Source organism: Mesorhizobium sp. KACC 23794, from assembly GCF_052180275.1.
Lineage (GTDB): Bacteria > Pseudomonadota > Alphaproteobacteria > Rhizobiales > Rhizobiaceae > Kumtagia.
The window spans coordinates 57672-169390 of the sequence record NZ_CP197465.1 but is presented as its reverse complement, the minus strand read 5'-3'; the positions used below and the strand labels follow the sequence as shown (position 1 = coordinate 169390).

At 63.7% G+C, this 111719-nt stretch carries 115 protein-coding genes and 1 pseudogene (1 of these 116 only partly in view); 57 read left to right on the top strand and 59 right to left on the bottom strand.

Annotated elements, in window-relative coordinates:
• A protein-coding gene (locus ACSBOB_RS00895) for an extracellular catalytic domain type 1 short-chain-length polyhydroxyalkanoate depolymerase (protein ID WP_442583935.1) crosses the window boundary here: on the top strand, positions 1-1068 show its 3' portion. 111 nt of this gene lie to the left of the window's left edge; the window shows 1068 of its 1179 coding nt (coding positions 112-1179); its start codon lies beyond the left edge, outside the window; its stop codon occupies positions 1066-1068.
• A 96-nt stretch (positions 1069-1164) separates the two neighbouring features.
• Here ACSBOB_RS00895 and ACSBOB_RS00890 read toward each other — a convergent pair whose 3' ends face one another.
• The 5 genes from ACSBOB_RS00890 to ACSBOB_RS00870 form a co-directional block, all read right to left on the bottom strand.
• Positions 1165-3276, bottom strand: coding sequence for a catalase (locus ACSBOB_RS00890; protein WP_442580593.1), 2112 nt, complete (start codon positions 3274-3276; stop codon positions 1165-1167).
• 57 nt (positions 3277-3333) lie between these two features.
• Positions 3334-3510: a DUF6894 family protein gene (locus ACSBOB_RS00885; RefSeq protein ID WP_442580592.1), complete on the bottom strand. Its 177-nt coding sequence runs from the start codon at positions 3508-3510 to the stop codon at positions 3334-3336.
• A gap of 718 nt (positions 3511-4228) precedes the next feature.
• Positions 4229-4435 carry a DUF3606 domain-containing protein gene (locus ACSBOB_RS00880; protein WP_442580591.1) on the bottom strand — a complete coding sequence of 69 codons (207 nt, stop codon included), beginning with the start codon at positions 4433-4435 and terminating at the stop codon, positions 4229-4231.
• A 4-nt stretch (positions 4436-4439) separates the two neighbouring features.
• The gene (locus ACSBOB_RS00875) at positions 4440-4748 is read right to left on the bottom strand and encodes a hypothetical protein (RefSeq protein ID WP_442580590.1); all 309 of its coding nucleotides are present in this window, start codon (positions 4746-4748) and stop codon (positions 4440-4442) included.
• A gap of 4 nt (positions 4749-4752) precedes the next feature.
• Entirely contained in the window at positions 4753-5058 is a 306-nt protein-coding gene (locus ACSBOB_RS00870; RefSeq protein WP_442580589.1) for a hypothetical protein, read from the bottom strand.
• 491 nt (positions 5059-5549) lie between these two features.
• On the opposite strand from ACSBOB_RS00870, the gene ACSBOB_RS00865 reads away from it, so the two are divergent.
• Together ACSBOB_RS00865 and ACSBOB_RS00860 are read left to right on the top strand one after the other, a co-directional pair.
• Positions 5550-5744, top strand: a complete 195-nt coding sequence (locus ACSBOB_RS00865) for a hypothetical protein (protein WP_442580588.1) — start codon at positions 5550-5552, stop codon at positions 5742-5744.
• Between the two features lie 525 nt (positions 5745-6269).
• A complete protein-coding gene (locus tag ACSBOB_RS00860) occupies positions 6270-6494 on the top strand; it encodes a DUF768 domain-containing protein (protein ID WP_442580587.1) in 225 nt (74 codons plus the stop codon).
• Positions 6495-7218: 724 nt separating this feature from the next.
• On the opposite strand, the gene ACSBOB_RS00855 is transcribed toward ACSBOB_RS00860, so the two are convergent.
• The 3 genes from ACSBOB_RS00855 to ACSBOB_RS00845 form a co-directional block, all read right to left on the bottom strand.
• Positions 7219-8475 (bottom strand): calcium-binding protein, encoded by a 1257-nt coding sequence (locus ACSBOB_RS00855; protein WP_442580586.1) that lies wholly within the window; start codon positions 8473-8475, stop codon positions 7219-7221.
• A gap of 315 nt (positions 8476-8790) precedes the next feature.
• Positions 8791-9000 carry a hypothetical protein gene (locus ACSBOB_RS00850; RefSeq protein WP_442580585.1) on the bottom strand — a complete coding sequence of 70 codons (210 nt, stop codon included), beginning with the start codon at positions 8998-9000 and terminating at the stop codon, positions 8791-8793.
• A gap of 914 nt (positions 9001-9914) precedes the next feature.
• Entirely contained in the window at positions 9915-10130 is a 216-nt protein-coding gene (locus ACSBOB_RS00845) for a helix-turn-helix domain-containing protein (RefSeq protein ID WP_442583934.1), read from the bottom strand.
• A gap of 90 nt (positions 10131-10220) precedes the next feature.
• Between ACSBOB_RS00845 and ACSBOB_RS00840 the strand changes: the two genes are divergently transcribed.
• The 5 genes from ACSBOB_RS00840 (at position 10221) to ACSBOB_RS00820 (ending at position 12880) form a co-directional block, all read left to right on the top strand.
• The gene (locus ACSBOB_RS00840) at positions 10221-10703 is read left to right on the top strand and encodes a hypothetical protein (RefSeq protein WP_442580584.1); all 483 of its coding nucleotides are present in this window, start codon (positions 10221-10223) and stop codon (positions 10701-10703) included.
• Positions 10697-11230: a hypothetical protein gene (locus ACSBOB_RS00835; protein WP_442580583.1), complete on the top strand. Its 534-nt coding sequence runs from the start codon at positions 10697-10699 to the stop codon at positions 11228-11230. The genes ACSBOB_RS00840 and ACSBOB_RS00835 overlap by 7 nt, the downstream gene beginning before the upstream one ends.
• Positions 11224-11628, top strand: a complete 405-nt coding sequence (locus tag ACSBOB_RS00830; protein WP_442580582.1) for a hypothetical protein — start codon at positions 11224-11226, stop codon at positions 11626-11628. Before ACSBOB_RS00835 ends, ACSBOB_RS00830 begins: the two co-directional genes overlap by 7 nt.
• On the top strand, positions 11625-11825 hold the full coding sequence (locus ACSBOB_RS00825; RefSeq protein ID WP_442580581.1) for a hypothetical protein: 201 nt from the start codon (positions 11625-11627) through the stop codon (positions 11823-11825). Before ACSBOB_RS00830 ends, ACSBOB_RS00825 begins: the two co-directional genes overlap by 4 nt.
• Positions 11826-11902: 77 nt before the next feature.
• Positions 11903-12880, top strand: a complete 978-nt coding sequence (locus ACSBOB_RS00820) for a site-specific integrase (protein WP_442580580.1) — start codon at positions 11903-11905, stop codon at positions 12878-12880.
• A gap of 39 nt (positions 12881-12919) precedes the next feature.
• Here ACSBOB_RS00820 and ACSBOB_RS00815 read toward each other — a convergent pair whose 3' ends face one another.
• Entirely contained in the window at positions 12920-14188 is a 1269-nt protein-coding gene (locus ACSBOB_RS00815) for a calcium-binding protein (RefSeq protein WP_442580579.1), read from the bottom strand.
• A 352-nt stretch (positions 14189-14540) separates the two neighbouring features.
• On the opposite strand from ACSBOB_RS00815, the gene ACSBOB_RS00810 reads away from it, so the two are divergent.
• From ACSBOB_RS00810 to ACSBOB_RS00795, 4 genes are all read left to right on the top strand, one after another.
• Positions 14541-15830 carry a sensor domain-containing diguanylate cyclase gene (locus tag ACSBOB_RS00810; protein WP_442583933.1) on the top strand — a complete coding sequence of 430 codons (1290 nt, stop codon included), beginning with the start codon at positions 14541-14543 and terminating at the stop codon, positions 15828-15830.
• 256 nt (positions 15831-16086) lie between these two features.
• Positions 16087-16572, top strand: coding sequence for an Hsp20 family protein (locus ACSBOB_RS00805; protein ID WP_442580578.1), 486 nt, complete (start codon positions 16087-16089; stop codon positions 16570-16572).
• Positions 16573-16650: 78 nt separating this feature from the next.
• Complete coding sequence (locus tag ACSBOB_RS00800) at positions 16651-17115, top strand: hypothetical protein (protein WP_442580577.1); 465 nt, start codon at positions 16651-16653, stop codon at positions 17113-17115.
• A 77-nt stretch (positions 17116-17192) separates the two neighbouring features.
• Positions 17193-17531, top strand: a complete 339-nt coding sequence (locus ACSBOB_RS00795; protein ID WP_442580576.1) for a DUF982 domain-containing protein — start codon at positions 17193-17195, stop codon at positions 17529-17531.
• 321 nt (positions 17532-17852) lie between these two features.
• Here ACSBOB_RS00795 and ACSBOB_RS00790 read toward each other — a convergent pair whose 3' ends face one another.
• Positions 17853-18440 carry a hypothetical protein gene (locus tag ACSBOB_RS00790; RefSeq protein ID WP_442580575.1) on the bottom strand — a complete coding sequence of 196 codons (588 nt, stop codon included), beginning with the start codon at positions 18438-18440 and terminating at the stop codon, positions 17853-17855.
• Between the two features lie 1029 nt (positions 18441-19469).
• Between ACSBOB_RS00790 and ACSBOB_RS00785 the strand changes: the two genes are divergently transcribed.
• On the top strand, positions 19470-19748 hold the full coding sequence (locus tag ACSBOB_RS00785; protein ID WP_442580574.1) for a hypothetical protein: 279 nt from the start codon (positions 19470-19472) through the stop codon (positions 19746-19748).
• A 308-nt stretch (positions 19749-20056) separates the two neighbouring features.
• Here ACSBOB_RS00785 and ACSBOB_RS00780 read toward each other — a convergent pair whose 3' ends face one another.
• The 7 genes from ACSBOB_RS00780 to ACSBOB_RS00750 all read right to left on the bottom strand — a co-directional run bounded on the left by ACSBOB_RS00780 (position 20057) and on the right by ACSBOB_RS00750 (position 23975).
• Positions 20057-20290 carry a DUF6074 family protein gene (locus ACSBOB_RS00780; protein WP_442580573.1) on the bottom strand — a complete coding sequence of 78 codons (234 nt, stop codon included), beginning with the start codon at positions 20288-20290 and terminating at the stop codon, positions 20057-20059.
• 16 nt (positions 20291-20306) lie between these two features.
• Positions 20307-21083 carry a hypothetical protein gene (locus ACSBOB_RS00775; RefSeq protein ID WP_442580572.1) on the bottom strand — a complete coding sequence of 259 codons (777 nt, stop codon included), beginning with the start codon at positions 21081-21083 and terminating at the stop codon, positions 20307-20309.
• The gene (locus ACSBOB_RS00770) at positions 21083-21394 is read right to left on the bottom strand and encodes a hypothetical protein (protein WP_442580571.1); all 312 of its coding nucleotides are present in this window, start codon (positions 21392-21394) and stop codon (positions 21083-21085) included. The genes ACSBOB_RS00775 and ACSBOB_RS00770 overlap by 1 nt, the downstream gene beginning before the upstream one ends.
• Complete coding sequence (locus tag ACSBOB_RS00765) at positions 21394-21678, bottom strand: hypothetical protein (protein WP_442580570.1); 285 nt, start codon at positions 21676-21678, stop codon at positions 21394-21396. Before ACSBOB_RS00765 ends, ACSBOB_RS00770 begins: the two co-directional genes overlap by 1 nt.
• The gene (locus tag ACSBOB_RS00760) at positions 21671-21883 is read right to left on the bottom strand and encodes a hypothetical protein (RefSeq protein WP_442580569.1); all 213 of its coding nucleotides are present in this window, start codon (positions 21881-21883) and stop codon (positions 21671-21673) included. Before ACSBOB_RS00760 ends, ACSBOB_RS00765 begins: the two co-directional genes overlap by 8 nt.
• 1 nt (position 21884) lies before the next feature.
• Complete coding sequence (locus ACSBOB_RS00755; RefSeq protein WP_442580568.1) at positions 21885-22058, bottom strand: helix-turn-helix domain-containing protein; 174 nt, start codon at positions 22056-22058, stop codon at positions 21885-21887.
• Positions 22059-22778: 720 nt separating this feature from the next.
• Complete coding sequence (locus tag ACSBOB_RS00750; protein WP_442580567.1) at positions 22779-23975, bottom strand: tyrosine-type recombinase/integrase; 1197 nt, start codon at positions 23973-23975, stop codon at positions 22779-22781.
• Positions 23976-24408: 433 nt separating this feature from the next.
• Here ACSBOB_RS00750 and ACSBOB_RS00745 point away from each other — a divergent pair, with 433 nt between their 5' ends.
• From ACSBOB_RS00745 to ACSBOB_RS00690, 12 genes and pseudogenes are all read left to right on the top strand, one after another.
• Positions 24409-25497: a glycosyltransferase family 4 protein gene (locus ACSBOB_RS00745; protein ID WP_442580566.1), complete on the top strand. Its 1089-nt coding sequence runs from the start codon at positions 24409-24411 to the stop codon at positions 25495-25497.
• Positions 25494-27692: an amylo-alpha-1,6-glucosidase gene (locus ACSBOB_RS00740; protein ID WP_442580565.1), complete on the top strand. Its 2199-nt coding sequence runs from the start codon at positions 25494-25496 to the stop codon at positions 27690-27692. The genes ACSBOB_RS00745 and ACSBOB_RS00740 overlap by 4 nt, the downstream gene beginning before the upstream one ends.
• A gap of 89 nt (positions 27693-27781) precedes the next feature.
• Positions 27782-28528, top strand: coding sequence for a hypothetical protein (locus ACSBOB_RS00735; RefSeq protein WP_442580564.1), 747 nt, complete (start codon positions 27782-27784; stop codon positions 28526-28528).
• A complete protein-coding gene (locus ACSBOB_RS00730) occupies positions 28525-29082 on the top strand; it encodes a PIN domain-containing protein (RefSeq protein WP_442580563.1) in 558 nt (185 codons plus the stop codon). Before ACSBOB_RS00735 ends, ACSBOB_RS00730 begins: the two co-directional genes overlap by 4 nt.
• A gap of 27 nt (positions 29083-29109) precedes the next feature.
• Positions 29110-29358, top strand: a complete 249-nt coding sequence (locus ACSBOB_RS00725; RefSeq protein ID WP_442580562.1) for a hypothetical protein — start codon at positions 29110-29112, stop codon at positions 29356-29358.
• A 12-nt stretch (positions 29359-29370) separates the two neighbouring features.
• On the top strand, positions 29371-31128 hold the full coding sequence (locus tag ACSBOB_RS00720; protein WP_442580561.1) for an alpha,alpha-trehalose-phosphate synthase (UDP-forming): 1758 nt from the start codon (positions 29371-29373) through the stop codon (positions 31126-31128).
• On the top strand, positions 31125-31913 hold the full coding sequence (otsB, locus tag ACSBOB_RS00715; protein ID WP_442580560.1) for a trehalose-phosphatase: 789 nt from the start codon (positions 31125-31127) through the stop codon (positions 31911-31913). Before ACSBOB_RS00720 ends, otsB begins: the two co-directional genes overlap by 4 nt.
• 325 nt (positions 31914-32238) lie before the next feature.
• Positions 32239-33069 carry a cellulose biosynthesis protein BcsN gene (bcsN, locus tag ACSBOB_RS00710; RefSeq protein WP_442580559.1) on the top strand — a complete coding sequence of 277 codons (831 nt, stop codon included), beginning with the start codon at positions 32239-32241 and terminating at the stop codon, positions 33067-33069.
• 217 nt (positions 33070-33286) lie between these two features.
• Positions 33287-35452, top strand: a pseudogene (gene bcsA / locus ACSBOB_RS00705) (UDP-forming cellulose synthase catalytic subunit); the annotation flags it as partial.
• Between the two features lie 122 nt (positions 35453-35574).
• The gene (locus ACSBOB_RS00700; protein ID WP_442580558.1) at positions 35575-38037 is read left to right on the top strand and encodes a cellulose biosynthesis cyclic di-GMP-binding regulatory protein BcsB; all 2463 of its coding nucleotides are present in this window, start codon (positions 35575-35577) and stop codon (positions 38035-38037) included.
• Entirely contained in the window at positions 38034-39086 is a 1053-nt protein-coding gene (locus ACSBOB_RS00695; protein WP_442580557.1) for a glycosyl hydrolase family 8, read from the top strand. The genes ACSBOB_RS00700 and ACSBOB_RS00695 overlap by 4 nt, the downstream gene beginning before the upstream one ends.
• Positions 39083-41326, top strand: coding sequence for a cellulose synthase (locus ACSBOB_RS00690; protein ID WP_442580556.1), 2244 nt, complete (start codon positions 39083-39085; stop codon positions 41324-41326). The genes ACSBOB_RS00695 and ACSBOB_RS00690 overlap by 4 nt, the downstream gene beginning before the upstream one ends.
• A gap of 353 nt (positions 41327-41679) precedes the next feature.
• On the opposite strand, the gene ACSBOB_RS00685 is transcribed toward ACSBOB_RS00690, so the two are convergent.
• A complete protein-coding gene (locus ACSBOB_RS00685) occupies positions 41680-41964 on the bottom strand; it encodes a hypothetical protein (protein WP_442580555.1) in 285 nt (94 codons plus the stop codon).
• A gap of 78 nt (positions 41965-42042) precedes the next feature.
• A complete protein-coding gene (locus ACSBOB_RS00680; protein WP_442580554.1) occupies positions 42043-42828 on the bottom strand; it encodes a hypothetical protein in 786 nt (261 codons plus the stop codon).
• A gap of 209 nt (positions 42829-43037) precedes the next feature.
• On the opposite strand from ACSBOB_RS00680, the gene ACSBOB_RS00675 reads away from it, so the two are divergent.
• From ACSBOB_RS00675 to ACSBOB_RS00655, 5 genes are all read left to right on the top strand, one after another.
• On the top strand, positions 43038-44729 hold the full coding sequence (locus ACSBOB_RS00675) for a hypothetical protein (protein ID WP_442583932.1): 1692 nt from the start codon (positions 43038-43040) through the stop codon (positions 44727-44729).
• Positions 44730-44858: 129 nt separating this feature from the next.
• Entirely contained in the window at positions 44859-45383 is a 525-nt protein-coding gene (locus ACSBOB_RS00670) for a hypothetical protein (protein ID WP_442580553.1), read from the top strand.
• Between the two features lie 162 nt (positions 45384-45545).
• Complete coding sequence (locus ACSBOB_RS00665; RefSeq protein WP_442580552.1) at positions 45546-45971, top strand: cysteine rich repeat-containing protein; 426 nt, start codon at positions 45546-45548, stop codon at positions 45969-45971.
• Between the two features lie 25 nt (positions 45972-45996).
• Complete coding sequence (locus ACSBOB_RS00660; RefSeq protein WP_442580551.1) at positions 45997-46566, top strand: OmpA family protein; 570 nt, start codon at positions 45997-45999, stop codon at positions 46564-46566.
• Between the two features lie 203 nt (positions 46567-46769).
• On the top strand, positions 46770-48080 hold the full coding sequence (locus ACSBOB_RS00655; RefSeq protein ID WP_442580550.1) for an alpha/beta hydrolase: 1311 nt from the start codon (positions 46770-46772) through the stop codon (positions 48078-48080).
• Between the two features lie 184 nt (positions 48081-48264).
• Here the strand turns inward: ACSBOB_RS00655 and ACSBOB_RS00650 are convergent, their stop codons facing one another.
• From ACSBOB_RS00650 to ACSBOB_RS00635, 4 genes are all read right to left on the bottom strand, one after another.
• Positions 48265-49251, bottom strand: coding sequence for a Gfo/Idh/MocA family protein (locus ACSBOB_RS00650; protein ID WP_442580549.1), 987 nt, complete (start codon positions 49249-49251; stop codon positions 48265-48267).
• A 78-nt stretch (positions 49252-49329) separates the two neighbouring features.
• Positions 49330-50172: an aldo/keto reductase gene (locus tag ACSBOB_RS00645; RefSeq protein WP_442580548.1), complete on the bottom strand. Its 843-nt coding sequence runs from the start codon at positions 50170-50172 to the stop codon at positions 49330-49332.
• A gap of 145 nt (positions 50173-50317) precedes the next feature.
• A complete protein-coding gene (locus tag ACSBOB_RS00640) occupies positions 50318-50908 on the bottom strand; it encodes a prolyl hydroxylase family protein (protein ID WP_442580547.1) in 591 nt (196 codons plus the stop codon).
• Between the two features lie 77 nt (positions 50909-50985).
• Positions 50986-51669: a CerR family C-terminal domain-containing protein gene (locus ACSBOB_RS00635; RefSeq protein WP_442580546.1), complete on the bottom strand. Its 684-nt coding sequence runs from the start codon at positions 51667-51669 to the stop codon at positions 50986-50988.
• A 105-nt stretch (positions 51670-51774) separates the two neighbouring features.
• Between ACSBOB_RS00635 and ACSBOB_RS00630 the strand changes: the two genes are divergently transcribed.
• From ACSBOB_RS00630 to ACSBOB_RS00620, 3 genes are read left to right on the top strand one after another with little or no spacing between them, the layout of a single operon-like run.
• The gene (locus ACSBOB_RS00630) at positions 51775-52242 is read left to right on the top strand and encodes a CYTH domain-containing protein (protein WP_442580545.1); all 468 of its coding nucleotides are present in this window, start codon (positions 51775-51777) and stop codon (positions 52240-52242) included.
• Entirely contained in the window at positions 52239-53171 is a 933-nt protein-coding gene (locus ACSBOB_RS00625) for a CHAD domain-containing protein (RefSeq protein ID WP_442580544.1), read from the top strand. Before ACSBOB_RS00630 ends, ACSBOB_RS00625 begins: the two co-directional genes overlap by 4 nt.
• Complete coding sequence (locus ACSBOB_RS00620) at positions 53158-53970, top strand: lipo-like protein (RefSeq protein WP_442580543.1); 813 nt, start codon at positions 53158-53160, stop codon at positions 53968-53970. Before ACSBOB_RS00625 ends, ACSBOB_RS00620 begins: the two co-directional genes overlap by 14 nt.
• An 18-nt stretch (positions 53971-53988) precedes the next feature.
• On the opposite strand, the gene ACSBOB_RS00615 is transcribed toward ACSBOB_RS00620, so the two are convergent.
• Together ACSBOB_RS00615 and ACSBOB_RS00610 are read right to left on the bottom strand one after the other, a co-directional pair.
• Complete coding sequence (locus tag ACSBOB_RS00615; RefSeq protein WP_442580542.1) at positions 53989-56163, bottom strand: bifunctional diguanylate cyclase/phosphodiesterase; 2175 nt, start codon at positions 56161-56163, stop codon at positions 53989-53991.
• 133 nt (positions 56164-56296) lie between these two features.
• Entirely contained in the window at positions 56297-57208 is a 912-nt protein-coding gene (locus ACSBOB_RS00610; protein ID WP_442583931.1) for a LysR family transcriptional regulator, read from the bottom strand.
• 94 nt (positions 57209-57302) lie between these two features.
• Here ACSBOB_RS00610 and ACSBOB_RS00605 point away from each other — a divergent pair, with 94 nt between their 5' ends.
• Positions 57303-58022: an SDR family oxidoreductase gene (locus ACSBOB_RS00605; protein WP_442580541.1), complete on the top strand. Its 720-nt coding sequence runs from the start codon at positions 57303-57305 to the stop codon at positions 58020-58022.
• A gap of 33 nt (positions 58023-58055) precedes the next feature.
• On the opposite strand, the gene ACSBOB_RS00600 is transcribed toward ACSBOB_RS00605, so the two are convergent.
• Positions 58056-58751: a phosphatase PAP2 family protein gene (locus tag ACSBOB_RS00600; RefSeq protein ID WP_442580540.1), complete on the bottom strand. Its 696-nt coding sequence runs from the start codon at positions 58749-58751 to the stop codon at positions 58056-58058.
• A 115-nt stretch (positions 58752-58866) separates the two neighbouring features.
• Positions 58867-59202: a hypothetical protein gene (locus tag ACSBOB_RS00595; RefSeq protein WP_442580539.1), complete on the bottom strand. Its 336-nt coding sequence runs from the start codon at positions 59200-59202 to the stop codon at positions 58867-58869.
• A 202-nt stretch (positions 59203-59404) separates the two neighbouring features.
• Here ACSBOB_RS00595 and ACSBOB_RS00590 point away from each other — a divergent pair, with 202 nt between their 5' ends.
• Positions 59405-60109, top strand: coding sequence for an SDR family oxidoreductase (locus tag ACSBOB_RS00590; RefSeq protein WP_442580538.1), 705 nt, complete (start codon positions 59405-59407; stop codon positions 60107-60109).
• A gap of 12 nt (positions 60110-60121) precedes the next feature.
• Here the strand turns inward: ACSBOB_RS00590 and ACSBOB_RS00585 are convergent, their stop codons facing one another.
• From ACSBOB_RS00585 to ACSBOB_RS00530, 12 genes are all read right to left on the bottom strand, one after another.
• Positions 60122-60583: a MucR family transcriptional regulator gene (locus tag ACSBOB_RS00585; RefSeq protein WP_442580537.1), complete on the bottom strand. Its 462-nt coding sequence runs from the start codon at positions 60581-60583 to the stop codon at positions 60122-60124.
• A 461-nt stretch (positions 60584-61044) separates the two neighbouring features.
• A complete protein-coding gene (locus tag ACSBOB_RS00580; RefSeq protein ID WP_442580536.1) occupies positions 61045-62181 on the bottom strand; it encodes an acyl-CoA dehydrogenase family protein in 1137 nt (378 codons plus the stop codon).
• A 26-nt stretch (positions 62182-62207) separates the two neighbouring features.
• Positions 62208-62621, bottom strand: coding sequence for a thioesterase family protein (locus ACSBOB_RS00575; RefSeq protein ID WP_442580535.1), 414 nt, complete (start codon positions 62619-62621; stop codon positions 62208-62210).
• Positions 62622-62632: 11 nt separating this feature from the next.
• Positions 62633-63802 (bottom strand): acetyl-CoA acetyltransferase, encoded by a 1170-nt coding sequence (locus ACSBOB_RS00570; protein ID WP_442580534.1) that lies wholly within the window; start codon positions 63800-63802, stop codon positions 62633-62635.
• 34 nt (positions 63803-63836) lie between these two features.
• Positions 63837-64628 (bottom strand): SDR family NAD(P)-dependent oxidoreductase, encoded by a 792-nt coding sequence (locus tag ACSBOB_RS00565; RefSeq protein ID WP_442580533.1) that lies wholly within the window; start codon positions 64626-64628, stop codon positions 63837-63839.
• A gap of 31 nt (positions 64629-64659) precedes the next feature.
• Entirely contained in the window at positions 64660-66216 is a 1557-nt protein-coding gene (locus ACSBOB_RS00560; protein WP_442580532.1) for a class I adenylate-forming enzyme family protein, read from the bottom strand.
• Positions 66217-66231: 15 nt separating this feature from the next.
• Positions 66232-66927, bottom strand: coding sequence for an ABC transporter ATP-binding protein (locus ACSBOB_RS00555; protein ID WP_442580531.1), 696 nt, complete (start codon positions 66925-66927; stop codon positions 66232-66234).
• Positions 66914-67675 (bottom strand): ABC transporter ATP-binding protein, encoded by a 762-nt coding sequence (locus ACSBOB_RS00550; RefSeq protein WP_442580530.1) that lies wholly within the window; start codon positions 67673-67675, stop codon positions 66914-66916. The genes ACSBOB_RS00555 and ACSBOB_RS00550 overlap by 14 nt, the downstream gene beginning before the upstream one ends.
• Positions 67672-68613 carry a branched-chain amino acid ABC transporter permease gene (locus tag ACSBOB_RS00545; RefSeq protein WP_442580529.1) on the bottom strand — a complete coding sequence of 314 codons (942 nt, stop codon included), beginning with the start codon at positions 68611-68613 and terminating at the stop codon, positions 67672-67674. Before ACSBOB_RS00545 ends, ACSBOB_RS00550 begins: the two co-directional genes overlap by 4 nt.
• Complete coding sequence (locus ACSBOB_RS00540; protein WP_442580528.1) at positions 68610-69467, bottom strand: branched-chain amino acid ABC transporter permease; 858 nt, start codon at positions 69465-69467, stop codon at positions 68610-68612. The genes ACSBOB_RS00545 and ACSBOB_RS00540 overlap by 4 nt, the downstream gene beginning before the upstream one ends.
• A 70-nt stretch (positions 69468-69537) precedes the next feature.
• Entirely contained in the window at positions 69538-70713 is a 1176-nt protein-coding gene (locus ACSBOB_RS00535; RefSeq protein ID WP_442580527.1) for an ABC transporter substrate-binding protein, read from the bottom strand.
• A 214-nt stretch (positions 70714-70927) separates the two neighbouring features.
• Positions 70928-72253: an FAD-dependent oxidoreductase gene (locus ACSBOB_RS00530; protein WP_442580526.1), complete on the bottom strand. Its 1326-nt coding sequence runs from the start codon at positions 72251-72253 to the stop codon at positions 70928-70930.
• Between the two features lie 80 nt (positions 72254-72333).
• Here ACSBOB_RS00530 and ACSBOB_RS00525 point away from each other — a divergent pair, with 80 nt between their 5' ends.
• Both ACSBOB_RS00525 and ACSBOB_RS00520 read left to right on the top strand, forming a co-directional pair.
• Entirely contained in the window at positions 72334-72993 is a 660-nt protein-coding gene (locus ACSBOB_RS00525) for a GntR family transcriptional regulator (protein ID WP_442580525.1), read from the top strand.
• 179 nt (positions 72994-73172) lie between these two features.
• Complete coding sequence (locus ACSBOB_RS00520) at positions 73173-73799, top strand: helix-turn-helix domain-containing protein (RefSeq protein ID WP_442580524.1); 627 nt, start codon at positions 73173-73175, stop codon at positions 73797-73799.
• Between the two features lie 66 nt (positions 73800-73865).
• On the opposite strand, the gene ACSBOB_RS00515 is transcribed toward ACSBOB_RS00520, so the two are convergent.
• Positions 73866-74588: a DJ-1/PfpI family protein gene (locus tag ACSBOB_RS00515; protein ID WP_442580523.1), complete on the bottom strand. Its 723-nt coding sequence runs from the start codon at positions 74586-74588 to the stop codon at positions 73866-73868.
• A 252-nt stretch (positions 74589-74840) separates the two neighbouring features.
• On the opposite strand from ACSBOB_RS00515, the gene hemE reads away from it, so the two are divergent.
• On the top strand, positions 74841-75857 hold the full coding sequence (gene hemE / locus ACSBOB_RS00510) for a uroporphyrinogen decarboxylase (RefSeq protein ID WP_442583930.1): 1017 nt from the start codon (positions 74841-74843) through the stop codon (positions 75855-75857).
• 544 nt (positions 75858-76401) lie between these two features.
• Here the strand turns inward: hemE and ACSBOB_RS00505 are convergent.
• The 10 genes from ACSBOB_RS00505 to ACSBOB_RS00460 form a co-directional block, all read right to left on the bottom strand.
• Positions 76402-77199, bottom strand: coding sequence for an SDR family oxidoreductase (locus ACSBOB_RS00505; RefSeq protein WP_442580522.1), 798 nt, complete (start codon positions 77197-77199; stop codon positions 76402-76404).
• Entirely contained in the window at positions 77196-78083 is an 888-nt protein-coding gene (lsrF, locus tag ACSBOB_RS00500; RefSeq protein ID WP_442580521.1) for a 3-hydroxy-5-phosphonooxypentane-2,4-dione thiolase, read from the bottom strand. Before lsrF ends, ACSBOB_RS00505 begins: the two co-directional genes overlap by 4 nt.
• 210 nt (positions 78084-78293) lie before the next feature.
• Positions 78294-78929 (bottom strand): dihydroxyacetone kinase subunit DhaL, encoded by a 636-nt coding sequence (gene dhaL / locus ACSBOB_RS00495; RefSeq protein WP_442580520.1) that lies wholly within the window; start codon positions 78927-78929, stop codon positions 78294-78296.
• An 8-nt stretch (positions 78930-78937) separates the two neighbouring features.
• Entirely contained in the window at positions 78938-79942 is a 1005-nt protein-coding gene (locus ACSBOB_RS00490; RefSeq protein ID WP_442580519.1) for a dihydroxyacetone kinase subunit DhaK, read from the bottom strand.
• A complete protein-coding gene (locus tag ACSBOB_RS00485) occupies positions 79935-80138 on the bottom strand; it encodes a hypothetical protein (protein WP_442580518.1) in 204 nt (67 codons plus the stop codon). Before ACSBOB_RS00485 ends, ACSBOB_RS00490 begins: the two co-directional genes overlap by 8 nt.
• The gene (locus ACSBOB_RS00480) at positions 80135-81238 is read right to left on the bottom strand and encodes an ABC transporter ATP-binding protein (protein ID WP_442580517.1); all 1104 of its coding nucleotides are present in this window, start codon (positions 81236-81238) and stop codon (positions 80135-80137) included. Before ACSBOB_RS00480 ends, ACSBOB_RS00485 begins: the two co-directional genes overlap by 4 nt.
• Positions 81235-82323 carry an ABC transporter ATP-binding protein gene (locus ACSBOB_RS00475; protein WP_442580516.1) on the bottom strand — a complete coding sequence of 363 codons (1089 nt, stop codon included), beginning with the start codon at positions 82321-82323 and terminating at the stop codon, positions 81235-81237. The genes ACSBOB_RS00480 and ACSBOB_RS00475 overlap by 4 nt, the downstream gene beginning before the upstream one ends.
• On the bottom strand, positions 82323-83243 hold the full coding sequence (locus ACSBOB_RS00470; RefSeq protein WP_442580515.1) for a carbohydrate ABC transporter permease: 921 nt from the start codon (positions 83241-83243) through the stop codon (positions 82323-82325). Before ACSBOB_RS00470 ends, ACSBOB_RS00475 begins: the two co-directional genes overlap by 1 nt.
• A 4-nt stretch (positions 83244-83247) precedes the next feature.
• The gene (locus ACSBOB_RS00465) at positions 83248-84120 is read right to left on the bottom strand and encodes a carbohydrate ABC transporter permease (protein WP_442580514.1); all 873 of its coding nucleotides are present in this window, start codon (positions 84118-84120) and stop codon (positions 83248-83250) included.
• A 244-nt stretch (positions 84121-84364) separates the two neighbouring features.
• Positions 84365-85777: an ABC transporter substrate-binding protein gene (locus ACSBOB_RS00460; RefSeq protein ID WP_442580513.1), complete on the bottom strand. Its 1413-nt coding sequence runs from the start codon at positions 85775-85777 to the stop codon at positions 84365-84367.
• Between the two features lie 354 nt (positions 85778-86131).
• Here ACSBOB_RS00460 and ACSBOB_RS00455 point away from each other — a divergent pair, with 354 nt between their 5' ends.
• Both ACSBOB_RS00455 and ACSBOB_RS00450 read left to right on the top strand, forming a co-directional pair.
• Positions 86132-86947 (top strand): DeoR/GlpR family DNA-binding transcription regulator, encoded by an 816-nt coding sequence (locus ACSBOB_RS00455; RefSeq protein ID WP_442580512.1) that lies wholly within the window; start codon positions 86132-86134, stop codon positions 86945-86947.
• 17 nt (positions 86948-86964) lie between these two features.
• Positions 86965-87753, top strand: a complete 789-nt coding sequence (locus ACSBOB_RS00450; RefSeq protein ID WP_442580511.1) for a class I fructose-bisphosphate aldolase — start codon at positions 86965-86967, stop codon at positions 87751-87753.
• A 92-nt stretch (positions 87754-87845) separates the two neighbouring features.
• Here the strand turns inward: ACSBOB_RS00450 and ACSBOB_RS00445 are convergent, their stop codons facing one another.
• The gene (locus ACSBOB_RS00445; protein ID WP_442580510.1) at positions 87846-88838 is read right to left on the bottom strand and encodes an adenosine kinase; all 993 of its coding nucleotides are present in this window, start codon (positions 88836-88838) and stop codon (positions 87846-87848) included.
• A gap of 158 nt (positions 88839-88996) precedes the next feature.
• Here ACSBOB_RS00445 and ACSBOB_RS00440 point away from each other — a divergent pair, with 158 nt between their 5' ends.
• The gene (locus tag ACSBOB_RS00440; RefSeq protein WP_442580509.1) at positions 88997-89740 is read left to right on the top strand and encodes a sulfate transporter family protein; all 744 of its coding nucleotides are present in this window, start codon (positions 88997-88999) and stop codon (positions 89738-89740) included.
• 59 nt (positions 89741-89799) lie between these two features.
• On the opposite strand, the gene ACSBOB_RS00435 is transcribed toward ACSBOB_RS00440, so the two are convergent.
• The 3 genes from ACSBOB_RS00435 to ACSBOB_RS00425 all read right to left on the bottom strand — a co-directional run bounded on the left by ACSBOB_RS00435 (position 89800) and on the right by ACSBOB_RS00425 (position 91745).
• A complete protein-coding gene (locus tag ACSBOB_RS00435; RefSeq protein WP_442580508.1) occupies positions 89800-90606 on the bottom strand; it encodes an isocitrate lyase/PEP mutase family protein in 807 nt (268 codons plus the stop codon).
• 139 nt (positions 90607-90745) lie between these two features.
• Positions 90746-91222: a dUTP diphosphatase gene (gene dut / locus ACSBOB_RS00430; RefSeq protein ID WP_442580507.1), complete on the bottom strand. Its 477-nt coding sequence runs from the start codon at positions 91220-91222 to the stop codon at positions 90746-90748.
• Between the two features lie 52 nt (positions 91223-91274).
• Positions 91275-91745 carry an Lrp/AsnC family transcriptional regulator gene (locus tag ACSBOB_RS00425; RefSeq protein WP_442580506.1) on the bottom strand — a complete coding sequence of 157 codons (471 nt, stop codon included), beginning with the start codon at positions 91743-91745 and terminating at the stop codon, positions 91275-91277.
• Positions 91746-91864: 119 nt separating this feature from the next.
• Here ACSBOB_RS00425 and ACSBOB_RS00420 point away from each other — a divergent pair, with 119 nt between their 5' ends.
• Together ACSBOB_RS00420 and ACSBOB_RS00415 are read left to right on the top strand one after the other, a co-directional pair.
• A complete protein-coding gene (locus ACSBOB_RS00420) occupies positions 91865-92086 on the top strand; it encodes a DUF6356 family protein (RefSeq protein ID WP_442580505.1) in 222 nt (73 codons plus the stop codon).
• A 49-nt stretch (positions 92087-92135) separates the two neighbouring features.
• A complete protein-coding gene (locus tag ACSBOB_RS00415) occupies positions 92136-92939 on the top strand; it encodes a class II glutamine amidotransferase (protein WP_442580504.1) in 804 nt (267 codons plus the stop codon).
• A 4-nt stretch (positions 92940-92943) separates the two neighbouring features.
• Here ACSBOB_RS00415 and ACSBOB_RS00410 read toward each other — a convergent pair whose 3' ends face one another.
• On the bottom strand, positions 92944-94098 hold the full coding sequence (locus ACSBOB_RS00410; RefSeq protein WP_442580503.1) for an alpha-hydroxy acid oxidase: 1155 nt from the start codon (positions 94096-94098) through the stop codon (positions 92944-92946).
• A 185-nt stretch (positions 94099-94283) separates the two neighbouring features.
• Here ACSBOB_RS00410 and ACSBOB_RS00405 point away from each other — a divergent pair, with 185 nt between their 5' ends.
• From ACSBOB_RS00405 to ACSBOB_RS00395, 3 genes are read left to right on the top strand one after another with little or no spacing between them, the layout of a single operon-like run.
• Positions 94284-94643, top strand: a complete 360-nt coding sequence (locus ACSBOB_RS00405) for an ArsR/SmtB family transcription factor (RefSeq protein ID WP_442580502.1) — start codon at positions 94284-94286, stop codon at positions 94641-94643.
• A complete protein-coding gene (locus ACSBOB_RS00400) occupies positions 94640-95092 on the top strand; it encodes an SRPBCC family protein (RefSeq protein WP_442580501.1) in 453 nt (150 codons plus the stop codon). The genes ACSBOB_RS00405 and ACSBOB_RS00400 overlap by 4 nt, the downstream gene beginning before the upstream one ends.
• Positions 95089-95676 carry a glutathione S-transferase N-terminal domain-containing protein gene (locus tag ACSBOB_RS00395; RefSeq protein WP_442580500.1) on the top strand — a complete coding sequence of 196 codons (588 nt, stop codon included), beginning with the start codon at positions 95089-95091 and terminating at the stop codon, positions 95674-95676. The genes ACSBOB_RS00400 and ACSBOB_RS00395 overlap by 4 nt, the downstream gene beginning before the upstream one ends.
• A gap of 6 nt (positions 95677-95682) precedes the next feature.
• On the opposite strand, the gene ACSBOB_RS00390 is transcribed toward ACSBOB_RS00395, so the two are convergent.
• Positions 95683-96384 carry a methyltransferase family protein gene (locus tag ACSBOB_RS00390; RefSeq protein WP_442580499.1) on the bottom strand — a complete coding sequence of 234 codons (702 nt, stop codon included), beginning with the start codon at positions 96382-96384 and terminating at the stop codon, positions 95683-95685.
• 163 nt (positions 96385-96547) lie between these two features.
• Between ACSBOB_RS00390 and ACSBOB_RS00385 the strand changes: the two genes are divergently transcribed.
• Together ACSBOB_RS00385 and ACSBOB_RS00380 are read left to right on the top strand one after the other, a co-directional pair.
• Positions 96548-97294 carry a pentapeptide repeat-containing protein gene (locus ACSBOB_RS00385; RefSeq protein WP_442580498.1) on the top strand — a complete coding sequence of 249 codons (747 nt, stop codon included), beginning with the start codon at positions 96548-96550 and terminating at the stop codon, positions 97292-97294.
• A 73-nt stretch (positions 97295-97367) separates the two neighbouring features.
• A complete protein-coding gene (locus tag ACSBOB_RS00380) occupies positions 97368-98957 on the top strand; it encodes a peptide chain release factor 3 (RefSeq protein WP_442580497.1) in 1590 nt (529 codons plus the stop codon).
• A gap of 36 nt (positions 98958-98993) precedes the next feature.
• Here ACSBOB_RS00380 and ACSBOB_RS00375 read toward each other — a convergent pair whose 3' ends face one another.
• Complete coding sequence (locus ACSBOB_RS00375; protein WP_442580496.1) at positions 98994-100001, bottom strand: M23 family metallopeptidase; 1008 nt, start codon at positions 99999-100001, stop codon at positions 98994-98996.
• Positions 100002-100286: 285 nt separating this feature from the next.
• Here ACSBOB_RS00375 and ACSBOB_RS00370 point away from each other — a divergent pair, with 285 nt between their 5' ends.
• A complete protein-coding gene (locus ACSBOB_RS00370; RefSeq protein WP_442580495.1) occupies positions 100287-101444 on the top strand; it encodes an iron-containing alcohol dehydrogenase in 1158 nt (385 codons plus the stop codon).
• A gap of 126 nt (positions 101445-101570) precedes the next feature.
• Positions 101571-102275 (top strand): pyrimidine 5'-nucleotidase, encoded by a 705-nt coding sequence (locus tag ACSBOB_RS00365; protein WP_442580494.1) that lies wholly within the window; start codon positions 101571-101573, stop codon positions 102273-102275.
• Between the two features lie 266 nt (positions 102276-102541).
• Here the strand turns inward: ACSBOB_RS00365 and ACSBOB_RS00360 are convergent, their stop codons facing one another.
• The gene (locus ACSBOB_RS00360) at positions 102542-103384 is read right to left on the bottom strand and encodes an LOG family protein (protein WP_442580493.1); all 843 of its coding nucleotides are present in this window, start codon (positions 103382-103384) and stop codon (positions 102542-102544) included.
• A 202-nt stretch (positions 103385-103586) separates the two neighbouring features.
• Here ACSBOB_RS00360 and dapD point away from each other — a divergent pair, with 202 nt between their 5' ends.
• The 7 genes from dapD to ACSBOB_RS00325 all read left to right on the top strand — a co-directional run bounded on the left by dapD (position 103587) and on the right by ACSBOB_RS00325 (position 110817).
• Positions 103587-104441, top strand: a complete 855-nt coding sequence (gene dapD / locus ACSBOB_RS00355) for a 2,3,4,5-tetrahydropyridine-2,6-dicarboxylate N-succinyltransferase (protein WP_442580492.1) — start codon at positions 103587-103589, stop codon at positions 104439-104441.
• Positions 104442-104770: 329 nt separating this feature from the next.
• Positions 104771-107644, top strand: coding sequence for an autotransporter domain-containing protein (locus tag ACSBOB_RS00350; RefSeq protein WP_442580491.1), 2874 nt, complete (start codon positions 104771-104773; stop codon positions 107642-107644).
• Positions 107645-107718: 74 nt separating this feature from the next.
• Positions 107719-108645 carry a lipase family protein gene (locus ACSBOB_RS00345; RefSeq protein ID WP_442580490.1) on the top strand — a complete coding sequence of 309 codons (927 nt, stop codon included), beginning with the start codon at positions 107719-107721 and terminating at the stop codon, positions 108643-108645.
• A 219-nt stretch (positions 108646-108864) separates the two neighbouring features.
• Positions 108865-109227 (top strand): DUF805 domain-containing protein, encoded by a 363-nt coding sequence (locus ACSBOB_RS00340; RefSeq protein ID WP_442580489.1) that lies wholly within the window; start codon positions 108865-108867, stop codon positions 109225-109227.
• 24 nt (positions 109228-109251) lie between these two features.
• Positions 109252-109965 carry a hypothetical protein gene (locus ACSBOB_RS00335; protein ID WP_442580488.1) on the top strand — a complete coding sequence of 238 codons (714 nt, stop codon included), beginning with the start codon at positions 109252-109254 and terminating at the stop codon, positions 109963-109965.
• A 49-nt stretch (positions 109966-110014) separates the two neighbouring features.
• Positions 110015-110302 carry a type II toxin-antitoxin system TacA family antitoxin gene (locus ACSBOB_RS00330; RefSeq protein ID WP_442580487.1) on the top strand — a complete coding sequence of 96 codons (288 nt, stop codon included), beginning with the start codon at positions 110015-110017 and terminating at the stop codon, positions 110300-110302.
• A 62-nt stretch (positions 110303-110364) separates the two neighbouring features.
• A complete protein-coding gene (locus tag ACSBOB_RS00325; RefSeq protein WP_442580486.1) occupies positions 110365-110817 on the top strand; it encodes a GNAT family N-acetyltransferase in 453 nt (150 codons plus the stop codon).
• Between the two features lie 93 nt (positions 110818-110910).
• Here ACSBOB_RS00325 and ACSBOB_RS00320 read toward each other — a convergent pair whose 3' ends face one another.
• On the bottom strand, positions 110911-111657 hold the full coding sequence (locus ACSBOB_RS00320; protein ID WP_442580485.1) for an IclR family transcriptional regulator: 747 nt from the start codon (positions 111655-111657) through the stop codon (positions 110911-110913).
• Between the last annotated feature and the right edge of the window lie 62 nt (positions 111658-111719).

Sequence of the window (111719 nt, the reverse complement as noted above, 5' to 3'; positions counted from 1 at the left end):
GGTTCGAATCCGGGCGCGTTGCAGGCAAGGTTTTACCTCCCGGAAGCATTGCCCGAGAACGCTCCGCTTGTCGTGGTGCTGCATGGCTGCACCCAGAATGCGGCGGCCTATGATCATGGCTCCGGCTGGACGAAGCTTGCCGATCAGGCTGGTTTCGCCGTGCTGTTTCCCGAACAGCAACGGGCTAACAATCCCAATCTGTGCTTCAACTGGTTCGTGCCGGCAGACACGAATCGCGATGGCGGAGAGGCACTTTCCATACGGCAGATGATCGAAACGCTCATCGCCGCGCACGGGCTTGATAGGGAGCGCCTTTTCGTCACCGGCCTGTCGGCTGGAGGGGCGATGGCTTCGGTGATGCTTGCTACCTATCCGGAAGTCTTCGCCGGAGGGGCGATCATCGCCGGCCTTGCCTATGGAACGGCGAACACCATTCCGGAAGCGTTCGACCGCATGCGTGGTCACGGCGGCCCGTCCGAGCCGGAGCTTCAGCGGCTTGTGAGCATCGCGTCTCCGCATAAAGGACCGTGGCCGAGAATCTCCATCTGGCAAGGGTCAGCAGACCAGACGGTGGCAGCGTCGAACGCGGAAGCAATCGCCGGGCAATGGCGAGGCGTTCACAGGCTGGGCAAGACGCCGACTCGATCCGAGACAGTCGATGGTCACACGAGAAGGACCTGGATCGACGCCAGCGGTAATGCGCTCGTCGAGACCTATACGATCCCCGGCATGGGACACGGCACACCGCTGCGGACAGCGGGTGAGCATGGCCTGGGCGTCGCTGGTCCTTTCATGCTGGACGTGGGCATCTCATCAACGCGGCGGATCGCGGAGTTTTGGGGTATTGCTGAGCCTCGCGCTAGTGCGCCAGCGAAGCCAAGGCAGCCCCGGCGCAGAGACGCACAACTTCCCGCCAGTCCCCACAGGTTCGCGTTGGCGGATGACGCAAGGGTGACGGCGCGAACCGCTCCACTTCGAGATCCAGCGCCGTCCACACCAGCAGCAGACGAGAAGGGTGTCAGGAAGATCATCGAGGATGCGCTTCGAGCCGCGGGACTGATGCAGTAGCGAGCGCCTCGCCTGCCGTCGCAAAGAGCATCCTCACAAAAGCCGAACGGGTTGGCCCTTTCAAAGGCCAACCCTGGCACTCAGCCCATCCACACCCTAAAGCTTGACGATGGCTTCGCGCGCCCAAAGCCGCAGCTTGCGGCAGGACTCGATGAAGCTCGCAATCGACTTTGGGCTGTCGAGAGCGATCAGACCTTCGTCGGCCTCGGGGTCGATGCCGACCTTTGCAAGAAGCGCCATTGCGCCGGGCGTGAAGCCGATGAACTTGCAGTGGGCGAAGGCATCTGCGACAAAGTCGCGTGCTGCGGCTTCACCCGTCAGGCGTTCCGCACCCTCCTCGGAGAGCAGCAGCACGGCGGAATCAAACAGAACCGACGGTCCGCCATCGATCATGTGCTTGGCGGGGATCAGGCTGCCATCGGCCGCCTCGACGCCGCCGACCTTTGGCGCGATCACCTCCATCGTGGCGCCTTCCGCTTCGATCGCCGATCGAAGCTTCTTCAACAGCGCGGCATCCGCCCCCGGGCTGACCAGCACGCCGACCTTTCGGCCCGCAAAGCTGTCGGGTCCGTTTTCGATGATGCTGAGCGCAGGCGACGGCTCGAGGTCATTTCGGGCGGCGATGGCGGCATCCGCCGGCCTGGGCAGATCCTTCATGCCCAGCTTCTCGGCGACAGTCTCCGCCAAACCCTCATCGATGTTGAGAAGATGCGAGACCATCCTCTCACGAATGACAGGCGTCTCGACCTTGGAAAGCTCGAAAGTCAGCGCCATGGCGATGTGCTTCTGCTCTGGCGCGGTCTGGCTGTTGAAGAACTGCCGCGCCTGGCTGTAGTGATCGGCGAAGCTTTCCGCCCGCAGCCGCTGCTTGGGGCCTTCCTCCACTTCGGCGAAGGAGCGGAAACCGAGCTGCGGCGATTCGCGTGGGCCTTCCCCGAACGAGTTGGGCTGATAATTCACCCGCCCGACCGGATTGCGCATCGCCATGTGCCCGTCCTGCTGGAAATGATGGAACGGGCATTTCGGCGCGTTGATTGGAAGGTGGGTGAAGTTGGTGCTGCCCAGCCGCTTGATCTGCGTGTCCAGATAGGAAAAGTTTCGCCCCTGCAGCAGCGGGTCGTTGGAGAAGTCGATACCCGGCGGCACGTTCTGCGTCATGAACGCCACCTGCTCAGTCTCGGCGAAGAAATTGTCCGGCATGCGGTCAAGTACGAGGCGGCCGACCGGGATCGGAGGCAGCTGCTCCTCGGGGATGAGCTTGGTGGGATCGAGCACGTCGAAATCGAAACTGTCGGCGAACGCCTGGTCGAAGAGCTGAAGCTGCAATTCCCATTCCGGAAAATTGCCGGACTTGATCGCATCCCATAAATCCCGGCGGTGGAAGTCCGGATCTGCGCCGTTGATCTTGACCGCCTCGTTCCACACCACCGACTGCAGCCCGAGCTTCGGCTTCCAGTGAAACTTGACGAAGGTCGACTCATCCTTGGCGTTGAGCATCCTGAAGGTGTGGACGCCGAACCCTTCCATGAAGCGGAAGGAACGCGGGATCGCCCGGTCCGACATCACCCACATGATCATGTGCATGCTCTCGGGCGTTAGCGAGATGAAATCCCAGAACGTGTCGTGAGCGGACGCCGCTTGCGGAAACGCGCGGTCGGGCTCCGGCTTCACCGAATGGATGATATCGGGAAACTTGATGGCATCCTGGATGAAGAAGACCGGGATGTTGTTGCCGACGATGTCCCAATTGCCTTCCTGCGTGTAGAGCTTGACGGCGAAGCCGCGAACGTCGCGGGCGAGATCGGCCGACCCTTTGCTTCCCGCCACCGTTGAGAAGCGGACGAAGGCAGGCGTCTTCTCGCCGGCGCGCTGGAAAATGTCTGCACGCGTGTATTTGGCCAGCGATTCATAGGTCTCGAAATAGCCGTGAGCCCCGTAGCCCCGGGCATGGACGACGCGCTCGGGAATACGCTCGTGGTCGAAATGGAAAATCTTCTCGCGGAGATGAAAATCCTCCAGCACGGTCGGCCCGCGCGCGCCGATCTTCAAAGAGTTTTGATCATCGGAAACAGGCCCGCCTTGGGCGGTAGTCAGAACAGCAACGTCGGCCTCGGCGACCTGATGCAGTTCGCCGCCATTTCCGCGTTCAAGCTTCTGGTCGTGAATCGTCGCTGTCTTGCCGGACGACCGGCTCGATGGCTTGGCCATTGCTTTTTCCTTTGAAAGGTTGAGCGCGTAATCGCGTCTTTCACAATGCTATCGCAGTCATCCGGTTCCGGGGCAGCAAGGAGACCGCGGGATATCAGCTCGCTTCAAGCATCCAACCTCATGGCGGGCTGCGACCGCGTGATCTGCCGCCATGCCCTGGTGGTCCAGATCGATGCCGACCTCGTCGCGGGAGATGTCCTCTCCGTCGAACAAGTCGAAATAGTAGCGTGGCATGGGCAGCCTTAGAAACGATCGGGTGTTTCACAGGACGACCCTGGAACGGCGCAATTGTCCGGCACGTTACCCGGTGTGCCGGCAAGGTTTTGACAACCCGCCAGGGCGATCAGAGCGCTCCCAGCGACTAACATCATGATCGTACGACGCATACGATTCTCCTTGCGGAGACGAACTGCGCAGCAGCCGCGATGTTCCGACCCCTAGCAAACAGCAGGGTACATTCGTGCTTACGAATGTGTATAGCGCCGTGGACGGGCAAGGTTTGGAGGGATGGTTGTAATAGCGAAAGGCTTCGACCTACGAGCGCGGACCGGACCACAAATTGGCTGAAGGCGAAGTGCTACGATGAAGCAGAGTTCAACATCGTCGGCGTGCAGCGCGAGCACGGCAAACCGGCAACGGCATTGATGGCGTACAGCGCCGGTAAGCATGTCCGCGGCGCCTTCGTGACGCTGCCGCAGGGGACCCGGCAACGCCTGTGGGATCGCGTCCAGGCAAAGGCCGGGGCGAAACCACCGAAGGGCCTGGTCGTAGAGAAAGCTGAATGGGCGCCTGGGCTTTGTGGCCCGCGTGAAGTTCTTGCGCGGCGGCTTTCCCCGCAAAATGGAAGAGAACGCCCCGCTAGCTCAAATGCAGCGGCTACCCCTATCACCACGACCACAATTGTGCCGGCGGTGACCAGCGCGGCAATGATTCGAGGCTCTTCCACCGTTCTTTATGCGGCAGGCCGATCGTCGCCTTGCTTGAGCTTCGCGGCCTCGCGTTCGATCACATCGCGGTCATTGCCAAACTCGGCAATCAACTCCCGAACCTGAACGGTGGATATGCCGAACTTGCTCGCGACGTACCCGACCTCATACTCCTCGTCCCCCGCTACCTGGGACCGATCGCGATTGTCGGTTTGGTTTTTGTCGTCGGACATTGCCTTACCTCTGGTCGTTGTAGGGTTGTTTCGTGCTGCCGACCATCCGGGCAAGTTCGGAAAAAGGCGGGATGTCAGCTTCGCCTTGAGCATTGTTCGCCATTCGGAGTAGACGAACCGGGAAGCACATCGCATCTCGGTTAGCTGGTGACATGCCTTCGTACGCCCGCTCCTCTCCGGTCAGTCCCGCTTCAACCTTGTGCAAGGCATGGTCGATTTCATCGACGGACAACAGACCCTTGTGAACCAGCAGATTGTTCACCGCCGCGACAGCCATGATCAGGCCTTCAAGCTGAAGGTTGGCGACGTTCATGGCGCTACTTCTTCACGTATGCGCCGGGCTGGCGGCCAGCTTTAGGGGCCTTCGCGTCCTTTGAGTGCTCAGCAATGGCTGGACCGGCGCCGGACAGCTTCTCGGTTGCCGGGGACGGTGTCGGCTGCCGCGAAGGTTGCTGACCGTCGGCATGACGGGTCTTTTCATCCACGTCGTCGACAGACTCCGTCAGCCCATATGGTTCCTTCGGTTCATTCCCACGATCACCCGAATGTATAGGATCAGGCCGGTGGCTAACGCCGGGCTGTGGCTTGCGGACTCCGGTTTCGCGATTGTTTTCGTCTGACATGGGTTCCTCCTGAGATCGGTAGGAACTGTGGAAAGACTAGCCGGTTCCGCCTCTGCAAAATGAATCACGTTCCGTTCACCTAGCCCTTTCTGTGCCTAGACTCCAGATGTGCGTAAGCGTCCTACGTCCGGGCTCTCGTTCATCGAGCCGATGTTACCAACCCTGGTGGACGATCCACCCGAGGGCGGCGAATGGACTCACGAGGTGAAATTCGACGGCTACCGCATTATAGCCAACAGCGTCCTCCAGCTTGGCGTTCTGCTCCATCGCCCGCCGGTGAGCAAACCGATTGCACGATCTTTTCTTCCAGACGGAACGATCGCTGATGGTGGAGCTTCACCTGATAGATCGCAGCCCGTGCAAACTGCTGCGGTTTCGTGAGGAAACTCACTTGGCCCGTCGCGTCCACCCTCAGCGCGGCGGGCTTTCCATTTGGGATACTCAACGCGGGAGGGCAGCACGCCTATTCGCGAGGCCATGGTAGGAAACAGATGTCTTATTTTTCAGCCATCATATCGAAGGTCGAGAGTGACGTGACACTCTCTAGAAGCGAGAAAATTCAAAATCTCGAATATATCGCATCCCAGGCTCGCGATCTTCGTCGAGCGTCCGGCTCGCCAGACAATACCGACGACACAATGGATGATCTGGCCGCCGTGCAAACCGCATTGGCAAAGCTAACCTGATGGTGGGCTAGGTTCTCGGTTCGATCTCAGCATCGTGAAGGAGCGCTTCCAGTTGGCCAATAGTTGCCAAGATGGCATCTCGCGCCCTCGAGGCCTCGCCATGCTCTAGCGCCTGGTCGCCCTCACGCAGTGCCGCGAGTGCGACTTGGATTTCATGTCTGAGTCGGTCAGTTTCCAACGTCATTGCGTAGTGCCTGACGCTGGTGCCGGGGCAGTTAAACCTCCAGGCTCATCCGCCGCCGGCGCGTCGATTGACTCGCCCCAAATTGCGACACTGCCCCAAACGACGCCCGCGAGCAAGAGCGATATAATCAGGACAAAAAGCACCTGAAGCCCTGTTCGACCTTGGCGCGCCTTGTCCGTGGGGATTGTCTTTTCCATTAATGTGATCCGATGCCGAGCGAGGGGAGTAGCTCGTCAATGTCCCGATCGGCGCATGGTTCCGGTTTGCCTCACGCTCCAGCACCGTCAGGGGCTTTGAACCGTTTCGACAACTGATCGCTACGGCGATCTGCGGAGGAATTCATGAGCAAACGAGGACGAAAATTCCTGAATGACTGGCTCTCCGAGCATATCCCAATCGATGCCGAACCCGATAGCGTTCTCGCCAGCGAACTCGCCGATCGTTTACTTGTCGATGCGGAGGCCGCAGGCATGACGGAAGACGATATCGACGAGGAAGTTGACAGCGTTTTCGAGGCAGCCCTACGCTCGATCAAGAAGCACAAGCGCAAAAAGAAGGGAGGTTGACGAGCGACGTGGCTGGAAGAATGCTCCGCTGCATGGCGTGCAACACCGCTTTCGCTGGCCATCCCTGGGCAGTGCATTGCTCCGAGGCTTGCCAGGCAATCACCCGCAAAAAGGCTGCGAAGCGCCGGAACCAGCGTCGGGCGGCGCGACAGAGGGCCGAGCGGTCGGAGATAAGCTGCGCCGTGTGCGGCGATCTCGTAGCCGCGCAAAGGCTTACCCGGCGCTATTGCTCCTCGCTATGTCGACAGAAGGCTTTTCAGGCCCGGCGGAGGGCGCCAGACCCTAGAAAGCAAGCCCCGGCTGCGCTCTAACTCCTCCTCCGTGTTTCGATGGTTTTGAACTCGTCGAAGAACGTGTCCGCGATCAGTCGCAGTTCTGCCGCCTCCCTCTGAAGGGCGGTTCGCTCACCATCAGATAACTGGTCCGGTCGGTGCGTAATGGCAGCACGGAGCTTTTCCATGCGTCGTGCCCAGTCTCTATCTCAGCCTTCGTCGTTATTCGTCTCTCGCTCATGCCAAGTCGTACAACAAACCAGTTTCCGAAGCGACGCAAACCGCAAAGGAATGCCTGATGTCATGCGAACAGAAGCGGGATGCCTCCTTCCGCAGCCTCACGGCGGGGGGGCGGCGCGACCGGCAAATGTCACGAAATGGCTCGGAAATAAGGTTCGACAAGCGCAGTTAGTGGAACCTATCCAGTTTAAAGCCCGTCAGTTGAGAACGCGCTAGGCAACTGAAAAGTCGGCGTTGGTAAGAGACAGCCCCACCGCTACCTTGGCAAACAGCACCGAACCACCAGCGGCGTTGCCGTTGGAATCGTAGTATAGCTCCCCGGTGTCGGTCTCATAGATGATGTGGTCGTTGGCGTCCTGCGCTAGGCCCGTGGTGTTCGAACGGAAGTAGCCTGAGGCCAAAATGCCGGTATTCACCGTTGTGAATATGGCATCCGACAGCAGAAACCGGTCGTCGGCGACGTTGAAGTCGGCGATGGTGTCCACATTCGATGCGCCGAGTTTCGTGTTGAACACGAACGTGTCCTTGCCGCCGAGCCCGCGAAGCGTGTCATTGCCTTCGCGGCCTTCCAGGCGGTTATCGCCGGCATTGCCGATCAGCGTCTGCGCAAACTCGTTGCCGGTCAGATTGATGGCGGATGTGCCGCCCTGACTTGTTGTGTTCATGCGCTCGACGGAGGCACCGGCCGCGAGTCTAAAGCTCGCGCTGGCGGCGACCACATCGGTGCCCTCGCCGGCGGACTCGATCACCGAGTCGCCGACGTTGTCGACGTAGAACGTGTCATTGCCCGAGCCCCCCTCCATGCGGTCAGCGCCGAGACCTCCGTTCAGGATGTCGTTACCGGTCATGCCGCTGATCGTGTCGTCGTCGACACCAGCATAGACTGTGTCGTTGCCGCCGAAACAGGTAATTGGCCCGCTCACCCGACCGTTCACACCGTTGTAAACGTCGTTTCCGGAATCGAGATAGATTTCGCCAACAATCTCGCCTGTGTTGGTGATGATCGCCGTGGCGCCGCCGAATGTGGCAATGGAACGGAGTTGCCCGTAGATCAGGCCGCTGTTTTCGACGATGAGCGTCTGCGCGCCGCTGGCGCGGATGGCCTCGTCTTCGCTCATAATCGTGCCGGTATTGACGATTCGGCTTGTTCCGGCGTTGGCGTTGATTTCGATGCCGTCGTCACGTCCGAAGATCAGGCCGTCGTTGCGCACGGAGGAGTCCCGCGCATTGATCCGAATGCCGTCGACCCCGCCTATCGCAGCATAAACGCTGCCGGTTGAGGCAACCATCACTGTTTGGCCGCGATCGAGGTTCGCGTCATCGCCGAGCACGATGCCGGACAGTCCCCCGACGACCTCGCCGAAAATAGTCACGGTGTGGTTAGAACTGAATCCGCGAATTGTATCTTCGGTCGCAGATACTTCACGGACGCCGCCGACGAGTAGATAGCCGTCATATTGCGGATCCAATCGTATTCCGCTTCCGCCCGCAGTCCCATTTCTCACAAAAATCGGCATAGCGCCCTACTGATGCTTCAACAACCGCGCACTGACTTGGACTATGCATCGGCTCGTTGGCCTTTGCCACCCATGATCGTAGAAAACACCTAAAGCGCGGCGCGCCCACTTGTAGCACCGCCGCTTTCTATGCAGTCTACAAGAATGCAAGCGCAGGTGAGCTTTACGGCGCTGCGCCAGTCTCCGGTCTCGCCGAGTATCATTTCGCCAACCTCACGCCAGCGCCGCCGCCGTTCTCGGGTCTGAACTCTACAGAGCCAGACAACCTTAGTCTTTTGCAAGCCCGCGAGCTTTACGTCCGTTCAGCCATTCCTCAAATGCCTCATCCGGCGTCGGCGATGACCGATGCTCGGTTTTGGGATTGTGCATAAAGACAATTTCGCCTGTCGGGCACAATTTTACGTCGAGTCCATGTTCGGAGGCGGCACGAGCTGCATCCATAATCTCGACGCGAGTGAACTTGCGGGCTCGGCTCATATACGGCTCCCAAGAGTTATGACGCAGCATCACGCGAAGCCGTCGCACACGCAAGAGTCCCCCCTCAGAGGGGAAGCGCTTGACGTTTCGTGCGAACAGGCACCCCCCGTTGGCACGACAAATGCAAGGCTTGATCTGACCGGCCAACTGCCGGCGCCCGATGTTCCAAATCGGGAATGAAGGGTCGTCGGACATGGACGGGGTGGGTTATGACCCGGCGAACTTTCAACAGGTGGTGACCGGGCTCACCTCAACACTGGCGATATGTTGCCTGAGTTCGCCGAGTGATGGTGTGCAGTGAGCCCGGCCAACTCCTGCGCTATCTGAGTTTTCATCGCTTCGCTGTTTGCAAAGACATGTGTCCCCCGTCGTCGGGGGAGATGCTTGATTGTTCCTAAACGAAACAGGTCAAATTTTACCTGTTGCCGTGGCCGTCCGCAGCGCCGGAACCACCACCATTCTCCGGGGTGAACTCGATGCCGAGTGGCGCCCGTAGGTTGCTAGTTCAACCGTGCTCGTTTGACGCCTGGCCGGCCGCGCCGCTCTGGCCTCTCTGGGACGGGCGCCATCATTCCCTTGGCCGATAGGTCGGAATGGATCAGCTTTCCCAGATAACCCGCCACCGTTCGGTTATCGGCCTTCGCTGCATTTTCAAGGGCAATCTTCGTAGCGGTGGCCAAGCGAACACTAACAATCTCGGTCCTCTTCATCTCGTCACCTCCACAAGTGCTTTATAGTTTGGGCAGGCGATTTTTTGGTTAACGCCAATCGGGCGGCAGAGATGCAGTGCCGCACCCCGGGAAAGGAAGTACTTGACGAGTTTGTTAAAACTTGGGACGTTCTCGATGTTAGGCTTAGGTACGGAACGTCTAATATTCGCGCGGGTGATGAGACCTCCTCTATCACCTGCGCGTCTACTTCCTCAGCCTCACGCCAGCGCCTCCGCCGTTCTCCGGAATGAACTCGACGCCGGCGGCTTCCAGGGCAGCGCGGATGGCGGCAACTGTTTCGGCTCTTCCTCCGAGCTCGCCGTCTGTTGATTCAAGGCGCTTGATCGTCGGTTCCGAGATGCCGGATTTCTGAGCCAAGTCGCTTTGGGACCAAGCCAGCAGCGCTCGCGCGGCTTTCACCTGCCTGATTGATACTTTTAGTATTGACACTCCGCGCCACCAATGGTGTGATACTTTTCGTATCAATACCGAACCCGAAGGGGATTTTCAATGCCGAACACTGCTGTTCCGGCTGCGGGCGGAGCTTTGCCCACAGCCCAGCCTACCACCTTCCTCGCGGTCACGCCGACCATGCGGCTACGGATCGCCACGACGATCGAAAACCTGATGGCGCTGCTCGACGAGATCGACGGCGACGAGAACCTTGAGCCGTACCTTGCCACCTATGTGGGCAACGGCGACGACCGGGAAGGTGATCTTGACGTCCAGGAGGGCGACAACGATACCGACGCCGAAGACACCGGAGACGAGGAGCCGGACCTTGGCTTCAGCGGCATCGCCACCGGTTGGCGCAGGAGAGACGAAGGCGAGGAAGGTGACGGCTTCGTTGAGGGCGAAAATGACGAGGACATGGAGCCGAACGGGGATGCCGAGGACGAGCGGATAACGTCCAACTGCCCGGTAGCGGACTATTGCGAGATCGCCTTTCGCAAGCCGGACGGTATCATCGTGCGCGAGGTGGTGTCATGCTGACCCGTCGCAAACTGCTCGCCAGCACGCCCGCGCTCGCCGTGGCGGTGGCAACGCCTGCCGTCGCCGCCTGTTCTACGCCCGATGCGGACGCCGAGTTGATCCGGCTCGGCGTCGAGTTCGATCGCACTGCCAGAGAATATCTGGCAATCCAGCCCAAGCGGCATGCCGCCTACGAAATTTGGTCGAGTGAGTTGGTACGGCTGGGTATCGGGTTCGGCGGAAAGGACCGTCGCTACAACCGCCTGATGCGTTCAACAGGCTATGGGCCGTTGGCAGACCGGAGCAACAAGCTGACGAACGCGCTGATCGTCCTATTTGGTCAGATTGTTGCGCTACCGGCGACGACCATTCCCGGCGTTGCCGTGAAGGCGACCGCTGTTGCTTGGGATGCCGGAGACTATGGCTTCCCCGACGAAGACAACTCTAACGGCGACCCGGACTATCTGGGCTTTTGGGCCATCGTCCACGAGCTTCGCGCGCTCGCGGGCCTTCCCTCAATTGCCGAACTGGCGGTGCAATCATGCTGAGCCGCCGCGCCATGATTACGGGTATCGCCTTGACGGGGATGGCGGTGATCGGCGACGCGCGCGCCGCCATGACCGCAACCCTTCTCCCTTTCGAAAAGGAGGACCTTGCAGCCTATGTCATGCGTCGGCGGGCTGCGTTGCCGCCGATGGAGCGGGCATTCTTTGACCAGAACCTCTATGCCTATTTCGAGGGCCGGCCGCACGCCTTCGATCCTAACGCAGCGGACCCACGCAAGCACTATCGCCAGCAATACGAAGAGTGGGTTTCCGGCTTCACGCCCGAATGTGTCGAGTGGGTCAATGCCGGGAGCCCGCGCGAATGGGGTGGGCGCGACCTTTCCAAAATCCGCGTGTCGAGAAAACCACGCCGGAAGCTTGGGAAGGCGGTGCTGTCATGACGGCGGCACCGGAAAGCAAGCCCGATTTGGGCGATAGTCTCGACAAGCTGTACCAACTCCGCGACGAACTGCGTGTTGCCTGGATGGCGTTGCTGTCCGAGAGCGTCTTAGGCCGCGACCAGAACCTGAAATGCGTTGCCGAGTCCGTGAACGGCATTTGCAATCGGCTGCACGACACCCTCGCCGAAATGCAATGACCTGACAATCCGCCCGGCGGGGAAACTCGCCGGGCCTCAGATTACCTCCATTAATCGGATTTATCGGACCCAATTCCATGGACGATTTCAGCGCCGAAAACAGCTTCGATTTGACCGTCGCAACCACCACCGCACGGGCGGTTGCGCTCATCGACGATGATGTGCGCGAGGTGGCGCGGGCATCGAAAGCCAAGAACACGCTGCTCGCCTACTGTTCGAACTGGACCGCGTTTCAGGCGTGGTGCGTCGACCGAGGCGTGACCAGCCTACCGGCCGAACCCGAAACGGTGTCCGCCTATCTCGTGGCCCGCATGAAGGAAGGGCTTAAGGCTTCCAGCCTTGCCGTGGCCGTGGCGGCGATCCGGCACACTCACAAAGCCGCAGGACGGGCAACGCCGACCGAACACGAGGCGGTGACCATGGTCATGAAGGGCATCCGCCGCACGATCGGCACGGCGCCGGTGCAGAAGCAGCCTGCCACTGCCGAGCGGGTTTCAGCGATGCTGGCGCATTCGGCGCACACCATGCAAGGCAAGCGCGACCGCGCGCTGATCCTCCTGGGAATGGCTGGGGCGTTCCGCCGCTCCGAACTGGTTGCACTCGATGTCGAAGATCTAGCTTTCACCGACAAGGGGCTGGACGTGACCATCCGCTGGTCGAAGACAGACCAGGAAGGCCAAGGCTACACGGTCGCAATTCCGACCGGCGAAAGCCTGCGGCCCGTGGCAGCCGTGAGGGCATGGTTGGATGCGGCCGGCATCACCGAAGGACCGCTGTTCCGCCCGGTCAACAAGGGCAGCGCGGTTTCCGCCGAGCGCCTGACGGGCTGGGCCGTCGCCAAAGTCGTCAAGGGCTACGCGGGGCGCGCCGGGCTCGATGCCGGGGACTTTTCAGGTCACAGCCTGCGGGCGGGTTTCGTCACCAGTGCCGCCGAGCGTGGCGCCGATTTGAATAGGATCATGGACCAGACGCGACACGTCGACCCCCGCACGGTCCGGAAATACATCCGCCGGGCGGAGCGTTACCGGGATCATGCGGGCGCCGGGTTCCTGTGACAGCAGTAGAATGCGGGTATTCCCGAGCGGCACAGCCACTCAGATTATCGAGAAGTCCGCAGCAGTGATGCTTGCTGGGTTTCGAAATTGGTTGAACACGGCGGCGAACAATATCATGTCCGTTCCGCCGGAGCCGTCGGGATCGTAGTACAGTTTCCCGTTGTCGGAGTTGTATATTATACGGTCGCTGGCATCCAAAGGTGCCACGGCGATGTCCTTGAAGGCCGAGGCCGCGAGCCCACCAGTCCCAAGCGCCGTAAACACGGCACTGTCGAGTTGGATCTGATCGTCCCCCAAGCCGAAATCGTAAATGGCGTCGCGATTCGAACTGTCAAACGCTGAATCGAATAGGAACGTATCGGCTCCGTCGAGCCCATAGAGCTTATCGTTGCCGCCTCGGCCTACCAGGACATTATCACCGGCATTGCCTCTAATGATCTGTGCGAAATCGTTGCCGGTAAGGTCGATGCCGGCTGTGCTTGAAGCGGAACTGGTCCGTAAGTGTTCCACTTGCGCCGCCGCACCGAGAACATAGTCGACGCCTCTCGCCACGACGAGGTCGGTGCCTTCGCCGGCGTTGTCGACGATGACATCAGCGGCGCTGTCAACGAAATAGATGTCGTTACCCTGACCGCCGATCAGCGTATCGGTGCCGCCGTTGCCGTCCAGCAAATTGTCTCCGGCGTTTCCGTAAATCTTCTGTGCCAATTCATTGCCGGTGAGATTAATTTTGCTGGTACCAGCCATGTTAGTGGTTGTCAGCAATTCAACCTCTGCACCTGCTGTCAGAACATAGGAGACGGCAGCGCCGACGCGATCCGTTCCGCCACCAGCCGCCTCGACCACCTGCGTATCCGCGCTATAGATAGCGTAGATGTCATTGCCCGCTCCGCCCTCGAAAACATCGCCCGCACCGACGGAACGGAATGAGTCTGCCGCAGATGAGCCAAAGACCAGATCGGCAACCGAAGTGCCGACGAAGTTCGCAGCCGTGTTGAACAGCACAACGTTAAATTCGCGATCGAAAGACGCGCCGCCGATGTTGTCGTTGACGAAATAGCTCGCCATCGTGTTAGCGCCAGGCGTCAACGTCGCTACAAATTGCAAATCCATCGGCCGGTCAAAGGTTTGCTGGAAATAATCGCTATAGGCGCCGATCGACGCGCCGATCTCGCCATCCCACAAGAAGATACCTTCGTCGTCCTCGAAGCCGGTCAGGTCATAGTGGAACGTGGCTGTAAGTTGGTTGCCGCTGCGCACGAGCGAGAACTCGGCGGAAACGCCATCGACAAACTGGCTGACGATCATGAAACCCTCCCAAGGCCTACCTTTGTCTAACATCGGCAACTGTGCCAGACAACTGTCGCGGGAAAGAGACAACCCCGAGGCGTCGAAGAGGGTTCAGTAAGTGCGCTTAGCGGAGCCTATTTCACGCGCCTAAACGCCATCTTATCGCGCGGTCCTCACTTCAGACTGGCCACCAGCCTGTCAGCCGGCCGCTTACCGTTTTCGCTGGTGCAGGTGTGCCGGGCTGAAACCGGCGTTTGCAATGCATCGCGATCAAGATGCGCATCGTTCTGTTAACCACTCCCGCAAACTCTCGCTGGGCTTTAAACCGATGCATGCGGTAAATCGCGTGGAGGCCAGAGGGCATCCTAAGATGGAGACGTGCGTGGTTGGAAATCAAAGCCATCCATCAGGCGCGGCGCGGAACGCCGACGGACAACCGCATTCTCATTCGGATGTTCGGGAAAATGAGCGACTAGAAGCAATCGACCGCCTGGACCTGCTTGATGCACCCCGCAACCCTGCCTTTGAGTGCATTGTGCGGGTCATCAAGAATGTATTCGATGTGCCGATTGCCTTGGTTTCCGTTCTGGATGCCCACCGCCAGCTTTACATGGCCTGCCAAGGCCTCGGTGTTGACCAGACGGACCGACGCAACACCTTTTGCACCCATGCGATCCTGGCCTCGACGCCGACAATTGTGCCGGACGCAACGCAGGATCCACGTTTCGCCAACAATCCTCATGTTGTCGGAGAGCCTAATGTGCGCTTCTACGCCGGCGTCCCCCTGAGGACGAGCGACGGACATAACATCGGAACGGTATGCGCTATCGACACCAAGCCGCGGCCGTTCAGCGACCGCGACGTTGGCATTCTGCAAGACCTCGCGGACCTTGCGATAAGCCAGATTGAACTCCAGCAACTTGCGACCGTCGATGCGCTCACCGGCGCTCTGTCGAGACGGGCCTTCCGCACTAGTGGGGAACGCGCTCTCGCCTTGGCTCAACGGCACAAATACAATCTCAGCCTGATCACCTTCGACATCGATCACTTCAAGTCAGTCAACGACACGCATGGCCATGCCGCCGGCGATCAGGTGCTTGCTGGTGTTGTCGCGGCATGTTTGGCGAATCTCCGGCAATCCGATCTGTTTGGGCGAATTGGAGGGGAGGAATTCGCCCTGCTGCTGCCACATACCGATCGCCATGCGGCCGTCGATGTTGCCGAGAAATTGCGCAGCGTCATTGCCGGCCAGAGATTCGAGCTTGGAGGTGTGTCGAGACAAGTCACGGCGAGTTTTGGAGTATCGACGCTCGACATAGTGTCCCGGACGATCGACAGCCTTCTGGCCCACGCGGATTCAGCGCTGTACGAGGCGAAGGCCGATGGACGTAATCGAGTCGTTGCCTGGCGTAGCCGCCAGTCCCCAGAACGGCATGTGCGGCGACGTGTGCTGAAGGCCGGCCTTATTTACTTCAACGCACGGATGCCCACCATCGAATGCACTGTGCGCACCCTCGCTGAGGATGGAGCCGGTCTCGACCTCTCGAGTTCTTATGGGCTGCCCATCAAATTCCACCTTGCCATTCGATCTGACGGAATCGACGTGCCGTGCCGAATCGTGTCCCGGAACGAACGTCATGTCGAAGTGGAGTTTTGCTAAGTGGGCAAGCGCCATCCACAGGCTCGCCACTGAAGTCGAACTGCTGGTTGCATCCGATAAGGGGAATTAGCGGAGCCTATTTCTCTGCGCTGACAACGCATTAGCGCTACTCCAAATTTTTTTCAAAAAGCCTCTTGAAGGGTTTTGGGGCGATTTCTAACTCATTTTCGTCGAGGCTACGGCTCGACAAACCGGGCGTCGCAGGAGACGCTGCGACGCTGCTTGTAACCCATGTTGCTTTACGGAGGATATGGCTATGAGAAGCTCTGAATATGCACCCTTTTTCCGCTCGACCGTGGGGTTCGACCGTCTTTTTGACATGCTCGAAAACAGCGTGCGAACCGACTGGCCGCCCTACAACATCGAGAAGAAGAGCGAAAACGAGTACCGCATCACTATGGCGGTCGCCGGCTTCAGCCCAGATGAAGTTGAACTGACTCAGCACGGCCCCGAACTGACGGTGACCGGGCAGAAAAAGCCGGACGAGAGTGACCGGGAGGTTCTGCACCGTGGCTTGGCTATCGGTAACTTCAAACAGGCGTTCAAGCTCGCTGATCATGTGAAGGTTGCGACAGCCTCCCTGGACAACGGCCTTCTCACGATCGACCTCGCACGCGAAATCCCCGAGGAACTGAAGCCACGCCGCATCGCGATCACGTCGGCTGCGGGCGCCGCCTCGGTTGTCACTGGCAAGACCGAGCAGATCAGCCAGGACACCAAGCAGCCGCGCAAAGCGGCCTGACCCGGGCACGACCCACCCTTAACACTGCGGTCCGCCTCCCGGTGAAATCCGGGAGGCTACAGATTGCGGAGAATGGAGATGACCGACTTACAGAGTTTTCCTGACACCTATCGCCAGTCCGAACACCCGGAGCTCGCTCCGGACGTGTTCGGCCAGCCGGACGACGTTCCGAATAGCCGCCACTTAACTCGCGAGGAGAAGCGTGCAGTGCTGGCATCTTGGGCTTCCGATATGCGCGCCGTTCCCCACATCCCTTCGCTGCGTCAGCTTCCCGACGGTTCGATCGTTAAAGTCGATAACATCCTTCGCGCCCTCAAGGCGCTGGATGAGCGTGTCGACACGGAATCTGCGGGCGAGAGTCTCGTCCCGCTATGGCAGCGGTCGTTCAAGCGTCGCCGGACCTGGGACTTGAGGAAGTTCTCCCGGTATGGGCGCCGGTCCGATGACGATGACGATCCACCGCCTTGCCCGGCTGTTGCTGCCACGCGACCGAAAAGCGGCGGAGGCGCTGCGTTCGCCATTCCGGAGCCAGTTTCTGCTTAGAACCCGAGAGATACACGGGAGTTCGGCTCTATCGCCGGCGCACTCCCGCTTGTGATGCGTTAAACGCGGAGGAAGCAATGGGCGAAATCAATCGATTCTTCGATCGGCCCGTCTATTTGGCCGACGGACCGAACAGCGTATGCGAGATATCGGACGCAGCCGATGCGATCGAGTTCCTGGAGGAATGGCCGCCCGAACTGAGGGATACGGCGTCCGAGGTCGCGCTACGAGTGTGTCGTCGTGCACATGACGGGCTTATCCCCACCGCGGCGGCCCGCAACGCGATAGAGGGCTTCGCCAGGATGGCGGGCATCCTTGAGGACGAAGCGGTCACCGTAAGCGTGCCGGCCAGTTACGATAACAATGACGAGAACGACGGCAACTGCGTGCGTATTCCGTCATTCTCTGCGGTCTGAGAGGTGATTGCGATGCTCTTAAGGCCGGCAGGAAATCAGCCCGATCCCGACTTCGGGCGAAATGCCAGGATAGCGCTGGCCGCCATTATGTGGGGAGCGGTAATTGCAGGTGTAATCGCCGTACTGGCCGGCTTGGCGCACTGACGATAGCCGAACGAGCCTTCCTGTGCGCCGAGCGGCGGTAGCGCGGGACCGAAGAAGTAGGCACCCAGGCAAGCCGGTGGCCTGGGTGGACGCCGGCGAAAGCATAGCAAAACATAGCACGCCGCCTAATGCAGTTGCTCCAGCCCCTTGCGCCGCAGCGCTATGTCATGGGGCGTTCTAGCGCGACGGCGGTGGGCAAGCGGCTTTCAAGAGCTCCGGGTCAATCCTGATATCGCCATAGGTTGGCTGCAGCACCGGGTCCAACGTAAACTCTTCGTCCTCCGTCGTGTGAGGGATTGGCTGCTGCGGTGACGATGGCCGCGCATAGACTAGCACCGGATCAATGCGGTTCTTGATCCAGAAGGACGGCGGTATATGGACTCTGTGATCCTTAAAAATCTCCGGTAGATCGGAAGTCGCCTCAAAGCCCCAGATAGGGATCTGGTTCTCGTGTCCAATCTCTCGCAACTTAGCGGCGGCTAGAACGCGCTTTTCATCGCGGGTGGCATTTTTCGGCCACGTGTCCGACAAGTTCGAGATCACGATGTCCAACGCTTCCCGGATGGAAATCAACGAGCGTCCGGATCGATCCATAGCGGCGTGCAAGCGCGCCAGTTGCCGGCTGTCTGCTTCGCCCTTCGCCACCGCATCTCGCCAGAGAATGTAAGGCGATACAAAAAGCGCCCTGACAAGCCAAGCTGATGCCAGCGTAACCAAGAGCGCAGCCCATCCCGGCACATTTGAAGTGACCTCGTACCCAATCATTCCGGCTATGCCTGCCGCTGCCGGTGGACCGAGAACGGATATCGAGTCGGCCACGTCAAATGACGGTCGAAAAGACCGCTTGATGCAGCGCCACCAAAATGCCAGCCAGCCCATACGCGAGTCATATCAAAACCCGCTGGTTTCCGCCAAGGGTCTGTCAAAGGCAGCCGCGGTAGCGCGGGATCGACAAAGCAGACGCATTGTCCGGGCGCCAACCTAGAAACCCTGTAATTTCCTGTACTTTTCCGGGATTGCAGGGTCTTCGCTTTCGCCCTGGCAAAATCCCCGTAGGCACGTTCCCAACAGTTGCTCTCATTTCGCGACATCATGGAAACTGTCCCTTAACGCCAATCGCCTCTTCGTGAATTTTGTCTGAACGCTCGTTGCCGCTGGGAGTTGTGGTCGGCTGCAACGAAGAGATCGAGCTTTGACGAAATTGTCCGTGACCGCCGCGCTCTTCATCGCCCTTGCCACTGCCGGCATCCTAAGCGCTTGGGCTTTGGAACTCGCGGAGGATAGAGCCGCATTTGCTGCGGAATGGCAGATCAGACCATAGGCTGACGCCGGAACATCCTTCGCCGCCTGCCGTTTGACGAAAAACGGAGATCCGTCATGCCCGGCAATGTGAAAAACCTGCACAACGAAATAGTTCGCACGCCTGAGGCCGCCGGTACGCCGATCGAGAGGCCCGACAGCACCGGCAAGAATGAGGGCAAGGCGCCGGTACACCCCGACACGAGCGGCAAGGCTAAGCCTGGACCAGACACATCTCGAAGCACCGCAGGCAACCGCAATCCTGGCCCCCGGAAGGCAGGGAAGACGCCACGACCGACTGACGAGCCTGGAGCCTGAACAATGGGCAAGCTCAGAAGTGCTATCGCGGAACTGCTGCCGTCCTGGCTTCAACCGAAGCGTCCGACGACTGAGCCGAGCACCAGCACGCCGCAAGGTGGAAGTCGCCCGGCTGGTGGCACTGGCAACACCTCTGTGACGAACGGACCGTAGAGCCGGCAGTTGGAGAGCCCAACGATGAACTTTATTTCCGTGATGGCGATCACTGAAGCTATCGCCCGAGAACAGGCTGCTGCCCAGACAGGCTATGATCCCCACACAATTGGCCCGCTGGCCACCGTTATCGACCAAGGGACGAATAGTCGACAGAGGGCTTTCGTTTTTGAGACGGCGAACGATGTTGATAAACACCCACTGTTCGCCAAAGCCCTTTTGTCGGACGCGATCGGCGCGACGGTGATTGAAGCTGATGGCCCGGTTTTGGTCTTCGGGCCCGAGGTGACTGTGGGCGGATAACTCCGCAATGACGAATGCGGTGGTGGCTGCACCTACGCTGCCGCTTCGTCAGCCATCGTTTCGAACTATTCCTTTCCGTTCATTAGCGAGGGCTAATGCAGCCGCTCCAGCCCAACACCGTAAGTCCAGGTCGGTGGCGACCGTCAAAGTGATTTCGGCTCCGAAACGTTTGCCTACGTTTGCGCCAGTCGCGCTATTGCCTCAGTCGCCGCAACGCGGAACGGATGTCCGTCATCGCCACGCTAGGCCAGCGAATAGGTCCGTCTCATGGAACACATAGTCCAATGCGACGATTTCATTCTCTTCCATCATGCCGCATCTCCTGTGTGGCCCGAGTGGGATTGACGCACGATTTCGTTTCGAACAGCCCCCCAAAATTTTTCGAGATGTTCGTCCTGCTCAATTTCGCCGACGCCGAGCCGATAGAGCGCGGCGAGCAGCGCTTCAGTCACCTGTCGGCGATAGTATTCCGCCGCCCGGTCGGTGGGCTTCTCCAGCATCTTGGTCGCCACGTCGCGGATGCGGCCGACGCGCGCCGTCATGGGGAAGATGATCAGGTCAACTATTTGCGCCTCCGATTTTCCGGGACAGCCGCCGTTTCTCCTCGTGCGCCTTCAGGAGGATCGAGGATCGTTTCAGGGCATCAGAGATTTCGCCGATCGGCTGAAAGCCACGGTGAGCTTCACCATTGTGCGGCAGGCCGGACGCGCGTGCCGTTTGGGTTGGCTGCGCGCCGGCCTGCCCTTCACCGGTATCACCCCGAGATATAGAGGTAGGATCACTTTTAGCCCTATGGCCTGTAGGATCACTTTCAGCCCCAAGAAAGTGCTTTGAGCGGTTCACTTTCAGCCCCAATCCTTGGTTCACTTTGTGGGCCTGGAGTTTTGTTTTTTCCAGTGCTTCTCTGCGAGCCGCTGTAGCGGCGCGATCGGCATCTTCGATCGATGCGAACTTGCGCCAATCGTCAGTCGCTTCGGTCAACTTTGTCGGGCGGTACGTGAGCCTGTAGACGTTCGGGCGCCTCCAATCGGCGTTGCCGGCCCGGCCCCGTTCGGTCACCTCTACGAAACCGAGCGCCACCACTTCGCGAAGGGCCGGTGCAACAAGGCGCCGACTAATGCCGTACTCAGCAAACTGGTCGAACGTCGTCGGCAGCTTGCCGTTGTCGTTGCCGCCGTGGTGCGCGATTTCGACCTCCAGCCGGTCGAGAACCAGACGGGCCGACAGCGACAGCACGCGCCAGGCAGGGCTTTCCTTCATCTCGATCAACTGCCACGAGAACTGACCAGCAATCGTCGTGCGCTTGCCTTTGCGCGCGCGGCCGTTGTCTGCCATCAGGCACCGCCTTCCGCTTCGCGGCGCAGCGCCTTGATGACGAGGCGAACTGCTTCCGCATCGCGGAGCACGATGAAGTTGTCGTCCTCGTCGAAGCTGCGCGCTTCCTGGCGGATCACGATGCCGCCGGCACGGTTCCTGTAGACGGCGGTGGCCAGTTGCTCGCCGATGAGTACCGAGTCGTCGCTGTTCCAGTCGAATCTATCGGCGGTGTCTGGCGCCGTCTCATCGACTGTCCCAAGCGGTGCGGGGTCTCCCTCCGGCCGTGTAGCCGGAGGGATGATGTCTTGGAATAGGTGGGGGCTATCCATCACGTGGAACCCTCCGCCTTCAGTCGGCGATGCTCGGCCTTGTGGTGACCGCGACAAAGCCAGGTAACCTGGGCGGGTCGCGAATAGTCGCTGTGGTGAGCATCCACGATGGCGCCGCCAACATCATGGACAGCGCCACATCGTTCGCACGGACCGCGAATGATCAGACCCTTCTTGAGGGCGGACCGAAGCGCAGCCTGCGCCCAGACTTCCTGCGGATTTTTCTGGCGCCAACGAGCTTGGCGCGCATACTTGCCCGGCGAGGTTTCGGAGGTTTCATCCATTTGCGAAACCTCCCAAACCCGAGAGCTGGCAGACGAGGCGCGCTGTCTCGATACGCAGGCGGAAGCGGTTCGCCAACTTGACGGCGGCGTACTCCTTGCTTGCGATTTCGGTGGGGTTTTGGTAGTTTTGAGCCACCACAGCTTTCGAAACTACCGCGCCGTTCCCGATGCCAGTCGGGACGGCGCTTTCGTTATGGAGGCTCATATTACACCTCCGTAGGCAGGGATTCGACGTAGCGCTTCAATTCCTCGACGAGGATCAGAGTTCGCTTGCCCTGCTTACGAGGGATGACCTTGCCCTCACTGAAGAGTTTGTACAGGGAACTGCGGCCGATTCCGGTCATCTGAACGGCCTCAGGAATTGTCACTGAGATTTTCATGTCGTCCTTCCGTATTCACTGTTGAACACGTGGACGAAGCTAAACAGGCTTCAGCGTCAGAAAATCATATTCAATGTGTCACGATTTTTTATGAGATTTCCGCCGGCCTCGTTTTGCCGGCACGCCGTCGGCTTTGCGAGATTTGGAGATTCGGTTGAGAAGGTTACGCTTCGCCGCGATAAATCCCGCGCTTTCAATGTCGGAGCGGGTTTCGCGGAGGGACTCAGTCACCGCCTCCGCGTCCGATATCTGCTCAAGGGCCCTGCCGGTCCTATGCGCAATCAAGATCCTCGTTTGATCCACTGCTTCTCGGGCAGGGTCTGTCGAACACAATAGCCAATTTGTGGGTTTCTTTGGTCTGCCTGCTTGTCGTTTGCTGCTCCTGAGACACAGACCGGCCCGTGCAGCATATTCCAACACCTGTGACCGGCCGCCTGGTGAAGTGGCATCAATACCGAGCGTGCTCGCAAACTCGACCAACCTCTCTTCAAACTTGTCGGGGACAGAGAGGCTACCAAAAACTAGCGGGATCGAATTGATTGGGGTGGGAACTGGTGATGGCTTTACGCTCACCAGAGCGGAGGCCCATCGCGGGGGCCCAAAGGATACCGTTTTTTGACTGGTCATCGCGCACCTCGCGAACTGCACCATGAGGGACCGCAGGGAAACCGGGAGGTGCTCCCCGGCTTGTTGGCTGGCCGGCCTATCCCTGCGGAACTTTTATCTCGAACGCATCGGCAACACGTTGTCTGCCTTCCGAATCGGTTTCGGAGCGAGGTAGTCCGCCCAAGCCTGCATCAGCTTTCGCCGCTTCTCCAGTGCGTCCGAACGACGATAAGCGCGCTCGACCTCATCACCGACTTTGTGTGCAAGTGCGGCTTCGGCAACCTCGCGCGGAAAGCTGGTTTCGTCGCCGGCCCAATCCCGGAATGCTGAGCGAAAGCCATGAACAGAGATGTTTGTCAGTTTCATGCGGCGCAGCAACATCATCATCGCCATATTGGAGAGCGAGCGGCCGTGCTTGGCGTCCTCCGGGTTACCGGGACGAGGCTCTCCAGCGAAGATGTAATCCCCGCGCCGGACCTCATTGAGTTGCTTCAACAGGTCGGTGGCCGGGACGGAGAGCGCAACGACATGCGTCTCGCCGCCCTTCATCCTCTCGGCGGGTACGGTCCAGACCTTGCGATCGAAGTCGATCTCCGACCATCTGGCGCCGAGTGCTTCGCCCGAGCGTGCAACCGTCAGGATGGTGAATTCCAGCGCTCGTGCTGCCATCGCCGCCAGGGCTCGCAGGCGCACCATGAAGGCGGGGACATCTGCGTAGGCCATAGCCGGTTGCCGGCCGCGTTGGAGCTTTTGGCGCTTGGGTAGCAGGTTGCGGAGATTACCGCGCCACGCGGCCGGGTTCTCACCCTCTCGCCAGCCTTTGACCTTGGCGTATTCCAGCACACGTTCAAGCCGGCTGCGGAGGCGGGAAGCCGTTTCGCTCTTCACGGTCCAAACCGGCGACAGGACTTTCAGCACGTCATCTGTTGTAATCTGGGAAACGCGCATCGACCGCAAGGTGCCACAGTAGCTGTCCCCGAGCGTCTGTCGCCACTGATACTCATGCTTGTCGTTACGCCATTCGGCTTTGATCGACTCTATGAACTGGTCGGCGCATTCGCCGAAGGTCGGCTCAGCCTCCTTGGCCTTCTCGGCTATGGGGTCGCGGCCTTCTTCGACACCGACGCGGCAACTGGCAGCTTTGCTCCGCGCTTTCGCCAATGACACGGTGGGGTAAGAGCCTAGGCCCATCTCGCGGCGCTTGCCTGCCTTCACCCACATAAAGACCCAGGACTTGGAGAGCGTCGGGCTAACATTCAGGTATAGACCACCGCCATCGGCGTGCCTGCCCGGCTGCCTCTCAGCTTTCACCGCAACATCTGAGAGCTTGTGAAGAGACCGAGGAGCCATCCCCACTTCTTTCCCCATTTCGAAGTGGGGATGATAGCGGACACGGGTGGATAACTAAAGACAAATCGCAAGAGAAAATCCCGGTTTCCCGCCTTTTCCCGGACAATCCCGGCTAATCCCGGACAATGGTTCGGTGGAGCTTGGCTCCACCAAATTTCTCAAAGATAGCGAAATATCAGGTCCTTGAGAGGCATGGCGCTCGCAAGGGCTTTCGAGAGCTTCTTCGATTACCTTGCCGCACTCCGCGATGGGCGGATTGGCCGGACCACACCATGCAGGACGGCATCGCGGTCGTGCGAATTCGTCGGGAACCTCCCGCCGCCTTTTGGGTTCAGACTGCTGCGAGCTTGATTCCGCCAGCGTATCGCCTTGACCGAAAGCGACCTGCCGACCAATGCGAATTGCCCAGATTGCGCCTCTCCACGAACCCGTGCCGCCGCCCTTGTACGGCGGGACCGAACGAATCGTCTCCAGCCTAACCGAGGAATTGGTGGCGCGCGGCCATGAGGTGACGCTGTTCGCCAGCGGTGAATCCAGGACAAGTGCGAAGCTGGCCGCGGGTCGTGAACGGTCGCTGCGGCTTGATCCCGCACCGCTGAAGTCGGAGATCGCGGCGCATCTTTCGATGCTGGACGAAGTGCGGAGGCGCGCCGGCGAGTTCGACGTCCTGCATTTCCATCTGAGCCATTTCCAGCATTTCCCCTTCTTCGAGCACATTCGGGAAAAGACGGTGACGACGCCGCATGGCCGGCTCGACTATGTCGACCTGCCGGGAGCCTATCGGCGCTGGCCCGGCTTTCCGATGATCTCGATCTCGATGCGCCAGCGAAAGCCGCTGCCGGAAGCCAACTGGGTCGGCAACGTCTATCATGGCCTGCCTCTCGACCATTACCGCATGCCGGAGGCCAGGGAGCGCGGCGAAAAACCCTACCTCGCCTTCCTCGGCCGGCTGTCGCGCGACAAGCGGCCGGACCGCGCCATCGAGATCGCACGGCGGAGCGGGATGCAATTGCGGATCGCAGCGAAGATCGGCGCCGGCGACAGGGCCTACTTCCATGACGAGATCGAGCCGCTGATCGACGGCGAGAGGGTGGTCTATCTGGGTGAGGTTGGCGAGGAAGCCAAGGCTGAATTCCTGCACAGAGCAGCGGCGCTGCTTTTCCCCATCGACTGGCCTGAGCCGTTCGGGCTTGTCGTCATCGAGGCAATGGCGTTCGGCACACCGGTGATCGCCTGGCGCGAGGGTGCGATGCCGGAGATCGTCGATGAGGGCGTGACCGGCTTTGTCGTCGATTCCATCGACGCCGCCGTCGAGCGCGTGGGGCTGCTCGGCGATCTCGACCGAGCAAAGATCCGGCGGACCCTGGAGACCCGGTTCTCGGTGCCGCGCATGGTCGACGATTACGAGGCGATCTATGAAGCGAGGACGGCGGTGCCGGATACCCATCCGACGCTCCGCGCCGTTGCGGGAGACGCGGCATGAACGAGCATGCGCCGGGCATGCCGCCGGCTGCACCGTCCTTGGACGAGCGGCGTCTCGATCCGGCGGTGGCGCTGTCGTCGATCGACGAATCCGCGCCGCGCGAGCCGCATCGCCAGTTCGCGCTGAAACACGAGGACTGCTTCATCGTCTCCGACGCCTATGGCGACATACGCGGGACGGGTGACGGCCTGTTCCGCGATGACACCCGCGTGCTCTCGCATTTCCGGCTGCTTGTCGGCGATCGCACGCCGTCGCTGCTCGGCGCGTCGCTGTCGCAGGACAACATATTGTTCACCGCCAACCTCACCAATCTGCCGCTGAAGCTGACGGATGGTCCGGAACTGCGGCAAGGCGTCTTGCATATCGAGCGTACGCGCTTCCTGTGGCGGGAGCGCATGTATGAGCGGCTGGCATTGTCCAATTATTCGGGTCGGCCGGTGCGCATCCCGCTCAGCCTGGATGTCGATGTCGATTTCCGCGACATGTTCGAGGTGCGCGGCTCGACGCGCAGCCGGCGGGGACGCTCCTATGATGCCGAGGCGGTGCCGGACGCCATCACCTTCCGTTACGACGGGCTGGATGATTTGGTCCGGCATTCGGTCGTCACCTTCTCGCGCCAGCCGAATTCGCTGCTGCGCGGACGCGCGGAGTTCCTTGTTCCGGTGGCTCACCGGGCGCAGGAGGTGATCTACATCGAAGTCGGCGCGGAACATGAAGTCCCCGACCGAGAGCGCTTCAGGGCGGCGGCCGCCCGTGCCCGCTGGGCGATGCGGACCAAGCGGCGTCTGGGCGCCACGGTCCACAGTTCGGGGCGCGTCTTCAACGACTGGCTGACGCGCACGCGCGCCGACATAGCCTTGCTCACCACCGATCTCGCCACCGGCCCCTATCCCTATGCCGGCATACCCTGGTTCTCGACCGCCTTCGGACGCGACGGCGTCATTTCGGCCCTGCAGATGCTCTGGCTCAACCCCGGCCTGGCGCGGGGCGTGCTCGCCTTCCTCGCCAGCCATCAGGCGACCGAGACCTCGCCCTTCAGCGATTCAGAGCCTGGCAAGATCATGCACGAGACCCGCAAGGGCGAAATGGCGGTGCTGCGCGAATTGCCTTTCGCCCGCTATTACGGCGGCGTCGACACCACCCCGCTCTACATCTACCTCGCCGCGTCCTATGCGGAACGCACCGGCGACCTGGCCTTCGTCGACAGCATGTGGCCATCGCTTCGGGCCGCCGCCTGCTGGATCGAGGCGGCGTGCGCCCGCAATGCCGACGGTTTTCTCACCTACAAGCGGGCCGCCGAGTCCGGCCTGTCCAACCAGGGCTGGAAGGACAGCGCCGACGCGATTTTTCATGCCGATGGCCGTATCCCGCCCGGCCCGATCGCGCTGGTGGAGGTGCAGGGTTATGTGTTCGCCGCCTTCCAGGGGCTGGCGGGGCTTGCGACCCTGCGTGGCGAGGAGGAGCGCGCCGCTCATTGGCAGGGGCTGGCTGAAAAAATGCGCGCCGCGGTCGAGGACCGGTTCTGGATGGAGGAGCACGGGCATTATGCGCTGGCCATCGACGGCGACGGACTGCCTTGCCAGGTGAAGGCCTCGAATGCCGGCCATCTTCTCTACGTCGGCCTGCCGTCGCGCGAACGGGCATCGCGGCTTTCCGAGCAACTGCTGTCGGGCGCCCTCTATACGGGCTGGGGAATCCGCACACTCGCGGACACGGAACTGCCGTTCAATCCCATGTCCTACCACAACGGCTCGATCTGGCCGCATGACACGGCGATCTGCGCCTCGGGACTGGCGCGCTACGGCGACCGTGACAATGTCGTCAAGCTGATGAGCGGCACCTTCGAGGCGGCCGTCAATTTCAGCATGCGCCTGCCCGAACTGTTCTGCGGCTTCGCCCGCTCGCCGGGCGAGGCGCCGGTCGCCTATCCCGTCGCCTGCCTGCCACAGGCCTGGTCGGCGGGCTCGGCCTTCATGCTGCTGCAGGCCTGCCTCGGCCTCAAGGTCGACGGCTGGAAGGGCGAGATCGAGGTGACCAATCCGCGCCTGCCGATCGGCATCGACAATCTCGCGATCCGCCACATCCGGGTGGGGGACGCAAGTGTCGACCTGGTCTTCGAACGTGTCCGCGACCGCGTCGTCTGCTACCTCGACCGCCGCCACGAGGGCATGGCGCCGCTGATCGTGAGGAGTTGAGGTCGGGGTTCGGCCTGTCGTACCGCGTTCTGCCCCTACCATCTGTCAACGCTTGCAAACTATGATATGGCTTCGGACTGGAGTTCGGAATGACCCGCTATACCTTTCGCATCACGGAGTCCTTCACGCCGACGACCATCCCAATGGCCCGGCTCGCCGAATATATGGCCGAATACGCGAAGCTTCTTGGAGAATCCAAGGGTGTCCATTTTGATCGCATCGTCGATCAATCCGTAGGTGTTGTGGCAGTGGTCGAGGACCCATGCGCTGTGCGCGTGCAAATTCGACTCCACGCAGTGGAGCGTGGTGATGGACCCGACGATGCCGCGCGCGCCATGAAGCGCCTGGACGACATGCTTGCGGCCGACAATGCAGTTGGAGAACTGCTGCATGAGGGTGACAGGATCATTGCTTTCCCCGGTCGGAATCGAGCGGTGCGGCAGTTCTTCGGGCCGTTCACGCAGGTGGGAGCGATCGAAGGCGAAGTAATCAGGATCGGCGGGCAGGACGACACGATACACGTCCACCTCCGTGATGGCGATCACGTCCATACGGCTTGTGTGACGACGCACGAGATCGGACGGCAACTCGGTCACTATCTGCTCGGACCAATCGTCAGGGTGCTTGGGGAGGGACGATGGGTCCGCTATCCCGATGGGCAATGGGAACTGCGACAATTTCGAATACGCGGGTTCGAAGTTCTGGGGGACGACGACCTGCCGACGTTGGTGTCTCGCCTGCGTGCCGTGCCCGGCAACAAATGGGACGAGGTTTCGAATCCGGTGGAAACAGTGCTCGACGAACGTGGCGGCAATGTTCGGAGCCAGCCTCATTGACTGCCGCGATCGACACATCGCTGTTGCTCTACATTCTCAACGAAAAAACGCCTGCGCCACTTGATTCCGCATCCGGGAAGCCGGTTGAACGCTGCGCCGAACGCGTTAATAAGCTTATCGCCGACCTTGCAAAGAAAAAGGAAAAACTGGTCGTCCCGACACCCGTTCTCGCCGAGGCGCTCGTGCGGGCCGGGGCATCCGCCCCAGACTATCTGACAATGTTGGAAACGAATCGTTCGATCCGGCTTGTCGACTTCAATGCCTTGGCAGCCGTCGAGGCGTCCGTGATGATCGCGGAAGTCTTCGGATCGGAGGAGAAACCGGTAGGCGGCGATGCCCGCGTGAAGATGAAGTTCGACATCATGATTGCCGCCATCGCTAAGGTGAACGGGGCCAAGGTGGTTTACTCGGATGATCCTGGTCTCACGAAACTAGGCAAGAGGTACGGCTTCGAAGTGATTGGCATTGCCCAATTGCCAGTGCCCATCAGCGAGACCCTTGACCTATTTGCAGGCATTGATAGCAACCCTGCCCAGCAGGAACCTGACGAATAGACACTGGCTCAACCTGCCAGCAGAAGTTTGATCGGCCCGTTCGTGGTGATGTGCTCGCCGTCCAGCGGCAAACTGGGTCACGATGATGGCTCCCCATTATCGATTGGTGGCTCTGCATTCGGTTCCGGCACCATGGAAGTAACGAAAAAGGTGGGAACATATTGCGCTGCGAAAAGTTATCCGTCCGCCGCCTGCCGAAAGATCGGTGCCGGCAGCGTCCCGCTGAAGGCGTTGTCTGGCGCTGATTGGCACCAAAAAGTGGCGATCAACGACTAGAACAAAGAGACGATGACGCCAGACAGTCTGTTTCCTGCCGCCCTCCACTGGACCATCCTTGCCTCAAGTCTGATCGTATCGCTGGTCGCGCTGGCCTGCTTGGTCGTGCTGTTGAAACGCGGCGCGCCAGTTCGCACCTTCGCCGCGTCCATGCCCGATGCTGCGCCGATTCTGCGCGAAGGCGACAAGAACGGACGTTCGCCGGACGAAGCTTTCATGCAGTGGTCACCCGATATGCTGCGGCAGATTCTGGCGAGCGAGCTGCCGAATACAGAACTGATCGTGGTGTCGAACCGCGAGCCCTATGTGCACGAACATGGCGCGGACGGCATCGAGCTGAAGGTGCCTGCAAGCGGTCTCGTCTCGGCGCTGGAGCCGATCACCCGCACTTGCGCCGGCACCTGGATCGCGCATGGCGGGGGCTCGGCCGACCGCGAGACCGCCGATCGCAACGATCATCTGATGGTGCCGCCCGACGCGCCCGCCTATACGCTGCGGCGGGTGTGGCTGAGCGAGGAGGAATACAAGGGTTATTACCTCGGCTTCGCCAATGAGGGTTTATGGCCGCTCTGCCACATCGCCTTCACCCGTCCGGTTTTCCGGGCGGCGGACTGGGAATGCTACCAGGCGGTGAACAGGAAGTTCGCCGATGCGGTGGTCCAGGAAGCAAAAACCAAGCGTCCGATCGTCCTCGTCCAGGACTACCACTTCGCCCTGCTGCCGCGGCTGATCCGCGAGCGGTTGCCGGAAGCGATCATCATAACCTTCTGGCATATTCCATGGCCGAATTCCGAGGTTTTCAGTGTCTGCCCCTGGCGCGAGCAAATCCTCGACGGACTGCTCGGCAGCTCGATCCTCGGCTTCCATATCCAGCTTCATTGCAACAATTTCGTCGAAAGCGTCGACCGTTTCCTCGAATCGCGCGTCGATCGGGAGGGCGCGGCCATCTCCTACGGCGGCCAGACGACCCTGGTGCATTCCTATCCGATCTCCATCGAATGGCCGGAGGAGAGGGTGCGCTCGGAGACCGTTGCGGAGGCGCGAAAGCGTATCTTCGAGCGTTACGATCTTTCCCCGGACGTGAAGCTCGCCGTCGGGGTGGAGCGCCTCGACTATACCAAGGGCATTCTCGACCGCTTCCATGCGCTGGACGAATTCTTCCACCAGCACTCGGACTGGATCGGCCGGCTGGTCTTCCTTCAGATCGCAGCACCCAGCCGCGGCACGCTGCCTGCCTATCAGATGCTCTATCAGGAATGCATGGACCTCGTCGCCGAGATCAACGAGCGTTACGGCAGCGACGGCTATAAGCCCATCGTGCTGATCCCTGAGCATCACGACCAGGACGAACTGGCCGACCTTTTCCGCGCGGCGGATGTGTGCGTCGTCTCGAGCCTGCATGACGGCATGAACCTCGTCGCCAAGGAGTTCGTGGCGGCGCGCGACGACGAGGCCGGCGTTCTGGTTCTCAGCGCATTCGCCGGCGCATCGCGGGAGTTGCTGGAGGCGCTGATCGTCAATCCGTTCGACGCCAGCGGCATGGGCGAGGTGTTCTTCCAGGCGCTCACCATGCCGCTCGAAGAGCAGGCGATGCGCATGCGCCGGCTGCGCGAGGTGGTGCGTAGCAACAATGTTTATCGCTGGGCCGGCAGCATGCTGATGGATGCGGCGCGGCTGCGGCAACGGGAACAGTTTCGCGACCTCGGAACGCCTTCCGCTCCGCGAGTCGCCCGACCGACCGAGGACAATGTCGTGAGGCTCAGCGCATGAGCGCCGCGATGACGCCTCCCATGCCCGACAGCCCGTTCGCGCTGTTCCTGGACATCGACGGAACCTTGATCGAGCACCAGGCGCATCCGGAAGGCATCGCGGTGGACGATGCGCTGCGCACCCTGCTGGTGTCTGCCGGGGACGCAGCGGGTGGCGCGCTGGCCTTCGTGACGGGGCGGTCGGTGGCGATGGTCGACCGCATTTTTTCGCCGATGGCGATCCCGACCGCCGGACTCTACGGGCTGGAGCATCGGCTTCAGGCTGGCGGCGAGATCGAGGCGGCCGACGAGCCGGCGGATGTCGCAGCCGTCGCCGAGGCGATGCAGCGCGAGTTCGAGCACGTGGACGGCGTCTATTTCGAGAGGAAAGGGCCGGTGCTTGCCGTCCATACACGCGCTGCGCCGCAGGCTTTCGATGCGGTGAAGGCGTCCGCCGAGGCGGCGCTGGCGCGGCTGCCTGTGGGCTACCGTATCGTCGCGGGCAATGCCGGACTGGAGTTCCTGCCTACAGGCGCGCTGAAGAGCGCGGCGATCGGCCGCTTGCTCGAGATCGAGCCGTTCAGGGGGCGCTTGCCGGTGTTCATCGGCGACGACGTCCCAGACGAGAGCGGATTTGCCTTCGTCAATGAGGCAGGCGGCGTGTCGATCCGTGTCAGGCCGCACGGCGAGACCGATGCCCGCTATGCGCTGCCCGACGTCGCCGCGGTGCGCGAATGGCTCGCGCGCGTCAGCCTATGCAGCCATCGCAACCGTCCGTTCGAGGCTGCGCCGGCAGCGGGCGATTGACCGCTTGCCGGATGGACGGTGGCCGGATTCAACGAAGATGCAGGACACCGTTGGCCGGCCGGCCAGGCTTTTTTCCTGGTCGGCAGAAGGCGTATCGCTAGGATGACCGTCCAAAACCTCGGATACGAATGTATCTTGCCTTGGTTCAAGTGCGGCTGACAGTGCTTTCGTCCTCGTGGCGCGCCTGTTTCGCTTTTTCCTTCATCGAATCAAGCGAATCTCATATGCATCGCATATGATTCGTCATCGTCGGGCTGGCCGAGGCAGCGCTGATACTGTTCCGAGCATCAGGTTCTTCGCGAGCGCCGGTGCGGCGGCAATATTTATGGTCGGCCTTGCGGCTTGTTCGCAAGGCGCTTCGGTCCACACCTCTTCCGTTCAGCACAGCGTTCCGGTGGAAACGGCCTATGTCCTTCCGCCTCCCGGCAGCCTGTCGATCATCCATGTGCTGGAACGCGGATACTCCAACGGCATCGAACAGGAGATTTCGCTGGCGACGGATTCGTCGGTCGTCGGCCAGAACTATTTCCGGGTGAGGCTTCTCGGAACGCTCGACCCCAAGGACGCCGGCAATGGATCGCTCTCGTCCCGATCGCTTGCCATGATGAACATCGGGTCGGAGATGCGGTCGGCGTTTCGTGGAGTGCGGATGTCGAAGTCACCCTATTTCGTCCAGAACCGCTACGGTCCGTTTGGATACGCGGTCGGCCGGTCGGGTGGCGATCTCTGCATATACGGGTGGCAGAATCTGAGATCCCGCCCCGCGCTGATCGGGGGCAAGGGTTCCATCGATGTCAGGCTGCGGTTGTGCAGAACCGGCGCGACGGAACGCGAACTGCTCGCCATGATGTACGGCTATACGGTGAACGCCTACCTCAACGATTCCAACTGGAATCCCTACGGCAGTCCTCCGCCCGTTCCGGAAACGCTGGGTGCGGCGGGTCCGGACGTCTATCCCGTCGGCAACGACCAGTTCCAGACGGTGATCCCTGAGCGCGCGGCCGCTCCGCGACCTGCACGGCGTATCCAACGACAGGAGCAGCCTGCCGCGCCCCCGGTCGTCGAAGAGCCGCCGATCGGTCCAGCGGTGCCACCGCCGCCTGTTTTGGACGCGCCTGGGGTGCCTGCTCCGGCTGTTCCGCCGCCCGTTCAATAACCTCGTTCATTCCACAAACCTTGCAGGCATGCCGGCGTTTTGCTGCGCGGTAACACTTCGTTAACCGAGGGTTACCTTTAGTTGCAGGAAGCGCGACTGAGCGACGATTCGAATCGTTCCTTCGACGCGAAGACCGTCGACTGCGAGGGGCAGCAGACAGCAACAGGTCGGAAGAGTCAGGACTTCCGGCTGTTCGACTTCGATATGGGATCGAGGAATGCGAAAGCTGGCTGTTATCCTATTGTGGGCTGTCGCCGCGTTCGGCGTGCTGGCGCTCATAACGCTGCCGATCAGCCTCAGCACGCAACTCGTCGCCAGTTTTTCCGTCGTCGTCCTGATGATGGTCCTGAAGATGGTGCGGCCGGAGGGCATCTTCCGGCTGATCGCGCTGTCTTTCGGCACCGCGATCGTCATGCGCTACGTCTATTGGCGCACCACAAGCACCTTGCCGCCGATCAACCAGCCGGAGGATTTCATCCCCGGCTTCCTGCTCTACTGCGCTGAGATGTACAGCGTCATGATGCTGGCGCTCAGCCTGTTCGTCGTGGCGGCGCCGCTGCCGCCGCGCCCGTCGCGCGCGTCGCGCTTCGGCGAGATGAACTATATCCCGACGGTCGACGTCTTCATCCCGACCTATAACGAGGATGCCGAACTGCTCGCCAACACGATGGCGGCGGCCAAGGCCCTGGACTATCCCGCGGCCAAGCTGAATGTCTGGCTGCTCGACGACGGCGGCACAGTGCAGAAGCGCAATGCCGCGAATGTCGGCAGCGCCCGCGCCGCCGAGTTGCGCCACACCGAACTCAAGGCGTTGTGCCGCGAACTGGACGTCCACTATCTCACGCGCGAACGGAACGAACACGCGAAGGCCGGCAATCTCAACAACGGTCTTGCCCACTCCAGCGGCGAGTTGATCGTCGTGTTCGACGCCGACCACGCTCCTGCCCGGGACTTCCTCAAGGAGACGGTCGAGTATTTCGGCGAGGATCCGAAGCTCTTCCTGGTGCAGACGCCGCACTTTTTCCTCAACCCGGATCCGCTGGAGCGCAACCTCCGGACCTTCGAGAAGATGCCGTCCGAGAACGAGATGTTCTATGGCGTCATCCAGCGCGGGCTGGACAAATGGAATGCGGCGTTCTTCTGCGGCTCCGCCGCCGTGCTCAGCCGCAAGGCGCTGGATGCCTCGGGCGGCTTCAGCGGCGTCAGCATCACCGAAGACTGCGAGACGGCCGTGGCGCTGCACGCCCAGGGCTGGAACAGCATCTATGTCGACAAGCCGCTGATCGCAGGCCTGCAGCCGGCGACCTTCGCCAGCTTCATCGGCCAGCGCAGCCGCTGGGCGCAAGGCATGATGCAGATCCTGCGTTTCCGCTTCCCGCTGCTGAAGCGCGGGCTCAGCCTGCCGCAGCGGCTCTGCTACATGTCGTCGACGCTGTTCTGGCTGTTCCCGTTCCCGCGCGCCATCTTCCTCGTCGCGCCGTTGTGCTACCTCTTCCTCGACCTTGAGATATTCACGGCATCCGGCGGCGAATTCCTCGCCTACACGCTGAGCTACATGCTCGTGAACCTGATGATGCAGAACTATCTCTACGGCGCGTTCCGCTGGCCGTGGATTTCCGAGCTCTACGAATATGTGCAGACCGTCCACCTGCTGCCGGCTGTGGTGTCCGTGATCCTCCATCCGAGCAAGCCGACCTTCAAGGTGACGGCAAAGGACGAATCGATCTCCTACAGCCGTCTTTCCGAGATCGCGACGCCGTTCTTCGTCATCTTCGGTATCCTGGTCGTGGCCGTCGGCGTCACCGCCTTGAAAGCCTACTATCAGCCTTACAAGGTCGACGTCACGCTGGTGGTGGGCGGCTGGAACCTGCTCAATCTCGTGCTGGCCGGCGCCGCGCTGGGCGTCGTGTCGGAGCGTGGGCAGCGGGCCGCGACGCGCCGCGTCAAGGTCAGCCGCCGCTGCGAGTTCAAGATCGGCCGCTCGTGGATGCCGGCGACCATCGAGGACGTGTCGGTCCACGGAGTGCGGCTCCAAGTCTATGGACAACCGGCCACGCCGCCGATGGACGAGATCCTGACGGTGAGGTTCAAGACCCACTTCGATGGCAAGACCCATGAACTGCCGCTGACGATCCGCAATCGGGAAGGTGGCGGCGAGGCGACGTTCTTCGGCTGCCGCTACCAGCCGTCGACGACCATTCATCATCGCCTCATCGCCGATCTGATGTTCGCGAACTCGAACCAGTGGACGGAGTTCCAGCTGTCGCGCCGGGGCAATCCGGGGCTGTTGCGCGGAACCGTCTGGTTCTTCAGCCTGGCGTTCTTCCAGACCTATCGCGGGCTCGTCTACCTGTCGCGCAGCCTCTTCATGAATCGGCCGGCGCCGGCTCCCGTACCGGTCGCCCCTCCGCCGGCACCCGCCGCGGCGCGCAAGCCCGCTGCCGCGAAAGGCGCGGCGGCTTCGAAAGCCGCGGCGGCAAGCGCCGCCCCCGCCGGAGCAAAACCATGATACGCTCCGCCACCTGCCTGCTGCTCGGCTCGCTCCTCGCAACCGAAGCTTTCGCGCAAGCCGCTCCCTTCGACATGTCGCGGGAGCGCGAGGCCTATCCGCTGTCGCCCGGCGCCGCGGTCCAGACATCCCCTGCGGGCGCGCCAACAACGACACCCATGCAGCCGGCGCCGCCCGCCGCCACGCCGATTCCTCCGGCCCCATCCACTCCTCAGCAGACCGCGCCGACGCAGGCGGCCACGCCGGCCAGTGCGGATGGGATCAGCGTTGCGGCAACCCCTACGCCATCGGCTATGTCAGGTGGCGCGGAAACCCGCCGCTATCTCATTCCCTTCCGCGAGTTCATCCTCGAGGGCGAGACGCAGAGGCGCTCGTGGTCTGTGTTCCTCACGGCGGAGGAGGCCGCTTCCGCCCGCCAGATCCACTCCGCCTACCAGAACGCGGTCGTCGTCGCCCCGGAGCTTTCCAAGTTTCGCCTGCTGATCAACGACGTGGCGGTGTTCGACATGCCGGTCCAGTCCTCCGACCGGGTCGCGGATATTGTCGCGACCCTTCCCGCGGGGTTGCTGAGATCGGGCGCGAACACGATCGTCGTGGAATCGGTGATGCGCCACCGGACCGACTGCACCATACAGTCCACCTATGAACTCTGGACCGAAGTCGATCCCGGCCGCACCTTCCTGACGTTCGATCCCGCGACCTCGGTCAGCAAGCGGCGCGTCGACGATATCCAGGCCACCGGCGTCGACCAGAACGGCAAGACCCGCTTCGCCATCATCGCGCCCGGCCTGGATTCCACTGTCGCCAACGTGCCGATTGTCCGTCTGGCGGAAGGGCTGGCTTTGTCCGCCAACATGCCGAACCTCGATATCAGCGTCTATCGGACCGCCCAGCAGCCGGTTGGGGCCGGAGGCCTGACGGTCGTGGTCGGCACCGCCCAGGAACTCGCCGGCGTGCTCGACAAGGTGCCGGACGCCGTATCGACGTCGGCCTTCGTCGGCTTCGTCGATGACGCCGCCACCGGGCCGTCCACGCTGGTCGTCGGTGGACCGACCTGGACGGTGATCGAATCGGCCGTCGAAAGCATCGTCAATCCGGTCGACCGGCCGGCAACCAGCCTGCGCGCGGTCATCTCGACAAAGAACTGGCGCCTGCCCGACGCACCGCTCTACCGCGAAGGCGCCTCCGCGAGCTTTGCCGATCTCGGCGTACCCACGCAGGAGTTCGCAGGGCGGCGGCTGCGCACCGAATTCGCGTTCGGCATCCCTTCGGATTTCTATGCCAATGACTACGGCGAGGCGACGCTGCTTCTGGACGCCGCCTTCTCGCCGGAAGTCCTGCCGGGAAGCCACATCGACGTCTATGTCAACGGCAACATCGCCTCCACGCTGCCCATAACGCAGTCGGGCGGTGGTATCCTGCGACAGCTCCCGATCAGCGTCACCATGCGCCATCTCAAGCCGGGCGCCAATCTGGTGCGGATCGAGGCGATCCTGATGACCGAGAGCGATGCGATCTGCACGCCCGGAACGACGGCCTCCACCAATCCGCGTTTCGTCATCTTCGAGACCTCCCGCCTCGAAGTGCCGAATTTTGCCCGTATTGCGCGCAGCCCCGACCTGGCGGCGCTTGCCGGAACGGGGTTCCCCTACAATCGCGCGACCGAACCCGTCCCGTTGATCGTGGAACGCAACGAGCCGGGGGCTCTCTCGGCGGCGGCGGCGATGCTCGCGCGCATGTCGGTGGCGGCCGGGCGCGCCTTGCGCGTCGACGGCAGTCTTTCTCCTGCGATGGTGACAGGCAGAAACGCCATATTCGTCAGTTCCATCGCCAATACGCCTGCGGAGATTCTTCGCCATTTCGGCATATCGCCGAACAGCCAGTCCGAGTGGGCGCAAACCAGCCGGCCGGCCGCCGAGACGGCGCCGGCGGCAGATACCACCGCGACGTTTGATCGTTGGCGGCAACAGCTTTCGGGAAGCGGCTGGCGCGGCAGGGTCAGTTCGCTCGAAGATTGGCTGGCGCGTAATTTCGACTTCACGATCGGATCTCTCATCAAGACCTCCGATCCGACCGATTACATGCCGAAGCAGGGCGCCTCGATCATGGTCGCGCAGCAGGAGAGCATCGGCGTGGGTGGAACCTGGACCCTGGTCACGGCGCCTTCGGCCCAGCAGCTTGACAGCGGCATGCAGGCGCTCGGCAAATTCGACAACTGGAACAAAATCGGCGGGCATATCACGACAATCGACGGTCAGTCCGACGGCATAACCGTCGTGCCGGTGGCAACCTTCCGTTTCATTCCCACCCAGCCCGCATCGATCGCCAACTATCGGCTGATCGCCGCGAACTGGCTTTCCTCCAATGTGCTGGCCTTCGCCGGATGGCTGGTCGGGCTCTGCACTTTCCTCGGCCTCGTGACCGCCGGCCTGCTGTCGATCCTCGGGCGGCGGGCATGAAGTGGCTGCTTGTCCTTGCGGTAATGTCGACGCTGCTGAGCGGCCCTGGTCCGGTGGCCGCCCAGCCGTCCGCGTCACGTCCCTCCGTTCAGGCCGCCGACTGGGATGCTTACAAGCAGAAGTTCCTGGAGAGCACGGGGCGGATAATCGATGACGCAAACGGCAATATCAGCCATTCCGAGGGGCAGGGCTACGGGCTGCTGCTTGCGGTCCTGGCTGGCAGCCGGCCCGATTTCGATCTCATCTGGTCGTTCACGCGAGACGAATTGCTGTTGCGCAATGACGGGCTTGCGGCATGGAAATGGGATCCGTCGACCGCGCCGCATGTGACCGATCCCAACAACGCTACCGACGGCGACCTGCTGATCGCGTATTCGCTGGCGCTCGCCGCGCAGGAATGGCAGGCACCCGAACTGGCTGCGACAGCGGCCCATATGGCCGACACCATCGCGCGGACCGGCGTCGTAGAAAACCAGGACCGGCTGATCATCCTGCCCGCCGGAACCGGTTTCACTGCCGAGGACCGGCCCGATGGCCCGGTCGTCAATCCGTCCTACTGGATATACGAGACTTTTCCGGTGCTTGCCGCGCTCGCCCCCAACCCCGTGTGGAACGGGCTCCGCGAAGACGGCCTGGCCATCTTGAAGCAGGCTTCGAGCGGGCCGAGAGCCCTGCCGCCGGACTGGGTGTCGCTGCGGACGATGCCGAAGCCGGCAAAAGGTTTTGAGCCGGAATTCGGCTACAATGCCGTACGCATACCCCTCTACCTGGTTCGCGCTGGCATCCGCGACCGTGAGTTGCTCGACCGCCTGGCGACCGGAATGTCGGTGGAAGGTGCTGTAGCGACCTTCGATGTCGAGACCGGCGAACCGCGTGACAAGCTGACGGACCCAGGCTACCGGATCATCCCGGCGCTGGTCGACTGCGTGCTGGACAAGAAGCCGGTACCGGCGGATCTCAGGATATTCACGCCGACCGTCTATTATCCCTCGACGCTTCAGCTCCTCGCTTTGTCCTATCTTGCCGAGCATCCGGAGGAATGCCCATGAAGATGGCTTCCATCGTCTGGCTGGCGGCGGGTGCCGCGGTGGTGGGTTATTTCGGCCTGCGGGACAACAGTTCCGTCGAGGGTCTTTTCGACACCCGCAATCGCAGCGAAACACCTCGACTATCCGATCTCGGCCCCCAGAGCACTCCTCCAGCCGGCATTGCGACCACGCGGGCGGCGGCTGATGCGGTCGCGCCCCGGGCCCCGGCCCCGGCCCCTCCGGCCGGGCCGGCAGCCGCGCAGGCGCCGGTCGTGCCGGCCCGTGCCGACATGCCTTCGACGCAGGTTCCGTCTGTCGATGAAACGGCGCTTCGCTATTTTGCGCGGCGAGGCGACAGCAAGCGGCTTGAAGCCGAGATCGCACGGCTGCGCACGCTTTATCCCGACTGGACGCCGCCTTCCGATCCCTCCGCCGTCCTGCCGCAAGGCGACGTGAAGCTCGACGACATGTGGCAGCTCTATTCGGAAAACCGCTATGCGGAAGTCCGCAAGGCCATCGCCGATCGCATGGCCGCCGAGCCGGCCTGGCAGCCGCCGAGAGACCTGCTCGACCGCTTGAACATCGCCGAGTCGCGAGACCGGCTGGTCAACGCTTCCAACCTGAAGCAGTCCGACATGGTGATCCGGGTCGCCGCAAACACGCCGAGCCTCCTCACCTGCAGCGAGGTCGACGTCTTGTGGCGGGTGGCGGAGGCATTTGCGACGACAAACCGCGCCGGACGCGCCAAGGACGCCTATCTCTACATCCTCAAGAACTGCGCGGACCAGGCCGAACGTGTCGCTACGGTGGAAAAAGCGATCCCGCTGCTGCCGCGCGAGGCGGTCGAGGAGCTTCTGGCCACCGAACGGATCGGCCCCGACGGAAAGGGCGAGTTCGACAAGGCTCGCGTCGATCTCGCCCGTCGCAGCGTCGGGGCCGCTGGCCAGGACCCGAAAGTGACGGTGCCGGCGGGCGATGTGAGCGCCCTCGAGACTGTAGCCGACAAGGACGGGCTGCCCACGGATTCGACACTTCTCGGCTGGTATTATCTCGGCCGCGACAACCCGGCCCACGCCGAGAAATGGTTTCGCAAGGCGCGCGGCGTGAAGGACACCGCCGAGGTTTCGCAGGGCCTGGCGCTGGCGCTGGTCGGTCTCGGGCGACATGCCGACGCCGAGGATATCCTGTTCCCCTGGAACGACAGCAGCGACGAGGCCCGCAAGGTCTATCTCGCCGCGGTTGCTAATATGCTCGCCGGCGATCCCCCGGCGATGATCGATCCCGCCATTCTCCAGCGCATGGCGCCGGTCGTCGGCAAGGCACGGGATGCGGCGGCGGCGCAGCAGTTCGGGTGGTATGCCCGCGCCCTCAACCAGCACGCCACCGCAGGCCAGTGGTTCGCGGCGGCACTCGGATGGAAACCGGACGACGAGCCGTCGGCCTATGGCCTCGCCTTGACCCGCCTGCAGCTGCGCGACAATGCAGGCGTTGCCGAGCTCCAGCGCCTGTGGGCCGGGCGTTCCGAGCGAATCGCCATACTTGGGGAAACCCGCCGCGACCGGAAGCGGCAAGGTGCGCTGCCGGCGCCGCCTGTCGAAGCGGCGACCGCGGCGCCCATTTCAGCGGAGGGCGGCGCCCCCGTCGAGACGACGGAAGCGCCAGCAACCGTCATCGAGGCAATCGAGCGCGTCCAGCCGGCCAGGCAAGCCGCGTCCGGATCGGGCAAGGGCGCCCGCCTGCCGCAGGACCGGTCCTGCAAGTCGACACAGGCCTATTCCAATCTCGGCGGAGCGGCATCGCTTGCGCGGGGATGGTGCCTGATGGAGCTCAACCGGCCGCTCGAGGCCGCCAAGGCCTTCGAAAACGCGATCGAGAGAGGCAATGCGGCCGTCCAGAAGGAGGCGGCCTACGGGCAGAGCCTCGCCTATCTGCGCAAGGGCATGGCGAACGAAGCTGCCGTGGCGGCCACCAAGGCACCCCTGGACCGCCAAAGGGCGGTTCAGCTCGACGAGGCCCTTCTCAGCCGGCGCGCGTCGGATTTCTTCGACGCGGGCCGCTTCGCCGAGGCGATCCTGGCGCTCGACCAGCGCGCCCGCATCGCGCCGGAGCGGATCGATTTGATGGCCGTGAGGGGCTACGCCTATCTCGGCCTCAAGCGCAAGCAGGACGCACGCCGCGTCTTCCGGGCGATAGCGGCCACCGGCGACCGCGAGGGACTGCGCGGCCTTCAGGCCGTCGATCCGCCGAAGGACAACGAATAGCCGGAAAGGGTGCCGGTAGCCAGCGCCGTGAGCGAGCGCGGCGGGCTCATCGCCCTCTCGGCGCTTTCCGTGTTCCCGTCCCGGAACCGCGTAGAAGCCGCAGGCGGTGCTGTTTCGCGTTCCGCAGCGGATCGAGACAAACGGACCGGGTTTCGCAGACCTGTTCGCCGCCCTGCGTTCGAAATCAACTTGGGCGACCTCGAACGGGGGCGGTTACGGTATGAGCCGCTTCTGCATAGGTTGCCTGCGGTTGGCTGCTCTATGGCCGATGTCGGACCCGGTTGGCAGTGGCATGCCGGCTGGCCCGAGTTCTCCGGACCGGACGGTCGGGTTGCAGCCGTGTCGGCGCAGGTCTATTTTTTCGGAACCGACCGCGCCCCTTCCTGCAGGACAGTTGCGAGTTCCGCGGCCAGTCGATCGATCAACTCCTGCCATTCGATCTTTCTTGCGTCGCGAAGCGCGGCCGGCGTTTCCGCGACGCTTGTAAGCGCCCATTCGGCTTCCGCGAGTTCTTCGCATATGTCACGGAACGTTTCACTGTCGGTCATCAGCTTGCGGATCGCGAACTCGGCATCCGGAAATCGACGTGCGGCCGCGGTAAATGCTTGTTTCCGTATTATCGGCTTACCCGTCTCCATGCGTTACTCTTCAAGATCGAGTTATAAATCCTGAATTGCCGGGGTTTTCGCTCGGCGCCGGCGCTCGCCGCCGTTCTTCTAGAAGTGAACCACGAGGCCCAGGATGGGGCCTTGCTGGACAACGTCGAAGAGGAAGCCGTCGTCGCTGTAGTCGACGCCGAGGGCCCGATATCCCGCCACCATCGAAAATCGATCATTGAACTTATAGCCAAGGGCCGCCGCGACATCCCAGTCGACATCGGCGCCTCCCGCGCCCACCAGGCCCCAGCCGGTCAGATAGATTTCCGGTGTGAACGAGTAGTTGCCGCGGATACCGACCAGGCCGTCCACCCAGGTTGCACCGTCGCTGACCGAACGGCCGTTCAAAATGCCGCCGTCGAAGGAAATTTGGGTATCGACCGACCAGACGCGGACGCCGCCCACCAGGTCCAGCCGGCCTGAGGGCCCTTCAAGGACAGAATAGCCCGCACCCAGAAGGCCGGCAAAAGTCTCCGACGACACATCGACATTGTCCGCCAGGATGCCACGGGGGGTACCGGAGCCGGACGATATTTTCGTGTAGATGATGTCGCCGAAGATGCTGTAGCGGTCGTAGCGTGCCTCTCCGATCGCCATTGCCGCGAAGTCGAGGTCTTTGAAAATATCGCTGAAGCTGGAATCGATGTGGACGACCGGGAGGCCGAATTGAGACGTATCGCCCGAGAGGCCGGCTGCCCAGAAGTAGGGCGCTACCGTAAACGTCCATCCGGATTCGGTCGTTGTCTGGGTTTCGGGGGTCATTGGCGACACGTTGTCGGCGGCGTCTGCGGCAAAGGTGGCGAAGAGGCTTCCCAGCAGGAGGCTGCAGATGATAGCGGCTTTCATTGTCCCGTCCCCAAATCCATGTTTCCGCCTGCGTTCGCAGAAGCAGTATCCATTTGCCCAGCCTACGCGCACGCGGTTGCGCAAGACCAGCAGATGGAGGTAAGTTACGTGGTCAGAGCTCATTTGCCGAGCAGAATCTGCGCCGACAGCGGCTACCTTGCTGTCAACACATTTGGGGGTGTGTTGTGGACCAGGCGGAAGCATCCGCAATGGGGGAGTACGCTCCCCCCGCGGAGGATTGTCGCGCCCAGCTTCAGCGCATCCTCGATAGCTCCGACTTCGATGCGACCGCCCGCGAGCGCCGCTTCGTCAGCTATGTCGTCGAGGAAACGCTGTCCGGCCGCGCGAGCCGGATCAAGGCGTATTCGATCGCAGTCGAAGTATTCGGCCGCGACGCTGCCTTCGATCCGCAGACAGATCCGATCGTTCGCATCCAGGCTGGCCATTTGCGCCGGTCCCTTGAGCGATATTATCTGACCGCGGGTCAGGCCGATCCAATCCTGATAACGATCCCGAAGGGCGCGTACGTTCCCACTTTCTCATTGCGGCCGCGGCCTGCCGCCAACGCCGATGTTGATCCGCCGCCCGCACCGGAGCCGGCGGAAAGCCCCAGGCCGGAGCGCTGGCGCAAGGCATCATGGCTGACCGTCGCGCTGGCTGCGCTTGTCGGGGCATTGGCTGTTCTCGCGCTGCAACTGGTGCCGGCCCATTTTCGCGCGACCATGCCTGAATCGCCGCGATTGCTCGTCGAGCCGTTCGAGGACCTGTCGGGAACGGAAACATCCGCCGCGGTGACGAGCGGGCTGAGGCAGGAGATCATTGGCCATCTCGCCAAGTTCAAGGACATCGTCGTCATCGAATCCACCGAACCGGGCGACGCGGCGGCCTCGCAGAGATTCGTCCTTGCCGGCAGCGTCAGCCTCTCGGCGGACGCGTTCCGTCTCCGCGTCAGGTTCATCAACCCCAGCAACGGTTCGGTGCTGTGGGCGAACAGCTATGACGGCGGCATGGACGTCGCCAAGCTCATCGAAGCCCAGGCCGACATCGCACGCAACGTCGCGACCAGCCTGGCGCAGACCTACGGCGTCGTGTTCCAGGCCGACGCGGCGCGCCATATCGACAACCCGCCGGACGACTGGGCCGCCTACGCCTGCACGCTTTCCTACTACGCATATCGGATCGATCTCGACCCGAAGGCCTATCCGGCGGTACGGGCTTGCCTGGAGAAGGCAGTGGAACGTTTCCCCGGCTATGCGACGGGGTGGGGGCTCCTGTCGCAGACCTACATCGATGGAATTCGCTTCCGCTATCCGTTCGACGCTGCGTCGGCCTCCTCGATCGAGAGTGCGCTTGCCGCGGCAAGACGGGCCGTGGGCCTCGATCCGCTCAACATCCGAGGCCTGCAGGCAGAAATGCTCGCGCTCTATCTCAGCGGCGAGGTCGACGCGGCCCTGGCGGTGGGCAAGCAGGCTATGGCCATCAACCCGAACGACACCGAACTGGTGGGCGAGTACGGATATCGCCTTGCCCTCTCCGGAAACTGGGACGAGGGATGCCCTCTGGTGGCGGAAGTCCGCGAACGCAATCCCGGGCCGCTTTCCTATTACGAAACGGCGCTTGCCCTTTGCTCCTATTTCCGCGGCGACAATGCGCAGGCGGCGATGTGGATCAGGAAGGTGAGCGCTCCCCTCAACGCCAACTATCATGCGATCGCGGCTGCGATCTTCGGTGAAGGGGGCCATAAAGCCGAGGCCGACCGGGAACGGGCCTGGCTCGAGCAGAATGCGCCGGGGCTGATCGAAAACGCGCGGAAAGAAATCGCCATGCGCTTGGCGCGGCATGAGGACGTGGAGGTTTTCATCGGCTCGCTGCGGAAGGCTGGCCTCCCCATCGCCGACTGAACGGCCCGGGCCACGTCGTTGCGATTCTGCGGGTACGATACAGTTACTTACCTTCCGTGCCGTCCGCCAATGCCCCAACGTCATTCAAGGCAACAAATGTTGCTTCCGGAACGCGTTGGGAGAAAGATCATGACGACACGACGGCAGCTTTTGCTGACGGCTTCCGCTCTTGCTGCCACAGCTGGAGTGCTGAACACACGAGACGCGCTGGCGGCAGATACGATGGCGGACTTCCTGTTCGTCCAGACCGCCAACGCGATGAGCTTCGACAAGGCGACGAGCAAGCTGACGCTTGAAGGCGTCGGCGGAACGACGCTGTTCTTCGCCGATCGTCCCGAACGGATCGCAGGCAACATGAAGACGGCAGCCTTCATCCCGTTCTGGAGCAAGGGAAAGGACAGCTTCCTTTCCGATCCGCCGAACGCCGACCTTTCGATCCTGGAAGGGAACGAACTCAGGCAGGTGGTGGTGGTTCTGGAGCAGCCGGAACTGGACGGCGACAAGCTCAGCTATACGGTTAAGGTGGTCGGCGGCGAGATGCCGGAAAAGGGGACCGACGTTTCCGTCTTCATCGACATCATCGGCATGCCCTTGACCCCCTTGTCCTACGCTGGCGTCGCGCGGCGCTCGTTCAGGCGCGCGGTCATGTATTAGGGTCTGTTGAGATTCAGGTGGACCGGCGGCGGATAACCAAATGCCGACGGTTCGTCCGTGTCTGCCCTGCTCCGGCAAGGCGGCAGCCTATACAGACGCCCGCAATTGTTTGTAGGTCGTGTGGCCCACAAACAAGCCACGATTCAACCGATGGAGTTAACAATGGCAAGACGACGTAACATCCTTGCGGGAGCGGTGCTGATGGCCGCCTTCGGCGCAATCGGCATCGCCCAGGCGCAGACCATCAGCTTCGCCGACGCCGCGACAGTCCTGGCCAAGGATTGCGGGGCGGACATCAAGAAACTCTGCAGCGGCGTCAATCTCGGCAACAACCAGATCCAGAGCTGCCTGGAAAAGCATCAGGCAAAGGTCTCGCCGACCTGCACAGCTTCGCTGGCCAGCGTCACCGCATCGATCGAACAAAGGCTGGCGGCACAATCCGTCGTCTTCAAGGTATGCGGCGGGGATGCGGCAACGTTGTGCAAGGGGGTCAAGGGCGAGGCGCACATCCTTCAGTGCCTGATCAAGACCACGCGCATCGACGGCCAGAAATGCAATCAGGCGATAACCGATGCCGGTTGGCGCTGAACCGGCCCGGACCAGGAGAACCAGAATGTCCTTTCATCGAATTCTTGCCGGCTTGACGCTGGCCGTCACCGTCTTCGCCGGTTCCGCCGAGGCTCAGCAACTCAGCGACCATCAGTTGATCGCCAGCCTTGGCAAGGTCGAGGCGGCGGCGCCGGTCGTCGACCTCGCTCTCCTGATGCAGGAAGCGGATGCCAATGTCGGAAAAGGCGTGGCCGGCCTTCCGAACTGGAGCAAGCTCGCGCAGCTTCCGCAGTTTGCGGTCGAGATCGATTTCGAGAACGATTCGATCGCCATCGAGCCGAAGTCCTATCGCACCATCGGTCTGATCGCCGACGCGCTCCATCATCCGCAGCTGCGCCACTACAAGTTCCTGGTCGTCGGGCACACCAGCGCCACCGGCAGCCCGCAGCACAATCTCCAGCTCAGCATGAAGCGTGCCGACGCCATCATGGTCGCCCTGGCAACCACATTCGCGGTGCCGGCGAACCGCTTGGTCGCCGTCGGTGTAGGGCAGGAATTGCCGCTGGCGTCGACCGACCCGAAAGCCGCGTCCAACCGGCGGGTCCAGCTGATCAATCTCGGGCTGGCGGAATAGTCCGCCCGACCGAACAGGCTCGGCTGAAAAAATCGCATCGGACGGCAGGGACTTTTCTGCCGTGCGATTCTTTCGGCAGGGCATGCCGGCTCGTTTGTCATGGTTCTTTGTTGGTCGTTGGGCTATGACTTGGAACCGAGCGAGCACCGCACCTGCAACGGCTGTCTCGAAAAGTAGCGCGTACGGGGATAGGTGGGACGACGATGAGCCGGTACTGGCCTTTCCATGCTCGAATTGTCGCGTGCGTCCTGCTTGCCGGGGGACTGCAGCTGGCCGGCTGCGCGAGCCGTCCGACGGGTGTGCTGACGCCGGTCGCCGAAACCGAGCCCTCCGCCAGCAAGGTGGAGATGATCGTGACGACGACCCGCAGCCACGCGGCCAACCCCGGCGAGATGTTCAGCGGCGAGCGCTCGCTTACCCCGGCTTTCGCGGAACTCACCGTGTCGATCCCGCCGAACAATGTCCGCAAGGTCGGCGAAGTCGCCTGGCCGAAAAAATTGCCGCCCAATCCCGCAACCGATTTTGCCGTCATCAAGGCTGCTGAAGTCGACCGGAAAGGCGCGGAAGTCTGGCTGAACAACGCCGTGGCGAAGAGTCCGGATCGCAGCGTGCTGGTCTTCATCCACGGCTTCAACAACCGCTTCGAGGATTCGGTCTATCGCTTCGCGCAGATCGTCAACGACTCCCGTGCGCACAGCGTCCCCGTGCTGGTCACCTGGCCGTCGCGCGGCAGCCTGCTCGCCTATGGCTACGACCGCGAAAGCACCAATTACACGCGCAACGCGCTTGAGAACCTGTTCCAGTATCTTGCGAAGGATCCGCAAATCAAGGAAGTCAACGTCCTGGCGCATTCGATGGGGAACTGGCTTGCGCTGGAATCGCTGCGGCAGATGGCGATCCGCAACGGCCGCCTGCCGCCGAAGTTCAAGAACGTGATGCTGGCCGCGCCGGATGTCGACGTCGACGTGTTCCGCTCGCAGATCGCCGACATGGGCGAGCAGCACCCGCAGTTCACGCTGTTCGTCTCGCGCGACGACCGCGCCCTCGCGGTGTCGAAGCGGGTCTGGGGCAACGTCTCGCGACTGGGCGCCATCGATCCCACGCAGGAGCCCTACAAGACCGAGCTCGCCGACAACAAGATAACCGTGGTCGACCTTACCCAGGTCAAGGCAGGCGACGATCTTCATCATAGCAAGTTCGCAGAATCGCCCGAGATCGTGCAACTCATTGGCACCCGCCTGTCGAGCGGGCAGACGTTGACCGACAACCGGGTGGGGCTGGGCGACTCGATCGTGGCGGCGACGGCGGGGGCTGCGGCGGCCGCGGGAACCGCGGCGGGCCTGGCGGTCGCCGCGCCCGTCGCGCTGGTCGATCAGAATACGCGGGAGAATTATGCCAGACATGTCGAGACGCTCGGGGACGTCGTGCCGGGCGCTGCTGCCACCGGTCCTCAGGTCAGGAAAACCTGTGGTGAAATGCAGGGACGTCGCGGCGAGAACTGCTATTCGAAATAAGAAACACGTCAGCCGGGGCCTCTCGCCAAGCACGTGGACATCGAGCCCGCGATATAACTCCGTCCCTCCGGCATGGTCGCCTATCTCGCCGGACCCGAAGCACGCTTCGTCACCGGCGCCGCACTCACCATCGACGGCAGCTACCTCGCCTGACGGGCGGCGAACGCCGGGACGGCATGGAGGCTCAGACCGGTTCCCAGCCGTCCTTGTTGCCGGCGCGGAAGATCGCATCGATGACCTTCTGGTTCTTCACCGAATCCTCGAGTTGGAACACCGCGTCTCCGCCGCCTTGCGCGGCGCGGGCGAAAGTCTCGACCTCCAGCCGGTACTGGCGGGTCGCCGGAAAGCGGAACACGGTCGCCTCGGTGTGGTTCTGGTTGTGCAGTTCGATGCGGTGGTGGTCGTAGTCGCCGGCGTTGAACGGCGCATGCACCTCGATGAAACCCTTTTCGCCATGGAAGACCATGAACTGGCGGAGCGCCATCTGGGTCGAGCAGTAGAAGGTCAGGTGGAAATCGCCGAAATCCGCCTTTGTGCTCGAATAGACGTCGGTGCCGAACTTTGCGTCGCGCTCGACAGTCGACTGCAGGCGCAGCGGCTCCTTGCCGGTGACGAAGCGGGTCGACACGGTCGGATAGACGCCGATGTCGGGCAGCGCGCCGCCGCCGAGCTCGGGAATATTGCGCATGTTGCCGGCATCGACATTGTAATAGGAGAAGGCGCCCTGCACATGCCGCAGGCGGCCGATCGCACCGCCCTGGACGAGGTCGCGGACCTTCTGCCATTGCGGATGGTAGACGACCATGAAGGCCTCGCAGACCAGCACCTTGTTGCGGTCGCGCGCCGCGATCACCTCGGCGATGTCCTCGGCCTTCAGCGCCAGCGGTTTTTCGACCAGCACATGCTTGCCGGCGTCGGCGGCCTTGATGGCCCATTCGACATGCTGGGAGGTCGGCAGCGGGATGTAGACGCCATCGATCGTGTCGGATGAAAGCATCTCCTCGTAGGAACCGAAGGCATGCGGCGCGCCGAATCGGTCGGCCAGGGCCCGGGCCTTCGCCGCGTCGCGGCTCGCCACCGCCGTCAGAACGCCGTTCTCGGCATCCTGTATGGCCGGCAGAAGCTGCTCGCGCCCGATTTTTGCCGTCGACAGAACACCCCAGCGAAACATTTTTCCATCCCTCGAACTAAAAGCCGGCGGACCGTAGCGCAGGCTCGGCGCGAAGGAAACCTCCAGAACGACGGCGCTTCAGATCATCTCCAGCCGCTGCTTGCGGCGCGGCGGCGGGAAGGCAGCGTCGAGTTCGGCGAGATCGGCCGGGGTGAGCTTGAGGTCGAGCGCGGCGCGGTTGTCGCGCACATGCTCCGGCCGCGTCGCCTTGGGAATGGCGATGACGTGCGGATGCCGCATCACCCAGGCCAGCGCCACCTGCGCGGCGCTGACGCCGTGGCGCGCCGCCACCTTGCCGATGCGGCCGTCGGTGGTCAGGTCACCCTGGCCGACCGGCGAATAGGCCATCAACGGCAGGCCGCGCGCCACCGCTTGCGGCAGCAGGTCGTATTCGATGCCGCGCGCCGAAAGATTATAGAGCACCTGGTTGGTCTGAACTGCGCTGCCGTCCGAGTCGGTCAGTTCCTCCATGTCCTCGGTATCGAAATTGCTGACGCCCCAGTTCAGGATCTTGCCCGCCGCCTTCAGCGTCTCGAAGGCCTGGACCGTCTCGGCAAGCGGCACGCCGCCGCGCCAGTGCAGCAGATACAGGTCGAGCCTGTCGGTGCCCAGGCGTTTCAGGCTGGCCTCGCAAGCGCGCATCGTGCTGGCGCGCGAGGAATTGGAGGGCAGCACCTTGCTGACCAGGAAAACCGCGTCGCGGCGGCCGGCAATCGCCTCGCGTACGACCTCTTCCGAACCGCCGGACGCATACATCTCCGCCGTGTCGACCAGCGTCATGCCGAGGTCGAGCCCAAGCTTCAGCGCCGCGACCTCGTCGGCATGCCTGCGCCGGTCCTCGCCCATCTTCCAGGTGCCGAGACCGAGCACGGGCACGTCGATGCCGGAAGGCAGGCGGGTGGTGCGTACGGGATCGGGCATCGGGCGGTCCTCGGACTTTTTTTGGCTGGGCAAACTGTAAGTTACCCGATCTCGGCTCGGAAGGGGGCTTCAGGTCGGGCGCGGGAACTTGTTTTTCTCAGCCTATCGTTCAAGGGACTGCTCGCGGCGAGCGCCCCAGCCAATCTCAGGCGCGCCGGTACATGACATCGGTGCGCAGCACGTATTTGCGGCCGGCAATCACCTCGTCGCCGCGGTGATCCAGCGGATGGTAGAAGGCCAGGGCCATTCCCTTCCTCGGTTTCACCTGCAGCGCTGACCCGGAATAGCCCGGCATCTCGCCACGAAACGACGTGCCGCCGCCCTCGAAATCGTCCGAGAGATAGATCATGAAGGTGAACTGGCTGCGCTCACCGGCCGGGCGCTCGAAATAACCGTCATTGTGCCAGTCGAATTTCTGGCCGGGGCCGTAGCGATAGAAGCGGAAACGCTCGTTGAAGCCGGAAATCCGCCAGTCCCCGAACCGCGCATAGAGAAGCGGGCGCGCGCGTGCGAAAAACAGGTCGGCAAGATCCTCATCATCGAAGACGACCCGGTCATTGTCGCGCAGATATTTCACGACAGACGCCCTACCGCCGCTGCTGACGGTGGCTTCCTCGAAGCCGCGCCGCTCGCTGTCGGCGATCAGCTCGTCGCATTCCCGATCGTCGAGAAACCCGTCGATCGTGCCGATATGCGTTGCCAGCCAGGTCATGGCGAGTTTTGCAGAATGTGTCATGTTCTACCTCCTGACATTCTCGGCGAGAAGGCCGGCCGGCAGGAGGCGCGCGACGAGAGGGATCGAACGGAGAAACCTCATGACCGGCCGCCTTTGCGGGCCGCGAGCATGGCGTCGAGGTTGCTTTTGGCCACGTCGACGACCGAGGCCGCTTCGTTCGCGCCGATGTCGCTCCAGCCCATGCGGCGCATCACCGGCTCGCGGGCGATGCGGAAGTAGATGACCTGACCGATCAGGGTGAACACCGTGAGCCTGGTGCTCTCGCTTTCGGCCGGCTCGCCGGTCGCCACTTCCCAGATGCGGCAGAGGCGCTTGTGCGTCGGCTCGAACACGCCGGTATAGATGCGGTCGAGGGCGGCTGTCGGGTGCGCCAGTTCGCGCAGCATGAACTGCACGATCTCGCCGGCTTCCGGGCGCGCCACGACGAAACCCACCATGCGCTCGATGGCGGCGGACAGTTGCCTGTGCGCGGCTTCGGCGTCCATGCCGGCCTCCAGCGATTGGTCGATATGCCCCAGAACCGGTCCGGCAACCGCCTGTATGGTGGCGACGATGTGATCGGCGGCGGCCATGCGCAGCCCGTCCTTGCCGCCGAAATGATAGGCGATGGAGCCGATATTGGCGTTGGCGGCGGCAGCGATCTCGCGCGTCGACGTGCCGTCGAACCCGCGTCTCCCGAACAGGCGGAGCGCCGCGATCACCAGCGCCTCGCGGGTCTGGTCGGCGGGCGATGCGGGGCGGGAGGCGTCCGGTTTCTTCATTGATGTTACTCAATCAATCGAATGATTGAAGTCAAGCCTGCCTTGCCGCCTGCGGGAAGCTGACTTAGACAGTGCGCTAGGGTTTACAGCGTCAGACAGTGCTGCATGGCGAAAGAGATAGAGCGCAGGTTTCTGGTTCCGGGCGGCGCGTGGCGGCCATTCGCCGGCGAGCCGAGGGCGTTCCGGCAGTTCTACCTGGCGGTCGGAAAGGATCGCAGCATCCGGGTGCGCATCAGCGACGAGCGGGACGCCTGGCTGACGACCAAGTTCGGCGAGACGACACACATACGCGACGAGTTCGAATATGCTATCCCGGTGGCGGATGCGCGGGAAATGGCGACTTTCGCCATCGGATCGCCGATCGTCAAGCAACGCTACCTCGTCGACCACCAGGGCTATCGCTACGAGGTCGACGTGTTCGCGGCGGCGCTGCAAGGCCTGGTGATCGCCGAACTGGAAACGCCCGATACGGTGGCCGACACGCTCCTGCCGCAATGGCTCGGTCGCGAGATCACCGGCGACAACGCCTATTCCAACGCTTCGCTCGCCCTCAACGGAATGCCCCCCGCATGAGCACCCGGATCGATCCGCGCCAGCCCTTCTCCGCCGAGATCCGCCGGATCGTATCGGAGGAGACGGGCATCGCGGTCGCCGCCCTGGAGACGGCGCGCACCGATCCCGACAAGGGGTTCCACGAGTGCCGAAAGGCGATCAAGCGGCTCAGGGCGGTGTGGCGGCTGATCCGCGGCGGTGACGAACCCTACTGCCGCGTCCAGGATGTGGACTTGCGCCGCACGGCCGGGCTGCTGGCCGGCCTACGCGAAGCGACGGCCCTGGTCGAAACGGCGCAAAGGCTGGCGGCCGCCGCCGATGACGAGGAGGAAGCCGCCGCGGCTGCCACGCTGCTCTCCGCGCTGGAGGCGCGCAGAAGCGTCATTTTGGAAGCGAGAGCCAACCTCGATCCGGCGATCGCCGATGCCACCGCGCATTTTTCGCGTCTCGACTTCACCGCCATGCGCCTGCCCGACTCGTCGGAACAGGCGTCGGAAATCCTTGGGCAAGGGGCGCGAAAGGGGATGCGTCGAGCGATGAGGGCGTTCGAGGCGGCGCGCGGGACCGGCGACGCCGAGGCGTTTCACGATCTGCGCAAGGCGGTGAAGGCGCTCTGCATGCAGGCCAGGCTGCTCAAATCCGTATGGCCGCACATGGGCAGCAACGACCGCAAGGCGATGGAGGCGTTCGGCGACCGGCTGGGCGAACTCAACGACCTCCATGTGATGGATACCCTGCTTGCGGCCGAAGGCGCCGGTCTGGTGGGTGAGGACGCCTGCGCCGTATTGCGCGCAATGATCGCGGCAGGCGCGCAAAAGCTCAAGCGCCACTGCCTGCGCGATGCCGGCAGATTGCTGGAACCCCGTCCCTCCCCGGTCGCCCGCGAAATCGCCGACCGTTACAGCCGCCGCGCCGGAAAAGCCCCGCGGCGTTGCGATGTCGCAGCCTGACGACACGCTGCTCGACCGTTTCGGCAGGTGGATCGCCGGCCGCCTGCAGGAAACCTCGTCGGGCTACGAACCCTACACGCCGTCGGATGCCGACACGCTGCGCCGCACGCTGGAGCCCGGCGACGTGCTGCTGGTCGAAGGCAACCAGCGCATCTCGGCGGTCATCAAATACCTGACGCAGTCGACCTGGTCGCATTCGGCGCTGTATGTCGGCGACGCGCTGCCGGCCCCTGCCGACGGCTCGGAGCGGCCGCGCATGATCGAGGTCAATCTCGGTGAAGGCTGCGTCGCCGTGCCGCTCAGCAAATACCGCACCTACAACACGCGCATCTGCCGCCCACGCGGCCTGACGCCCGAGGACCGCGATGTCGTCGTCAGGTTCATGGTCGAGCGCATCGGGCTGAAATACGATCTGAAGAACATCATCGACATGCTGCGCTATTTCCTGCCGGCGCCGCCGGTGCCGGTGCGCTGGCGGCGGCGCATGATCGCCTTCGGATCGGGCGACCCGACGCGCGCCATATGCTCGACCATGATCGCCCAGGCCTACGAGCAGATCCGCTATCCGATCCTGCCCGAGATCACCCGCGCGCCGGGGCGGGCGTCGGCGCAGTCGGCCTATTCGCGGCAGGAGATCCTGCACATCCGCCACCATTCGCTCTACACGCCGCGCGATTTCGACCTCTCGCCCTATTTCGAGATCGTCAAGCCGACGCTCGAATACGGCTTCGACTACAAGACCGTCGTGTGGTCGGACGAACGGCCCGCGCCGGTCGGAGAGACCGCCGCCGACCCATGACCGGAGCCTTGCCGGCACCTACTTCTTGTCGGCGATGGCCGGCAGAAATCGCGCGGCGCGCGTCTGGACGGCAAGTTGCGCGGCAGGCAGGGGCAGCGAGAGCAGCGCCCCCTGGATCTCCTGGCAGCCAAGAGCCTCCAGCAACGCCTTTTGCTCGGCGGTCTCGACGCCCTCGGCGGCGACGCGCATGCCGAGCGCGATCGCAAGCTCGGCGACTGCCTTGACGATCGCCGCGGCCGGGTCCGAACTGCCCAGCAATCGGACGAAGGAGCGGTCGATCTTCAGCTTGTCGACGGGATGGCGGCGCAGCGTCGTCAGCGACGAAGCGCCGGTGCCGAAATCGTCGAGGGATATCCGGATGCCTGCCTCGCGCATGGTGGCCAGGGCGGCCAGCGCGGCATCGCCGCCGTCCGCGAACAGGTTCTCGCCGATTTCCACCTGGAAGCGCGAAGGGTGCACGCCAGCCTCGGCGAGGATCGACAGGACGCGTTGCGCCGCCGTTTCCCGCAGCAGGAAGGCCGGCGAAAGCGCCATGGCGATCCAGGGCAGCTCCGTCGTGCCGGCAAAGCGGGCCGCCGCCCGCAGCATCTTTTCGGTCAGCGCGCCGATCAGCCCGCGTTCGGCGGCGATGGCGACGAGCTGCCCGCCCGGCAGTTTGCCGGGGCCTGTTCGGCTCCAGTCGAGCGTCGCCTCCGCTCCCACGATGGTGCGCCCGTCCATGGCGAACACCGGCTGATAGGCGAGGTCTATGCCGTCCTCCTCCTCGAGCGCCTGCCGCAGTTCCCGCTCGATCAGCAGCTTGTGCTTGAGGATGTCGTCCATGTCGCCGGCGAACACCTGGTAGCAGCCCCGGCCGCGGCGCTTCGCCTCGTAGAGCGCGATGTCGGCCTTGCGCAGCAGTTCCTCCGGTTCGATGCCGAATTCCGGCGCGATCGCGATGCCGATGCTGGCGCTGATGAAAGCCTGATCGCCCGTCAGTTCGAACGGTTCACGCAGGTCGGCGAGGATCCGCTCGCTCACCTCTTCGGCGGTCCGCAGGTCGCGGATATCGACGAGGATGATGGCGAACTCGTCGCCGCCGACGCGCGCCACGGTGTCGATGTCGCGGATCGCGTCCTGTAGACGCCTCGCGGCCTGCTTGACCAGCAGGTCGCCCGCCTGATGGCCGAGCGTGTCGTTCACATGCTTGAAACGGTCGAGGTCGACGCAGAGCAGCGCCATCCGCCCCCGTCCACGCCGGATCGCCGTCAGGGCGCGGCTCAGCCGGTCCTCGAACAGGGCGCGGTTGGGCAGGCCGGTCAGCGTGTCGTGGAACGCCAGGTACTGGGCATCGTTCTCGCTGTTGTGAAGCTGCTGCGAGGTGCGCCGAAGCCTGCGCAGCAGGAAGACGAGCAGCGCCACGCCCAGCAGGCTCGCCGCGATGAGGGCCGGAGCCGCCTGCTTCACCAGCGTGTAGCCGGGGCGGACCGGTTGCCAGGTCAGATAGCCGAGTGTCATGCCGGCGGAATCCACCAGCGGCACGCTGGCCGGAACCTGCGGGTCGGCGGCGGAGAATACGGCTCCTTCGATCAGGAAGTGCTGGCCGATCTGTCCGATCAACTGGGCGTCGATCAGTTGCACCGATACGTCGACATATTCGGCGCCGGCCTCCTGGGTGACACGGTCGGTGCTGGGCACGATGGGCTGGACGGAAACGATCGCCGGTGTCTTGCCGATAAGCGCGAGATCCTCGGCGACCGCCGGCGCTACCGATCCACCGGCGTTGGATGCGGTGCGGTCGAGCTGCTCGCGCAGTTTCAGGACGAGCGGCATGACCGCCGCCGCCTCTTCCTCGAAAGCCGCGGGCGGAAGGGTGTGGCCGTCCTTCATGACGTGGACGGGGCGATTCCTGTCGTCGAGTACATAGACGCGGTCATGGCCGTAGTAGGAGTGCATCCACTCGCCAAGATTCTCGGCCATCCAGTCCTGGTTGCCTGCCTTGGCGTTGAGGACGGCGTCGTCCCAGACGGTGACGCTCTGCTGCTCTCGGATGAGATTCTCGACCTGCTCGGCGAGACCGCTGCGCACGAAGGTCTTCTGCCGCTCGACGGCGATGCGGTCGACACCGATGACGGCATATACGCTGAACGCGAGGACCAGAACGAAAGAGAATGCGGCAGCCGCGATCACTGCGAGGGTGACCTGAAACGTCAACGGTCTATGCTTGTTCTGGATCTGCATCCCCCGGGTGCCGAATTCGATCATCAACGCACTTAGTATCGACGGATTAACATCACGTTAGAGGCATGGCGCCGGCTTCTGCGCACGTGTTTCGGCGCGGCGCCTTTCAGCCGGGTCCCGGGTCGCAGATCATTTCGAGAAAATCAAGGAATGCCCTGACTTTGAGCGGGGCCAGTCGACGCGACGGATAATAGGCGTAGAGCGGAAACCGCTCCTCCGACCAATCCGCCAGAACCTGCACCAGGCGTCCGCTCGCCAGCCATGGCGTTAGCCCCAGTTCGAGGCTCTGGAACAACCCTTTTCCCGCCTCGCAAGCCGCGAGCGCCACCGAGGGATCGTCGGTGACCAGCTTTCCGGCCACCTCAACCTCGACGATCCGGCGTTGCCGGTGGAACTCCCATTTAAACGGTCGGCCGGACTGCGGATCGCGGAACAGGATCGCCTCATGGCTGGCGACATCGGCTGGTTCCTTCGGAATGCCGCGGCGCTCCAGATAAGCCGGCGCGGCGCAGGTGATGATTCTCGTCTCGAGCAGCTTTCGCGCGATCAGACTTGAGGAATCGGGCGGACCGAAGCGCACGGCCAGATCGACGCCGCCGGCCATCATCGCCTCGCGATGGTTGGTGACCGGCAGGTCCAGCGTGAGCAAGGGGTGCCGCTCCAGCAGTTCGGGCAGCCGGGGCGCCAGCACGCCGCGCGCGAACCACGGGTCGGCGCTGAGCTTCAGCCGCCCCCGCACGGTTGCGTTCGAACCGGCAGCTTCTTCCGCCGCCTCCTCGATCTCCGTCAGGAGTGGCGCCACCTGCTCGTGAAAACGACGGCCCTCCTCGGTGAGTGACACCGCGCGAGGCGTCCGGTGGAAGAGCTTTATGCCGACCCGGGCTTCCAGCCGGGCGATCGCCCTGCTGACGCCGGACTGCGTGATGCCCACGGTCTCGGCGGCGCGGACGAAGCTGCCGCTTTCGACCACGGCCACCATCACTCCTATCCCGGAAAGCAGGCGGGGGTCGAATGCCATCATGACTCCTTATCATCCTTGTATGGACAAAGATGCGTTGGAGGCAAGATGAAATCCGGATCAGGAATGGGGCCTTCAACAGGAGACCCTGACCATGACCTTCCAGAACACGCACATCATCATCCTCGGCGGCAGCTCAGGCATCGGGTTCGCGGTGGCGCAGGCAGCGGCGGAGGAAGGCGCGCGCGTCACCATCGCCTCCAGCAACGGCGCACGCGTCGCCGCCGCGCTCGAGGCGCTGCCGGAGAGTGCGGAGGGAAAGGCGCTCGACCTCACCGACGCGCATGCCGTGCAGGCATTCTTTGCTGAGACCGGCGCGTTCGACCATCTCGTCTACTCGGCCGGCGAGTCGTTGAAACTGGCGCGGCTGGCCGACACCGACCTGGAAGCTGCGCGCCGCTTCTTCGAACTGCGCTATTGGGGTGCCTACAACGCGGCAAGGCATGCGCATGGCATGATCCGGCCGGGCGGGTCGATTGTCTTCACGTCGGGCGTGGCAAGCGCGCGGCCGGGGCCGGGTTGGTCTGTGGCGGCGAGCATTTGTTCGGCGATGGAAGGGCTGACCCGCGCCCTGGCGCTGGAACTCGCGCCGGTGCGCGTCAACATCGTCTCGCCCGGCGTCGTCAGGTCGCCGCTCTGGCGGGACATGCCAGCGGAGGCGCGGGATGCGCTCTACGCGGCGGAGGAGAAGCGCCTTCCGGTCGGCCACGTCGGCGAGCCACAGGAGATTGCGGCCGGCTACCTCTATCTGATGCGCCAGACCTATGTGACCGGCCAGACGCTGGCGATCGACGGCGGCGGCCTGCTGGCTTAGCGCCAGACGACGGATGACCGGGAACCGGCGGCGTTACGGGCGATTGTCGGGCCGGCGGCTGAGCACCCATTGGGCGGTCAGCCAGCAGGCCATCGCCCAGGCCGCACCCGCGCACCAGCCCGCCAGCACGTCCGACGGCCAGTGCACGCCGAGATAGACGCGGCTGGCGCCGACGAGGAACGTGGCCAGCAGCGCCAGGAAGAGCAGGTAGATGCCGGCCGTCCGGTTCGGCGCGACACGGGCGGCGAGCGCGCCGAGCGTCAGATAGGTGACTGCCGACAGCATGGCGTGGCCGCTGGGGAAGCTCAGCGTATAGACTTCGGCCAGGTGTGGCACGAGTTCGGGGCGCGGCCGGTCGATGCCGAGCTTCAGCAGGCTGCTGAGCAACTGTCCGCCGGCCACGGCGACCAGAACGAACAGCGCGGCGGCGCGGCGGCCGGTCAGGAGAAGGTAGCCGATCGTCGCCGCCGTGACGAAGACCAGCACGCTGCCGCTGCCGAGGGCGGTGAGGTCGCGGACCGCTTCCGCCATCCAGGGCGGGCCGATGGGCGCTGCCGGATCGCCGGGCACGCGGAAGGCCAGCAGGATCGCCGTGTCCAGACCGTGCGGCTGGGTGTCGCGGGCGACCTCCGCCATCTCGACGAAGCCGTAGAGGCCTCCGGCGATCGTGATCGCGGCGACGAGCACCGAGAATTCGACCTTGCTGGCGATGTCCCTGATGCGCGGCATGCCCGAAATCCTCGTCCGTTGGCTGAGGCTCACCTATGGCCGGAGCGGGAGGATCGCAAGCCGGCATCCGGCTTTGTCATCCAACAGCCGCCCGTCGGTGGCCGGCGCCTGGTGTCTACCTGCCCAGCGCGGGGCCGAGCGTGATCAGCCCGACGGCGATGATCGCAAGCACGATGCCCGTGCCTTGCAGGAAGGTCAGGTGCTCGCCGAACCAGGCGATCGCGATGACGTTGACGGCCACAAGCTGGATGACGGCCGAGAGGCTGAACGCCGAGGCCATGCCGAACTCGCGCACCAGCCTCAGCATGATCAGGTTGCCGCCCGAATAGAGCGCCAGCGTCAGCAGCAGCTTGCCGAGGCCCGGCGTCAGCGCCCAGGATTTGGCAACGGTCGCCGCGATCAGGAAAACCGCGGTCGATGCGGCGAGTTGCAAGAATCCCGATAAAGTCACGCGGCTTTCCCCTTTGCGCCCGGCGCAAGGCCGCAACGTCCGCGCGATCTCTGTGTCATGCCTGCCGGGCCGTCAAGATGCCGGGCGGCAAGCCTGGCGTGGGCCACGCGATCTCCGCTCCTGCTCCAGCCGTGACCTGGCGCTAGGCGGCCGCCCCGTTCGGCGCTACAGCGAAGAAAGCAAAGAATGAAGGAGGGCTAGCATGGCGGAAAAGAAAGTCGCGATCATCACGGCGGGCGGCAGCGGTATGGGCGCCGACGCGGCGCGCAAGCTGGCGGACGAGGGTTTTAATGTCGCGATCCTGTCGTCTTCCGGCAAAGGCGAGGCGCTGGCCGAAAAACTCGGCGGCATCGGGGTCACCGGCTCCAATCGCTCGAACGACGATCTGAAGCGGCTGGTCGACCTGGCGGTCGCCAAATGGGGGCGCATTGACGCGGCGGTGAACAGCGCCGCCCACGGGCCGCGCGCGCCGGTGCTGGAGCTCACCGACGAAGACTGGCACACCGGCATGGAGATCTATTTTCTCAACGCGGTGCGCGTTGCACGGCTGGTGACGCCAGTGATGCAGGCGCAGAAGTCGGGATCGATCGTTAACATCTCGACCTATGCGGCGTTCGAACCCGAAGCGCTGTTTCCAACCTCCGGCGTCTTCCGCTCCGGCCTTGCCGCCTTCACGAAACTCTTCGCCGACAAATACGCGGCCGACAACATACGCATGAACAACGTGCTGCCGGGTTTCATCGACAGCCTGCCGGAAACCGGCGAACGCCGCGAACGCATCCCGATGGGCCGCTACGGACGGATGGACGAGGTATCGGAACTCATCGCGTTTCTTGCCGGTGACAAGTCGAGCTACATCACCGGCCAGAACATCCGTGTCGATGGCGGCATCACGCGCTCGGTGTGATGCCGGCCCGACTTAAGCGGCGGCCGCCGTCTTGCGTCGGCCCCGCTTGGCAACCGGGGCCGGCTCCTCCTTGGGCTTGCGGCCAAGTCCCATCGTCTTGGCCAGTTCGGAGCGGCGGGCAGCATAGTTCGGCGCCACCATAGGATAGTCGGCCGGCAGGCCCCACTTCTTTCGGTAGTCTTCCGGCGAAAGACCAAACGCCGTGGACAGATGGCGCTTCAGCGACGTGAACTTCTTGCCGTCCTCGAGACAGATCAGGAAGTCGCCCTGGATGGACTTCTTGATCGGAACGGCAGGCGTCAGCACCTCCGGAACAGGAGGTGCTTCCACTGGTGAAATGCGATTGAGCGCATTGTGGACATCGCCGATAAGGCCGGCGAGTTGCGGAACTGGCACCGCATTGTTGGAAACATAAGCCGACACGATCTCGGCGGTCATGCTTACCAAATATCCGTGTTCATTCTGTTCTGACATGAAAATATCCCCAATATCTCACGATCCGCATAAAGCGGTGGAACCGCGATAGACCGGGCGTAGAGCCGGCGCAATACACGAATTCCTCTCGGTTTTGTGGCCCGGCAATCAGCGCGTGCCGCCGAGCATTGCCGGTAAATGTTTGAAAGCGTTGGATGATGGCGTTTGCCGCGAGCCGGCCGAAGAGGCCATGACTTGCGGCTGCGCAGCGGCGATACGACTTAACCGATTTAAACCGTCATGCGGGCACGGTTGGGGCATACGGGGCCGACGATCCGGCCGGATTCCAGCACGACCGTGCCCAATCTGGAGACATTTCCGCAGGATTCTCGCGACCCATGCCGGAATGCCGGCGGAGACCACGAACCGGCTCGGCCGACGAATGCCAAGGACCTAAATATCCTGTGATTTATAGTGCCGCCCGCTATCTTTATCCGGCAACAGATCCTTTCGGGCCGGGTCTAGCGCAACAACTCGCGCGCGATAACCATGCGCTGCATCTCGCTGGTGCCCTCGACGATCTCGAGCACCTTGGCCTCGCCCAGCAGCCCGGCGACCGCATGCTCGTCGAAAACGCCGTAGCCGCCGTGAACCTGGATGGATTGCGTTGCGGCCTTGAGCGCGAGCTGGCTGGCGAACAGCTTGGTCATGGAACTCTCGGTGCGAAACGGAATGCCGTCGTCGGCCAGCCGCGCGGCGTTGGCGATCATCAACTCGACCGCGTGTATCTCCGTCGCGATGTCCGCCAGCGGGAAGGCGAGGCCCTGATGCTCCAGGATCGATGCGCCGAACAGTTTTCGCTCGCGGCCATGGTCGCGTGCCAGGTCCAGTGCCTTGCGGGCCAGGCCAAGGCCTATGGCGGCGACGAGGATGCGTCCGACGCTGAGCACGGTCAGCACCTGCTTGAGCCCGTCCCCGCGCCTGCCGATCAGGTTGGCTTTCGGCACCCTGACCTCGTCGAGGAACAGCTCAACCGAATCCGCGACGCGCCAGCCGATCTTCGATTTGCGCCGGCCGAACGAGAAGCCGGCGGTTCCGACCGGGACGACGAATGTGGAGAGCCCCTTGCCTCCCTTGTCCGGATCGGTCACCGCGACCACGGTCGTGAAGCGGTGCGGAGGCGTGCCGGCATTCGTGGAAAACACCTTCGCGCCCGTCAGCACGAAGTCGTCGCCGTCTTCGATCGCGCGGGTGCGGATGTTGGCGATGTCCGATCCGCCGTGAGGCTCGGTCACGCCGAAGGAGCCGATGAAGCGTCCTTCGTTCGCCGGCCGCAGCCACTCTTCCTTGAGCTCCGCCGAGGCGTACCGGTCGAGCAGCGACGCCGGCGCACTGTGGCAGATATAGATCGCCGCGAAGGACGGCTCGACCCGCGCAAGGGCTTCCGTCACCAGCGCGGCACCCCGGACGCCGAGGCCGGCCCCGCCGAAGGCCGGGTCGTAGGCCGTCCCGAACAGGCCGAGGTCGCCGAACTCGGCGACGAGGCGGGTCGGGAAGGAATGGTCCTCGATATGCACGCCGATGCCGGGCGCCAGCCGGTCGCGCGCGAAGCGCGTCACGGCCGCATCGAGATCGGCTCGAAACGACAAGAAATCCATTCCATCCTCCTGCGACGGCCTGTGGCTCAGGCGTCCGATCCATCGAGCTTCCGACGTTTCGCGGCGACGCGGTCCAGCATCGGCGCCAGCGCCACGGCGACCCGCTGGTGGCATCCCGCCGCGATCAGCTCCATCCCGTCGCGCACCTGAAACTCGAAGGTGACGCGCCGCCCCGCCACCTCCGCCACGGTGGCCTCGATCCGCACGCGGGATCCGGGCAGCCCGGCCGCGAGGTGATCGATCTCGACCCGCGTCCCGACCGAATCGTGGCCGGGTTCGAGATGCTGCAGCAGCAGGTCGCGGCACAGCATCTCGGCGTCCCAGACGATTTCCGGCGTCGCGTAGACGCGAAGCTCCTCGCCCATGAAGGCGATCGTCCGCTCCCGGTCGATCACCAGTTCACAGCTCGCCGTCGCCCCGATCCGAAGCTGCGTGATCAAGGCGGGCTCCCTCAGCGCAGCCGCTGCAGGATGCTGACGTAGTGTGTGACGGCAGCACCGCCCATGTTGAAGATGCCGGCCAGTTCGGCGCCGGGTATCTGCATGTCGCGCGCCTCGCCCATGAGCTGGAGCGACGACATGACGTGCATGGAGACGCCCGTCGCGCCGATCGGGTGACCCTTCGCCTTCAACCCGCCGGACGGATTGACCGGCAGCCTGCCGTCCTTTTCGGTCCAGCCCTCGTTGATCGCATCGGCGCCTCGGCCACGCGCGGTCAACCCCATCGCTTCGTACTCGACCAGTTCGGCGATGGTGAAGCAATCATGGGTCTCGACGAAGCTGAGATCGTCGAGGGTGATGCCGCCGGAGCGGGCGAAGGCCTGTTTCCACGCGACCTCGCAGCCTTCGAGCAGGCCGAAGTCGCGCTTGCTCATCGGCTTGAAGTCGTTGACATGCGCCGTCGCCCGGAAAGCGATCGCCTTCGGCATGGCCATGGCGGTCTCGACATCGGTGATGATCACCGCGGCCGCGCCGTCGGACACGGCGGAGCAGTCGGTCCGCTTCAGCGGGCCGGCGATCACCGGGTTCTTCTCCGATTCCGTGCGGCAGAACTCGAAGCCGAGATCCTTGCGGAAATGCGCCAGCGGATTGGCGGCGCCGTTGCGGTGGTTCTTCGCGGCGATCCGCGCCAGCGCATCCGACTGGTCGCCGTGGCGCGCGAAATAGTCGCTGGCCATCGTCGCGAACATGCCGGCCGCGCCCGACTGGATGTCGGACTCCTCGCGCAGATAGTTGGCGCTCAGCAGGATCGGCCCGACCTCGCGGCCGGGAATGGACGTCATCTTCTCCGCGCCGACGACGAGAACGATGCGGGCCCGGCCGGACTCAACGGATTTGATGGCCTGCTGAATTGCCGCCGATCCGGTGGCGCAGGCATTCTCGACGCGGGTGGCCGGCTTGAAACGCAGCGCGTCCGCCGCCTGCATCGGCATGGACGACAGGAAGGTCTCCGGGATGAAGCCGCTGCCGAAATGTCCGACGACGATCTCGTCGACGTCCGCTGCGTCGATGCCGGCGTCGGCGATCGCGCCGGCCGTCACTGCCGACATCAGCGATTCGATGTCCTCCTGATCCAACTTGCCGAAGGGTGTGTGGGCCCATCCTACGATGCACGCAGTCATGTCGTTCTCCTTTTTTGGATCCAGATCGCCACGGTCAGACGGCCTTGGCCGTCATGCCGCCATCGACGGGCAGCGCCACGCCGGTGATGTATTTCGCCTCGTCGGAGGCGAGGAAGACCGAAGCCCAGGCGATGTCCCAGGCGTCGCCCATGCGTCCGGTCGGACAGGCCTCGTTGCGCATGCGCACCAGTTCCTCCTCGCTGTCGAACGCGGCGTTGAGCGCCACGCGCGCGGTCGGCGTGTCCATCATGCCCGGCAGGATGGCATTGGCCCGGATCCCCTTGCGGGCATACTGGAGCGCGATCGCCTGGGTGAACTGGTTCACGCCGGCCTTGGCCGCGGCGTAGGAAATGTAGGCCGTGCCCAGCCAGCGCAGGCTGGCAATGGAGGAGATGTTGACGATCGACCCGCCGCCCTGCGCCTCCATCACCGGCAACACATGCTTGCAGGTGAGGAAGAGGCTCTTCAGGTTGAGGTCGATCGAGCGGTCCCAGTCCGCCTCGCTCATCTCAACGGGGCCGCCGAGATAGGCCATGCCGACATTGTTGTGCAGGATGTCGATGCGTCCGAAGCGGGCGACGCAGGCGTCGACCGCGGCTTTCACCGCGACGTCCTGCGTCACGTCGGCGGTGGCGACGGAGCAGACCCCGCCTTCTTTCTCGATCTCCGCCCGGGTCTCCCCAGCCGCATCGGCATTCAGGTCCACGGCGAAGATGCGGGCGCCTTCCCTGGCGAAGGCGATCGCCGTGGCCTTGCCATTGCCCATGCCCTTGGCGATCGAGCCCGCTCCGAACACGATCGCCACTTTTCCCTGAAGTCTGCCCACGCTTGCCTGTCCTTGTCCTGTTGCCGCCCGCTCACACGCTGCGCGACCGTCCCGCCCAGTAGCGGTCGCGGATCGTCCGCTTGAGCACCTTGCCGACCGGGCTGCGCGGCAGCGCCTCCCAGATCTCGAAGGATTTCGGGGTTTTCATTCCGCCGAGCCGTGCGCGGCAGAACTGCTCGAATTCGTCGGGTTGCGCATCGATGCCGGCCTTGAGCTGGATCACGGCCTTGACGGCCTCTCCCCACTTGTCGTCGGGCACGCCGATGACGGCACAGTCCTCGACCGCCGGATGGGCCCAGAGCACCTGCTCGATCTCCGACGGGTAGATGTTGAACCCGCCTGAGATGATCATGTCGCGCTTGCGGTCGACGATGTAGAAGTAGCCGTCGGCGTCGCGCATGCCGATGTCGCCGGTATGGTGCCAGCCGAAGCGCGAGGCTTCCTCGGTGGCGGAAGGGTTCTTGTAGTAGCCCTTCATCACGAGATTGCCGCGCACGACGATCTCGCCCACGTTCCCGTCGGGGAGCAGCCGCCCCTCGTCATCCATGATCGCGACCTGAGTGAACATGGAGGCGCGGCCGCAACTGGTCAGCCGTTTGCGCCCCTCGGGCGTGTCGTCGACGATATGCTCCTGCGGCGACATGAAGGTGCAGATCATCGGCGATTCCGCCTGGCCGAAGGTCTGCGCCATCACCGGCCCGAAGACGTCGATCGCCTCGGCAAGCTTCGTGGCCGACATGGGCGCCGCCGCGTAAACGATATGCCGCAGCGAAGAATAATCGAAGTCCCGCACCCGGGGGTGGGCCAGCATCATGTAGATCACGGTCGGCGGCACGAAGAGCGTGGTCACCCTGTGGCGCTCGATCGCCTGCATGATGGTCAGCGGATCGGCGTTGGGACTGACTACCTGGGTGCCGCCGGCGACGAGCGTCGGAAAGGCCACGCAGCCTGCCGCATGGGTCATCGGCGCGGCCATGAGATGCACTGGCGGCGCCTCGCGGTAGTTCATGCCGGCGGCGAAATTCGCGATCATCGTCTCGAAATTGAGATGCGTCAGCAGCACGCCCTTCGAGCGGCCGGTCGTCCCGCCCGAAGGCCAGAAGGAGACGATGTCGTGCGGGCCGGCGGGCACGTCGCAGACGGCGTCGGAAACATCGGCCAGCCAGCTTCCGAGATCGGGGTCCGGGCCGTTCGGCAGGTCGATGCAGACCATGCCCTTCAACGAGGGCACGCCGGCGTGGATCGCCGCGGCATGTTCCGCGAAGCAGCTGTGGTAGAACAGCCATTCGCAGTCATTGTCGGCCATGATGGAGATGGTGTCGTCCATCGCGTTGCGGGCATTTGCCGGCATCCAGGCGGCGCCGGACCTGAGGATGCCGAGGATACAGACGAAGGCGTCGAGGTCATTGGGACTGAGCACGGCGGCGGCCCGCTGCGGCTGCACGCCGGCGGCGATCAGCGCGTTGCCGATCCGGTGCGTCAGGCGCTGCGTCTCGCCGAATGTCAGCGAGCGGCCGTCGAGGTCGACCAGGCAGGGCCTGTCCGGTCCCAGCGCAACGCCCTTGTCGAAGAAGTCTATCAGCCGCATGTCGCAGACCTGTCCCTAGATGGCGAGTTTGTTTTCGATGGCGGCGCGGTCGGCGGCGAACTCAGCCGTCGTGCCGCTCCAGCCGACCGTGCCGTGGTCGACGACGTAGATGCGCTGGCCGATCGACATGGGGATCGCCACCTTCTGCTCGACGAGCAGGATGGCCATGCCCTGGCGATGGATCTCGACGATTGCGTCGCGCACGTCGCGCACCACGAGCGGCGCGAGCCCTTCCGACGGTTCGTCGAGCATGAGAACTGTCGGATTGGTCATCAGCGCGCGGGCGATCGAGAGCATCTGCTGTTCGCCGCCGGACAGCGAGGAGCCGTTCGACCGGGCGCGTTCGCGCAGGCGTGGAAACAGGCCGCAGGCGCGGTCGTAGGTCCAGAAGCCTGGCTTGTGCATCACGCCCGCCAGGCGGAGGTTTTCTTCCACCGTCAGGTTCGGGAATATCTGCCGGTTCTCCGGCACGAAGGCGACGCCGCGCCGGCTGATCTTCTGGGGCGGCAGCGACGTGATGTCCTCGCCCTTGTGGATGCGCCGGCCGCGCGTCGGGGTCAGCAGCCCCATCAGCGTCTTCAGGATCGTCGACTTGCCGGCGCCATTGCGTCCGACGAGGCCGACGACCTCGCCCTCGCGCACTTCGATCGATACGCCGCCGAGCGCCTGCGCCTTGCCGTAGAACACGTCTGCATCCTCAAGCCGCAGCATGGTCGTCTCCCAGATAGGCGGCGCGCACGTCGGCGTTCGTCCGCATCTGCGACGGCGTGCCCGATGCCAGGAGCTTGCCCTGGTTCATCACGAACACGCGGTTCGACAGTTCCATGACGGCCTTGATGTTGTGCTCCACGAGCACCACCGTGCGGCCCCTGGCGACGCGTGCGATCAGCGCCACCGTCTGCTCCATCTCCTTCTCGCCGACGCCGGCCAGCGGCTCGTCGAGAAGCAGCACGCGCGGCCGGGTCGCCAGCGTGATGCCAAGCTCCAGCGCCCGCTGGTCGCCATGCGACAAGGTTTCGGCGAGCTGGTCGCGCCGGCCGGTCATGCCGACCTCTTCGAGGATCTCCTCCGCGGCGATCCGCAGCGACGCATAGCCGGACGCCGGACGCCAGAAGGGCTGCAGGCGGAACAGCCGCGCCTGCGCGGCCAGGCGGAAATTCTCGAACACCGTCATCTCGGGGAAGATCTTGGTGATCTGGAAGCTGCGGCCGATGCCGGCCTTGGCCCGCTGGTGCGCATTGTCGCGCGAAATGTCCCGGCCTCCGAAACGCACCTCGCCGCGCTGTGGCGTCAGCCGGCCGGACAGGACGTTCATCAGCGTGGTCTTGCCGGCCCCGTTCGGGCCGATGACGCTGTTGATCTCGTCGGCGACGAAATCGATCGACACGCCGTCGACCGCACGGAATTCGCCGAAGGCCACGAGCACGTCGCGGCAGCTGAGGGTCTGGGCGCCGCTCATGAGCGGCCTCCGCCGACGCGCGCCACGATCGCCCGGACAAGCCCGACGAGGCCGTTCGGCATGTACAGCGTCGCAAGGATGAAGCAGATGCCGAGGATGCCGTACCAATGCACCGTATAGGAGCTGATCTGCTCGCGGGCGACCTCGTAGGCGGCGACGCCCAGCACGGGACCGAGCAGCGTGCCCTTGCCCCCCAGCAGCGTCATGATCACGACGTCGCCGGACGCGGTCCAGTGCATGAGCTGAGGGTTGAAGAACATCATCAGCGACACGAGCAGTGCCCCGGCAAGCCCGCTGACCGCGCCGGACACGACGAACACGATCAGCTTGCTCAGCTTTGTGTTGAAGCCGACCTGCTCGGCACGGATCTCGTTGAGCCGGATGCCGCTCAGCACCTTGCCGAAAGGGGACTCCCGGAAGACGGCGCAACCCGCCAGCACCAGCATGAAGATGACGAGGACAAGCAGGTAGAAGTTCGTGTCGTCGTAGAACGAGATGCCGAACAGGCTCGGCCTGACGATGCCCGCTATGCCGTCCTCGCCGCCCGAAAGGGCGCGCAGGGGGGACGACGTCGCGAAGAAGATGAGCTCGGCGATGGCCAGCGTCGTCAGCGAGAAATAGATGCCCGACAGCCGTAGGGCGAGCATACCTGCCATGGCCGCCGCTACCGCCGCCGCGGCGATCGCGGCCAGCAGCCCCAGCGCGAACAGGTCCGGAAACGCCTGCGTCATCAGGGCGAAGACGAATGCGCCGGTGCCGAAGAAGGCCGCGTGGCCGAAGGACAGGAGCCCGGTGAGGCCGAAGACGAGATCGTAGGCGACCGCGAAGATCGACCAGATCAGGATCAGCGTGACGAAATAGATGGTGCCTTGGCTGGCCAGGAACGGCACCGTGGCAAGCACGAGCGCCAGCAGGACGAGCGCGACGACGGTTCTCATGCCTGGCGCCCCTTGCGGTTGAACAGACCTTCGGGACGCACCACGAGCGTCAGGATGAGCAGCGCGTAGGTCAGCAGGCCGATCCAGTCCGCCGCGAACTGCTGGCCGAAGGCGCGGGTCATGCCGATGAGCAGCGACGCTATGATCGCGCCGCGGATGTTGCCCAGGCCGCCGATGATGATGATGATGAAGCAGTCGATGATGATCGTGTAGCCCATGCCGAGCTTCAGCGGCAGCAGCGGCGCGGCGATCGTTCCGCCCAGCGCGGCGAGGAAAGTGCCGGCCATGAACACCAGGGTGCGCAACTGGACGACGTCGATGCCGAGACAGGCGGCCATCTCGCTGTTGGAACTGGTGGCGCGGACCATCATGCCGATCCTCGTGCGCTCGATGATCAGGAACATGGCGATGGAAAGGGCGAGGCCGACGCCGATGATGAAGAGGCGGTAGACGGTGATGGTGGAACCGGAAATCTCGACCGTGCCGGAGAGGATGTCGGGAGCATTCATCGCCATGAAGTTGACGCCCCAGATCAGGCGCACGGCTTCCTCGATCACCAGCACGCAGCCGAACGTCATCAGCAGCTGGTAGGCGTGGTCCCGGTCGTAGAGCGGCCTCAGCGTGAAGCGCTCGATCAGGCCGCCGACCAGCGCGACGAGGATTGGGCTGACGATCAGCGCGAGCCAGAAGCTGCCCGTCCACTGGACCATCTGGTAGCCGGTATAGGCGCCCAGCATGTAGAGCGCGCCATGGGCGAAATTGACCACTCCGAGCATCCCGAAGATGATCGTCAGGCCCGCCGCGAGCAGGAACAGCAGCATGCTGATGCTCAGGCCGATGATGATGATGGACATGATCCCCCGTCCCTGACTGGTTCTGTCTGGCGGCGAGGCGCGATCGTTGCCGCGCCCCGCCGGTCGGGCGTCAGTTCGGACAAGCGGGATAGAGGTTGTCCGGCGGGAAGGTGTCCGTCACCTTCAGCATCAGCGGCGGATAGGGATCGCCGCCGGTGACCGCCTCGGCCCATAGGCCGACGCCGATCGCCTGGTTGTCGCAGGCGCGCATCTTGCGCGGGCCGAACACCGAGCCGGGATGCTCGCTGGTCTTGAACGCGGCGACCCAGGCCTCGGTGTCCCACGACCCGGTCTTGTCGACCACGTCGAAGAACCATTTCAGTCCGTCATAGGCATGGCCCGCATAGGCGTTCGGCCACTCGTTGTATTTCTTGCGATACGCCTCGACGAAGGCTTTGTTCTCCGGCGTGTCGTAGCTGAAATGGTAGCGGGCGACCGTGTTCACGCCGACAACGTCGGGTCCGACGGCATTGGCCGCGTCGTCGTCCAGGAAGCCGGTTCCGAAGATCGGAACGCGGTCGTTCAGCTTCACCTGGCCGGCCTGCTTCAGGAAGGTGATCGTGTCCGCGCCGGTCATGGTCACGAACAGGCCGTCGGCGCCGGACTTGGCGATCTTGTCGATGATGATCGAATAGTCCTGATTCCCGATCGGCGCAAAATCCTCGCCTGCGACCGCCACGCCCATGCCTTCGAGCCCGGCCTTCATCGTCGCCCATGTGTCCCGCCCCACGGGCTGGTCGACACCCAGGCCGTAGACCGACTTCAGGCCCGCCTTCCTGACGAACTCGATCGCCATCTTCGTCTCGGCGAAGGCGAGGCTGGAGGTGCGGAACGTGTAGTCGTTGCGGGCCTTGCCGGTGATCTGGTCGGCGGCCGAGGTGGTCACGATCAGCGGCGTCTTGCGCTGGGCCGCCACCGGCATGATGGCCAGCGTCTGGCCGGATGCCCCGTCGCCGAACAGCATGTTCACGCCTTCGGAAAGAAGCTTGTTGGCTTTCTGGACCGACGTCTGCGGCTTGGTCTCGCTGTCCTCCCACAGCGCACGGATAGGAACGCCCAATACCGTCTGGCGCTCCTCGATCGCGATCTCCGCCCCCTTCTGCATGCTGGTGCCCAGAAGCGCATAGGGACCGCTGAGCGGCACGACGCCGCCGAGCGTGAAATTCTCGGGCGACTGGGCCGACGAGCCGCCGCTTCCCAATGCCATGAATGCCGCCGCCAGAGCGGCGATCGTCTTGCATTTCATCGATTTCTCCTCCCGACATCGTCGTGATGTCTCTATTATTGTTTCCTGAAAAACAACTCCATGTCAACACCTGGGAAACTCGATTGCGGTCGGCCCGCGTGTCCTGGCGCCACGGGCGGCTCAGCCCCGCGGGGCGAAGCGGCTCAGCGTGGCGCGGGCGGCATCGGAAGCGCAGTCGGCGCGGCACATCCGTGGCGCGACACCGTCGTCGATCCTATCCAAGGCGCGCACCCTCCCGGTTGAGGATCCGGCGGATGTCGGCGCCCCGGATCTCCCTCAGCCTCAGCTTCTCCCGCAGGGATATCGAGGCGGCGATGCCCGCCGCATGGCCGTAGGAGAAGCACTGCGCGGTGACCCGCGCCGATGCGACCGCCTCATGCTGCGCGCTGAGGCAGCGGCCGGCGGCGATGATGCCTTCGCCGCGCTCCGGTACGAGGCAGCCATAGGGAACCTCGTAGGCGTCGTCGAGAATCCACCGGACGACCGGTTTCTCGCCGCTGTGCAATTCGATCGGCCAGGGCGAACGCGCGATTCCGTCTGGATTCTTGCGCGCCGCCACCACGTCGTCATTGGTCAGGCGGGCGACGCCGCTGATCTGTCTTGTCTGACGCACGCCCACCTGGACGCCCGTGTCGTTGACATAGGCCTGTGCGCAGCCTGCAAGCCGGTCGCGGAAGAAGCGCGCATACTCGCGGACCTGGCGCCGGCCTTCGAACTCCGCCTCGGTGAAGTCGTCCATCGACAGTGCATTCAGTTCGCGCCCGTCGCGTCCGATCACCCGGGTGCAGTTGCACAGCAATTCGCCGGGCCGCGTGGTCGGGAACAGCCATATCTTGCTGCGGGGCAGGGCGTAGCCCTCCCCGTTGGCCTGCCCGATCGAGGCGATGACCGCCTGCGGCATGATCGTGTCCTGCCCGTAGGCCGATAGGAAGGCATCGACATCGACCCCACCCATGCGAAAGATCATCGTGGGGTTCTGCACGCGGCCTTGGTCTCCGACGAAGGTCGGCAGGCCGGCCATGGCCGCGACGTCGGCATCGCCGCTGGCGTCGACGACGACCCCGGCGCGAATTTCCCCGGAACCTTGTTTCGTCCAGACGGTCACGCCCTCGATCGCTTCGCCGTCGCCCAGGACGCCGGTCACGACCGCGTGGTAGATCGTCTTGACGCCGGCTTCCGAAATGAAGTCGTCGGCCGTTTCGCGCCACGCGAGCGGTTCGTGCACCCGCGTCATCGTCTTGCCGTAGCGCAGGGCGGGACCGAGACCGCCGCGCCCTTCCAGCCGCTTCACGAACTCGTCGGCAAAACCGAAGACGACCTGCTCCGGAACACGATTGCCCTCGGTCGCCTCGTACAGACCGCATACGGTCCCCGAAAGGCCGGCCACCGCGCCACCGCCGCAGAAGCCGTAGCGTTCGAGCAGGATGACCGAATGCCCGTGCCGCGCAGCTGTCGTTGCCGCCGCCACGCCGGCTGCTCCGCCGCCAACGACGACGATGTCCGCGGACAGCCTCCACACCGGGCGCACATCCCCCGCCATCTTCCTTCTCCCCTTAATCGGCAAGTGACATATCAGTTGCACTTCAGTATCGTCAACCTCGATCAGTCTTTGGAGTTCGCATGTCGGAACATGACCATTCCCCGCTCCTGTCGGAGAAGGCCTACCAGCAGATCGAGGAGATGATCGTCATGCGGCGGTTTCCGCCCGGTTCGATGATCTCGGAGAATCAGCTGAGCGCCAGCCTGGGCTGTGGACGCACGCCGATCCGCGAGGCGCTGCTTCGGCTTAAGCTGGAAGGGTTTGTCGACATCCACCCCCGCAGGGGCGCCCTGGTCCTGCCTGTCGACATCGCCAAGCAGCTGGAACTGCTGGAAGTCCGCCGCCCGCTGGAAACGCTGACCACCGAACTCGGCTGCCGCCGCGCGACGCCGGCGCAGCGCGCCGAGATGCGCGCGCTCGGCGCCAGGCTGGTCGAGGCGGCAGCAGCGGGAATGGATTCGCGATATTTCCAGCTGAATCGCACTATCCACGACCTGCGCATCGCCGCCACCCATAACCAGGTGCTCGTTCAGTCCATGGGGGTGATCTACGGGCTGTCGCGCTGGTTCTGGTATTCCTACCTCAACGACCCGGCAGCGCTTCTGGAAGCCGCCGAACTGCACAAGGCGCTGCTGGACGCCATTGCTGCCGGCGACACGCATGCCGCCGTTGCGGCGTCGGATGAAGTCGTGGAGTTCGTCTCGAGGCTGACCCAGAACGAGATCGACCGCCGCAGTTGAGGGATGCGCTGTCCGCCTGTCACGGCTGCGCCAGGGTGCAAAAGTTTCCTGCATGTTGACATCGGGCGAATGCGCGGCTTTCTATCCGGCTCTGTACCGCGCACGTGATGATGGCATCGCCGACACATGCCTTGCCTGAGCGGAGGTTTCCGACAGGCCGTCAACAATGGAGTTGCCCCTTGAACGAGCTAGGACAGCGCTTGCGCCATCTGCGCCGAGTCGCTGGGCTGACGATCGACCAGGTGGCGAGCCAGATCGGCGTCACCAAGGGCTATCTGTCGAAGATCGAGACTGGGCTCTCCGATCCGTCCGTCGCCGTCCTGGGGCGTCTTGCGGAAGCCTTCGGCGTCCCGATGTCGACGATGTTCGAGAACGGCAGCGGCTACGAGCTCTCGGTCGTCCGCGCGCATGAACGCCTGGCGCTCAACCGGCCCGGCACCAAGCGAGGGTACGTCTTCGAGTCCCTCGTGTACCGCAAGGCCAATCGCCAGTTCGAGGCATTCGTGCTGACCTACCCGGCTCGAAAGGACCCCTCCACCTATCGGCATCCCGGCGAGGAATTGCTCTATGTCCTCGAGGGGGAGCTTCTGTTTCGCTATGCGGGGGTCGACTACATCCTGAAGCCGGGCGATTGCGTGTCCTTCGATGCGCGTGTCGAGCATCAGGGCGAAGCCCATGGCGACAAGCCGGCCAAGGCGCTGGTCGTGGTGATTCCCGGCCCGACGGCAGGGCACCGGTCCCGGCGCGCGAAGTCCGAACACATTGCACAGAGCCCCGTCGACTTGAATATACCCGACAATTCCTGAGAGGGCCCGCGCTGCCCTGGCAGTCAAACCGGCGTGGCGGAATTGGGCCGATAGGGGCGGCACGCTTTAGGCCTTGGCGAGGATGGCAAGCTTCCCCAGCGCCTGCTCGATCGCTGCGCGGGCCGCCGCGTTGCGTTGTACCATCAGCGTCGTGGCTGCTTCGGAGGCCTTGTCGGGGTGGCCGGTGTCGAAGGGCGGAGACGGGTCGTATTCGATCCCGAGCTGGATCGCTTCCGCGACCTCCTGCCCGGCAAGTTCCGCGACGATGACGAATGCGAAGTCGATACCGGACGAGACGCCGCCCGATGTGAAGACATTGCCGTCGCGCACGACCCGCCCCTTCCCGTGAATGGCGCCGACCAGCGGCAGCATGTCGACATAGGCCCAATGCGTCGCGGCGCGACGTCCGTTCAGCAAGCCGGCTGCGCCAAGAAGAAAGGCGCCCATGCACACGGAGGTGACATATCTGGCATGCCCGCCCCGCTGGCGAATGAAGTCGACGGTCTCGGCATCGGCGAGAGCTTCCGCGACGCCCGCCCCGCCGGGCACGCAAATCAGGTCGAGGGGAGGACAGTCGCCGAAGGTACAGGTCGGCATGATGCCAAGGCCACGGTCGCTCAAGACCGGCAGCATGGTCTTGGCGACGACATGGGTTTTCGATTGCGGGAATTTGCTGGGAACGGAGATCGATGGAGGCGTCGAGAGCCGACTCAGCACCTCGAACGGGCCGGTGAAGTCGAGTTGTGTGATTCCTGGGAAAATCACGAAGCCGATGCTGAAATCATGCATGTCCATTCTCCCGAATGCCATGGGCGGGTTAGCACGTGCAGATCATTGCTCCCGGTTCGAGGCGTCCGCAATGGGGGTATCCGACCGCAAACGATCGCTGTGAGATTCCGAACGAAACACCGACCGGGGCGTTGGCAGCCGCGCGCAACATGCCGGAGGAGGCCCATGCGTTCACCCTGCCGCATTGCCCCGGCCTGTTCCGCATGACATAGCTCCGGCGAAAATCCGGAGACGCCCGTGCAAGACAAGAAGATGCTGAAGGTGCTCGGCGGCGAGACGGTCTTCCCGCCACCGCTCTGGATGATGCGGCAGGCGGGGCGTTATCTCCCGGAATACCGCGAGACCCGCAAGCAGGCCGGCTCCTTCCTCGACCTCTGCTACAATCCGGATTTCGCCGTCGAGGTGACGCTGCAGCCGATCCGCCGCTTCGGCTTCGATGCCTCTATCCTGTTCTCCGACATCCTTGTCGTGCCGCACGCGCTCGGCCGCGACCTGACCTTCGCCGAAGGCGAGGGGCCGCGCATGACCCCGATCGAGGCCGCGGAGATAGAGCGGCTCGGCGAAGGCCGCGACTTCCATGCAAGGCTTGCTCCCGTCTACGAAACGGTGTCGCGCCTGCGGACGGAACTGCCGAAGGAAACCACGCTGATCGGCTTCTGCGGCGCACCGTGGACCGTGGCCACCTACATGATCGCCGGACGCGGCACGCCGGACCAGGCGCCGTCGCGGCTCTTCGGCTTTCGCGAACCGGAGGCGATGGCCATGCTGCTGGCCAGGCTCTCCGAGGTTTCGGCCGCCTATCTCATCCGCCAGATCGACGCCGGCGCCGATGTCGTCCAGATTTTCGACAGTTGGGCCGGCGTGCTCGACGAGGCGAGTTTTTCAGCCTGGTGCGTCGAGCCGGTGGCCGACATCGTCCGCCGCGTCCGCGCCGTGCATCCGGACACGCCGATCATCGGTTTTCCGCGCGGCGCCGGCAGTCTCTTTGCCGGCTATCGACAGCGCACCGGCGTGACCGCGCTCGGCCTCGACTGGTCGGTGCCGCTTTCGCAGGCGAGGGACTTGCAGGCGCAAGGAGCGGTGCAAGGCAACCTCGACCCGCTGCGGCTGGTCGCCGGCGGCCGGGCGCTGGACGATGGCGTCGACGCGATCTTGAAAGCCCTGGGCGGCGGCCCGCTGGTTTTCAACCTCGGCCACGGCATCACGCCGGACTGCCCGGTGGAGAATGTCGAGCGGATGGTGAAACGGGTGCGGACGGCCCAAGGGTGAAGGTAGGCGCGCCGACACTTGCCGGCGGCATTGCGGTGACCGTGACTGTTGCCGCCACCCGGCCTCAGGACAGTTTCGATGGCGCGAGCAGTCGAAGCCGACAGCCGCCGGCATGAGTCCCACACCTCAAGACGCAAGTCGTCTCGCGTGTCGGACCTGTGAATCGCGAAACATGGCGCAGGAAGTCCATACCGCTCAAAAATGAAGCATTCGCCCCGCTTTAAGGCCTCGCCGTGAAGCATTTGACGGTGATTCCTGCTGACATTGTCCGCAAGACGTTGGGCTGAAACGATATTCAGGACTTCACGTGAAGCTCCGCATTCTTTGGCGATTCTGCCGCCCATCATCGGAGCATGGTGCGGAAAGCCATGTAAGGTATGGCGTTGCAGCCGCTCCGTATCGCCGGAAGCGCGGAAAACAGCCCTGACACGAGGCAGCGCTACGACGTTTTTGTCAGGAGCCGCGCCGTGCCGCGAGCACCGCGAAAGAATGCCCCCGACCTCGCCTTGGCAACGATCAAGAATCCCGATCGACCCTGCCTTGCCTACCGCAGTGACGTCGCCATGACCCCGCCATCGACGGTAAGAACGGCAGCATTCACCTTGTCCATCTGCGCCAGATGCAGGAAGACGTCAGCCACATCCTCCGCCGTCACCTCGACGCCGAGCAGGTTGCCGGACATGTATTCCTTCGGCGTCATGCCGCGCGCGGCGGCCCGCTCCACGATCATCTGGTCGGTCATCAGCCCGGTGCGGATACGGCCCGCATTGACGCCGGCGACGCGGATGCCCTCGCCGCCGTGGTCCACGGCATACTGCTTCATCAGGGCCAGGGTAGCCGCCTTGGGGATGCCGTAGGGGCCGAAATCCTTGCCGGGATTGACCGACTGGTTGGAGATGTTGAACAGGATCGTCCCGCCGCCACCCTGGGCGCGGAAGGCGCGAACGGCGGCCTGGCAGACGTTCTGGTGGCCGAAGAAGTTGAGGTCGAAACTTCTGCGCAGCGCATGCATCGGCAGGTCGGCGATCGCCCCCTGGTCGGCCGAGCCGGCATTGGACACGAGAATATCGAGCCCGCCCAGGACGTTGGCGATGCTTGCAAAGGCCGTCGCCACCGCTTTTTCGTCGGTGACGTCGCAGCGTATGGCGCTGCCGCCGATCTCGGCGGCGAGGTCGCCCAACGCCGCTTCGTTGATGTCGAGGGCGGCAACCGACGCGCCCGCGCCAGCGAAGGCGCGCGCCACGGCGCGGCCGATGCCGCTCGCCGCACCCGTCACGGCGACCCGGCGGCCTTGCAGCGGCGGGGCTTGCGTTTGCGCCATGGCTCCGGCCTGCATGGTCATGCGGCCTGCTTCAGCGACAGGTCGCGGAACAGTGCATATGCCCGCTCCGCCGTCTCGCCGCGATGCACGACCGCGCCCAGCGCCTGCAGCATCGCCGCCGGGTCCGACGACTGGAACACGTTGCGGCCCATGTCGACGCCAGCCGCGCCCTGGTCGATCGCCTGGTATGCCATCTCCAGCGCCTCGCGCTCCGGCAGTTTTTTGCCGCCGGCGATCACGATGGGGACGGGGCAGCCGAGCACGATCTTCTCGAACCCTTCATCCACGTAATAGGACTTCACGAACTGCGCGCCGATCTCGGCCGCAATGCGGGTGGCGAGGCCAAAGTAGCGGGCGTCACGCACCATGTCCTTGCCGACGCCGGTCACCGCCATGGTCGGGATGCCGTAGCGCGTGCCCGTGTCGATGAGTTTCACGACATTGCCGATAGATTTGTGCTCGTATTCCGCACCGACATAGACCTGCGCGGCCATGGCGACGGCGCCGAGCCGGATCGCGTCGTCGATGTCGACCGCGACCAGTTCATTGGAAAGCTCGGTCAGGATCGAGTTGCCGCCCGAGCAGCGCAGCACCACCGGCTTGTTGACCTCCGGCGGGATGGTCGAGCGCAAAGCGCCGCGCGTGCACATCAGCACGTCGGCATGCTCGGCCAGCGGCGCGATGGTCAGGTCCATGCGCTCCAGCCCGGTCGTTGGTCCCTGGAAATAGCCATGGTCGAAGGCGAGCATCACCGTCTTGCCGGAGGCCGGGTTGAAGATGCGCGACAGTTTTGCCTTCATGCCCCAATCATGGTGAGCCGCGCCCTTCAGGAAGAAGCGGCTTGTGTCAGCCGGGCGGCCCTGGCCCCAATCCTTGCCGTCCTTGATGTCGTCGAGATCTGCCATTGTCGTGTCCTCGCTTGGCGCCGGCGTCACCCTCCCCCTTGTGGGGAGGGTCGCGGAGCAAATGCCGCAAAGCGGCGTTTGTGACGCGGGGTGGGGGAGGCGGAAATCGACCCCCACCCCGTCTCGCAGTCTTTACTTCGTTCCGACTGCTCGCCGACCATCCCCGCAAGGGGGAGGGTGAAGTTGGCGCCGCTGCCGCTTATCCCCAATTCACGCCTTCGCCACGAAGTCCCGCATAGCCTTCAAGATCAGCGAGATCGAGATCGCGCCAGGATCGGGGTGGCCGATGCTGCGTTCGCCCAGCGAGCGCGCCTTGCCGGTGGTGGCGATCATCGCCTTGGACGCTTCGACGCCTTGCAGCGCGCCCTCGGCGGCCGCGGCGGTTGCCGCTTTCAGGCCGCCGCCAGCGGCGGCCCGCGCCGCACGGGCGGCCGGAGCTAGGGCGTCGACCATGGTTTTCTGGCCCTCGACGACTCCGCCGCGCTTGAGGACGGCGGCGAGACCCTCTTCAAGGAAGCCGGCAAATCCCGGACCATCGACTGTGCCGGCAGCGGCGAAGGCTTTCGCACCCGAGCGGAACAGCGTGCCGAACACCGCGCCGGCCGCGCCGCCCGTGTTGGAGAGGATGGCCATGCCGGTCGCCTTGAAGGCAGCTTCGGCGCTGTCCGGCTCGGATGCCTTGAGCGCCTCCAGCGCCGCTTCGAAGCCGCGGCGCATGCCGATGCCGTGGTCGCCGTCGCCGATGGCGAGGTCTGCGTCAGTCAAAACGTCGGTCTGGTCGATCAGGGCCTGGCTGACCGCCAAAAGCATGTCGCGGGCGCCGGCCGCGTCCAGTTCTTCCGCCATTGCCCGCCTCACATCCTGGAATAGCCGAGGGATTCGGCCGGCATGTCGAGATAATGTTTCAGCTCGTCGTCGAGCCTGAGCAGCGTGACCGAGATACCCGCCATTTCCTGCACCGTGAGCCAGGTGCCGACATCCGAGCGGTGCACCTTGATGCCTTCGCGGTCGAGGATCTGGCGGATGCGGCGGTTGACGATCAGCATCTCCATCATCGTCGTTGCGCCGAGATTGTTGATCATCAAGGCGACCTCGTCGCCACGCTTGAACGGCAGGTCGGACAGGAGTTTCGCCATCAACTGATCGGTGATCTCATCGGCAGGCGCCATCTTCTGGCGCGACACGCCGGCCTCTCCATGCGCGCCCATGCCGATCTCGATCTCGTCTTCAGCGAGTTCGAAGGTGAGTTTTCCCGTCTCGGGAATGGAGCCGGCGGCCACCGCGACACCGATCGAGCGGACATTGGCGACGGCCTTTCGCGCCACGCGCTCGACCTCGTCCAGCGTGTCCAGTTCGGACGCCGCACCGCCCGCGATCTTGATCATATAGATGTCGCCGGCGATACCGCGCCGGTCGTGCGTGCGCTCCGGAGGAGCGGCTGCGACGTCGTCGGTGACGCGCACGGTGCGCACCTCGATGCCGTCCTCTTCCAGCAGTTCGACCGCCATGTCGAAATTCATGTTGTCGCCGGCATAGTTGCCGTAGAGGAAAAGCACGCCCTTGCCGCGATGCACGGCCTTGGCAGCCTCGTAGATGATGTCCGGCGAGGGCGCGGCGAACACTTGGCCGCAGGCCGCCCCGTCGCCCATGTTTTTCCCCACGAAACCGTGGAACACGGGCTCGTGGCCGCTGCCGCCGCCGATGAGCAGCGCGACCTTGCTTTCGGGAAGGTCGGTGCGCACCAGGGCGGCGTGCTTGTCCAGCTTGCGCACGCGGCCGTCATTGGCCAGCACAAGGCCTTCCAGCATCTCGGTGACGACTTTTTTAGGATCGTTCAGGATCTTCTTCGGGTTAGCCAATTTTTTCCTCCTCGTCTTGCTGCCGCGCGTCGGGCACATGATCCAGGATCATGAACAGGACCACGCCTGCAAGCAGCACCGGAAAACCGAATACGAAAAGTCCGTGTAGGAAAGGCTGGCAGAGCATGGCGAAGCCGATCAGGATCAGCGCCGAGGCCAGCCTGTAGAACCAGTTCTTCGTGAGGTAAGCGCTCATCGTGCCTTGCCCCCGAGATGCGAGATGCGAGCACCGCTCTCGGCGTCGAACAGGAAGCCGCTGGTTATCCGGAACGAGCAGGCGTCGCCCTGCTTGAAGACCATCTCGGAGGGCACGACCTTGCGGAACGAGCCGGCATCCGAGTTGACCTGCACGGCCCGTTCGAAGCCGCGATTGTCGACGGCGTAGACCGAACCTTCATTGGCGTCGGACGCGCCGCCCGGCCCGACTTCGATGTCTTCGGGCCATGCGCCAAGCAGCAGCTTTCGTCCGGCCGCAGTGCCCACCACACCGAAGGCGCCGAGCGGAAGCTTTTGCCTCCCGCCGGGGATCAGCACGGAACCATCGCTTATCGACGCTTCGAAGAAGGCCATGGACGGACTGCCGATCAGCTTGCCGACGCGCATATTGGCCGGCAAGGCGATGATCTCGTCGATGGTGCCCGTCTGCTGGATGATGCCGCTTTCGATGATCGCCAGCCGGTCGGCAATCGCGATCGCGCCGTGATAGTCGTGGGTGGCGTACAGCATGGTCGAGCGGTGCTGGCGGTGGATTTGCCTGAGTTCGGCGCGAAGACCCTCGCGCAGCTTCAGGTCGAGAGCCGACAGCGGTTCGTCGAGCAGGAACATTTTTGGACGGCGCACCAGGGCGCGGGCGATGGCCACACGCTGGCGCTCGCCGCCGGAAAGCGTGTCGACATCGCGGTCGAGCAGATGCGAAATGCGCAGGAGTTCGGCGGTGCGACCAACCCGAACTTTGATCTCCGCCTCGTCCTCCCGGTAGGTCGGCGACCGCAGCGCGAAGGCGATGTTGTCCTTCACGTCGAGCACCGGCAGAAGATTAAAACCTTCGAAGACGATGGAAACGTCACGCCCGGACGGATCGATGTCGGTGACGTCGCGGCCGGCGAGGGATACTTTTCCGGCCTCCAGGCTGATCAAGCCGGCGGACGACAGCAGCGTCGAGCTTTTGCCCGCGCCGGTCGGGCCGAGCAGCGCCATGATTTCGTTGTCCGGCACTTCGAGATCGAGGCCGCGCAGCGCCCGCTTGGCGCCGTAGGATTTCTTCAAGCCTTCCAGCTTCAGCATCGGGACGCTCATGCTGCGTCTCCCGTCACGCGCCGGCCTGTCTCGGCGTCGAAGAACAGAAGTCCTTCCGGCACGAAATGCACGGCCTCGGTCGGAGCCGTTCGGCTGGGTCGCTTGTCGACGCCCTGATAGGCGTTGCCGCCGATGGAGAAATTGAAGAAGCGGTCGCGGCCGACCGAGAATACGTCGTCCACGGCAAGCGGGAAGGCTGTTGGGTCGCCCGGTTCGACCAGATGCACGTTGAGCGGCCGGACGCCAAGCTTCAGTTTCCGGCGGCTGGCGACCGCCCATTGCGGGATACGGTTGCGCGCGGGCGTCAGCGTGACGCCGCTGTCGCCCAGCCTCAGGCCGCCATCGACCGGCACGAGGTCGATCAGGTTCATCGACGGCGAGCCGATGAACTGGCCGGCAAAGACATTCTCCGGCTGGAGGAAGATGCGGTCAGGGTCGCCGACCTGCACGATGCGCCCGTCGCTCATCAGCACGATGCGGTCGGCCAGGCTCATCGCCTCGCGCTGGTCGTGGGTGACATAGATGGTGGTGACGCCGATTTCGCGCTGCAGGTGGCCGAGTTCCCAGCGCATTTCCTCGCGAAACTGCTCGTCGATCGCCGACAGCGGCTCGTCGAGCAGCAGCACGGCGGGTTCGCGGATAACCGCGCGCGCCAGCGCCACTTTTTGGCGGGCGCCGGGCGGTAGCGAGGCTGGATAGCGGTCGAGGTCGGCCCCGAGGCCGAAGATTCCGACGACCCAGTCAAGCTTGCGGGCGATCTCGGCGCGGGGAACGCCCCGCGCCTTCAGCGGGAAGACGATGTTTTCGCGGATTTTCAGATGCGGGTAGAGCGAGACGAACTGGAACACCATGGCAATGTTGCGCTCGCTGGCCGACATCTCGTTGACGCGCCTGCCGTCGAACAGCACGTCGCCGGACGTCGCCTTCACCAGCCCGGCGATGCAGCGCAAGGTCGTCGTCTTGCCGCAGCCGGACGGGCCGAGATAAACGACGAACTCGCCGCTCTTGACCGTCAGGTTGACGTTGTCGACCGCCTTGAAGCCGGCGAAGTCGATGGTCAGGTTCTTGAGCTCGATCTCGGCCATCAGTATTTCTCGCCCATCTTGCCGAGATGGCGGACCAGGATCATCGACAGGCCGATGATGATGAACAGCAGCATGACCGCCAGCGCCGACGCTTCGCCGGTGTAGAAATAGCTGAAGGCGGTTTTCGCGACGGCAAACGACACGGTCTCGGTGCTCGATCCAGGTCCGCCGCCAGTCAGCGCGAAGAACAAATCGTACTGCTTGAAGCTGTCGATCAGCCGGAGGATCAGCGCGATGAACAGCACCGGCGCCGACATCGGCAGCGTGATGCGGAAGAATTTGTAGGCCGGGCTGGCGCCGTCGACTTCCGCGGCCTCGTAGATGGTTTCCGGAATGCCGCGGAACGCGGCCGTGGCGAGCAGGATGATGAAGGGCGCCCACATCCAGGTGTCGGCGATGGCCGCAGCCCACAGGGCCGGTGTCGTCTGGCCGAGCCAATCGACCTTCGACAGGCCGACGACGGTCAGCAGATAGTTGATGACGCCCCATTCCGAGTTCAGCATGTAGCGCCAGAGGAAGCCCACGACCACCGGCGACAGCATCATCGGCATCATCAGCATCGTGAACACTACGTCGCGGCCACGAAAGTTCTTCTGCAACTGGTAGCCGACGAAGATGCCGATCAGCATCTGCATGACCACGCAGATGAACACGAATTTTCCGGTGAAGATGAAACGGTCCCAGAGCTCGGGATCGGAGAGCAGGAAGGTGTAGTTCTTCAGGCCCACGGGCTTCATGCCGGCGGCGGGCCGCAGCGCCGAGAAGTTGAAGAAGGAATAGTAGATCAGCGAGAAGATCGGGTAGGCGACCATGAAGATCAGGATCGCCAGCGTCGGCGACAGGAAGCCGAAGATCATCAGCCGTCCGGAAGACCGTTTCTTGAGCTCGGCCTGGCGCTGGTTGTGGGAAACGGCGCTCATCGTCCTACCTCCGCCCCAGCACGCCGAAGGTCATGCCCATCAGCAAATGTTTGCGGATCAGATAAAAGAACACCAGAACCGGGATGATCAGCACCACGCCGGCCGCGCAAATTTGCGTCCACTCGATGCCGGTGGCGCCGGCTGCCGATGAAATCTTGACTGGCAGCGTCTTGGCCTGGGTGGTGGTCAGGATCGAGGCGAAGGCGAATTCGTTCCAGGCGAAGATGAAGCAGAAGCCGGCGGAGGCGGCGATGCCGCCTTTCACCATAGGCAGTACCAGGCGGGTGAAGGCATACATGCGCGAATAACCGTTGACGATGGCGATCTGCTCGACCTCGCGCGGCACGCCGTCGAAGAAACCCTTCATGATCCAGGTGGCGAGGCCGACATTGGCGAAGATGGCGACGAGGATCAGACCAGTGCGCGTGTCGGCCAAGCCCAGCCGCGCGAACATCAGGTGATAGAACACCAGTACGGCGACAGGCGGCAGCATGCGGGTCGACAGTACGAAGAACATGAAGTCGCCCTTGCCCCGAAAATTGAAGCGCGAGCAGACATAACCGGCGAGCGTGCCCAGGAAGACGGCAAGGAAGGTGCCGACCGTGGAGACCAGCACGCTGTTGACCAACGAATCGAACACGCCGACCGCCGAGGCGCTGCCGGCGGCCGCACCGACGCCGAAGACGCTCTGGTAGCCGGAAAAGTCGGGCGTGAAGAACAGCTTCGGCGGCATCGAGAACAGGTCGACGCGGCTCTTCAGCGACGAGATGATCAGCCAGAAGATCGGGCCGAGATTGTAGAAGGTGTAGGCGACGAGCAGGAGCAGAAGAAGCCACCGGCCGGCCAGATCGATCGCTGATGTTTTGGATGTGCTCATCGGAAGCAGTCCGGTTTGAAGATTGTGAGCCGGCGGTGCGGCCGCCTTACCCTCCCCCTTGTGGGGAGGGTCGGCGAGCGATCGTAGCGAAGCGGAGAACCGCGAGACGGGGTGGGGGTCACCTTAACTGCGCACGCAAAGAGAATGTCGAGCACTTCATCAGCAACCCCCACCCCGCGTCAAAAACCTCGCGTGCCGCTCGGTTTTCTCCGCGACCCTCCCCACAAGGGGGAGGGTAAGGGGATCACTCCACCGGAACGACCTTATCCTGGCCGACAGGGGAAATCTCCTGGTCCGGCACTTCCGGGGTCTTCTCGCTGCGCTTGATCTCGTAGCCGGCGCGCTCGAGCGTACGCTCGTTCTTCTCGGCGGCGTCCGCAAGTGCCTGCTGCACCGTCTTGGTGCCGGAAACTGCGTTCGAGACCTCCTGCTGGAGCTGGTCGAGCAGCGCCGGATACTCCGGCAGGTGCCAGTAGTCGTTGAGATAGGCGAGCGCGGTCGAGAACTGCCGGTTGTAGGAGTTCAGGCCTTGCCAGTCCGGGCTTTCCAGCACGGATTTCAGGCCGGTCTGGCAGACGGCGGCGTAGCGCTTCTGCTGCTCGGGCAGGAAGTACCACTCCATGAACTTGGTCAGCTCGGGCAGCTTCTTGGAGTATTTGTTGATGCCCATGCCCTGGCCGCCGACCGAGAACTGGCGGCGGAACTTTCCGTCGCGGCCGACGGCGCCCGGAAGCACGGCGAAGGCGGTCTTGTCGGCGAACTTGTTCACCTTCGGATCGGCGTTGGAGCCGTTGAAGTAGAACCACTGCATGGCCATGGCGAGCTGGCCCTGCTGGAAGGCGGCGTTGACCTCGTCAAAGCCCCAGTTGCCGGAGCCGGGAGGGCCGAACTTGAACATGTCGACATAGGCCTGGACGCCGTCGATCGAAGCCGGCGAGTCGAGGTAACCCTTCACTTCCATCGTAGCGGGATTGTAGAGCTCGCCGCCGAACGACCACAGGAAGGAGTTCGACGCGGTCGTGGCGAAGTCGTAGTCGCGGCCGCCCATCTGGCCCCAGCCGTAGAGACCCTGGTCGGGACGGGTGAAGAACTCGGCGATCTCCTTGGCGTCCTGGTAGGTCTGAGGGACCACAAGCTCCTTGCCGTACTTGGCCTTGAACGCTTCCTTCTCCTTCGGATCCTCGAACAGGTCCTTGCGGTAGGTCAGGCCGTAGGCGTCCTGGTTGGCCGGCAGGCCATAAAATTCGCCCGAGCCGTCCGGATATTCGCCGTAGCGCGACAGCGAGGCCGGCGGGAAGATGTCGGCCTTCAGGTAGCTCGACTTATCGAAGATGTCGTTGAGCTTGACGGCGTGGCCGGCGAATTCGGCGGTCGACTGACTGTCCCACATGGCGAAGTCGAAGGCGTCGCCCTGGATCGCGAATTCAGAGGCGATCTTGTCGTGCCACTGCGGGCCGTAGGGCACAAGCGCCGGCACGATCTTCACCGACTTGTCCGGATAGTCTTTTGCGATGTCCATCAGCGCGTCGGCACAGGTGCCGGCATGCCAGACGAAGGTAAGCGTGGTCTCCGCGCGGGCCAGTCCGGCGCTCGCGGCAAGCGCCGTGACGGCGACTGCAGCGGACGCAAGCAAGCGCGCGCGCTTGGCGTTGTTCATGATGCTCCTCCAGCGTTTCGCGGGCAACCGAGGCGGCGGCGAACTCCCTTCGCCTCGTCTCCTGCCCTCTCTCAACGCTAGTCAGCGTCGTTAAAAATATCAACATGAAACTTATATTTTCTCATTTTTTTTGTTACGTATGATCACGAATGACAAGGCGAAGCACTCGGGTCATGCCATGTTAGGATTCACCAAAGCCCTCGCGCGGCTCGAAAAAATATCGATTTATCCGCTGGTTAGCAGGATCTCCGCGATCTTGCAGCGCAGTTGCGAATTCGCATTGCACAACGACCATTTTGATAATTTAACATTTTCCTTCCTGGTATGCATCGGCCGTGCTAGAGGTCTCTGCCAATGAACGCGGAGGAGGCCGCCGACATGTTCGAGCCGGACGGCGACATGCAGCATCTGTCGAAGGCCGACCAGCGCCGTGCCGGGATCATACGGCTGCTGATGGAAAGCCCGTCTGTGCAGATCAAGGATCTGGCGACGCGCCTCGACGTCAGCCTGATGACCATCCACCGCGACTTGAACGATTTGCAGAACCAGGGGCTGGTGCGGCGGCTGCGCGGTTCGGTGTCGGCGGAAAAGTCGATGCTGTTCGAGAGCAGCTATCTCTACCGCGCCCGCCAGCACGTCAGCGAAAAGCGAAAACTGGCGCGCGCCGCGATCGCCCATATAGAGCCCGGCAACGCCATCGTCTGGGACGACAGTTCCACCACCTTCCATGTCACCGAGTTCATTGAGCAGGTGGCGCCGGTGACGATCATCACCAATGCGCTGCCCGTGCTGGAGAAACTGCGCGACGCGGCGGAGATCGACCTGATCGCGCTCGGCGGCAAATATCACCGCGCCTATAACGGTTTCTTCGGCCTCGCCTGCGAACGCTCGATCCGCTCCTACCGGGTGGATGTGGCGCTGATGTCGACCACCACCATCCAGGGCTTGTCGATGTTCACGCAGGACGAGCAGGTGCTGCGCGCCAAGCAGGCGATGATCGAGATCGCGCGCAAGCGCATCCTGCTGGTCGACGAGAGCAAGTTCCACTTCTCCGCGCTCAACCACGTTGCCGACCTGTCGGTGTTCGACGTGGTGCTGATCTCGAACTCGGTGGATTCGTCCACCATCGCCCGCCTCCGCGACGGCGGCGTCAAACTGCAACTCGTCTAGCAATCGAAGGAAACACGATGTCGGAAACTGGCAAGGCGCGCCGCCTGGCGCGCATGTTCAACGCGCGGTCGGGGCGCATGCTGTGCCTGGCGTTCGACCATGGCATGCAGGTCGGCACCGTTCCCGGCACGGAGGATCCCGCGCGCGTGCTCGACACGGCGGCGGAGGCCGGCGTCGACGCGGTGATCCTCAACCCCGGCATGATGGTTCGCCACGGCCATCGCCTTGCCGGCGGCCCGGCGGTCATCCTGCGCATCGACCAGACCACCATGTGGCGGCACGGCACGCCGAGCGGTTATCCCGACACGCACAACCGGCTCGTCTCCTCGGTCGAGGAGGCGGTGTCGATGGGGGCGGAGGCGGTCATCACCTATCTGTTCACCTGCAACAATCGGCCGGAGGAAGAGACAAAATCCTTCGAAATCTGCGGCGCGGTCGCTAGCGCCTGCCGCAAATGGGGCGTGGTCCATGTCATCGAGGCGATGGCCGCCAAGGGCGGCTTCGCGCGGCATGACGATCCGGACGTCATCTCACTCAACTGCCGCATGGCAGGCGAGATCGGCGCCGACATCATCAAGGCCGACTGGTGCGCCGACAAGGAGCGGTTTGCGGGCATTGCAACGCAGTCGCTGGCGCCGATCGCGATCGCCGGCGGCCCGGCGCGCGCCGGCATCGAGGCTGTCGCCGACTATGCGCGCGGCGTCATCGCCTCGGGCGCAAAAGGCCTGATGTTCGGCCGCAACGTTTTCGAGCAGGCCGATATGGGAACCATGCTGCGCAGGCTTCGCGAGATCGTTCACGGATAGACGCGCGACCTTCTCCCCCGGGATTACCGTTCAATAGCGACACCTCGCGGGACAAGAGCCGCCTCGGCCTCGGCAACCGTTTCGCGAAACCTCTACAGCAGCCCGGCCTTCTCGGCCTCCACGCGCAGATTCTGGCGCGGGCGCGGGCCGATTTGCTGGATGACCAGCCCGGCGGCCAGCGAGCCGAGATCGCCGCAATCCTGCAGGCTGCGGCCGGCCGTGTAGCCGTAGAGGAAACCGGCTGCGTAGAGGTCGCCGGCGCCGGTCGTGTCGACGATCTCGTACACCGGGATCGGCTTAATCGTGATCGTCTCGTCGCCCCGCACGATCACCGAGCCTTTTTCCGAGCGGGTGACCGCCGCGATCTTGCAGTCCTTGCGGATCGCGTCGAGCGCGGTCTCGAAGGAACTGGTCTGGTAGAGCGACTTGATCTCGTGGCTGTTGGCGAAGACGATGTCGACTGTACCGGAACGCATCAGGTCGAGGAATTCGCCGCGATAGCGGTCGACGCAGAAGGAATCCGACAAGGTCATCGACACTTGGCGGCCGGCCTCGTGCGCCAGCCGGGCGGTCAGGCGGATCGCGTCCTTGGCGCGCGGCGGGTCCCACAGGTACCCCTCGAAATAGGTGACCAGCGCGCCCCTGGCCTTCTCCGGCTCGACGTCCTCAGGCCCAAGTTCGACGCAGGCGCCGAGATAGGTGTTCATCGAGCGCTCGCCGTCGGGCGTCACGAAGATCATCGAGCGCGCGGTTGGCGGCGGTCCCGCGAGCGGTTTCGTGTCGAAGGCGACGCCCTGGGCGCGGATGTCGTGGTAGTAGATCTCGCCCAGCGTATCCTCCGCGACCTTGCCGAAGAACGCCGCGCGGCCGCCAAAACTGGCGATTCCCGCCGCCGTGTTGCCGGCGCTGCCGCCGGACGCCTCGATGGCCGGCCCCATGCGTTCGTAGAGCAGGTTGGCGCGGTCGGTGTCGATCAGGTTCATCGCCGCCTTGATGATGCCGTTCTCTGCCAGGAACGCCTCGTCGGCCTGCGCTATGATGTCGACGATCGCGTTGCCGATGCACAGCACATCGTATTGGCTCATGAAGAAACTCCGACGGGCAAATCCTTGGCGTTCTTGCATAATGATCGACGCCCGGTCCAGAGAAGGACTGCCGCGCCGCGCAAGTTTCTTGTCCGTGCGCTTCGCAATCCCCATGTCGATCGCATCGGCACGCCAAAAATCAGGGAGACCGGCACAGCATGATCCTCGATAGCGCCCGCGCCGCCGCAGGCCACCTCTTCAGCGCGCCGTTCCGTGGCGTGTTCCTGAAGACACTGGGGCTGACGCTGCTTGCGCTGGTCGCGCTCTGGTTCGGGCTGAGCCAGATGTTCGAATGGCTCGCCTGGCCCTGGCTGGAGGCGCTGCTGCCCGGATTGCCGGGATGGGCCGGCTGGCTTGGCGTGATCGCAGCGATCGTCGCCGGCATCGGGCTGGCGCTGGGGCTGGCGTTGCTGATCGCGCCCGTGACGGCAGTTGTCGCCGGCTTCTTCCTCGACGATGTCGCCGACCTTGTCGAGCGTACCGAATATCCCTCCGACCCGCCGGGCCGGCCTGTGCCGGTACTGACCAGCCTTGCTTTGTCGCTGAAATTCCTCGGCATCGTCATCATCGGCAATCTGCTGGCGCTTCTGCTGCTCCTGGTGCCGGGGGTCAACATCGCCGCGTTCTTTGTCGTCAACGGCTACCTGATCGGCCGCGAGTTCTTCGAATTCGCGGCGATGCGCTTCCAGCCTGAAGCCGACGCCAAGGCACTGAGACGCCGCAACGCCGGCACGGTGTTTCTCGCGGGATTGGTGATCGCGGCGTTCATGGCGGTCCCGTTGCTCAACCTTCTGTCGTCCCTCTTCGCCTGCGCCATGATGGTGCACCTTCACAAGGCAGTGGCGGCGCGGGAGGCTGCCGTCAGCGCCGGGCGGCGGGGGCTCCGGCAAGCCACCGGTTGAAAGATCGACGCGATCAGCCGGCGCATCGCTGGTGGACGCACAGCCTGTGTACGCTCGGCTCAGCTTCGCCCAGCGAAGAGCGTCTCGAGTTCGGCGAAAGACATGCCGTCCCGTGAAAATTCAAACGACCCTTTTTCCAGCATTTCGTATGCGGCGCGTCTGACTGCTCCGAAGGCGTAACTGGTCAGCTTCGATCCGAGCGAGATGCGCTTTACGCCGGCGTCGGCCAGAGCCGCCACGGTCAGCCCGGGCACCGCAAGAAAATTGACCGGACGGGGCACGGCTGCGCAAATGGTCCGCACGGTCTCGATGCCCGATATGCCCGGCGCATAGACGACGTTCGCACCGGCTGCGGCGAAGGCCTGCAGCCGCCTGATGGTGTCGTCGAGGTCGTTACGACCCCAGAGGAAATTCTCCGCCCGCGCCGTGAACACGAAGCCATGCTTGACCGCCCGCGCAGCCTCTGCCGCGGCGGCGACGCGCTCGACGGCAAGCGAGAACTCGTAGATCGGGTCGTCTGGGTCACCCGTATGATCCTCGATCGAACAGCCGGCCAGCCCTGCCGCTTCGGCCGCGAAGATCGTCTCGGCCGCGCTGTCGGGGCTGTCGCCCTTGCCCTTTGCGAGGTCGGCGTTCACCGGCAGCGAGACCGAGCCGACGATGTCCCGGCAGTGGGCGATCATCGCCTCGAAGCCGACCGCGCCATCGACCAGGCCGCGTGAGAAGGCGAAGCCAGCGCTTGTCGTCGCCAGCGCCTTGAAGCCGAGCAATTCCAGCAGCTTCGCCGTGCCGGGATCCCACGGATTTGGCATCACGAAGGCACCGGCCACCCGGTGGAGATCCTGAAAAATTCTGCCCTTGTCCATGATCGCACCCGTCGAACCGGAAATTGATCCGCCGGCCAATCCTAACGCCTGTCGGCCAGGCGGCAAAGCGGGATCAACGGAAGGAAGCGTGGCCCGGTCGATTCAGACAGGCGGTTCGTTCATGGAAGACGCCGGGGGCTCAAGCCGTCCCCGTCGAACCGAAGCCGCCTGCGCCGCGCTGCGTTTCCCCGGCCAGGCTGCGCTCCTCGATCCCGGCGCGGACGACGGGCGCGATGACCAACTGGGCGATGCGCATGCCGCGCGTCACGGTGAAATCGCCGTCGCCGAGATTGACTAGCAGAACCTTCACCTCGCCGCGGTAATCCCAGTCGATGGTGCCCGGGGTGTTGAGGCAGGTGATGCCGTGCTTGAACGCCAGGCCGGACCGCGGCCGCACCTGGCCCTCGAACCCTTCGGGAATCTCCAGGACCAGGCCGGTCGGCACCAGCGCGCGCTTGCCCGGCAGGATGAGGACCGGCCGGTCGTCGGCGACGGCGGCGCGCAGGTCCAGGCCCGCCGCGCCGGCGGTCTCGTAGGCCGGCAGATCGAGGCCATGCGCATGCGGCAGGCGGACGACACCGACGAGCGGCGCAGGATGAGATGGCGATGCGGTCATGAGCGCGATCTATCGGCCCGGTGTGGCCGGCGTCAATTGCCGCCAGCGGCGTTCACCGAATTTCCACCGGCACGACGGTGGTCTCGCGAATCTCCTCCATGACGAAGGACGCCGAGACGTCGGACAACGGCACTTTCGCGATAAGCCGCTGGTAGAGGCGGTCATAGGCCTTCACGTCGGCCACGCGCGCCCTCAGCACATAATCGAGGTCGCCCGACATGCGATAGACGCCGGTAATCTCCGGCAGGCTGGTCACGGCGGCCCGGAAACGCGCCAGCCATTCGGGATCGTGGTTCGAGGTGCGCACCATGATGAACACCGACAGGCCGAGGCCGAGCTTCTCCGCATCGACCAGCGCGACGCGGCCGGTGATCACGCCGGCCTCCTCCATCTGGCGGATGCGGCGCCAGCAGGCATTGCGCGACAGGTTTACGCGCGCGGAAACGTCGTCGACGGAAAGCATCGCGTTGCGCTGCAGCTCGGCGAGGATACGGCGGTCGATTGCGTCGAGTTCGGCGATCATTTTGGGATGATCGTCCCAATGCCGGGTCGTTGCAAGGGACGGATTGGGATAAAATCTCATGGAGACAGGGTAAAATCGGGACAATCGAACAATCGAACAATACCGAGGGAACTTCAGCCATGACCACCCGCATCGCCAGACTGTTCGTCGACCACCCGGCCTCGGTGGACGAGACCTATCTCGGCCATATGGCCTTCGCCGCGTGGTTCTCGTCGAAACTGTTCATGGCAGCCGGCGCCGCTCTCATTCATGCTTTCTTACCCTTCCTTTTCGAAACTACGGCAAGCCGAATCATCCGCGAGCTGTACGAGCGGACGAACAACAGGCGCGCCAAGGCTTGAACTGCACAGGACCTTGGCGATCCCGGAGATGCGGGAAGGACGCTGAACCATGTGCCGCTGGGCGGCCTATATCGGGCCGGAACTGTTTCTCGAGGACATCGTCACCGCGCCCTGCCATTCGCTGATCGCGCAGAGCCACAATGCGCTGGAGGCCAAGACGCCGACCAATGGCGACGGCTTCGGCATCGCCTGGTACGGCGAGCGCGAAGAACCCGGCCTCTACCGCGACATCCTTCCTGCCTGGTCCGATCCCAATCTGAAGAGCCTGTGCCGACAGATCCGCTCCGGCCTGTTTCTTGCGCATGTGCGCGCCTCGACCGGCGGTTCGACCAGCCGCGCCAATTGCCATCCCTTCGCGGTCGGGCGCTGGTCCTTCATGCACAACGGCCAGATTGGCGGCTTCGAGCGGCTGAGGCGCCATCTGGAGGCCAGTCTTTCCGACTCGGCCTATGAGCGGATAGACGGCACGACCGATTCGGAGCTGTTCTTCCTGCTGATGCTCGAGGAGGGTCTCGACACCGAGCCGCAAAGGGCCGCCGAGCGGGCCGCCATGCGGGTGATCGACGTGGCGCGCGCCGCCGGCATCGAGCCGCATCTGCGCCTCACCGCAGCCTTCAGCGACGGCGCCGCGCTGCACGCCGTGCGCTACGCAACCGACGCCTTCGCGCCGACGCTCTACATGGCGGAGTTCCGCAAATCCGGCGGGCGTTGCATCGTGTCGGAGCCGTTCGACCGGGAGAACCCGAACTGGCAGGCGATCCCGCCATCGAGTTTCGTGACCATAACCGACGCTGCCGTCAGCATCCGCCCGTTTGCGCCTGCCGGGCCGGCAAGGCTGGCGCTGGCCGTCTGACCAGCTATTCGGTTTTCGCGGCAGGCTTGTAAAGCAGTTCCGGCCCGGCGTCGGTGACGAGGCGCTTGCCGCACAGCGCCAGCGTCACGTCGAGCTCCTTGCGGATGATGCTGAGCGCCAGCGTCACGCCATCCTTGCCGCCGGCCCCTAGGCCGTAGAGGAAAGGCCGGCCGATATGGGTGCCCCTCGCGCCGAGGCAGAGCGCCTTCAGCACGTCCTGACCGGAGCGGATGCCGCCGTCGACATGCACCTCGATCCTGTCGCCGACCGCCTCGACGATTTCCGGCAGCGCGGCGATGGTCGACGGCGCGCCGTCGAGCTGGCGGCCGCCATGATTGGAGACGATGATCGCGTCGGCGCCCGACTGAGCGGCAATGCGGGCGTCCTCCGGGTCGAGAATGCCTTTCAGGATCAGCTTGCCGCCCCAGCGCTGCTTGATCCATTCGACATCCTTCCACGACAGTTGCGGGTCGAACTGCTCGGCCGTCCACGACGACAGCGAAGACATGTCGCCGACACCCTTGGCGTGGCCGACGATGTTACCGAAGGTGCGCCGCTTCGTGCCCAGCATGGCAAGACACCAGCGCGGTCGGATCGCCATGTCGAGCATGTTGAGCAAGGTCAGTTTCGGCGGCGCCGACAGCCCGTTGCGGATGTCCTTGTGGCGCTGGCCCAGAATCTGCAAGTCCAGCGTCAGCACCAAAGCTGAGCACTTCGCCGCCTTGGCGCGGTCGATAAGGTTCAGCACAAAATCCTTGTCGCGCATGACGTAGAGCTGGAACCAGAACGGCTTTTTCGTCACCGAGGCCACGTCCTCGATCGAGCAGATGCTCATGGTCGACAGCGTGAAGGGAACGCCGAATTCTTCCGCTGCGCGCGCCGCCAGCATCTCGCCGTCGGCGTGCTGCATGCCGGTCAGCCCGGTCGGCGCCAGCGCCACCGGCATCGACACCTTTTCGCCGATCATCGTCGATTCCAGCGAGCGGTTGGTCATGTCGACCAGCACGCGCTGACGGAATTTTATCTTGGCGAAATCCTCTTCGTTGGCGCGGTAGGTGCTCTCCGTCCAGGCGCCGGAATCGGCGTAGTCGAAGAACATGCGCGGCACCCGGCGGCGGGCGACTTCCTTGAGATCGGCTATGTCGAGCGACGGCTTCATCGGCAGGCCTTGAGCATTCGGATTTCGGACGGCGTTCCCTGCAAAGCGGGCGGCGACCGACGTAGCGCTCTTCGCCCGGGAAGTCGATGCCGGAGTATCGGACCAGGCGGCCGACCGCCGAGGCTTGACACAAGGTGTCGTGCGATGTATTTAACCATTAGGATAAATAACCAACCGGTTCAATAATGGCCGCCGACCACCTGAGCACTACCTTGCAGGCTCTCGCCGACCCGACCCGGCGGGCGATTCTGGCGCGGCTGGCGCTCGGCGAGGCGACGGTGACTGAACTGGCTGAGCCGTTCGACATGAGCTTTCCCGCGGTTTCCAAGCATCTGAAAGTGCTGGAGCGCGCCGGGCTGGTCGAGCAGGGCCGTGAAGCGCAGTTCAGGCCGCGGCGCCTGCGGCCCGAGCCTCTGCGCGACCTCGCCGGCTGGCTGGAGAATTATCGGCGCTTCTGGGACGAAAGTTTTGACCGGCTCGACGCCTATCTGAAGGAGCTTCAGCAAGCGGACGCGGCCAATGGCGGAAAGGGAGAAAAGAAATGAACGTTCATGCTGAAACCCGCCCCGAACTGACGATCCGGCGCAGTTTTGACGCGCCGCGCGATCTCGTATTCCAGTGCTGGACCGACCCGGAGCGGCTGAACCGCTGGTGCTGCCCGAAAGGCTTTACGCTGCCCTTCTCTGAGGGCGACATCCGCCCCGGCGGCTCCTTCAAAACGTGTATGCGCGCGCCTGATGGCACCGACCATTGGCTTTCAGGCACCTACCGGGAGATCGCGCCGCCGGAACGGCTGGTGTTCTCGCACCGCTGGCTCAACGACAAGGGCGAGCACGAGCACGAAACCGTCGTCACCATCACGCTGAGGGAACAGGACGGCAAGACGCTGCTTACCCTTCACCAGGCCTTCTTCCTGTCTGAAGCCTCGCGCGATGGCCATCGCGAAGGCTGGACCGAAACCCTCGACAACCTTGCGGAGTATCTTGCGAAATGAAACTCTATCACGCCCCGGGCTCCTGCAGTCAGGCGCCGCACATCGCGCTCAACGAGGCCGGCCTTTCCTTCGACCGCATCAAGGTCGATATCCCCACCCGCACCACCGAAATCGGCGGCGACTTCACCGAAATCAATCCGAAGGGCTATGTGCCGGCGCTGGTGCTGGACGACGGCGAGGTGCTGACCGAGAACGTCGCGATCATCGCCTGGATCGCCGAGCAGGCGCCGCACCTGATCCCCTCCGGCACGCTAGGCCGCATCCGCATGATCGAGGCGCTCGGTTTCATGACCGAGGAGCTTCACAAGCCTTTCCTCACCTACATGTTCCTGCCGGGGGACGAGATGAAGGCGATCAACCGGCGGGTGCTTGGCGAGCGTTTCGACTATCTCGCCGGCCAATTGAAGGGCGCCTACCTGTTCGGCGATGCTTTCAGCGCGGCTGACGCCTTTCTTTTCGTCATGGTGAGCTGGGGTCGCGGTTTCTTCGATGTGAAACCGCCGGCGGCGCTCGAAGCGTATCACGCACGCGTGGCTGCGCGGTCCGCGGTGCAGGCGACGCTCAAGGCCGAAGGATTCGCCTGAGCGCTGCTACCAGACGCCCGGCAGCAGCCGATAGCGGGTTTTTGCCGCGAAATCGCTGTAGCCGGGCAGTTGCCGGCGCAGCGTCTCGTCTTCCCAGGCCGTGCGCAGCACCAGCAACGCCGTTGTTGCCGCGGCCGGGACCAGCGCCACGAGCGAACCCAGCGACAGCGCGATGCCGAAGAACATGGCGATCGCCCCGACATATCCCGGGTGCCGGACATAGACATATGGCCCGGTGTCGATCACGCGATGCCCGCGCTCGCTCTGGATGCGGACGCCGGGTTCGAAGAAGCGGTTGACCACCTGCGCAGAGGTGACCAGGGCAATGCCGGCGAGGATCAGGGCATAGCCGAGCGTCACCGCCCATGGCGGCGCCGGCAGCCAATGAAAGCGGCCGGCGTCCAAGCCCGCGACAGGCAGGATCGCCACCAGAAGCGGCAGGAACACCGCGAGCAGCATCCGATCCCACGCTTTCGTGCCTTCCTGCACCCGGCTGCGGGCGGCGAAGATGACCGGGTTGACCCGCCAGAGAACCAGGCCGGCAACCACCGTCGCCGCGATGAACACCGCGAGGAAAAGCCAGCCCGGCGCCCAGCGCAGCGTGCCGGCCGGCCAGAAGACAAGCACCGCCATCACCAGTGGAATGCTCACCGAATAGGCCGCCCATTGCAGTGGCGTCAGCGGTTTCGGATCGTGGAATTCGCCCATGCGGCCGTTCCTCGATTACCTTGTCATTGTGAAGTAGAGCGATCGGTTTGGGTTGACAGGCCACCGGACATGGACACGAAAGCGTCATCTTCCTCACGGAAGGCCTTCGGTATATTACCCGCACAAGGGTTTTCGCGCGTCGCGGGTCTCGGAGAGGTTGGATATGTCAAAGAGTCTGGCGGGACGCGTCTTGCGGCGAGCCGTGAAAAACACCGGCGGCCTCGCCGTCGCGGCGGCCATAGGCGCCGGGTTTTGTTCCGCTCTGCTCCTGCCCTCCGAGGCTCAGGCCGCAAGCTGCAAGTCGGAGCCGGCGCCCTCGATCGACTGGCAGGACTGTAACAAGGCCAGCCTCGTGCTGCAGGAAAGCCAACTCGAAAGCGCCAATCTGTTCAGCACGGATTTCAGCTACACCGACCTGCGCAATTCGAACCTCTCCGGCGCGAATTTCGAAAAGGCCACGCTGATCCGTTCCTCGCTCGCCGGCTCCAAGGCCGAAAAGGCGAATTTCACGCGTGTCGAAGGCTACCGCACGGTGTTCTCGCAGATTTCGGCGCCGGGCGCTTCCTTCAACAGCGCCGAGTTGCAGCGCGCTGATTTCACCGGCGCCGACCTGACCGGCGCGGACTTCGAGAAGGCCGAACTCGGCCGTGCCAATTTCACCGATGCGACGATAACGGGCGTTGGTTTCCCGATGGCCAATCTGGCCCGCGCCCAGTTGCATCAGGCGAAGTTCGAAGGGCCGCTCGCCTTCGACGGCGCCTTCCTCTTCCTTACCCATATCGAGGGCATGGACTTGAGCCAGGCGACCGGCCTGCAGCAGTGGCAGATAGACCAGGCTTGCGGCGACCAGAACACCAAATTGCCGGCGGATTTGAAGGCGCCGGCCAACTGGCCCTGCGCCAGCAACTGATCTTCCCTGTCTTTCCGTTCGACACCCGGTTTTTGCGCGGTTATAAGCCGCCGCATCCAACGGATTCCTCGACATGACCGAGACGATTGAACAGGCGGTGGCGCGCCGCCGTACCTTCGCGATCATCGCCCACCCGGACGCCGGCAAGACGACGCTCACCGAAAAGCTGTTGCTGTTCGGCGGCGCCATCCAGCTTGCCGGCGAGGTGAAGGCCAAGAAGGACCGCATGAACACGCGTTCCGACTGGATGAAGATCGAGCGCGAGCGCGGCATTTCGGTCGTCACCTCGGTGATGACCTTCGAATATGGCGACAACGTCTTCAACCTCCTCGATACGCCCGGCCACGAGGATTTTGCGGACGACACGTATCGCACACTCTCGGCCGTCGACTCGGCGGTGATGGTTATCGACGCCGCCAAAGGCATTGAGCCGCGGACGCTGAAACTATTCGAGGTATGCCGGCTGCGCGACATCCCGATCGTCACCTTCGTCAACAAGATGGACCGCGAGGCGCGCGACACGTTCGAGATCCTCGACGAGATCGAGCAGAAGCTGGCGCTCGACACCGCGCCGATCACCTGGCCGATCGGCCAGGGCAAGACCTTTGCCGGCACCTACCATCTCGCCGAAAACGCCGTGCGCCGCAGCGACACGGAAACCGAGCGTACCAAGGTCAACGGCCCGGATTCCAACCGGGTCGCCGGGCTGCTGCCCGACAACGACCGCGAAACCTTCATCGAGGAACTGAACCTGGCGCGCGAGGCCTGCCGTCCGTTCGATCTCGCCGCGTTCCGTGAGGGCCATTTGACGCCGGTCTATTTCGGCTCGGCGCTGCGCAATTTTGGCGTGCGCGACCTGATCGAAGGGCTCGGCGCCTTTGCGCCGCCGCCGCGCGACCAGGAGGCCGATATCAGGACCATCCACGCCACCGAGCCGGAGATGAGCGCCTTCGTCTTCAAGATCCAGGCCAACATGGATCCCAACCACCGCGACCGCATAGCCTTCGTGCGGGTGTGTTCCGGCACGCTGGAACGCGGCATGAAGGCGAAACTGGTTCGCACCGGCAAGCCGATGAGCCTGTCGGCGCCGCAGTTCTTCTTCGCCCGCAGCCGCATCACCGCCGACGAAGCCTATGCCGGCGACGTGGTCGGCATCCCCAACCACGGTACGTTGCGCATCGGCGACACGCTGACCGAGGGCGAAAACATCATTTTCCGCGGCGTGCCGAACTTTGCGCCGGAAATCCTGCGCCGCGTCCGGCTCGGCGATGCCATGAAAGCAAAAAAGCTGAAGGAAGCTTTGCAGCAGATGGCCGAGGAAGGCGTCGTGCAGCTTTTCCAGCCCGAGGACGGCTCGCCGGCGATCGTCGGCGTGGTCGGCGCGCTGCAGCTCGACGTGCTGAAGGAGCGGCTCGCCTTCGAATATTCGCTGCCGGTCGATTTCGAGATGTCGCGCTTTTCCGTCTGCCGCTGGATTTCGGCCGCCGACCGGACAGAGGTGCAGCGTTTCATCGACGTGCATCGCGGCGACATTGCCCGCGACCTCGACGGCGACCCGGTGTTCCTGGCCCAGCACGGCTTTTCGCTGAACTACGAGGCCGAGCGCTGGAAGGCGATCAAATTCGACGCGATCAAGGATTATCAGGTGCGCGAGGCGGCGTAGGTTGCTCTTAGGAAGGTCCGGCGCAGCCCGGCCAAATCATTCGACGGTAAAATCCTGGCTCTGTTGAAGCACCGGCGTCATGTTCTCCAGCACCTTGATCGTCATTTCGTAGCGCCCTGGTTTCGGGCTGCCGCGCTTGCCGGTGAAGGACGAATAGGCCGCCTTGCTGCGGTCGAGCGCTTCCGACATCGTTTCGGCAAAGATATCGCCGTTGGGACCGACGATGGAAATGTAGATGCGGTCGCCCCGGCGCAGGTTGACGAACCAGCCCCAGCCGACCAGATTGGCGGAGCCGGCGGTGGCGGCCGGCGGCGCACCGTCGGCTACCAGCGCGTCGTAGTCGACAGGACCGCCAGCCAGCCCCAGGCCGAGCAGTTTGGGGCCGCCCTTGCCCAGCGCCTCGGCTATTCCCGGTTCGAACAGCGGCGTGGCCGAAGCGCCGTCCTTCAGACAGCCCTCGGACAGCGGCCGGCCGGTCATCGGATCGAGGGGCTTGCCATCTTTGCGGACCGTCAGATGGACATGTGGAAATGCCGCCATGCCGGAGGCGCCGATCTCGCCCAGCTTGTCGCCGCGCTTGACCTGGTCGCCCTTCTTCACGACCACGCTGCCCTGCCGCATATGGCAGTACTGGGTCTGCATGCCGTTGCCGTGGTCGAGCAGCACGCCGTTGCCGCAGTCGATGCCGGCGACGGCCGCGGCATCCGATTCCGTCTCCACGAGGCGGTCCGGCACGCCATCGCGAAGGCCGTTGACCACGCCATCGGCGACGGCAGTCACCGCGACACCGCGCCGGACATCGGCCATTGAGCGGATGCGCAGGTCGATGCCGTCATGCCCGTCATAAGTGGCTGTGCCGCAAAACGAATCGGACACGCCCTCGCCCGGCAGCGTGTCCACAAAGTTCTGGAGGAAGCAGTCCTTGCCGGGAGCGCATTGCGCCGGCATTCCGAGTTCCTGCGCAAGCGAGCCGGACGGCGAAGCCAACGCAGCAAGCATCGCAAGCGCAAGGTTTCGGATCGTTGTAAGGGAAGCGACGATCATGCTCGACCTTTCCTGCTTCGCACCGTTCCGACGCGCATGATGCGGCCGGCACTCCTCGCCTCGACCCGTTGCCAGTGAAACGCCGGGAACGACCGCGGTCAAGGCGGGCGTTGGCAGGAATGACCCTGCACATGGCTGCTGGCGCAAGCAGCGGTACATTTCATTTGCCGATGCCTGTGCTATGCCGCGTCCTTGCGTTGGCGGCTCGGGTGAGGTTGCTTGCCGGCCCTGGCGAGGCGCCTCTAAGCTGCGGACGCGCCGACGGTTGTTTGCACGGAGATCGACATGCCTCCCTTCACCTTCAACACGGTCGGCAGCATCGTCTTCGGCGAAGGCGCGGTCTCGCGCATCGGCGCGTTGGCGGCCGGGCGGAACTGGCGCAAAACGCTGCTCGTCACCGATCCCGGCCTGGCGCGGATCGGCCTGGTCGACGCGCCGGTCAAGGCCCTGGAGGCGACCGGCGTCGCCGTGGCGGTGTTTTCGGACGTGCAGGCCGATCCGCCGGAAAGCGTCGTCCTGGCGGCGGCGGAACTGGCGGTGAGCTTCGGCGCCGATGCGGTGATCGGGCTTGGTGGAGGTTCGTCGCTGGACGTCGCCAAGCTCGCGGCGCTGCTGGCCGGAGGGCAGGAAAAGCTGAAGGAAATCTATGGCATAGGCAATGCCAAGGGGCCGCGCCTGCCGCTGATGCTGGTGCCGACCACCGCCGGCACGGGCTCGGAAGTGACGCCGATCTCGATCGTCACCACTGGCGCCAGCGAGAAGATGGGCGTCGTCTCGCCAGTGCTGCTGCCGGATGTCGCCTTGCTCGATCCGGAGTTGACATTCGGTCTGCCGGCGGCGGTGACGGCGGCCACCGGCATCGATGCGATGGTGCACGCCATCGAGGCGCATGCCTCGGCCGGCGCCAACAACAATCCCGTCTCGCAGGCGCTGGCGCGCGAGGCTTTGCGGCTGATGGGAGGTGCGCTCGAGCGCGCGGTGAACGACGGATCGGACCGCGGGGCACGGGCCGACATGCTGCTCGGATCGATGCTGGCGGGGCAGGCTTTCGCCAATTCGCCGGTGGCGGCGGTGCACGCGCTGGCCTATCCGATCGGCGGGCATTTCCATGTCCCGCACGGGCTGTCGAATGCGCTCGTGCTGCCGCATGTGCTTCATTTCAATGCAGAAAAGGCCGGCGATCTCTATGCCGGGATCGCACCGATCGTGTTTCCCGAACTGGCTGACATGGCCGTCGAGGAGAGGGGTTTCGCCTTTGCCGAAAGCCTCGCGCAACTGTCGCGACGGTGCGGGCTGCAGGCGCGGCTGCGCGATGTCGGCATCCCGGAAGATGCGATCGACCTGCTCGCCAGCGATGCCATGAAGCAGACGCGGCTGCTGGTGAACAATCCGCGGCCCCTTGCGCTGGAAGACGCCCGCGCCATCTACCGGGCGGCGTGGTAGAGATCGTCGGAAGCAAGCGCCCAGCGTAGTACCAGGGCCGAAGACCGGTCGTTGCATGGACGTTGGCCGAATGAGTAATAGATTGAAAAACAATAGAAAAGCGGCAAAACCGTTCCAAGGAAAACCATGACCGACCTGCCCGATCCCGCTCGCTTTGCACATGTCAAGGACTGGGTGTTCGACCTCGACAACACGCTCTATCCGCACCACACGAACCTGTTCTCGCAGATCGACGTGAAGATGACCGGGTATGTCTCGGAACTGCTGACGCTGCCGCGCGAGGAAGCCCGCAAACTGCAGAAAGAGCTTTATCTTCAATACGGTACGACGCTTGCCGGGCTGATGGCGCGGCACCAGATCGATTCCGACGACTTCCTCCAGAAGGTCCACGACATAGACTATTCGTGGCTGGCGCCGGACCCCGCCCTCGGCGAGGCGATCAAGGCCCTGCCGGGCCGCAAATTCATCTTCACCAACGGCAATCGCGGCCATGCCGAGCGGACAGCGCAACAGCTTGGAATCCTTGATCATTTCGACGATATTTTTGACATCGTCGCCGCCGGGCTGACGCCGAAGCCAGCGCAGGGCACCTATGACCGGTTCGTCGAATTGCACAAGATCGTGGGGTCGGATGCGGCGATGTTCGAAGATCTGGGGCGCAACCTGGTGGTGCCGAAGGCGCTGGGCATGACCACCGTGCTGATCGTGCCGCGCAACTTCGAGCCGACCTTTTCGGAGATATGGGAGAAGGATCCGGCCTTCGACGACGCGGTCGACTACGTGACCGACGATCTCGTCGGCTTCCTGACCAAGGCGATGGCAAGCACCTGATTTTACACGACAAGTTTTTTGGAGCGGATTGCAGGCGCGGTGCGTGAAGCTCGGAATAATTCTTTATATCAAGGGTTTATCGATACATGGACGGCACGTAGCGCTGAATCGCTTGACGGGAGGCCCCAAAACCGGGGTTTGCCGTTCACGCGCGACGCGTTTTGCCGTGCCGGCTGTCGTGATCGCGTTCATTCCCGGCGTCGGCCTTTCCCGATCCCGCGCGCCAACCCTTCCGACCTCCGGCGGGCACGCAAAATGCCGGTCCGTTAGCGCAGATCGTAGAACCGGGCGATGATGCCCCACGCGTCTTCGGCGGTGTCGACGAAATCGATGATGTCCTGGTCGCCGGGCGAGATGGTTCCCTGCTCGGCGAGATAGTCGAGGTCGACGGCGCGCTTCCAGAACTCGGTGCCGAACAGGATGATCGGCACGCGCTCCATGCGGCCGGTCTGGATCAGAGTCAACGTTTCGAAGAACTCGTCGAGCGTGCCGAAGCCGCCGGGGAACACCGCCACCGCCTTGGCGCGCATGACGAAGTGCATCTTGCGGATCGCGAAATAGTGGAAGTTGAAGCAGAGTTCCGGGGTGACGTAGGGGTTGGGCGCCTGCTCGTGAGGGAGCACGATGTTGAGCCCGATCGACGGCGCGCCGACGTCGTCGGCACCGCGGTTGCCCGCCTCCATGACGCCCGGCCCGCCGCCGGTGACCACAACGAACTCGCGATAATAGGAAAGCGCCGACTGCTGCGAGCAGAGCCGCGCGAATTTTCGCGCCTCGTCGTAATAGATGCTGTTCTTCAGCAGGTTCCGCTTCTGCGTCTCGTTCTTGGCCGCCCAGGCCTCGCCGCCCGGTTCCGGCAGGCGGGCGCCGCCGAACAGGATGACGGTGGAACGGATGCCGCGCTCGGCCAGCGTCATTTCCGGCTTCAGCAATTCGAGCTGCAGGCGCACGGCGCGCAGTTCGCGTCTTGTCATGAAGTCCTCGTCGGCCCAGGCCAGCTTGTAGGTCGGCGCGCGGGTCTGCGGCGTGTCGGGCACGACCTTCGCGCGCTCCAGATCCTCATCGGCGTGGGAAAGCGGCGTCCAGCCGGTGGGTTCGTTCGAATTCATCACAGTTCCAATTCTATCACGTCCGCCAGGTGCAAGCGCGATTGACCCGATTTATCGCGTGAAATAGGGTCCGCCCGCCCAAGAGTCCTGTGGACTCCCCGAGCCCGATCCACAAGCCGCCACGCAGCGACGGCTTTTGATTCGGGCTCTTGCGGGCAGAATGGAAGCCCCAGCCTTAACATCTGATATAGCGGAGCATTAGATGGCCAGACCAGACCTGACGAGCCTCGAAAAGACCATCGAAGACGCTTTCGAGGCGCGCGAGGGCATTTCCACCGCCACCCGCGGCGCGGTGCGCGAGGCGGTCGAGGAAGCGCTGGTGCTGCTCGACCATGGCGAGGCGCGTGTCGCCGAGCGCCAGGCGGACGGCCAGTGGAAGGTGAACCAGTGGCTGAAGAAGGCCGTGCTCCTGTCCTTCCGGCTGAACGCGATGGAGGTGATCTCCGGCGGTCCGGGCAAGGCGGTCTGGTGGGACAAGGTGCCATCGAAATTCGACGGCTGGAGCGGCGTCGATTTCGAGAAGGCGGGCTTTCGCGCCGTGCCGTCGGCCGTGGTCCGCCGCTCGGCCTACGTCGCGCCCGGCGTCGTGCTGATGCCGTCCTTCGTCAATCTCGGCGCCTATGTCGACAGCGGCACCATGGTGGACACCTGGGCGACGGTCGGCTCCTGCGCGCAGATCGGCAAGAACGTGCATCTCAGCGGCGGCGTCGGCATCGGCGGCGTGCTGGAGCCCTTGCAGGCCGGCCCGACGATCATCGAGGACAATTGTTTCATCGGCGCCCGTTCGGAAGTCGTCGAGGGCTGCATCGTGCGCGAGGGCGCCGTGCTCGGCATGGGCGTGTTCATCGGCAAGTCGACAAAAATCGTCGACCGCGCCACCGGCGAGATCTTTTACGGCGAGGTTCCCGCCAATTCGGTCGTCGTCGCCGGCACGCTGCCCGGAAAACCCTTCCCCAACGGCGAGCCCGGCCCGAGCCTCTATTGCGCCGTCATCGTCAAGCGGGTGGACGAGAGGACGCGGTCGAAGACGTCGATCAATGAGTTGCTGAGGGATTGAGGGCTCGCCGGAAGGCCCAGGCCTTCCGGCTTCGGTCGTCTGCCTGTCACCCTTTTCAGCCGTCGGCCGCCCACAAGACGATCGGCACGCGCGTCGGACTGGCTCGGCTGCGTCCTGAAGGCGGACGCTCAGGGGCGCGTGGAACGGCTCATTTTCGTAGAGGGTGGCAGCCGGTTCAGGGCCTGCCGAAGAGTGGCCAAAGCGTCAGCGTCCGCAGTGACTTAACGAGCTGTTCAGTATTATTCCGTTGGGGCATGGTCTGGCGAATCAACTGCATATAGCCTGACATGCACGGACCCGAATCGGGGATCCGCCCGGGGAGCCTCATCATGAAAATCCGACCTCGCTCGCGCGTCGCACCTCGCACACGCGCGGGGGAATTCATAACCGTGTGTCTGGGCGCGTCGGCCTTTGCCACCGCGGTTCATGCGCAGACCTCCTACGAGACCCTGAACTTCGGCACGTCCAGCACCTTCCTGACCGGCATTCGCGGCGACAACATCGTCGGCAACTATGTCATCCCCGGCACGACCGATACCGGCGGTATCTACTACAATCTGGCGACGAAGGCGTGGTCGCCACTGCCGGTGGCCACCGAGAACGGCGCCAACTTTCCCGGAGCCATCGGGTCGTCGCCCTACGGTCCGAATTTTGGCACGCCGTCGGGTGTCATGCGCGTCGTCGGCAGCTACCAGACCGAGGCTTCGGCACCTTACGACCTCAGCTATCTCTATGACGGCGCCGCGGCACCAGGTCAGCAGATCACCAATCTCGTCTATCCCAGCGAGAACGGCGCCGAGACCTTGTTCACCATCGCCCACAGCACCTTTGGCCATCAGGTTGTCGGCAACTACGACACCGATCTGGCGACCGGAAACGCCTTCATCTACGACATCAACACCGGAACCTACACGACCAACAATATTCCCGGCGCCATCAGCACGACCGTTTACGGCATCTATGGCGACAAGATCGCCGGCGGCTATGCCGAGGCGCGGATCGGCGGCGGCCTTGGGCCGGAACACGGCTATATCTACGACCTGACCACCGGAACCCATCGGACCTACGACCATCCCGGTGCGATCGCCACCCATTTCGAGGGCATCACCAGCGCCGGCCGCTCCGGCGAGTACAATATGGTCGCCAACTGGATTTCGGCCGACGGCGCGGTGCATCCGGCGGTCATGCATGTCAACGCGCTCGGCATCGCGACCTGGTACGAAATCGACATACCGGGCGAGGTCGTCTCGTCCAATTCGGCCTATGGCGACAAGGTCGTCGGCATCTATGTCGCCGATGGCAAGACCAACGGTTATGTCGCCACCATTGAAGGCATCTATAACCCGATTCGCAACACCGGCACGCTCACGTCCGGCGCGGACAACGACGCCGCGCTCTCCGGGCTCAAGGGCGACGACATCGTCAACAGCGGCACCGTCGAGGTTACCGGCCAGGCCGGCGTGGGCATTCGCGGCGAAACCTATGGCGTGCTGACCAATTCCGGCACCGTCACGGCCAGCGGGCTGGTCGGTGCGGCGGTGGAGATGCACGGGCTCTACGGCACGTTGCTGAATTCCGGAACCTTGCGCGCCGCAACCGCCGTCGCCGATGCCTTGCGCACCGGTCCCGATAGCTACGGCAGCATAATCGTGAACACCGGCATCATCGACGGCCGGATAGCGGCGACAGCGGGACCGGAGAAGCGCTTCGAGAACAGCGGCTGGATCGGCGTCACCGGCACCGGCGTGCCGATCAAGAGCCTCATCAGCGGCACTTTCGTGCAGACCTCTGCAGGCACCATGGCCGTTCGGATGACCGACGACGGCAATGATGCATTGGAGGTGACGGGCACGGCGCGACTGGCGGGCACGCTGGCGGCCAATTTCCAGACCACGGACCTCCAAAAGACCTACACCATCCTTGCCGCAACGCAGGAAATCACCGGTACGTTCGGCACGCTGACCACTGCCGGACTGCCGGCGCTGTTCGCCACCTCGCTCGGCTATACGCCGACCGCGGTCACGCTGAATGTCGCGTCAGGGCTGGCGCAATTGCCCGGCACCACCTCCAACCAGAGTGCGGTCGGCGGCGCCATCGACGGCATCATCAACACGACCACCGGCAACGAACTGGCCGAACTGCCAACGGCGCTCAGCCCGCTCTATGGGCTGCAAGCGAACCAGTTGCCGGGCGCGCTCAGCGCCCTGTCGGGCGAAGGCTACGCCAGCGAACAGTCGGTGCTGATCGGCGACAGCCTTTACGGCCGTCAGGCGATCCTCGCCCGCCTGCGCCAGGGCGCCTATGCCGGAAGCGCCGGCCCCGTCGGCTCGCTTGCCCAGGGCGGGCCAGCGCTGGCTCCCGCCGTTGACGCCGCTCCCTCCACCGGCACGATATGGGGACAGGCCTTTGGCGGCTGGACGGATCTGGACGGCAATGGCGCATCGAGCGTTAGCCAGAGCATCGGCGGGATCATTACCGGCGGCGATCTGCGGGTCGACAACTGGCTGGTCGGCGGAGCCATCGGCTATTCCCAGTCCAACGCCGATATCGACGATCTGGGATCCTCGTTCCAGGCGGACAGCCTGTCGCTGGCGCTCTATGGCGGCACCAGTGCCGGCCCGTGGAATCTGCGTCTCGGCGCGAGCTACGCCTTCAGCAAGGTCGATGCCGACAGAAGGATCGCCTATCCCGGCTATTCGGAGCGTGCGCAGGCGGACTACGATGCCGGCACAGCGCAGGCGTTTGCCGAAGTCGGTTACGGCTTCGCGGTCCAATCCGTGGCGATCGAACCCTTCGCCGGCCTGGCCTGGGTCAATCTGCATACCGACGACATCAATGAGAGCGGCGCATCCGCCGGCCTGGCGGGATCGTCGACGTCGTCGAATGTCGGCTACAGTTCGCTTGGAATTCGCGCGGCAACCACCATGCCGGTCGGCAGCATGGTACTGCAGCCACATGCTTCGATCGCCTGGCAGGCGGCATTCGGCGACACCTCGCCCGAAGCCCGACTTGCCTTCATCAGCGCTCCGTCCGCGAATTTCACCGTCTCGGGCGTGCCGATCGCCGAGAACACGGCGCTCGTCGAGCTCGGCGCCGACCTGCTCGTCAGCCCGCAAGCGCGCATCGGGCTGTCCTATCTTGGCCAGTTCGCCGACGACACCAGCCAGAACGCGGTCCAGGCGAACCTCAGCTGGCGCTTCTGACGGCGGCTTGTCGGCACTGGCCATAGGGTGAGTTGATGGCGTCGGCAGCCTGGGGTCGAGAGGATATGTCGTTGATGATCCGGCGTCTCGGCACCCTGGCGATGGTTCTGGCCTGCGTCGCACTGTCGGCCTGCGTCAGCGCATCGTCGCTGGGCCTAGCGACGCTCGGCTCGTCGATTTCCGCCCAAAAGGTCGATTTCGTGGAAATATACGGATATGCCGACAGGGCGAAGCTCGCCTATGCAGACGAGGCGACAATTCGAACACACTACCCCAAGACACTGGGTGTTCGTTCGCCGGGCAATTCGGACATACAGTATTTTATCGAGCAGGACGACAAGCTCAAGATCCAGTTCATCACTATACGCGGTACGGCGAACAAAAAGAACCTCCTTGAAGACCTGGAGATCAGGATACTGGCGGATCTTCAGATCGACATTCCGGTCGATTCCGGTTTTGACAAGTCGACGAAGGCGATATTCGCCGACGTCAAGCCATACCTGAAGAAGAACTACAAGACCTATGTGTCCGGGCATTCGCTTGGAGGGGCGGTCGCGGTGCTCCTGGCTGTCTATCTGATAAAGGATGGCTACCAGGTGGAGAGGATCGTCACTTTCGGCCAGCCCAAATTCACGACGACGGCCGGCGTGGAGCGGATCGGGACCATCCCGCTGATCCGCGTCGTCGATGAAAACGACATGATTCCAATGTTGCCACCGGTGACGTCCTTCAGGCGGAACGACAAATACGAACATGTCGGCCCGGAGGTCGTCCTGCTCGACGGCACGCGTTATTCCTATCTGTCCAGTCACGACGCCGGCCGCATCTCCATCGGGGAATTGTGGCGTTCGATGCGATTCGCCGATCTCGCCGATCACCACATGGACAACTACCTGAACCGGCTTTCCGCGAAGCGGGACGCGGCGGTCGAGGTTCCCTACGATCAGCGGGAGAAATACGTATCCGCGAAGGCTGCAAATGCCACCGGGGCGTCTCCGTGAGAACCGCCGGACATCGGGTTTCAAGACCATCCTGAGCCGAAAGCGCACTCGGCCCGCAACAGATGTCCGGAGGATCGCTGCCAAGTGCCTGCTCTCTTTGACGCATGGCGCGCTTCTCGGCCGCACTAGCGTGCGGCAGTTTTTCTCCCTGGGGCCTGGCGCCTTCCGATCCGGCGCGGGAGGTGATAGGCGTGGCCCGCCAGATTGGGAGCGTATCGTTTGCAGGGCCGACCGACATTGCCGTGGCTGTTCTTCAGTTTTTCCGGAAGGCTCGGCCGGCAGCCTTATGCGCTGGGGGGCTTGTTCTGCTATCTGGCGCGGCTGTTTCCGGTCTACCGGATCATCATCGCGCCCGACGAGGCGACCGTGGCCTATTGGGGCAGCATCTTCCTGCTAACGGCGCTCGGCTCGTTCGTCGTGCTGATCCCGCTGACGGTGAAGCGCCTGCAGGATTTCGGCAAGCCTGCGCCGCTGGCGTTCCTGTGCATCCTGCTGGACATATTGATGTACCTGCCGCTCTGCTTCATCCCGAGCGATCCGGGCCCGAACCGTTTCGGCGCGGCCACCAACCAGCCGAAATAGGATCGAGGGGGAGAGGATCGGGAAATGTCGTACCGTTCGCTCGACCCCCAGCTGATCATCGACACCGCCCAGCGGCTGGAGACGCGCATCGCCGATCGGTTTCCGGACTCCGGCCTGCGCAAGGTGAGCCAGGAACTGGTGTCGCTGGCGCGCGACATAAGGCAGGCCGCGGCCGAACTGGAAAAGCCGATCCTGTGGCTGCGCGTCGTCGTCGGGCTGGTCATCGCCGCCGGCGCCTGCATGTTCCTGTTCGTCGGCACGATCCTGCCGTTCGACCGGTTTTCCAGCGGCGGCGACGTGGTCGAATCGGTGCAGGGCATCGAGGCGTCGCTGAACACCGTCATCCTCGCCGGCCTCGGCCTGCTGGCGCTGGTGCGCGCCGAGGTGACCATCAAGCGGCAGCGCGTCTTCCATGAGGTGCATGCGCTGCGCTCGCTGATCCATGTCATCGACATGCACCAGTTGACGAAGGATCCCGCCGCGCTGTCGTCGAGCTTCAAGCCGGCGCCGCATTCGCCGGTGCGCACGATGAGCCGGGGCGACCTGCTGCGCTACCTCGACTATTGCTCGGAGATGCTGTCGATCACCGGCAAGCTGGCAGCGCTGTTCGCGCAGTCGGTCAATGACGAGGTGGTGATCGAGGCGGTCAACGACGTCGAGAACCTCGGCTCCAACCTGTCGCGAAAGATCTGGCAGAAGATCACCATGCTCGACGCCGAGAGCGGACGGGCGGGGTAAGATAATCGGCTCCTTGAATTGTACGGGAGAACGCCGTACATTTTGTACCATGTCTTCTTCCCAGTCACGGACTGCCCGACTTGAAGCGCGCATCACGCCGGAGATGCTGACGGTGGTGAAGCGCGCGGCCGAGATCCAGGGCCGGAGCGTCAGCGATTTTGTCGTCGCCGCGGCCCAGGACGCGGCTTTGCGCACGATCGAGGATACTTCCATCGTCCGTGTGTCGGTCGAAGATCAACGGCGCATCATGGACGCTCTGCTGGAGCCGCCGGACCCGAACGAAGCGCTCCGGAAAGCGGCCGAGGCCTACAGAGAACTTGTCGTCGCTTCCCGGTGAGCCTGGCACTCGTCATCGAGCCGCTGAGCGCGTCACACGACCGGCAGGTGTTTTCATGCGGCGTGCCGGCACTCGACCGATATCTCCGCGAGCAGGCCGGACAAGACATCAAGCGAAGGATCGGAAACTGCTTTGTTGCCGTGGATCGCGACACGGGAACGGTCGCCGCCTACTACACCCTGTCGGCGTCCAGCATACCGCTCGACGCGCTGCCCCCGGCCGAAACGAAAAAACTGCCGCGTTATCCGGTGCTGCCGGCAACGCTGATCGCGCGGCTGGCCGTCGACGCCGCCTATCAGGCACGGCGCGTCGGATCGGCGCTGCTCATCGATGCGATACGTCGAAGCGCCGACGCCGCGCCGGCGGCGTTCACCCTGCTGGTGGATGCAAAAGACGAGCAGGCCGCTGCATTCTATCGCCGGCACGGCTTCATCCCGCTTGAAAGCCGTCGAATGTCCCTGTTTTTGCCGATAGCCACGGGGCTGAAGCTTTTCGAGCAACCGCCCCGAACCTGAAGTCCACGATGGACTCTACCATCCGTCTCCATGGGTCAGCCGCAGGCCGGGCTCGGGCCGTCCCACCGCCAGCAGTTCGCCGGCTCGGGACGTTCAGACGCGCGCGGCGGTGAGCCGGAAGCCAAGCTGGATGGACAAGGCGTCCGCATGCTTGATGACCAGCGGGGCGATGCGCTTCAGCCGCTCGTCCGGCAGCCGCTTGAAGGTGCTCGAAACGCTGATGGCGGCAATGACGCTGCCGCTGGCGTTGCGGATCGGCGCGCCGACGCAGCGCACATGCGGCTCCATCTCGCCATTGTCGACGGAGTAGCCGCGCTCGCGGATCTCGCGCAGTTCCGCCCGCAACTTGTCCGGGTCGGTGAGCGTGTTGCGCGTGTAGGCCTGAAGGCCCATGTCGATCGTGCGCTGGATAACCGCATCCGACTGGAACGCGAGGGCGGCCTTGCCGACGCTGGTGCAGTAGCAGGGCGAGGCTTCCATGACGGTGGTCTGGTTGTTGCGGCCCGAGCGGCCGCCGGCCGAATGCGACACGAAGACCATGCGGATGCCGTCGAAGACGCACAGATGGACGCCGTCCTGCGCGGCCTGCGTCAAGGACTCGACGATGGGGCGGGCCTCCTTGTGGAGGTCCATGCTGGAAAGCACGATGTTGCCGAGCTGGAACAGGTTCATGCCCAGCCGGTATTCCTCCCGCGCGTGATCCTGATCGAGGAAGCCGATCTCGCGCAGTGACAGGCACCAGCGATGCGCGGTGCTGCGCGGCATGTCGGTCCGCGCCGCGATCTCCGAGACCGTCAGGCCACGGTCGAAGATCGAGAAACATTCGAGGATGCGTTTCATCTTCTGCGCGGACGTCTCCGCTTCGGCGCTTGCCTTCCTTGAGGCGGGGAGTTCCGTATCCA

Coding starts and splice junctions, on each gene's coding strand:
- ACSBOB_RS00890 (WP_442580593.1), bottom strand. CDS start 3,276: ATGGCCAAGCCATCGAGCCGGTCGTCCGGCAAGACAGCGACGATTCAC.
- ACSBOB_RS00885 (WP_442580592.1), bottom strand. CDS start 3,510: ATGCCACGCTACTATTTCGACTTGTTCGACGGAGAGGACATCTCCCGC.
- ACSBOB_RS00880 (WP_442580591.1), bottom strand. CDS start 4,435: ATGTCCGACGACAAAAACCAAACCGACAATCGCGATCGGTCCCAGGTA.
- ACSBOB_RS00875 (WP_442580590.1), bottom strand. CDS start 4,748: ATGAACGTCGCCAACCTTCAGCTTGAAGGCCTGATCATGGCTGTCGCG.
- ACSBOB_RS00870 (WP_442580589.1), bottom strand. CDS start 5,058: ATGTCAGACGAAAACAATCGCGAAACCGGAGTCCGCAAGCCACAGCCC.
- ACSBOB_RS00865 (WP_442580588.1), top strand. CDS start 5,550: ATGTCTTATTTTTCAGCCATCATATCGAAGGTCGAGAGTGACGTGACA.
- ACSBOB_RS00860 (WP_442580587.1), top strand. CDS start 6,270: ATGAGCAAACGAGGACGAAAATTCCTGAATGACTGGCTCTCCGAGCAT.
- ACSBOB_RS00850 (WP_442580585.1), bottom strand. CDS start 9,000: ATGAGCCGAGCCCGCAAGTTCACTCGCGTCGAGATTATGGATGCAGCT.
- ACSBOB_RS00840 (WP_442580584.1), top strand. CDS start 10,221: ATGCCGAACACTGCTGTTCCGGCTGCGGGCGGAGCTTTGCCCACAGCC.
- ACSBOB_RS00835 (WP_442580583.1), top strand. CDS start 10,697: ATGCTGACCCGTCGCAAACTGCTCGCCAGCACGCCCGCGCTCGCCGTG.
- ACSBOB_RS00830 (WP_442580582.1), top strand. CDS start 11,224: ATGCTGAGCCGCCGCGCCATGATTACGGGTATCGCCTTGACGGGGATG.
- ACSBOB_RS00825 (WP_442580581.1), top strand. CDS start 11,625: ATGACGGCGGCACCGGAAAGCAAGCCCGATTTGGGCGATAGTCTCGAC.
- ACSBOB_RS00820 (WP_442580580.1), top strand. CDS start 11,903: ATGGACGATTTCAGCGCCGAAAACAGCTTCGATTTGACCGTCGCAACC.
- ACSBOB_RS00815 (WP_442580579.1), bottom strand. CDS start 14,188: ATGATCGTCAGCCAGTTTGTCGATGGCGTTTCCGCCGAGTTCTCGCTC.
- ACSBOB_RS00810 (WP_442583933.1), top strand. CDS start 14,541: ATGGAGACGTGCGTGGTTGGAAATCAAAGCCATCCATCAGGCGCGGCG.
- ACSBOB_RS00805 (WP_442580578.1), top strand. CDS start 16,087: ATGAGAAGCTCTGAATATGCACCCTTTTTCCGCTCGACCGTGGGGTTC.
- ACSBOB_RS00800 (WP_442580577.1), top strand. CDS start 16,651: ATGACCGACTTACAGAGTTTTCCTGACACCTATCGCCAGTCCGAACAC.
- ACSBOB_RS00795 (WP_442580576.1), top strand. CDS start 17,193: ATGGGCGAAATCAATCGATTCTTCGATCGGCCCGTCTATTTGGCCGAC.
- ACSBOB_RS00790 (WP_442580575.1), bottom strand. CDS start 18,440: ATGATTGGGTACGAGGTCACTTCAAATGTGCCGGGATGGGCTGCGCTC.
- ACSBOB_RS00785 (WP_442580574.1), top strand. CDS start 19,470: ATGAACTTTATTTCCGTGATGGCGATCACTGAAGCTATCGCCCGAGAA.
- ACSBOB_RS00780 (WP_442580573.1), bottom strand. CDS start 20,290: ATGACGGCGCGCGTCGGCCGCATCCGCGACGTGGCGACCAAGATGCTG.
- ACSBOB_RS00775 (WP_442580572.1), bottom strand. CDS start 21,083: ATGGCAGACAACGGCCGCGCGCGCAAAGGCAAGCGCACGACGATTGCT.
- ACSBOB_RS00770 (WP_442580571.1), bottom strand. CDS start 21,394: ATGGATAGCCCCCACCTATTCCAAGACATCATCCCTCCGGCTACACGG.
- ACSBOB_RS00765 (WP_442580570.1), bottom strand. CDS start 21,678: ATGGATGAAACCTCCGAAACCTCGCCGGGCAAGTATGCGCGCCAAGCT.
- ACSBOB_RS00760 (WP_442580569.1), bottom strand. CDS start 21,883: ATGAGCCTCCATAACGAAAGCGCCGTCCCGACTGGCATCGGGAACGGC.
- ACSBOB_RS00755 (WP_442580568.1), bottom strand. CDS start 22,058: ATGAAAATCTCAGTGACAATTCCTGAGGCCGTTCAGATGACCGGAATC.
- ACSBOB_RS00745 (WP_442580566.1), top strand. CDS start 24,409: ATGCGAATTGCCCAGATTGCGCCTCTCCACGAACCCGTGCCGCCGCCC.
- ACSBOB_RS00740 (WP_442580565.1), top strand. CDS start 25,494: ATGAACGAGCATGCGCCGGGCATGCCGCCGGCTGCACCGTCCTTGGAC.
- ACSBOB_RS00735 (WP_442580564.1), top strand. CDS start 27,782: ATGACCCGCTATACCTTTCGCATCACGGAGTCCTTCACGCCGACGACC.
- ACSBOB_RS00720 (WP_442580561.1), top strand. CDS start 29,371: ATGACGCCAGACAGTCTGTTTCCTGCCGCCCTCCACTGGACCATCCTT.
- otsB (WP_442580560.1), top strand. CDS start 31,125: ATGAGCGCCGCGATGACGCCTCCCATGCCCGACAGCCCGTTCGCGCTG.
- bcsN (WP_442580559.1), top strand. CDS start 32,239: ATGGTCGGCCTTGCGGCTTGTTCGCAAGGCGCTTCGGTCCACACCTCT.
- ACSBOB_RS00700 (WP_442580558.1), top strand. CDS start 35,575: ATGATACGCTCCGCCACCTGCCTGCTGCTCGGCTCGCTCCTCGCAACC.
- ACSBOB_RS00695 (WP_442580557.1), top strand. CDS start 38,034: ATGAAGTGGCTGCTTGTCCTTGCGGTAATGTCGACGCTGCTGAGCGGC.
- ACSBOB_RS00690 (WP_442580556.1), top strand. CDS start 39,083: ATGAAGATGGCTTCCATCGTCTGGCTGGCGGCGGGTGCCGCGGTGGTG.
- ACSBOB_RS00685 (WP_442580555.1), bottom strand. CDS start 41,964: ATGGAGACGGGTAAGCCGATAATACGGAAACAAGCATTTACCGCGGCC.
- ACSBOB_RS00680 (WP_442580554.1), bottom strand. CDS start 42,828: ATGAAAGCCGCTATCATCTGCAGCCTCCTGCTGGGAAGCCTCTTCGCC.
- ACSBOB_RS00675 (WP_442583932.1), top strand. CDS start 43,038: ATGGGGGAGTACGCTCCCCCCGCGGAGGATTGTCGCGCCCAGCTTCAG.
- ACSBOB_RS00670 (WP_442580553.1), top strand. CDS start 44,859: ATGACGACACGACGGCAGCTTTTGCTGACGGCTTCCGCTCTTGCTGCC.
- ACSBOB_RS00665 (WP_442580552.1), top strand. CDS start 45,546: ATGGCAAGACGACGTAACATCCTTGCGGGAGCGGTGCTGATGGCCGCC.
- ACSBOB_RS00660 (WP_442580551.1), top strand. CDS start 45,997: ATGTCCTTTCATCGAATTCTTGCCGGCTTGACGCTGGCCGTCACCGTC.
- ACSBOB_RS00655 (WP_442580550.1), top strand. CDS start 46,770: ATGAGCCGGTACTGGCCTTTCCATGCTCGAATTGTCGCGTGCGTCCTG.
- ACSBOB_RS00650 (WP_442580549.1), bottom strand. CDS start 49,251: ATGTTTCGCTGGGGTGTTCTGTCGACGGCAAAAATCGGGCGCGAGCAG.
- ACSBOB_RS00645 (WP_442580548.1), bottom strand. CDS start 50,172: ATGCCCGATCCCGTACGCACCACCCGCCTGCCTTCCGGCATCGACGTG.
- ACSBOB_RS00640 (WP_442580547.1), bottom strand. CDS start 50,908: ATGACACATTCTGCAAAACTCGCCATGACCTGGCTGGCAACGCATATC.
- ACSBOB_RS00635 (WP_442580546.1), bottom strand. CDS start 51,669: ATGAAGAAACCGGACGCCTCCCGCCCCGCATCGCCCGCCGACCAGACC.
- ACSBOB_RS00630 (WP_442580545.1), top strand. CDS start 51,775: ATGGCGAAAGAGATAGAGCGCAGGTTTCTGGTTCCGGGCGGCGCGTGG.
- ACSBOB_RS00625 (WP_442580544.1), top strand. CDS start 52,239: ATGAGCACCCGGATCGATCCGCGCCAGCCCTTCTCCGCCGAGATCCGC.
- ACSBOB_RS00620 (WP_442580543.1), top strand. CDS start 53,158: ATGTCGCAGCCTGACGACACGCTGCTCGACCGTTTCGGCAGGTGGATC.
- ACSBOB_RS00610 (WP_442583931.1), bottom strand. CDS start 57,208: ATGGCATTCGACCCCCGCCTGCTTTCCGGGATAGGAGTGATGGTGGCC.
- ACSBOB_RS00605 (WP_442580541.1), top strand. CDS start 57,303: ATGACCTTCCAGAACACGCACATCATCATCCTCGGCGGCAGCTCAGGC.
- ACSBOB_RS00600 (WP_442580540.1), bottom strand. CDS start 58,751: ATGCCGCGCATCAGGGACATCGCCAGCAAGGTCGAATTCTCGGTGCTC.
- ACSBOB_RS00590 (WP_442580538.1), top strand. CDS start 59,405: ATGGCGGAAAAGAAAGTCGCGATCATCACGGCGGGCGGCAGCGGTATG.
- ACSBOB_RS00585 (WP_442580537.1), bottom strand. CDS start 60,583: ATGTCAGAACAGAATGAACACGGATATTTGGTAAGCATGACCGCCGAG.
- ACSBOB_RS00580 (WP_442580536.1), bottom strand. CDS start 62,181: ATGGATTTCTTGTCGTTTCGAGCCGATCTCGATGCGGCCGTGACGCGC.
- ACSBOB_RS00570 (WP_442580534.1), bottom strand. CDS start 63,802: ATGACTGCGTGCATCGTAGGATGGGCCCACACACCCTTCGGCAAGTTG.
- ACSBOB_RS00560 (WP_442580532.1), bottom strand. CDS start 66,216: ATGCGGCTGATAGACTTCTTCGACAAGGGCGTTGCGCTGGGACCGGAC.
- ACSBOB_RS00555 (WP_442580531.1), bottom strand. CDS start 66,927: ATGCTGCGGCTTGAGGATGCAGACGTGTTCTACGGCAAGGCGCAGGCG.
- ACSBOB_RS00550 (WP_442580530.1), bottom strand. CDS start 67,675: ATGAGCGGCGCCCAGACCCTCAGCTGCCGCGACGTGCTCGTGGCCTTC.
- ACSBOB_RS00545 (WP_442580529.1), bottom strand. CDS start 68,613: ATGAGAACCGTCGTCGCGCTCGTCCTGCTGGCGCTCGTGCTTGCCACG.
- ACSBOB_RS00540 (WP_442580528.1), bottom strand. CDS start 69,467: ATGTCCATCATCATCATCGGCCTGAGCATCAGCATGCTGCTGTTCCTG.
- ACSBOB_RS00535 (WP_442580527.1), bottom strand. CDS start 70,713: ATGAAATGCAAGACGATCGCCGCTCTGGCGGCGGCATTCATGGCATTG.
- ACSBOB_RS00530 (WP_442580526.1), bottom strand. CDS start 72,253: ATGGCGGGGGATGTGCGCCCGGTGTGGAGGCTGTCCGCGGACATCGTC.
- ACSBOB_RS00525 (WP_442580525.1), top strand. CDS start 72,334: ATGTCGGAACATGACCATTCCCCGCTCCTGTCGGAGAAGGCCTACCAG.
- ACSBOB_RS00515 (WP_442580523.1), bottom strand. CDS start 74,588: ATGCATGATTTCAGCATCGGCTTCGTGATTTTCCCAGGAATCACACAA.
- hemE (WP_442583930.1), top strand. CDS start 74,841: ATGCTGAAGGTGCTCGGCGGCGAGACGGTCTTCCCGCCACCGCTCTGG.
- ACSBOB_RS00505 (WP_442580522.1), bottom strand. CDS start 77,199: ATGACCATGCAGGCCGGAGCCATGGCGCAAACGCAAGCCCCGCCGCTG.
- lsrF (WP_442580521.1), bottom strand. CDS start 78,083: ATGGCAGATCTCGACGACATCAAGGACGGCAAGGATTGGGGCCAGGGC.
- dhaL (WP_442580520.1), bottom strand. CDS start 78,929: ATGGCGGAAGAACTGGACGCGGCCGGCGCCCGCGACATGCTTTTGGCG.
- ACSBOB_RS00485 (WP_442580518.1), bottom strand. CDS start 80,138: ATGAGCGCTTACCTCACGAAGAACTGGTTCTACAGGCTGGCCTCGGCG.
- ACSBOB_RS00480 (WP_442580517.1), bottom strand. CDS start 81,238: ATGAGCGTCCCGATGCTGAAGCTGGAAGGCTTGAAGAAATCCTACGGC.
- ACSBOB_RS00475 (WP_442580516.1), bottom strand. CDS start 82,323: ATGGCCGAGATCGAGCTCAAGAACCTGACCATCGACTTCGCCGGCTTC.
- ACSBOB_RS00470 (WP_442580515.1), bottom strand. CDS start 83,243: ATGAGCGCCGTTTCCCACAACCAGCGCCAGGCCGAGCTCAAGAAACGG.
- ACSBOB_RS00465 (WP_442580514.1), bottom strand. CDS start 84,120: ATGAGCACATCCAAAACATCAGCGATCGATCTGGCCGGCCGGTGGCTT.
- ACSBOB_RS00460 (WP_442580513.1), bottom strand. CDS start 85,777: ATGAACAACGCCAAGCGCGCGCGCTTGCTTGCGTCCGCTGCAGTCGCC.
- ACSBOB_RS00455 (WP_442580512.1), top strand. CDS start 86,132: ATGAACGCGGAGGAGGCCGCCGACATGTTCGAGCCGGACGGCGACATG.
- ACSBOB_RS00450 (WP_442580511.1), top strand. CDS start 86,965: ATGTCGGAAACTGGCAAGGCGCGCCGCCTGGCGCGCATGTTCAACGCG.
- ACSBOB_RS00445 (WP_442580510.1), bottom strand. CDS start 88,838: ATGAGCCAATACGATGTGCTGTGCATCGGCAACGCGATCGTCGACATC.
- ACSBOB_RS00440 (WP_442580509.1), top strand. CDS start 88,997: ATGATCCTCGATAGCGCCCGCGCCGCCGCAGGCCACCTCTTCAGCGCG.
- ACSBOB_RS00435 (WP_442580508.1), bottom strand. CDS start 90,606: ATGGACAAGGGCAGAATTTTTCAGGATCTCCACCGGGTGGCCGGTGCC.
- dut (WP_442580507.1), bottom strand. CDS start 91,222: ATGACCGCATCGCCATCTCATCCTGCGCCGCTCGTCGGTGTCGTCCGC.
- ACSBOB_RS00425 (WP_442580506.1), bottom strand. CDS start 91,745: ATGATCGCCGAACTCGACGCAATCGACCGCCGTATCCTCGCCGAGCTG.
- ACSBOB_RS00420 (WP_442580505.1), top strand. CDS start 91,865: ATGACCACCCGCATCGCCAGACTGTTCGTCGACCACCCGGCCTCGGTG.
- ACSBOB_RS00415 (WP_442580504.1), top strand. CDS start 92,136: ATGTGCCGCTGGGCGGCCTATATCGGGCCGGAACTGTTTCTCGAGGAC.
- ACSBOB_RS00410 (WP_442580503.1), bottom strand. CDS start 94,098: ATGAAGCCGTCGCTCGACATAGCCGATCTCAAGGAAGTCGCCCGCCGC.
- ACSBOB_RS00405 (WP_442580502.1), top strand. CDS start 94,284: ATGGCCGCCGACCACCTGAGCACTACCTTGCAGGCTCTCGCCGACCCG.
- ACSBOB_RS00400 (WP_442580501.1), top strand. CDS start 94,640: ATGAACGTTCATGCTGAAACCCGCCCCGAACTGACGATCCGGCGCAGT.
- ACSBOB_RS00395 (WP_442580500.1), top strand. CDS start 95,089: ATGAAACTCTATCACGCCCCGGGCTCCTGCAGTCAGGCGCCGCACATC.
- ACSBOB_RS00390 (WP_442580499.1), bottom strand. CDS start 96,384: ATGGGCGAATTCCACGATCCGAAACCGCTGACGCCACTGCAATGGGCG.
- ACSBOB_RS00385 (WP_442580498.1), top strand. CDS start 96,548: ATGTCAAAGAGTCTGGCGGGACGCGTCTTGCGGCGAGCCGTGAAAAAC.
- ACSBOB_RS00380 (WP_442580497.1), top strand. CDS start 97,368: ATGACCGAGACGATTGAACAGGCGGTGGCGCGCCGCCGTACCTTCGCG.
- ACSBOB_RS00375 (WP_442580496.1), bottom strand. CDS start 100,001: ATGATCGTCGCTTCCCTTACAACGATCCGAAACCTTGCGCTTGCGATG.
- ACSBOB_RS00370 (WP_442580495.1), top strand. CDS start 100,287: ATGCCTCCCTTCACCTTCAACACGGTCGGCAGCATCGTCTTCGGCGAA.
- ACSBOB_RS00365 (WP_442580494.1), top strand. CDS start 101,571: ATGACCGACCTGCCCGATCCCGCTCGCTTTGCACATGTCAAGGACTGG.
- ACSBOB_RS00360 (WP_442580493.1), bottom strand. CDS start 103,384: ATGAATTCGAACGAACCCACCGGCTGGACGCCGCTTTCCCACGCCGAT.
- dapD (WP_442580492.1), top strand. CDS start 103,587: ATGGCCAGACCAGACCTGACGAGCCTCGAAAAGACCATCGAAGACGCT.
- ACSBOB_RS00350 (WP_442580491.1), top strand. CDS start 104,771: ATGAAAATCCGACCTCGCTCGCGCGTCGCACCTCGCACACGCGCGGGG.
- ACSBOB_RS00345 (WP_442580490.1), top strand. CDS start 107,719: ATGATCCGGCGTCTCGGCACCCTGGCGATGGTTCTGGCCTGCGTCGCA.
- ACSBOB_RS00335 (WP_442580488.1), top strand. CDS start 109,252: ATGTCGTACCGTTCGCTCGACCCCCAGCTGATCATCGACACCGCCCAG.
- ACSBOB_RS00330 (WP_442580487.1), top strand. CDS start 110,015: ATGTCTTCTTCCCAGTCACGGACTGCCCGACTTGAAGCGCGCATCACG.
- ACSBOB_RS00320 (WP_442580485.1), bottom strand. CDS start 111,657: ATGAAACGCATCCTCGAATGTTTCTCGATCTTCGACCGTGGCCTGACG.